Origin of the sequence: Rhodococcus sp. 06-156-4 (assembly GCF_002259345.1) — a bacterium.
GTDB lineage: Bacteria > Actinomycetota > Actinomycetes > Mycobacteriales > Mycobacteriaceae > Rhodococcoides > Rhodococcoides fascians_E.
In genome coordinates, this window is the sequence record NZ_NPGB01000020.1 from 113,541 (window position 1) to 228,883 (window position 115,343).

102 protein-coding genes, 4 tRNA genes and 1 pseudogene (2 of these 107 cut by a window edge) are annotated in these 115,343 nt (G+C 64.9%); 41 read left to right on the forward strand and 66 right to left on the reverse strand.

Translation table 11 applies throughout. From position 1 onward, the window contains the following. A protein-coding gene (locus CH290_RS14630) for a glutamate-5-semialdehyde dehydrogenase (protein WP_019664701.1) crosses the window boundary here: on the reverse strand, window positions 1-85 show its 5' end (the start). Its footprint begins 1,184 nt before the window's first position; 85 of the gene's 1,269 nt are visible here — the first part of the coding sequence; the start codon lies at window positions 83-85; its stop codon lies off the left edge, out of view. 154 nt (window positions 86-239) lie between these two features. On the opposite strand from CH290_RS14630, the gene CH290_RS14635 reads away from it, so the two are divergent. After that, entirely contained in the window at window positions 240-1,337 is a 1,098-nt protein-coding gene (locus CH290_RS14635) for an NADH:flavin oxidoreductase/NADH oxidase (protein ID WP_026347726.1), read from the forward strand. 54 nt (window positions 1,338-1,391) lie between these two features. On the opposite strand, the gene CH290_RS14640 is transcribed toward CH290_RS14635, so the two are convergent. The 9 genes from CH290_RS14640 to CH290_RS14680 all read right to left on the reverse strand — a co-directional run bounded on the left by CH290_RS14640 (window position 1,392) and on the right by CH290_RS14680 (window position 14,378). Beyond that, window positions 1,392-2,354 carry a D-2-hydroxyacid dehydrogenase gene (locus CH290_RS14640; protein ID WP_019664703.1) on the reverse strand — a complete coding sequence of 321 codons (963 nt, stop codon included), beginning with the start codon at window positions 2,352-2,354 and terminating at the stop codon, window positions 1,392-1,394. Then, entirely contained in the window at window positions 2,354-3,727 is a 1,374-nt protein-coding gene (locus CH290_RS14645; protein ID WP_019664704.1) for an MFS transporter, read from the reverse strand. The genes CH290_RS14640 and CH290_RS14645 overlap by 1 nt, the downstream gene beginning before the upstream one ends. Before the next feature lie 204 nt (window positions 3,728-3,931). Further along, window positions 3,932-5,188 carry a M20 family metallopeptidase gene (locus CH290_RS14650; RefSeq protein ID WP_033190448.1) on the reverse strand — a complete coding sequence of 419 codons (1,257 nt, stop codon included), beginning with the start codon at window positions 5,186-5,188 and terminating at the stop codon, window positions 3,932-3,934. Next, the gene (locus CH290_RS14655; RefSeq protein ID WP_033190447.1) at window positions 5,185-6,549 is read right to left on the reverse strand and encodes an aminotransferase-like domain-containing protein; all 1,365 of its coding nucleotides are present in this window, start codon (window positions 6,547-6,549) and stop codon (window positions 5,185-5,187) included. The genes CH290_RS14650 and CH290_RS14655 overlap by 4 nt, the downstream gene beginning before the upstream one ends. Further along, window positions 6,546-7,724, reverse strand: coding sequence for a M24 family metallopeptidase (locus tag CH290_RS14660; protein ID WP_026347727.1), 1,179 nt, complete (start codon window positions 7,722-7,724; stop codon window positions 6,546-6,548). Before CH290_RS14660 ends, CH290_RS14655 begins: the two co-directional genes overlap by 4 nt. Before the next feature lie 282 nt (window positions 7,725-8,006). Further along, entirely contained in the window at window positions 8,007-8,705 is a 699-nt protein-coding gene (locus CH290_RS14665) for a GntR family transcriptional regulator (protein WP_230621103.1), read from the reverse strand. Window positions 8,706-8,719: 14 nt separating this feature from the next. Continuing rightward, on the reverse strand, window positions 8,720-10,183 hold the full coding sequence (locus CH290_RS14670; protein ID WP_033190445.1) for an NAD-dependent succinate-semialdehyde dehydrogenase: 1,464 nt from the start codon (window positions 10,181-10,183) through the stop codon (window positions 8,720-8,722). Beyond that, window positions 10,180-13,116: an FAD-binding and (Fe-S)-binding domain-containing protein gene (locus CH290_RS14675; protein WP_033190444.1), complete on the reverse strand. Its 2,937-nt coding sequence runs from the start codon at window positions 13,114-13,116 to the stop codon at window positions 10,180-10,182. Before CH290_RS14675 ends, CH290_RS14670 begins: the two co-directional genes overlap by 4 nt. Continuing rightward, window positions 13,113-14,378: an aspartate aminotransferase family protein gene (locus CH290_RS14680; RefSeq protein ID WP_019664711.1), complete on the reverse strand. Its 1,266-nt coding sequence runs from the start codon at window positions 14,376-14,378 to the stop codon at window positions 13,113-13,115. Before CH290_RS14680 ends, CH290_RS14675 begins: the two co-directional genes overlap by 4 nt. Before the next feature lie 91 nt (window positions 14,379-14,469). Here CH290_RS14680 and CH290_RS14685 point away from each other — a divergent pair, with 91 nt between their 5' ends. Then, on the forward strand, window positions 14,470-15,330 hold the full coding sequence (locus CH290_RS14685) for a ribokinase (RefSeq protein ID WP_033190622.1): 861 nt from the start codon (window positions 14,470-14,472) through the stop codon (window positions 15,328-15,330). A gap of 16 nt (window positions 15,331-15,346) precedes the next feature. Here CH290_RS14685 and crcB read toward each other — a convergent pair whose 3' ends face one another. Both crcB and CH290_RS14695 read right to left on the reverse strand, forming a co-directional pair. Then, window positions 15,347-15,718, reverse strand: a complete 372-nt coding sequence (gene crcB, locus CH290_RS14690) for a fluoride efflux transporter CrcB (protein WP_033190443.1) — start codon at window positions 15,716-15,718, stop codon at window positions 15,347-15,349. Continuing rightward, window positions 15,715-16,197 (reverse strand): fluoride efflux transporter FluC, encoded by a 483-nt coding sequence (locus CH290_RS14695; RefSeq protein ID WP_033190442.1) that lies wholly within the window; start codon window positions 16,195-16,197, stop codon window positions 15,715-15,717. The genes crcB and CH290_RS14695 overlap by 4 nt, the downstream gene beginning before the upstream one ends. 85 nt (window positions 16,198-16,282) lie before the next feature. Between CH290_RS14695 and CH290_RS14700 the strand changes: the two genes are divergently transcribed. The 6 genes and pseudogenes from CH290_RS14700 (at window position 16,283) to CH290_RS14720 (ending at window position 22,694) form a co-directional block, all read left to right on the forward strand. Next, entirely contained in the window at window positions 16,283-18,388 is a 2,106-nt protein-coding gene (locus tag CH290_RS14700; protein WP_033190621.1) for a RecQ family ATP-dependent DNA helicase, read from the forward strand. Between the two features lie 198 nt (window positions 18,389-18,586). After that, a pseudogene (gene ectA, locus CH290_RS30720) lies at window positions 18,587-19,087 on the forward strand (diaminobutyrate acetyltransferase); the annotation flags it as partial. Between the two features lie 48 nt (window positions 19,088-19,135). Then, on the forward strand, window positions 19,136-20,410 hold the full coding sequence (gene ectB, locus CH290_RS14705; protein WP_230593924.1) for a diaminobutyrate--2-oxoglutarate transaminase: 1,275 nt from the start codon (window positions 19,136-19,138) through the stop codon (window positions 20,408-20,410). Window positions 20,411-20,473: 63 nt separating this feature from the next. Next, window positions 20,474-20,872: an ectoine synthase gene (locus CH290_RS14710; protein WP_019664717.1), complete on the forward strand. Its 399-nt coding sequence runs from the start codon at window positions 20,474-20,476 to the stop codon at window positions 20,870-20,872. 11 nt (window positions 20,873-20,883) lie between these two features. Continuing rightward, a complete protein-coding gene (locus CH290_RS14715; RefSeq protein ID WP_019664718.1) occupies window positions 20,884-21,816 on the forward strand; it encodes a D-isomer specific 2-hydroxyacid dehydrogenase family protein in 933 nt (310 codons plus the stop codon). 17 nt (window positions 21,817-21,833) lie between these two features. Further along, complete coding sequence (locus CH290_RS14720; RefSeq protein WP_033190440.1) at window positions 21,834-22,694, forward strand: NAD-dependent protein deacetylase; 861 nt, start codon at window positions 21,834-21,836, stop codon at window positions 22,692-22,694. Window positions 22,695-22,751: 57 nt separating this feature from the next. Here CH290_RS14720 and proB read toward each other — a convergent pair whose 3' ends face one another. From proB to CH290_RS14785, 12 genes are all read right to left on the reverse strand, one after another. Continuing rightward, entirely contained in the window at window positions 22,752-23,888 is a 1,137-nt protein-coding gene (gene proB / locus CH290_RS14725) for a glutamate 5-kinase (protein WP_019664720.1), read from the reverse strand. Between the two features lie 6 nt (window positions 23,889-23,894). Next, window positions 23,895-25,343, reverse strand: a complete 1,449-nt coding sequence (gene obgE / locus CH290_RS14730) for a GTPase ObgE (RefSeq protein WP_033190439.1) — start codon at window positions 25,341-25,343, stop codon at window positions 23,895-23,897. Between the two features lie 164 nt (window positions 25,344-25,507). Continuing rightward, on the reverse strand, window positions 25,508-25,771 hold the full coding sequence (gene rpmA, locus CH290_RS14735) for a 50S ribosomal protein L27 (protein ID WP_019664722.1): 264 nt from the start codon (window positions 25,769-25,771) through the stop codon (window positions 25,508-25,510). A 66-nt stretch (window positions 25,772-25,837) separates the two neighbouring features. Next, window positions 25,838-26,149, reverse strand: a complete 312-nt coding sequence (gene rplU / locus CH290_RS14740; protein WP_019664723.1) for a 50S ribosomal protein L21 — start codon at window positions 26,147-26,149, stop codon at window positions 25,838-25,840. A gap of 226 nt (window positions 26,150-26,375) precedes the next feature. After that, window positions 26,376-30,113: a translation initiation factor IF-2 N-terminal domain-containing protein gene (locus tag CH290_RS14745; RefSeq protein ID WP_033190438.1), complete on the reverse strand. Its 3,738-nt coding sequence runs from the start codon at window positions 30,111-30,113 to the stop codon at window positions 26,376-26,378. A 513-nt stretch (window positions 30,114-30,626) separates the two neighbouring features. Continuing rightward, window positions 30,627-31,040 (reverse strand): nucleoside-diphosphate kinase, encoded by a 414-nt coding sequence (gene ndk, locus CH290_RS14755; RefSeq protein ID WP_033190620.1) that lies wholly within the window; start codon window positions 31,038-31,040, stop codon window positions 30,627-30,629. Between the two features lie 80 nt (window positions 31,041-31,120). Next, window positions 31,121-31,516 (reverse strand): DUF4233 domain-containing protein, encoded by a 396-nt coding sequence (locus tag CH290_RS14760; protein ID WP_020111666.1) that lies wholly within the window; start codon window positions 31,514-31,516, stop codon window positions 31,121-31,123. Further along, window positions 31,513-32,943: a bifunctional tetrahydrofolate synthase/dihydrofolate synthase gene (folC, locus tag CH290_RS14765; protein WP_019664728.1), complete on the reverse strand. Its 1,431-nt coding sequence runs from the start codon at window positions 32,941-32,943 to the stop codon at window positions 31,513-31,515. The genes CH290_RS14760 and folC overlap by 4 nt, the downstream gene beginning before the upstream one ends. After that, window positions 32,943-35,645: a valine--tRNA ligase gene (locus tag CH290_RS14770; protein ID WP_371828028.1), complete on the reverse strand. Its 2,703-nt coding sequence runs from the start codon at window positions 35,643-35,645 to the stop codon at window positions 32,943-32,945. The genes folC and CH290_RS14770 overlap by 1 nt, the downstream gene beginning before the upstream one ends. Window positions 35,646-35,689: 44 nt before the next feature. Beyond that, a complete protein-coding gene (locus tag CH290_RS14775) occupies window positions 35,690-37,717 on the reverse strand; it encodes a S9 family peptidase (RefSeq protein ID WP_052083282.1) in 2,028 nt (675 codons plus the stop codon). Between the two features lie 35 nt (window positions 37,718-37,752). Next, window positions 37,753-38,460 (reverse strand): SigB/SigF/SigG family RNA polymerase sigma factor, encoded by a 708-nt coding sequence (locus CH290_RS14780; protein ID WP_230593920.1) that lies wholly within the window; start codon window positions 38,458-38,460, stop codon window positions 37,753-37,755. Window positions 38,461-38,534: 74 nt separating this feature from the next. Continuing rightward, window positions 38,535-38,957: an ATP-binding protein gene (locus CH290_RS14785; RefSeq protein WP_019664732.1), complete on the reverse strand. Its 423-nt coding sequence runs from the start codon at window positions 38,955-38,957 to the stop codon at window positions 38,535-38,537. Between the two features lie 160 nt (window positions 38,958-39,117). Here CH290_RS14785 and malQ point away from each other — a divergent pair, with 160 nt between their 5' ends. Together malQ and fdhD are read left to right on the forward strand one after the other, a co-directional pair. Beyond that, window positions 39,118-41,391, forward strand: a complete 2,274-nt coding sequence (malQ, locus tag CH290_RS14790) for a 4-alpha-glucanotransferase (protein ID WP_033190435.1) — start codon at window positions 39,118-39,120, stop codon at window positions 41,389-41,391. 16 nt (window positions 41,392-41,407) lie between these two features. Further along, window positions 41,408-42,232 (forward strand): formate dehydrogenase accessory sulfurtransferase FdhD, encoded by an 825-nt coding sequence (fdhD, locus tag CH290_RS14795; RefSeq protein WP_033190434.1) that lies wholly within the window; start codon window positions 41,408-41,410, stop codon window positions 42,230-42,232. Here the strand turns inward: fdhD and CH290_RS14800 are convergent. Both CH290_RS14800 and CH290_RS14805 read right to left on the reverse strand, forming a co-directional pair. Further along, window positions 42,222-42,860: a CoA transferase subunit B gene (locus CH290_RS14800; protein WP_033190433.1), complete on the reverse strand. Its 639-nt coding sequence runs from the start codon at window positions 42,858-42,860 to the stop codon at window positions 42,222-42,224. The genes fdhD and CH290_RS14800 overlap by 11 nt on opposite strands. After that, window positions 42,857-43,603: a CoA transferase subunit A gene (locus tag CH290_RS14805; RefSeq protein ID WP_026347735.1), complete on the reverse strand. Its 747-nt coding sequence runs from the start codon at window positions 43,601-43,603 to the stop codon at window positions 42,857-42,859. The genes CH290_RS14800 and CH290_RS14805 overlap by 4 nt, the downstream gene beginning before the upstream one ends. A gap of 189 nt (window positions 43,604-43,792) precedes the next feature. On the opposite strand from CH290_RS14805, the gene pcaH reads away from it, so the two are divergent. From pcaH to CH290_RS14835, 6 genes are read left to right on the forward strand one after another with little or no spacing between them, the layout of a single operon-like run. Then, window positions 43,793-44,539, forward strand: a complete 747-nt coding sequence (pcaH, locus tag CH290_RS14810) for a protocatechuate 3,4-dioxygenase subunit beta (protein ID WP_033190432.1) — start codon at window positions 43,793-43,795, stop codon at window positions 44,537-44,539. Then, window positions 44,532-45,185 carry a protocatechuate 3,4-dioxygenase subunit alpha gene (gene pcaG / locus CH290_RS14815; protein WP_033190431.1) on the forward strand — a complete coding sequence of 218 codons (654 nt, stop codon included), beginning with the start codon at window positions 44,532-44,534 and terminating at the stop codon, window positions 45,183-45,185. Before pcaH ends, pcaG begins: the two co-directional genes overlap by 8 nt. Before the next feature lie 16 nt (window positions 45,186-45,201). Beyond that, window positions 45,202-46,539: a lyase family protein gene (locus CH290_RS14820; protein WP_033190430.1), complete on the forward strand. Its 1,338-nt coding sequence runs from the start codon at window positions 45,202-45,204 to the stop codon at window positions 46,537-46,539. Beyond that, on the forward strand, window positions 46,536-47,708 hold the full coding sequence (pcaDC, locus tag CH290_RS14825) for a bifunctional 3-oxoadipate enol-lactonase/4-carboxymuconolactone decarboxylase PcaDC (RefSeq protein ID WP_033190429.1): 1,173 nt from the start codon (window positions 46,536-46,538) through the stop codon (window positions 47,706-47,708). The genes CH290_RS14820 and pcaDC overlap by 4 nt, the downstream gene beginning before the upstream one ends. After that, window positions 47,705-48,535, forward strand: coding sequence for an IclR family transcriptional regulator (locus CH290_RS14830; RefSeq protein WP_019664741.1), 831 nt, complete (start codon window positions 47,705-47,707; stop codon window positions 48,533-48,535). Before pcaDC ends, CH290_RS14830 begins: the two co-directional genes overlap by 4 nt. Then, window positions 48,528-49,739 (forward strand): acetyl-CoA C-acetyltransferase, encoded by a 1,212-nt coding sequence (locus CH290_RS14835; protein ID WP_033190428.1) that lies wholly within the window; start codon window positions 48,528-48,530, stop codon window positions 49,737-49,739. The genes CH290_RS14830 and CH290_RS14835 overlap by 8 nt, the downstream gene beginning before the upstream one ends. A 46-nt stretch (window positions 49,740-49,785) precedes the next feature. Here CH290_RS14835 and CH290_RS14840 read toward each other — a convergent pair whose 3' ends face one another. Beyond that, the gene (locus tag CH290_RS14840; protein ID WP_033190427.1) at window positions 49,786-51,675 is read right to left on the reverse strand and encodes a sugar phosphate isomerase/epimerase and 4-hydroxyphenylpyruvate domain-containing protein; all 1,890 of its coding nucleotides are present in this window, start codon (window positions 51,673-51,675) and stop codon (window positions 49,786-49,788) included. Continuing rightward, entirely contained in the window at window positions 51,672-52,562 is an 891-nt protein-coding gene (locus tag CH290_RS14845) for a shikimate dehydrogenase (RefSeq protein WP_033190426.1), read from the reverse strand. The genes CH290_RS14840 and CH290_RS14845 overlap by 4 nt, the downstream gene beginning before the upstream one ends. A gap of 127 nt (window positions 52,563-52,689) precedes the next feature. On the opposite strand from CH290_RS14845, the gene CH290_RS14850 reads away from it, so the two are divergent. The 3 genes from CH290_RS14850 to CH290_RS14860 all read left to right on the forward strand — a co-directional run bounded on the left by CH290_RS14850 (window position 52,690) and on the right by CH290_RS14860 (window position 55,768). Then, window positions 52,690-53,376 (forward strand): TetR/AcrR family transcriptional regulator, encoded by a 687-nt coding sequence (locus CH290_RS14850; RefSeq protein ID WP_019664745.1) that lies wholly within the window; start codon window positions 52,690-52,692, stop codon window positions 53,374-53,376. 193 nt (window positions 53,377-53,569) lie between these two features. Continuing rightward, entirely contained in the window at window positions 53,570-54,928 is a 1,359-nt protein-coding gene (locus CH290_RS14855; protein ID WP_019664746.1) for an MFS transporter, read from the forward strand. A 6-nt stretch (window positions 54,929-54,934) separates the two neighbouring features. Then, entirely contained in the window at window positions 54,935-55,768 is an 834-nt protein-coding gene (locus CH290_RS14860; RefSeq protein WP_033190425.1) for an N-acyl homoserine lactonase family protein, read from the forward strand. A 69-nt stretch (window positions 55,769-55,837) separates the two neighbouring features. On the opposite strand, the gene clpX is transcribed toward CH290_RS14860, so the two are convergent. The 5 genes from clpX to CH290_RS14885 form a co-directional block, all read right to left on the reverse strand. Continuing rightward, complete coding sequence (gene clpX, locus CH290_RS14865; protein WP_026347736.1) at window positions 55,838-57,118, reverse strand: ATP-dependent Clp protease ATP-binding subunit ClpX; 1,281 nt, start codon at window positions 57,116-57,118, stop codon at window positions 55,838-55,840. A 343-nt stretch (window positions 57,119-57,461) separates the two neighbouring features. Next, window positions 57,462-58,103 carry an ATP-dependent Clp protease proteolytic subunit gene (locus CH290_RS14870; protein ID WP_019664749.1) on the reverse strand — a complete coding sequence of 214 codons (642 nt, stop codon included), beginning with the start codon at window positions 58,101-58,103 and terminating at the stop codon, window positions 57,462-57,464. A 48-nt stretch (window positions 58,104-58,151) separates the two neighbouring features. Then, on the reverse strand, window positions 58,152-58,802 hold the full coding sequence (locus tag CH290_RS14875; RefSeq protein WP_019664750.1) for an ATP-dependent Clp protease proteolytic subunit: 651 nt from the start codon (window positions 58,800-58,802) through the stop codon (window positions 58,152-58,154). An 82-nt stretch (window positions 58,803-58,884) separates the two neighbouring features. Next, window positions 58,885-60,261, reverse strand: coding sequence for a trigger factor (gene tig, locus CH290_RS14880; protein ID WP_019664751.1), 1,377 nt, complete (start codon window positions 60,259-60,261; stop codon window positions 58,885-58,887). A 150-nt stretch (window positions 60,262-60,411) separates the two neighbouring features. Further along, a tRNA-Pro gene (locus CH290_RS14885) sits at window positions 60,412-60,485 on the reverse strand. A 201-nt stretch (window positions 60,486-60,686) separates the two neighbouring features. On the opposite strand from CH290_RS14885, the gene CH290_RS14890 reads away from it, so the two are divergent. Next, window positions 60,687-60,760: transfer RNA gene (locus tag CH290_RS14890), tRNA-Gly, on the forward strand. A 96-nt stretch (window positions 60,761-60,856) separates the two neighbouring features. Here CH290_RS14890 and CH290_RS14895 read toward each other — a convergent pair. Then, on the reverse strand, window positions 60,857-61,609 hold the full coding sequence (locus tag CH290_RS14895) for a maleylpyruvate isomerase family mycothiol-dependent enzyme (protein ID WP_094620580.1): 753 nt from the start codon (window positions 61,607-61,609) through the stop codon (window positions 60,857-60,859). Between the two features lie 128 nt (window positions 61,610-61,737). Between CH290_RS14895 and CH290_RS14900 the strand changes: the two genes are divergently transcribed. Then, window positions 61,738-62,553 (forward strand): hypothetical protein, encoded by an 816-nt coding sequence (locus CH290_RS14900; protein ID WP_019664753.1) that lies wholly within the window; start codon window positions 61,738-61,740, stop codon window positions 62,551-62,553. Between the two features lie 42 nt (window positions 62,554-62,595). On the opposite strand, the gene CH290_RS14905 is transcribed toward CH290_RS14900, so the two are convergent. Together CH290_RS14905 and CH290_RS14910 are read right to left on the reverse strand one after the other, a co-directional pair. Continuing rightward, window positions 62,596-63,393 carry an Fpg/Nei family DNA glycosylase gene (locus CH290_RS14905; protein WP_020111681.1) on the reverse strand — a complete coding sequence of 266 codons (798 nt, stop codon included), beginning with the start codon at window positions 63,391-63,393 and terminating at the stop codon, window positions 62,596-62,598. Window positions 63,394-63,396: 3 nt separating this feature from the next. Continuing rightward, on the reverse strand, window positions 63,397-63,888 hold the full coding sequence (locus CH290_RS14910; RefSeq protein WP_019664755.1) for a ribose-5-phosphate isomerase: 492 nt from the start codon (window positions 63,886-63,888) through the stop codon (window positions 63,397-63,399). Between the two features lie 16 nt (window positions 63,889-63,904). Between CH290_RS14910 and CH290_RS14915 the strand changes: the two genes are divergently transcribed. Then, window positions 63,905-64,582, forward strand: coding sequence for a DUF429 domain-containing protein (locus tag CH290_RS14915; protein WP_080748798.1), 678 nt, complete (start codon window positions 63,905-63,907; stop codon window positions 64,580-64,582). 52 nt (window positions 64,583-64,634) lie between these two features. On the opposite strand, the gene CH290_RS14920 is transcribed toward CH290_RS14915, so the two are convergent. Then, window positions 64,635-65,252: a mycothiol-dependent nitroreductase Rv2466c family protein gene (locus CH290_RS14920; RefSeq protein ID WP_026347738.1), complete on the reverse strand. Its 618-nt coding sequence runs from the start codon at window positions 65,250-65,252 to the stop codon at window positions 64,635-64,637. 162 nt (window positions 65,253-65,414) lie between these two features. On the opposite strand from CH290_RS14920, the gene pepN reads away from it, so the two are divergent. Continuing rightward, window positions 65,415-67,991, forward strand: a complete 2,577-nt coding sequence (pepN, locus tag CH290_RS14925; RefSeq protein ID WP_094620581.1) for an aminopeptidase N — start codon at window positions 65,415-65,417, stop codon at window positions 67,989-67,991. A 75-nt stretch (window positions 67,992-68,066) separates the two neighbouring features. On the opposite strand, the gene CH290_RS14930 is transcribed toward pepN, so the two are convergent. From CH290_RS14930 to CH290_RS14940, 3 genes are all read right to left on the reverse strand, one after another. Beyond that, on the reverse strand, window positions 68,067-68,543 hold the full coding sequence (locus CH290_RS14930; RefSeq protein WP_020111684.1) for a DUF5130 family protein: 477 nt from the start codon (window positions 68,541-68,543) through the stop codon (window positions 68,067-68,069). Then, the gene (ctaJ, locus tag CH290_RS14935; RefSeq protein WP_019664760.1) at window positions 68,530-68,784 is read right to left on the reverse strand and encodes an aa3-type cytochrome oxidase subunit CtaJ; all 255 of its coding nucleotides are present in this window, start codon (window positions 68,782-68,784) and stop codon (window positions 68,530-68,532) included. Before ctaJ ends, CH290_RS14930 begins: the two co-directional genes overlap by 14 nt. A 72-nt stretch (window positions 68,785-68,856) precedes the next feature. Beyond that, window positions 68,857-69,384, reverse strand: coding sequence for an HNH endonuclease (locus CH290_RS14940; protein WP_020111685.1), 528 nt, complete (start codon window positions 69,382-69,384; stop codon window positions 68,857-68,859). A 331-nt stretch (window positions 69,385-69,715) separates the two neighbouring features. Here CH290_RS14940 and CH290_RS14945 point away from each other — a divergent pair, with 331 nt between their 5' ends. Together CH290_RS14945 and CH290_RS14950 are read left to right on the forward strand one after the other, a co-directional pair. Beyond that, window positions 69,716-70,690 (forward strand): mechanosensitive ion channel family protein, encoded by a 975-nt coding sequence (locus tag CH290_RS14945; RefSeq protein WP_033190423.1) that lies wholly within the window; start codon window positions 69,716-69,718, stop codon window positions 70,688-70,690. Between the two features lie 52 nt (window positions 70,691-70,742). Continuing rightward, window positions 70,743-71,138 carry a globin gene (locus CH290_RS14950; RefSeq protein WP_033190422.1) on the forward strand — a complete coding sequence of 132 codons (396 nt, stop codon included), beginning with the start codon at window positions 70,743-70,745 and terminating at the stop codon, window positions 71,136-71,138. 10 nt (window positions 71,139-71,148) lie between these two features. Here CH290_RS14950 and CH290_RS14955 read toward each other — a convergent pair whose 3' ends face one another. After that, window positions 71,149-71,637 carry a cupin domain-containing protein gene (locus CH290_RS14955; RefSeq protein ID WP_019664764.1) on the reverse strand — a complete coding sequence of 163 codons (489 nt, stop codon included), beginning with the start codon at window positions 71,635-71,637 and terminating at the stop codon, window positions 71,149-71,151. A 240-nt stretch (window positions 71,638-71,877) separates the two neighbouring features. Between CH290_RS14955 and CH290_RS14960 the strand changes: the two genes are divergently transcribed. Next, a complete protein-coding gene (locus CH290_RS14960) occupies window positions 71,878-73,461 on the forward strand; it encodes a glycoside hydrolase family 13 protein (RefSeq protein WP_033190421.1) in 1,584 nt (527 codons plus the stop codon). A 7-nt stretch (window positions 73,462-73,468) separates the two neighbouring features. Here the strand turns inward: CH290_RS14960 and CH290_RS14965 are convergent, their stop codons facing one another. From CH290_RS14965 to CH290_RS14995, 7 genes are all read right to left on the reverse strand, one after another. Then, window positions 73,469-74,155 carry a DUF8010 domain-containing protein gene (locus CH290_RS14965; RefSeq protein ID WP_033190420.1) on the reverse strand — a complete coding sequence of 229 codons (687 nt, stop codon included), beginning with the start codon at window positions 74,153-74,155 and terminating at the stop codon, window positions 73,469-73,471. Then, entirely contained in the window at window positions 74,148-74,612 is a 465-nt protein-coding gene (locus CH290_RS14970) for an acyl-CoA thioesterase (protein ID WP_052059270.1), read from the reverse strand. Before CH290_RS14970 ends, CH290_RS14965 begins: the two co-directional genes overlap by 8 nt. Window positions 74,613-74,658: 46 nt before the next feature. Next, window positions 74,659-79,527: an NAD-glutamate dehydrogenase gene (locus CH290_RS14975; protein WP_033190419.1), complete on the reverse strand. Its 4,869-nt coding sequence runs from the start codon at window positions 79,525-79,527 to the stop codon at window positions 74,659-74,661. 136 nt (window positions 79,528-79,663) lie between these two features. Beyond that, complete coding sequence (ettA, locus tag CH290_RS14980) at window positions 79,664-81,343, reverse strand: energy-dependent translational throttle protein EttA (protein ID WP_019664769.1); 1,680 nt, start codon at window positions 81,341-81,343, stop codon at window positions 79,664-79,666. A 152-nt stretch (window positions 81,344-81,495) separates the two neighbouring features. Then, a complete protein-coding gene (gene ssb, locus CH290_RS14985) occupies window positions 81,496-82,032 on the reverse strand; it encodes a single-stranded DNA-binding protein (RefSeq protein WP_019664771.1) in 537 nt (178 codons plus the stop codon). Between the two features lie 171 nt (window positions 82,033-82,203). Then, the gene (locus CH290_RS14990) at window positions 82,204-82,827 is read right to left on the reverse strand and encodes an IMPACT family protein (protein WP_033190418.1); all 624 of its coding nucleotides are present in this window, start codon (window positions 82,825-82,827) and stop codon (window positions 82,204-82,206) included. Between the two features lie 52 nt (window positions 82,828-82,879). Beyond that, on the reverse strand, window positions 82,880-84,643 hold the full coding sequence (locus CH290_RS14995) for an ABC transporter ATP-binding protein (protein ID WP_019664773.1): 1,764 nt from the start codon (window positions 84,641-84,643) through the stop codon (window positions 82,880-82,882). A 117-nt stretch (window positions 84,644-84,760) separates the two neighbouring features. Here CH290_RS14995 and CH290_RS15000 point away from each other — a divergent pair, with 117 nt between their 5' ends. Further along, entirely contained in the window at window positions 84,761-85,189 is a 429-nt protein-coding gene (locus CH290_RS15000; RefSeq protein WP_020111695.1) for a MarR family winged helix-turn-helix transcriptional regulator, read from the forward strand. 18 nt (window positions 85,190-85,207) lie between these two features. On the opposite strand, the gene CH290_RS15005 is transcribed toward CH290_RS15000, so the two are convergent. The 3 genes from CH290_RS15005 to CH290_RS15015 all read right to left on the reverse strand — a co-directional run bounded on the left by CH290_RS15005 (window position 85,208) and on the right by CH290_RS15015 (window position 88,679). Beyond that, window positions 85,208-87,241: a bifunctional copper resistance protein CopD/cytochrome c oxidase assembly protein gene (locus tag CH290_RS15005; protein WP_033190417.1), complete on the reverse strand. Its 2,034-nt coding sequence runs from the start codon at window positions 87,239-87,241 to the stop codon at window positions 85,208-85,210. A 92-nt stretch (window positions 87,242-87,333) separates the two neighbouring features. Further along, a complete protein-coding gene (locus CH290_RS15010; protein ID WP_033190615.1) occupies window positions 87,334-88,485 on the reverse strand; it encodes an XdhC family protein in 1,152 nt (383 codons plus the stop codon). Window positions 88,486-88,606: 121 nt separating this feature from the next. Further along, a tRNA-Arg gene (locus CH290_RS15015) sits at window positions 88,607-88,679 on the reverse strand. A gap of 220 nt (window positions 88,680-88,899) precedes the next feature. Between CH290_RS15015 and CH290_RS15020 the strand changes: the two genes are divergently transcribed. Beyond that, a complete protein-coding gene (locus CH290_RS15020) occupies window positions 88,900-90,018 on the forward strand; it encodes a N(5)-(carboxyethyl)ornithine synthase (protein ID WP_051127759.1) in 1,119 nt (372 codons plus the stop codon). A gap of 90 nt (window positions 90,019-90,108) precedes the next feature. On the opposite strand, the gene CH290_RS15025 is transcribed toward CH290_RS15020, so the two are convergent. The 4 genes from CH290_RS15025 to CH290_RS15040 all read right to left on the reverse strand — a co-directional run bounded on the left by CH290_RS15025 (window position 90,109) and on the right by CH290_RS15040 (window position 94,116). Further along, the gene (locus CH290_RS15025; protein ID WP_020111699.1) at window positions 90,109-91,287 is read right to left on the reverse strand and encodes a PucR family transcriptional regulator; all 1,179 of its coding nucleotides are present in this window, start codon (window positions 91,285-91,287) and stop codon (window positions 90,109-90,111) included. A gap of 216 nt (window positions 91,288-91,503) precedes the next feature. Continuing rightward, window positions 91,504-91,731 (reverse strand): hypothetical protein, encoded by a 228-nt coding sequence (locus CH290_RS15030; RefSeq protein WP_033190614.1) that lies wholly within the window; start codon window positions 91,729-91,731, stop codon window positions 91,504-91,506. Window positions 91,732-91,777: 46 nt separating this feature from the next. Continuing rightward, window positions 91,778-92,956 carry a fatty acid desaturase family protein gene (locus tag CH290_RS15035; RefSeq protein ID WP_019664781.1) on the reverse strand — a complete coding sequence of 393 codons (1,179 nt, stop codon included), beginning with the start codon at window positions 92,954-92,956 and terminating at the stop codon, window positions 91,778-91,780. Window positions 92,957-93,003: 47 nt separating this feature from the next. After that, window positions 93,004-94,116: a ferredoxin reductase gene (locus CH290_RS15040; RefSeq protein ID WP_052059962.1), complete on the reverse strand. Its 1,113-nt coding sequence runs from the start codon at window positions 94,114-94,116 to the stop codon at window positions 93,004-93,006. 200 nt (window positions 94,117-94,316) lie between these two features. Here CH290_RS15040 and CH290_RS15045 point away from each other — a divergent pair, with 200 nt between their 5' ends. Continuing rightward, window positions 94,317-94,943, forward strand: coding sequence for a TetR family transcriptional regulator (locus CH290_RS15045; RefSeq protein WP_019664783.1), 627 nt, complete (start codon window positions 94,317-94,319; stop codon window positions 94,941-94,943). A 42-nt stretch (window positions 94,944-94,985) separates the two neighbouring features. Next, window positions 94,986-95,819: an alpha/beta hydrolase gene (locus tag CH290_RS15050; RefSeq protein WP_019664784.1), complete on the forward strand. Its 834-nt coding sequence runs from the start codon at window positions 94,986-94,988 to the stop codon at window positions 95,817-95,819. 2 nt (window positions 95,820-95,821) lie between these two features. Here the strand turns inward: CH290_RS15050 and CH290_RS15055 are convergent, their stop codons facing one another. Next, on the reverse strand, window positions 95,822-97,144 hold the full coding sequence (locus tag CH290_RS15055; protein ID WP_033190415.1) for an MFS transporter: 1,323 nt from the start codon (window positions 97,142-97,144) through the stop codon (window positions 95,822-95,824). A gap of 94 nt (window positions 97,145-97,238) precedes the next feature. Here CH290_RS15055 and CH290_RS15060 point away from each other — a divergent pair, with 94 nt between their 5' ends. Genes CH290_RS15060 through cmrA form a run of 3 tightly spaced genes read left to right on the forward strand, consistent with a single transcriptional unit; the run spans window position 97,239 to window position 100,655 of the window. Beyond that, complete coding sequence (locus tag CH290_RS15060) at window positions 97,239-97,766, forward strand: PadR family transcriptional regulator (RefSeq protein WP_019664786.1); 528 nt, start codon at window positions 97,239-97,241, stop codon at window positions 97,764-97,766. Beyond that, window positions 97,736-99,799, forward strand: a complete 2,064-nt coding sequence (locus CH290_RS15065) for an NADPH-dependent 2,4-dienoyl-CoA reductase (RefSeq protein WP_052083267.1) — start codon at window positions 97,736-97,738, stop codon at window positions 99,797-99,799. Before CH290_RS15060 ends, CH290_RS15065 begins: the two co-directional genes overlap by 31 nt. 52 nt (window positions 99,800-99,851) lie before the next feature. After that, window positions 99,852-100,655, forward strand: coding sequence for a mycolate reductase (gene cmrA, locus CH290_RS15070; protein ID WP_019664788.1), 804 nt, complete (start codon window positions 99,852-99,854; stop codon window positions 100,653-100,655). A 4-nt stretch (window positions 100,656-100,659) separates the two neighbouring features. Here the strand turns inward: cmrA and CH290_RS15075 are convergent, their stop codons facing one another. Further along, window positions 100,660-101,271: a hypothetical protein gene (locus CH290_RS15075; protein WP_019664789.1), complete on the reverse strand. Its 612-nt coding sequence runs from the start codon at window positions 101,269-101,271 to the stop codon at window positions 100,660-100,662. Between the two features lie 113 nt (window positions 101,272-101,384). On the opposite strand from CH290_RS15075, the gene CH290_RS15080 reads away from it, so the two are divergent. Continuing rightward, the gene (locus tag CH290_RS15080) at window positions 101,385-101,897 is read left to right on the forward strand and encodes a hypothetical protein (protein ID WP_020111704.1); all 513 of its coding nucleotides are present in this window, start codon (window positions 101,385-101,387) and stop codon (window positions 101,895-101,897) included. Window positions 101,898-101,928: 31 nt separating this feature from the next. Here the strand turns inward: CH290_RS15080 and CH290_RS15085 are convergent, their stop codons facing one another. Further along, window positions 101,929-103,695, reverse strand: a complete 1,767-nt coding sequence (locus CH290_RS15085) for a helicase HerA-like domain-containing protein (protein WP_033190413.1) — start codon at window positions 103,693-103,695, stop codon at window positions 101,929-101,931. A 104-nt stretch (window positions 103,696-103,799) separates the two neighbouring features. Here CH290_RS15085 and orn point away from each other — a divergent pair, with 104 nt between their 5' ends. From orn to CH290_RS15100, 3 genes are all read left to right on the forward strand, one after another. Next, window positions 103,800-104,402, forward strand: a complete 603-nt coding sequence (gene orn / locus CH290_RS15090) for an oligoribonuclease (RefSeq protein WP_027498801.1) — start codon at window positions 103,800-103,802, stop codon at window positions 104,400-104,402. Window positions 104,403-104,489: 87 nt separating this feature from the next. Beyond that, window positions 104,490-104,565, forward strand: a tRNA-His gene (locus CH290_RS15095). Window positions 104,566-104,869: 304 nt separating this feature from the next. Further along, window positions 104,870-105,610 (forward strand): M23 family metallopeptidase, encoded by a 741-nt coding sequence (locus CH290_RS15100; protein ID WP_019664793.1) that lies wholly within the window; start codon window positions 104,870-104,872, stop codon window positions 105,608-105,610. Here the strand turns inward: CH290_RS15100 and CH290_RS15105 are convergent. The 5 genes from CH290_RS15105 to CH290_RS15125 all read right to left on the reverse strand — a co-directional run bounded on the left by CH290_RS15105 (window position 105,607) and on the right by CH290_RS15125 (window position 111,552). Next, entirely contained in the window at window positions 105,607-106,800 is a 1,194-nt protein-coding gene (locus CH290_RS15105; protein WP_371828599.1) for a L,D-transpeptidase, read from the reverse strand. The genes CH290_RS15100 and CH290_RS15105 overlap by 4 nt on opposite strands. Window positions 106,801-106,989: 189 nt before the next feature. Beyond that, entirely contained in the window at window positions 106,990-108,471 is a 1,482-nt protein-coding gene (locus tag CH290_RS15110; protein ID WP_020111708.1) for a flavin-containing monooxygenase, read from the reverse strand. A gap of 28 nt (window positions 108,472-108,499) precedes the next feature. After that, window positions 108,500-109,360, reverse strand: coding sequence for an SDR family oxidoreductase (locus tag CH290_RS15115; RefSeq protein ID WP_033190411.1), 861 nt, complete (start codon window positions 109,358-109,360; stop codon window positions 108,500-108,502). A gap of 105 nt (window positions 109,361-109,465) precedes the next feature. Further along, a complete protein-coding gene (locus tag CH290_RS15120) occupies window positions 109,466-110,215 on the reverse strand; it encodes an IclR family transcriptional regulator (RefSeq protein WP_019664797.1) in 750 nt (249 codons plus the stop codon). A 65-nt stretch (window positions 110,216-110,280) separates the two neighbouring features. Next, on the reverse strand, window positions 110,281-111,552 hold the full coding sequence (locus tag CH290_RS15125) for a nucleobase:cation symporter-2 family protein (RefSeq protein ID WP_230621101.1): 1,272 nt from the start codon (window positions 111,550-111,552) through the stop codon (window positions 110,281-110,283). A 21-nt stretch (window positions 111,553-111,573) separates the two neighbouring features. On the opposite strand from CH290_RS15125, the gene CH290_RS30725 reads away from it, so the two are divergent. After that, window positions 111,574-111,801 carry a hypothetical protein gene (locus CH290_RS30725; RefSeq protein WP_033190410.1) on the forward strand — a complete coding sequence of 76 codons (228 nt, stop codon included), beginning with the start codon at window positions 111,574-111,576 and terminating at the stop codon, window positions 111,799-111,801. On the opposite strand, the gene pucL is transcribed toward CH290_RS30725, so the two are convergent. From pucL to uraD, 3 genes are read right to left on the reverse strand one after another with little or no spacing between them, the layout of a single operon-like run. Further along, on the reverse strand, window positions 111,798-112,688 hold the full coding sequence (pucL, locus tag CH290_RS15130) for a factor-independent urate hydroxylase (RefSeq protein ID WP_020111709.1): 891 nt from the start codon (window positions 112,686-112,688) through the stop codon (window positions 111,798-111,800). The genes CH290_RS30725 and pucL overlap by 4 nt on opposite strands. 2 nt (window positions 112,689-112,690) lie before the next feature. Continuing rightward, a complete protein-coding gene (uraH, locus tag CH290_RS15135; protein WP_019664801.1) occupies window positions 112,691-113,023 on the reverse strand; it encodes a hydroxyisourate hydrolase in 333 nt (110 codons plus the stop codon). Beyond that, window positions 113,024-113,554: a 2-oxo-4-hydroxy-4-carboxy-5-ureidoimidazoline decarboxylase gene (uraD, locus tag CH290_RS15140; protein WP_052083263.1), complete on the reverse strand. Its 531-nt coding sequence runs from the start codon at window positions 113,552-113,554 to the stop codon at window positions 113,024-113,026. It lies immediately after the preceding gene. Window positions 113,555-113,774: 220 nt separating this feature from the next. On the opposite strand from uraD, the gene CH290_RS15145 reads away from it, so the two are divergent. The 3 genes in view from CH290_RS15145 to CH290_RS15155 are tightly spaced (at most 14 nt apart) and all read left to right on the forward strand, a layout consistent with a single transcriptional unit that may run on beyond the window. Next, window positions 113,775-114,167 carry an allophanate hydrolase-related protein gene (locus CH290_RS15145; protein ID WP_019664803.1) on the forward strand — a complete coding sequence of 131 codons (393 nt, stop codon included), beginning with the start codon at window positions 113,775-113,777 and terminating at the stop codon, window positions 114,165-114,167. Between the two features lie 14 nt (window positions 114,168-114,181). Beyond that, window positions 114,182-115,009, forward strand: coding sequence for a hydroxypyruvate isomerase family protein (locus tag CH290_RS15150; protein ID WP_020111712.1), 828 nt, complete (start codon window positions 114,182-114,184; stop codon window positions 115,007-115,009). A gap of 9 nt (window positions 115,010-115,018) precedes the next feature. After that, window positions 115,019-115,343, forward strand: the 5' portion of a protein-coding gene (locus tag CH290_RS15155; RefSeq protein WP_033190409.1) for a 2-hydroxy-3-oxopropionate reductase. It continues 575 nt past the right edge of the window; 325 of the gene's 900 nt are visible here — the first part of the coding sequence; its start codon is at window positions 115,019-115,021; its stop codon lies off the right edge, out of view.

A 115,343-nucleotide genomic window follows, 5' to 3' on the forward strand; every position in this document is an offset into this window, starting at 1 on the left:
TGCGGGAGGCGATCCTCGCTCGCTTGGCCGCGGCATGAACGAGTTCACGCTCGTCCACCTGTTCGTGGGTGGGTGCTGCAGTCATGCACTACACACTAACCGTCCTGCACGGACGTTCCTGCAGTCGGTGAGTCGGCGCAACGGAGTCGGGAATGACGACGCCGTCGCGTCGGTTGCCACGCTTCGAGGGTCTGCACTTCGACCGGCAGCCCGTCTCGTGAACGACGAAGGAGAAACCTTTGAGCGCCTTGTTCGAGCCCCTGACCCTGCGGGGCGTCACGTTCCCGAACCGTGTGTGGATGGCGCCGATGTGTCAGTACTCCGCGGCAAAGGAGGGTGGCGACGTCGGAGTCCCTCACGATTGGCACCGCACGCACCTGGTCAGTCGTGCCATCGGCGGCGTCGGGCTCGTCCTCACCGAAGCCTCCGCCGTGAGCCCGGAAGGCCGTATCAGCCCGGCCGACCTCGGGATCTGGAACGACCGCCAGGCCGACGCATTCGCGGACATCGTGTCGCAGATCCACTCCTTCGGATCGGTAGCCGGCATCCAGCTCGCGCACGCCGGGCGCAAGGCGTCGACGACCGAGCCGTGGGCCGGTGGCGAGTCGATCCCAGCCGACGAACCGCTCGGCTGGACGACAGTCGGGCCGAGTGCACTCGCCTTCGGCGACTACTCGACGCCGGTGGAAGCAACCACCGAGGACATCGCCGGCATCGTCGCGGACTTCGCCGCCGCTGCCGAGCGGAGCCTTCGCGCCGGATTCGAGGTCGTCGAAATCCACGCAGCGCACGGATACCTCATCCACCAATTCCTGTCTGCCGCCAGCAACAAGCGCACCGACGAGTACGGCGGCGACTTCGCCGGACGTACGCGCCTGCTCCTCGAGGTCGTCGACGCGGTACGCGCGGTGTGGCCGGCGGATCTGCCCGTGTTCGTTCGTGTGTCCGCTACCGACTGGCTCGGCGACGACGAAGGGCTGGAGGCTCCGAGCTGGACTGCGGATCAGACCGTCGCGCTCGTTCAGCTGCTGCAGGATCACGGCGTCGATTTGATCGACGTATCGAGCGGCGGAAACGTACGCGCTCACATTCCCGTCGGTCCGGGGTATCAGGTGCCTTTCGCGAAGCGGGTCCAGAACGAGACGACCATCCCGGCTGCTGCGGTGGGGCTCATTACCGAGCCGAAGCAGGCCGAGGACATCGTGTCCACCGGTGAAGCAACAGCGGTTCTGTTGGGCCGTGAGCTTCTGCGTGATCCGTACTGGCCTCGCCGTGCCGCCCGCGAGTTGGGTGCGGAGATGAGCCCACCGGTCCCGAATCAGTACGCGCGAAGCTGACCGGCACCGCACAACTTCCAACAGTGACGGGTAGAGAAGACGAGAAGTGGTGATTCAGCCTACGAAGCCCAATTTCTTGTCGACCACGTTGACGAGGTCCGCGGACCGGGAGTAGTTGTCGAAGTTGGCGACGAACAACTCGGACAGTCTTTCTCGCCACCCGCGCGCGTCACCGCTCATGTGCGGTGTGACCACGAGGTTCTCGGTGGTCCAGATCGGGCTGTCGGCCGGCAGCGGTTCGATCTCGAACACGTCCAACGCAGCCCCTGCTATGTGCCCTGCCCGGAGTTGCACCAGCAGCGCTTCGGTGTCGAGCAGTTCTCCCCTACCTACGTTGATCACTCGCACACCGGGTTTCGTGGCAGCCAACACGTCGGCGCTGACCAGACCTCGCGTCGAGTCGGTCAGCGGAGCAACGAGCACGAGGTAGTCCACGTCGGACACGACCTGGCCCAGGTCCGAACTGGCGTGCACCACACCGAAGTCCGCGTCGCTCGATCTGGCCGTACGACCCACACCGGACACCTTCATTCCGACGGCTCTCAGCACACGGCCGATCTCGCGACCGATGGCACCGGTGCCGACGACCATGGCATGAGCGTCGTCGATGCGTTCGGTTTCCCTGTGCCTCCACTCCTTTCGCTGCTGGAGCGCAGCGGAACCAGCTGCATCCTTCGCGAAGGCGAGCACCTGCCCGAGAACGTACTCGGCGATCGGTCGGTCGAAGATTCCGCGTGAGTTCGTCACCACGACGTCGGAATCGGCCAGATCGTCGAACATGAGCGAGTCGACTCCGGCGGCTGCGATGTGAATCCATTTCAGCGAGTCGCACCTGCTCCACACCTGCTCGACCGCGGACGAGAAGAAGTCCCACAGCAGCAGCACGTCCGCCCCGGGGACGGCATCCGCGAGAGTGTCGGCGGTGGCGTATCGGACTTCCGCCGCCGCGGACACCGTCTCCATGCCGACAGGCAGATCGTCGGCATGGAGAACGACGACAACAGGCTTGTCCACCACTACTTCTTATACCCCACGAGTTCCACACCGGACGCCGCGACCTCGTCGTCGTTGTCACCCGGGCACTGACTGCCCCGCAGCGAACGTCCTGCTGTTTCCGGCATCAGCATGATCGGCACGAACGCAATGGCCGCGGCGAGCATCATGTACCAGCCGGGGATCAAGTTCGATCCGGTCCTGTCGATCAGGAACGTCAGGATCAGGGGTGCAGTACCACCGAACAGCGACGTCGAGACGTTGTAGCCGATGGCGAACGCGCCGTAACGCACCTGCGTCGGGAACAGTGCCGGCAGGGTCGAGGAGACGCACGAGCACATGATCACCAGCAGGATGCCGAGTCCGAGCAGTCCGATGGACTGACCGACGAGGCCGGTGTTGATGATGAGCAGGAACAGCGGAACGCTGAACACGAAATACCCGACGCATGCGGCCAGCAACAGCGGTTTCCGGCCGATTCGATCGGACAGAGATCCGATCGGGTTGATGATGGCCATCATGATCAACATGATGATCACGAGAGTGAAGTTGGACTGAGTTGTGCTGTGGCCCAGAGTGTCGCTGAGATAGGACGGCAGGAACGTCAGCACCGTGTAGTACGCGATGTTGAGCAGCAGCACGAATCCCATCAGAATGAGAATGCGCTGCCAGTACGTCATCGTCGTCTTCAGCGACGCGATGGCACCGCCGCCCGATGCACCCTCGGAGACCGTTTCGCCGTCTGCCTTCGCTTCGGAGAACACCGGAGAGTCCTCGAGCCGCGTCCGCAGCCACAGCGCGACGATGCCGAGCGGCAAGGTCAGCAGGAACGGAATGCGCCAGCCCCATGCCTCCATGGTGTCGTCGCCGAGACCGAGGTTGAGCAGGGTGCAGAGAGTAGCACCGGCGACAGTGCCTGCCAGAGTGCCGAATTCGAGGAACGAACCGAAGAATCCTCGGCGACGGTCCGGTGCGTACTCGGCCATGAACACGGCCGCGCCGCCGTACTCGCCACCGGTGGAGAAGCCCTGGACCAGTCGGCAGACGAGCAGCAGGATCGGGGCGAGGATTCCGATCGTGTCGAATGTGGGGAGAATGCCGATGGCCGCTGTGGCGATCGACATCATCGTCACCGTCAGGACCAGGACCTTCTGCCTGCCGATGCGGTCTCCCAGTGGGCCGAGCACGATGCCACCGATAGGCCGGATGATGAACGATGCCGCGAGCACTGCGAAAGTGGACAGCAGGCTCGCTCCCCCGTCCTCCGACGGGAAGAAGTTTGCCGCGATGTACACCGCGAGGTAGCCGTACACTGCGTAGTCGAACCATTCGACTGCGTTACCGAGTGCCGAACCGCCGATGGCACGGTGCAGGATTTTGGTCTCCTCCGGATTCAATTCGGAGGTGTCGGGCGGATAACCGGTAGGACTTCCGTGTCCCCCTGTTCTGGCTTTACTACTGTCGGACCCACTGCTGTCGGACCCACTGCTGGACGACTGTGTCACGGCCGGAATACCTCTCGCTTTGTGTACAAACGTGGAGCGTCGGGTTGGTACTTCGCAGCGTTTCACACTACGGAAGCTGATGTTCGCGTTTTCGCACTACCCCTTGGACCTGGACAAAACTGCAGGTAGCGCAACGATTCTGGACGCCATCAATGCGTACGCCCTTGCGCTGTCGCACAATTGCTGGACCGACACCGATTCGTCGGGTTGATGAGCCTGCGTTTCGATCTCACCCGGTCCCAACACGACGACCGGCGTACCCAGATCTCGGGCGACGAAACCTCCGTCGCACGATGCGGTCCACACGTCGGTCCCGCGAGAGCCGACGGCGTCGGTCACCGCAGCGACCGCCGCGACTGCTGTGTCACTGTTCTCGCTGGTCAGAAAGCCAGGCATCTCCATCGAAACGCCAACGGAGACTTCGATGCCGTCACCGGTGATACCGGCGTCGTCGATCGAGAGGCGCAGCTCGCGGGCGATCTCGTGTGCGTCTTCGCCGGGCAGAAGCCGCCGATCGACGGTGAGGACGCACCGATCGGCGACCATCGAGGTTCCGGTACCACCGTCGATCGTGCCGACGTTCCAGGTCGCGGGACCGAGGACAGGGTGCGGGCTCTGCCGCATCCGAACTGCGGACCTCTCGACGAGTCCGACGATCTTCGCCGCGGCCGCGATCGCGTTGCGACCGTTGCTCGGCCTCCCGGCGTGCGCGGATCTGCCCGTCACCACGATCTCCAGGTTCGCCGCACCCCGGCACCCGGTGATCGTCACGAGGTCTGTCGGCTCCGCGACAATGCAGTGCGAGTATCTCGGCGACGGTCGACTCGGTGCGTTGTCCCTCTGCACGAACGCTCTGATCCCGAGACCGGTGTCCTCCTCGTCGACGAGGCAAGCGAGCGAGATCGGTGCAGTGAGTTCGCTTGCACTGCGCTCGATCGCGGCCATCGCCACGACCACGGCGGCCAGACCACCCTTCATGTCGCACGCGCCGCGGCCGTACAGTCGACCGTCCCGTGTCGTTGCACGAAACGGGTCCGTCGACCAACCACCCCCGGCGGGAACGACGTCGGAGTGGCCGACGAACAGAACACCCGAATCCCCTGATTTCCCTGATTCTCCTGATTCCCCTATCGAGACAATCACATTCGGGCGACCTGGCGCTACCTCCACCATTTCCACTCGAAATCCCAGATCGCGGCACCGTGAGGCAAGAACATGCGCGACGCCGCCCTCGGTACCACCTGGGTTCTCACCACCGGCATCGATCAACGCCGAAGCCAGAGAGACGATCTCGTCGGTGTCGATGGATCGGAGCAGAGAGTTCTCGAAGTCGGTGACTTCCTTCGTGGTCATCGAGTGGGATCGCTGGACATGGTGTCCACCGCCCGGTCCACTGCTGCGGCCAGTCTTTTCACACCTTCGTCGATCCGCTCGGGAGTCGAGGACGCGAAACACAACCTCAGCGAGTCGTGGAACTTGCCGCCGACGGACAACGCGGGACCGGGAATGTAGGCGACACCTTCAGCCAGAGCTACCTCGAACAGGTCCTGCGTGGACACGGCGGAGGCTGTGCCGCGCAACGTGGCCCAGAGGAAGAAACCACCCTCGGGATCCGTCGTCTCGATCCTGTCGCCGAAGTACTTCTCCAGGCTTCGCTGCATCGCGATCTTCCGCGGCCGATAGACCGCGGCGAGCGATCGTAGGTGTTCGGTCAACTGTCCCCTGCGGATGAACTCGGCGATCATTCGTTGGTTGGGCAGATTGGTGCACGTGTCCATTGCCTGCTTCGCATTGATGAGCAACTGCCTGGCCTGCGGTGCGGCGTCGACCCATCCGACCCGCAGACCGGGTGCGATCATCTTGGAGAACGTACGTACCGAGAAAACCAGCGGGTCCCCGGGACTCAGCGCGGCGAAACTCGGGATGTTCTCGCCCTCGAACCGAAGCAGCCCGTACGGATCGTCGTCGAGAATCACCGATCCCCACTTGTGCGCGAGCTCGAGCAGCAGAGTGCGTCGTGCCAGCGACATGGTGGTGCCGGACGGGTTCTGGAAGTTCGGAATGACGTAGATCATCTTCGGCGGGCGTCCCGCTCGGGCCACGAGTTCGGGCAACGCTTCGACTATCAACCCGTCGGAATCCATCGGCGCTTCGAGCACTTCGCCGCCGTAGCTCAGTACCGTCGCGGTTCCGTTCGTGTACGTCGGACTCTCGACGATGACGAGGTCACCGGGATCCACGAACAGCTTGCAGGCAAGATCGAGCCCCTGCATCCCGCCCGAGGTGATCACGATTCGGTCGGCCGACGTCGGCTCCCCTACCGAGTCGAGGTACTCCAGCAGGGCGTCGATCAGCCCGGGATCGCCTTCGGTGGCGGCGTAATCCATGGCGTCCGTCGTCATCACCTGCGCCGCGATCTCGGAGAACGCCGCCGCTGGAACCGTCTCTGCAGCAGGCGAACCCATCGCGAATCGAACGATGTCGTGCTTCTGCGCAGCGAGGAGGGAGGTGGACGAGTCGATGACCGATCCGACGAGTTTGTCGGTCCGCAGTGCCCACGGGATGGCAGGAGTGGAGCCTGCGGAATGACCCGGGGTGGCAGGAGTGGAGCCTGCGGAATGACCCGGGGTGGCAGGAGTGGAGCCTGCGGAATGACCCGGAGTAACAGGAGTGGAGCCTGCGGAATGGTTGAGCGAGGTGGCGTGCATGTTCACTCCTTCGTCAGTAGACGGCGGGGGTACGAGGTGAAGGTTTCCACTCCGCGGTCGGTGACTCTGACGGCTTCGGAGACTTCGTATCCGTAGTCGTCCATCCACATTCCGCCGATGATGTGGAAGGTCATGTTCTCGGCGAGGACGGTGTCGTCGTCGGTTCGGATGCTGACGGTGCGTTCGCCCCAGTCCGGTGCGTAGGCGATGCCGATGGAGTATCCGATGCGGGACGGTTTGTGCAGGCCGTGTTTCGCGAGGCCGACGTTCCAGATCTGCGCGAGTTCGGTTGTCGTCGTTCCCGGTCGAACTTCGGCGAGGACTCCGTCGAGCGCTTCTCCAGTGGATCGCGCGAGGTAGTCGAGTCGCTTGCTGGGCTTTCCGAGCACGATGGTGCGTGCCATGGGTACGTGGTATCGACGGAAGACGCCTGCGAGTTCGACGACCGTGGTCTCCCCTGCGATGAACCTCTGGTCGGACCACGTGAGGTGCGGTGTGTCCGCGCCGGCGCCGGTGGGAAGCATCGGGACGATCGCGGGGTGGTCGCCGCCGAAGTCGTCCGTTCCGCGTACCTGTGCGTTCATGATGGCCGCGGCTGCGTCGCACTGTCGTCCGCCGACGACCACTGCGTCGTAGGCTGCCGACATCGCGGACTCGCAGACCTTGGCGGCACCGCGCATCAGGTCGATCTCGGCGGGTGACTTGATCACGCGCACCCAGTTGATCAATTCGTAGGAGTCGGTGAATCGGTACTCGGGAAGGGATTTGACCAACGCTTCGAACGCTTTGGGGCTGAAGTAGTACGAGTCCATCTCCAGACCGACTTGGCCGTGCGAGAAGTTGTTCACCACACCGAGTTCCCGGAGGCGCTGCGCGACCCACACGAACGGGTGGGTGTCCTTGCGCTGCACGAAGGTCTCGGGATAGCCGAACGTCTGCTCCTGTGGAAGCCACGACGTCCGGAACGCTCCGTTCGCGTCCATTTCTCGGGCGAAGAAGTACAGTTCGCCTTCCAGCGGCACGTAGAGCATCTGTGGGGTGTAGAACGACAGGGCGTTGTAGCCGAGCAGGTAGTACAGATTGGACGGATCGGTGACGATGAGCGCCGTGAGGTTCTGTGACGCCATCGATGCCCGTACCGCGGCGAGGCGGGCGGAGTACTCGTCGTCGGTGAACGTGATGGGCGTGCTGTTGGGCAGGTCCGCGTATTCGGCGAGGCCCTCGGAGTGGTTCGGTCCGACCGCACTGGTGAGTTCGGCTGCGAAGTAGTCGTTCACTGGTACCCCCTTTCGAGGCATTGTCAGATGTGTCCGTTCAATCGATCTGCAGTTTGCAGATTGTTGACAATCAGGCTAAATGCCAGGTCCACTCCGCCGCAAGGAAATCCGTGTTACTTCTTCGTTTCGGCTCGTGCACGCGGGCGATTCATCACCGATTCACCCGCGCGCACATGCCTCGACCAGCTATTGAGCGATACCAGTTGCCTCGTCGGCCATCGCACGCGTCAGATCGTGGATTGCGGTGTCCATGTGCTCGTGCACGCCGGCCTCCAACGCAGACCAGTCCCCGCCGACCAGCAGGTTCACCAGCAACTGGTGCTCCTCGACCAATGCCTCCGGCCGGTAGTACGCGGTTTCGAGGTTGGCCATGCAGATGCGCGCCTCCGCCGCCAGCGTCGCGTACATCCGCGACATGCGACTGTTCGCCGTCGCGGACACGAGGGCGGTGTGGAACGCGAGGTCACGCTCGGCCAGTCCGAACCAGTCCGCGCGATCGATGTAGGGCTGCATCTGGTCCACGATCGCCGACAACCGAGCAGCAGTTGTCGTCAATGTCGATTCGTCGCCGTGCACGAGAGTCCACGCGGCGCCCACCTCGATCGCCGCGCGAGCCTCGTAGATCTCCGCGACGTCGTCGCTGCTGAGTTCGACGACGAACACTCCGCGGTTGCGGTAGCTGACCAACAGCCCTTCCTGGTTGAGCCGTTGCAGCGCTTCTCGCACCGGTCCGCGGGAGATCTCCAACTCGGCAGCAACATTCGCCTCGTTGATCTGCTCACCGGGCGCGTAGGAGCCGTCGATGATGCGGTCGCGGATCTGATCGGCGATCACCATCGACGTGTTGCGCGCGTTGATCGGCGTCAGTCTTCTTGATCCTGGCACTGGTCTCTCCTCCGCTAGGACCTCGGGATAGCAAAATACTTGTACTCGAGGAACTCGTCGATACCGACCCTGCCGCCCTCGCGGCCCAACCCCGATTGCTTGACCCCGCCGAACGGCGCCGCCGGGTTGGACACGAGCCCCGTGTTCAACCCGACCATCCCTACTTCCAGCCGCTCCCCCATCCGGAGCGCTCGATCGATGTCCTGGGTGAACACGTATCCGACGAGTCCCCATTCGGTGTCGTTGGCCAACGCGATCACCTCGTCCTCGGTGTCGTACGGAACCACAGCGGCCACCGGCCCGAAGATCTCGGTCGACATCAGATCCGATGCGGGATCCACCGAATCGAGCACCGTCGGCGGGTAGAAGTACCCCGGGCCGTCGTCCGGCGCACCTCCGACGACTGCGCGGGCGCCTCGCTCCAGAGCGTCGTCGACGAGGCGCTGCACCTTGGCCCGGCCGTCCTCGTCGATGAGCGGCCCGACCTCCACTCCGTCACCGTCGCCGGGGCCGACGTTCAGTGCGTCCATTCGCGCGCCCAGCTTCTCGGCGAACTCGATTGCCACGGAACGATGTACGAAGAACCGGTTGGCCGCGGTGCATGCCTCGCCCATGTTGCGCATCTTCGCTACCATCGCGCCGTCCACGGCCCGATCGACGTCGGCTCCCTCGGCGACGACAAAGGGTGCATTGCCACCGAGTTCCATCGACGTACGCATCACCGTCGGTGCAGCCTGCGCCAGAAGAATCTTCCCTACTTCGGTCGAACCGGTGAAGCTGATCTTGCGCGCGTCTCCGCTCGCCATCCACGAACCGACGACGCTCGCAGCGTCGGTCGTCGGTACGACGTTGACGACTCCGTCCGGCACTCCCGCCTCGACCAGAATTGCGGCCAGGGCCAGAGCGGTCAGAGGTGTCTGTTCGGCCGGTTTGAACACCACTGTGCACCCGGCGGCCAATGCTGGGCCGATCTTTCGCGTACCCATGGCGAGCGGAAAGTTCCACGGGGTGACCAGGATGCACGGGCCGACGGGTTCGCGGGTGACGATGATGCGGTTCTTCCCGTCGCCGGTCAGGGTGTGATCACCTGAAATCCGCACCGCTTCTTCCGAGAACCAGCGAAAGAACTCGGCGCCGTAGGCGACCTCACCGCGCGCATCCGCCAGCGGCTTTCCCATCTCGGCGGTGATGATCGCGGCGAGTTTCTCGGTGCGCTCGACGATCAACTCGAAAGCCCGACGGAGGATGATGCTGCGTTCACGAGGAGCCGTCTGCGCCCACGACTTCTGGGCTTCCGATGCGGCTGCCATGGCCGCCTCCGCATCGGTGACGCCGCCGTCGGCGACGGTGGCGATGGTCTCACCTGTCGCAGGATCGACGACGTCGAACGTCTTTCCGCCGTGTGCGTCGCGCCAGTGGCCGCCGATGAACACCTGGGTCGGTGAATCGATCTCGGGTCGGGTCAGTGATGTGGTCATACGTCCCTCCTGGTGGTGCCTGGATCGAGAATGTGCGCGAGGTGCGTCGAGGCCCCGGCGCTGTGGTTGTCGGTGAGCTGGCGGACCTGCATGTGGCAGCTGAAACCGTCGGTGAGGATCGGTCGATCCCCCGCCCGACGCACGGCCGGAGCGAGGGCTTGTTCGGACACCTTCATGCTCATCTCGTAGTGATCGGGTTCGAAGCCGAAGTTTCCTGCCACGCCGCAGCATCCGGTTGCTTCGTCGATCGACTCGATTCCTGCAGCGGCCAACGCCTTCCGTTGGGTCGCTTCACCGAAGACGGCGTATTCGTGGCAGTGCGTCTGGACGGTCACGGCGTCCGGAACCGTCGCCGTCGGCGTCCACCCGCCTGCCGCCTGGTCGATCACTGCGCCCGCGAAGCTCTGCACGCGCGCTGCGACGCGTCGTGCGGCGTCGGTGTTCACCAGTTCCGGTAGGTCCTTCTTCAGTGCCGCCGCGCAACTCGGTTCGGTGACGACGATGGGACGGTCGGTGCCGTCGTCGAGCGCGTCCGCCGTCCGAGCAAGGTGCTTCCTAGCCGTCGCAAGCTGCCCGGTGGAGATCCAGGTGAGCCCGCAGCAGACGTCGCTGCGGCACTCGGCTGTTCGGCCAGCGTCGGCGAGGACTCGAACAGCAGCGCCGACGATCTCCGGCCGAAATCCCTTCGTGAACGAGTCGACGAACAGTACGACGTCACCGCCCTGGACCGAGTCGGTCGTCTGCGCCTTCAGTTCTGCGCGTGATGCGAATCGCGGAAGCGCGCGCTCGGTCGTCAGTCCTCCGAGTTTCGCTGCCAGCACACCGATTCTGGGCGTCAGAACGGCATTGAGTGCCGGAGCGATCCTCGCGGTCACCTTCAGCCATCGCGGAAGCCATCCCAGTGAATAGTGCGCCATCGGACGCACCCGGCCAGCGTAGTGATGGTCGAGGAATTCCGCCTTGTAGGTCGCCATGTCCACGCCGACCGGACAGTCGGACGAGCACGCCTTGCAGGAGAGGCACAGATCGAGGGACTCCTTGACATCGGTGGATGCCCATCCCTCGGCGACGGTTCTCGAGCTGCGTACCATCTCCTGCAGCACTCGTGCCCGCCCGCGGGTGGAATCCTTCTCGTCACCGGTCGCCCGGAAACTGGGGCACATCACTCCGCCACTGCTCGATCGACAGCGGCCGACTCCGACACAGGACTGTGTGGCGTGGACGAACGGGTCGAGGTGCGGGACCGGTCGAGGATCCGGGCCCGATCCGATCTGGTGCAGATCGAAGGTCGTCTTCCACTCCCGCTTCGGGATGTTCGCCAGCGCAAGGTCGTTCATCATCGGCGCCGGGTCGGTGATACTGCCCGGGTTGAGCAGTCCGGCAGGGTCCCAGATGCCTTTGAAGCGCTCGAACGCCCTCAGCATCGTGGTCGAGTACATCACCGGCAGCAGCTCCGAGCGAGCGCGCCCGTCACCGTGTTCGCCGGACAGCGACCCGCCGTGACGGACCACGAGGGCTGCCGCATCCCGCAGGAACGCGTTCATGATCGCGCGGCCTTCGTCCGTCCGCTGGTCGAACGTTATGCGCACGTGCATGCATCCGGCACCGAAATGCCCGTACATCACTCCGGTCAAGCCGTGGTGTGCCAGCAGGTCGCGAAAGTCGGCCAGATACGCCGCGAGTTTCTCCGGGGCCACCGCCGAATCCTCCCAGCCGGGCCAGGATTCGGTGATACCGCTCGCGCCGTCCGACAGTCGCGCCGACAGTCCAGCGCCGTCCTCACGCACTCGCCACAACGACTTCCGCTCGGACGGGTCGGCGACGACGCGACCGTCCTTCAACCGTCCCAGTTCTCGGAGTCGCTCGAGCAGACGCTCGGCCTTGTCCTCCACCTCGGTGGGGTCATCGCCGTCGAGGTCGACGTACAGCCAGGCGTTGCCGGACGGGAGGCCGCGCACCGAGTCCGCGCCGCGACGCATCCGCATGGTGTCGACGATCTTCTCGTCGATGCCTTCGATCGCGGCGGGAGAGAATTCGAGAATCGTCATGACGTCCTCGGCTGCTTCGACGACGTCCTCGTATCCCAGACTGAGCAACAGGGCAGCCGGAGGTACCTCCACGAGAGACACCGTCACGGCGACGACGATCGCGCAGGTGCCCTCGCTACCCACGAGCGCACGCGCCACGTCGAATCCGTTCTCGGGCAACAGGGTCGACAGGTGAAATCCCGACACCTGACGCGGAATGAGACCGAGCTCGAGACGGAGATCCGCCATGTGGTCCGAGACGAGCGACCGCAGGTCCGCAGTGATCCGAGTGGCGGCCTCGACCGACCGGGAATCGGAGGGATCCACGGCGGCGAGTCCGTCCCGTGTGGCCCGTAGAAGATGACCGTCCGAAGTGACGACATCGAGGGCGATCGTGTGATCGGCCGTCCGTCCGTAGCGCACCGAGTGGTTGCCGCAGGCATCGTTGCCCACCGCGCCGCCGACGGTGGCACGAGACTTGCTCGACGGATCGGGTGCGTACGTCAGCGCCCCTGCCGTTTCCGCCGACACGGCGGCGGCGATTTCGGAGATGACGATTCCCGGCTCGACGACAGCGGATTTCCCCTGCTGATCGATCGACACGACCCGGTTCATGTGACGGGAGAAATCCAGAACGATTCCAGCGCCGATCGCGTTGCCCGCCATGGAGGTGCCGCCTCCCCGGCTGACTATGGGTACGCGGGCATTCGTGCACGCTCGGACCACCGTCCGGACCTCGTCCGCGGTTGCCGGAAACACGACAGCGAGAGGTGGCACGCGGTAGTTCGAGGCGTCGTAGGAGTACTCGGCACGCCGTCGAGGTGAGTCGTCCACCTCGATGTCCGTCCTCCGCAGAACATCGAGCACGCGCGCGGCGGCTTCGGGTTCGGGATCGAGAACGGTCACAATGCTCGCTTCAGGGTCCGGGCGATCGCGTCGAGTCCTTCGGCGACTTCGTCGTCGGTGACCACGAGCGCGGGAATGATGCGGACGACGTTTCCGAATCCCCCGCAGGTGAGGAGCAGCAGACCTTCGGAAATTGCGGTCTGCTGCACACGGGTTGCCGCCGCGGCGTCGGGAGCTCCGTTGTCGTCGACGAATTCGAGTGCTTGCATCAGACCGAGGCCGCGAGCATCGCCGATGGCCGAGTACTGCCCCTTCAGCTCGTTCAGTCCATCGAGAAGAACAGCGCCCTGCTCGGCTGCGTTGTCGACGAGGCCCTCGTCCCGCACCACGTCGAGTGTGGCCACTGCGGCGGCTGCGGCAACGGCGTTGCCGCCGTATGTCCCTCCCTGCGAACCCGGCCACGCCTTGGACATGAGTTCCTCGGACGCAGCGATTGCCGAGATCGGGAAGCCCGAGGCGAGTCCCTTCGCGGTGACGACGATGTCGGGGCGCGCAGCCGAGTGCTCGTGCCCCCAGAACTTGCCGGTGCGTCCGACACCTGCCTGAACTTCATCGAAGACCAGGACGATGTCGTGTCGATCCGCGCGCTCGCGCAGTCCTTCGAGGAAGGCGGGCGGGGTCGGCAGGTAGCCACCGTCGCCGAGCACAGGTTCGATGATGAACGCGGCAGTGTCGGCGGGGCTGGACACCGTCGCCAGAAGGTAGTCGAGCTCCTTCAGAGCGAACGCGACGGCCGTCTCGGTGTCCCAGCCGTAGCGGAATGCGTACGGGAACGGCGCGATGTGCACGCCTCCCATGATGGGCGAGAAACCGGAACGGAACTTGGTGCCCGCCGTCGTCAGCGACGCCGCCGCGACCGTTCGGCCGTGGAACCCTCCGTGGAACGCGATGATGTTGGGACGCCCGGTGGCCATTCGTGCGAGGCGGATCGACGCCTCGACGGCTTCGGAGCCGGAGTTGGCGTAGAAGACGCTGTTCAGTCCGGCGGGCAGCACGTCACCCAGTTTCTCGGTCAATTCCAGGAGCGGCTTGTGCATCACGGTCGTGTACTGCGCGTGAATGATCTTGCCGACCTGTTCCCGCGCGGCCTCGACGACCTTCGGATGGCAGTGCCCGGTACTGGTGACGCCGATTCCGGTGGTGAAGTCCAGGTACTTGTTTCCGTCGGTTCCGTAGATCCAGCTGCCCGACGCGTAGTCGACGACAACCGGTGTGGCCTGCTTGAGTGCGGGGCTGAGGTGAGTGCGAGCTGGAGCTGTCATGCGAGCTATCGTGGTTCAGGATTTGCAGATTGTCAACAATCTGCAACCAATCGCCTCGCTGGGCTTCGGACGTCGCGGATATCGTCGGCTCATGCCAACGACCCGTGTTGCCGTCCTCGGCAGCATCAACATGGACCTCACGACGTTCACGCCGCGGCTGCCTCAGCCGGGTGAGACCCTGCTCGGCACCACCTTCGCAGCCTCGCAAGGAGGCAAGGGCGCAAACCAGGCGTTGGCGGCCGCACGCTCGGGTGCCGACACGACCTTCCTCGGGGCCGTCGGCTCCGACGCGTTCGGCCAGGATCTGATCGACACTCTGACCGAGGCCGGCATCGACACATCCCTGGTCCGCCACGTCGACGGACCGAGCGGCGTCGCCTCGATATCCGTGGACGGTGACGGCGAGAACACGATCGTCGTCGTCGCGGGCGCAAACTCGTCACTGATCGCCCTGTCCGACGCCGAGCGTGACGCCATCGCGGGGGCCGACATCCTCATGTGTCAACTCGAGATCCCGCTGGAGACCGTCGTCGAGGGTGCTACACACGCGCGCGACCACGGCACTCTCGTTCTACTCAATCCCTCCCCTGCGCAGGACCTGCCGGACGAGCTCGTCGAGGCCGTCGACGTTCTCGTCGTCAACGAAGCCGAGGCACGGGAGTTGGCCCACGTCGTCTCCCGAGTGCCGCACGTCGTCACCACGCTCGGCGCGCGAGGCGCCCACTACCGCGGCCCCGAGTCGGCATCGGACTTCCGCTCGCCCACGGTCGACGCGATCGACACCACGGGAGCAGGCGACGCGTTCACCGGGGCGCTCGCCGCCGAGTGGTCCTCAGGCCCCGACGACGCAATCCGGTGGGCCTGTGCCGCAGGCGCTTTCGCAGCCACGCGACGGGGCGCCGGTTCCTCGTCGGGAACACGCACGGACATTCGAGGCGTCGGACAGGAATGAGCCTGGCTACGGGCCGTCAGGCAAGCCCGGCGAGCCCGAATCCCGCGGCACACGCCGCAACCGACAGCACGAGCGTGCCGACGGCGTAGCCGATGGCCTTCGCATGCTTCCCGGAGCGGACGAGCCGGACGGTATCGACACTCGCGGTGCTGAACGTGGTGTATCCGCCGCAGAACCCGGTTCCGATCACAGCTTGAAGATCCGTCGAACCATCCTGCAACACAACGAGTCCCGCGAGAAGGCCGAGCACGAGAGAACCCGAGACGTTGATGGCCGCAATCGCCCACGGAATCCCCGATCGCGGAAATCGACTCCTGAACCACGAATCGACGGCGAACCGCGTCACCGCACCGAGTGCGCCCGCAAGAGCGACGAGGACGACGATCACCGAGCACTCCTTCGGCGGTGACCGGCTGCTCCGGCGACGATGCCCGCCCAGGCAGCGACGCCGCCGAGGACCACGGTCCCGGCCCCGTAAGCCGATGCGGTGGACCAGTGTCCGTCACGAGTCAGCAGCACCGCTTCCAGCGCGAACGTGCTGTAGGTGGTGAACGCCCCGCAGAACCCCGTCCCCGCGAGCAGACGTACTCGTTGCCGCACACCGATATCCGGTCCACGCCTCGCCAAGTTCTCCAGCACGAGGCCGAGGACGAACGCTCCGACGATGTTGATCACGAAGGTTGCCACCGGCCACCCGGAAGGCCGGTGCGGCAGCGCCTCCTCCACACCGACACGGGCGAGTGTTCCCACGACGCCGCCGACGAAGACCGACGCCAGCGCCGACATGCTCGAATGCAACGGACGCGTCGACGTCGTTTCGCGCTCTCCAGGATCCCCGCCGGAATCGCGGCCTCCGCCGTCGCCCATGTCGCCTCCTCGTACCACCTTCTGCAGAAGAGTATCGACCCTCGTCCGGTCGTTCCTTGTCACACCGGTGCGGCACGATGGTGCCATGACAACCGCATCGCACACGCCGACAGACCTGCGCGCCGACGCCGAGCGCCTGCTCCGCGAGCTCGCGGGGGACGGTGCGAGCCTGCGCGAGGATCAGTGGGTCGCCATCGAGGCACTCGTGGTCGGTCGACGCCGCGCACTGGTCGTCCAGCGAACCGGGTGGGGAAAGTCGGCGGTGTACTTCATCGCGGCGAAGTTGCTTCGGGAACAAGGCCTCGGCCCGACGGTCATCGTCTCGCCGTTGCTGGCACTGATGCGCAACCAGGTCGCCTCGGCGGAGCGTGCGGGAGTGAAGGCCGCGACCATCAACTCCGGAAACATGACCGAGTGGGAAGACATCCACGCCGACGTCGCAGCGGGCAGACTGGACGTTCTGCTGGTCAGCCCGGAGCGCCTGAACAACCCGGACTTCCGCGATCAGGTTCTACCGTCGCTGGCCGGCGACGCGGGCCTGGTCGTCGTCGACGAGGCCCACTGCGTGTCGGACTGGGGTCATGATTTCCGGCCGGACTACCGTCGCATCAGGACCTTGATCTCCGAACTGAGAGAGGGAATTCCGGTTCTGGCCACCACCGCGACCGCCAACGACAGAGTGGTGTCGGACGTCGCCGCACAGTTGGGAGTCGGCGGCGGTGACACCCTCGTGCTGCGCGGAGGCCTCGAACGGGAATCACTGCATCTGTCGGTCGTGCAGATCGAGAACTCGACCGAGCGAGCGGCGTGGCTCGCGTCGCATCTCGCGCAACTGCCCGGTTCCGGGATCATCTACACCCTGACGGTCTCCGCAGCCAAGGACCTCGCCGCGTTGCTGTCCGATCAGGGCCTCGCCGTTGCCGCGTACACCGGCCAGACCGACACGACGGAACGCGAGTCGCTCGAGACCGACCTGCTGAACAACGACGTCAAAGCTCTGATCGCGACCTCGGCCCTCGGGATGGGATTCGACAAACCGGACCTCGGTTTCGTCGTGCACATGGGTGCCCCTTCATCTCCTATCTCGTACTACCAGCAGGTCGGGCGTGCAGGCCGCGGCACCGATCGCGCCGAGGTGATCCTGCTTCCCGGTCACGAGGACAAGCAGATCTGGAGTTACTTCGCGTCGGTTGCGTTTCCGCGGGAACACGTCGTCAGGCAGGTGATCGAGACTCTCGATCCGGTGAAGCCTCAATCGACACCGGCCCTCGAACCGTTGGTCGACTTGAATCGCAGTCGATTGGAGATGGTCCTCAAGATCCTCGACGTCGACGGCGCGGTACAGCGTGTTCGTGGTGGATGGATCGCGACCGGCGAGCCGTGGACGTACGACGCCGAGCGCTACGAGCGGCTCGAACAGGCTCGCGACTCCGAACAGCAGGCCATGGTCGACTACCAACGCACCGACGGCTGTCGCATGGATTTCCTCCGGCGCCAACTCGACGACCCGGACCTGACGGACACTCCGTCCCGATGTGGCCGATGCGACAATTGCACAGGCCAGTCTTACTCTGCACAGGTCGAACAGGCTGCTGTCGATCAGGCTCGCAGCAGGTTGGACCGCCCGGGACTCGACCTTCCCCCGCGCAAGCAGTGGCCGAGCGGAATGAAGAAGCTCGGCGTCTCACTGTCGGGAAAGATCACCGACGGGCACGAACCCGGTCGCGTCCTGGGAAGGTTGACCGACCTCGTCTGGGGAAACCGCCTGCGTTCCGTCCTCGACGGTCCGGACGAGGCAGCGCCGTCGTCGTTGGTCGATGGATGCATCAAGGTCCTCGCATCGTGGGATTGGAAGGTCCGCCCGACGGCTGTCCTGGCCCTCGAATCCGCGTCGCACCCGGTACTCGTCAGGTCCGTGGCGAGCGAGCTCGCACGGATCGGCCGGCTCACCGACCTGGGAGTTCTCGGTCAACGGCCAGATCATCCGGTGGTGACGGCCTCCAACTCGGCCTTTCGGGTCGCGGGGCTCGTGGACTCCTGGGACATCCCGGACCTCGACAGCGTCGACGGGCCGATACTGCTGGTCGACCTCGTGACCGACACCGGATGGACGTTCACCTGCGCCGCCGACGCCCTGCGTAGGGCCGGAGCGGACGCCGTGCTCCCGTTCGCTCTTGCCACCCCCAAGTAGACGCCCCGAGGACACTAAGTCCAGACTGTGGATCGGCGGAAGGTTATCGGAGCCGAAACTGCTCGCCGTTACCCTGAATCACACATTTGTGACCAGCGTCACAATCACGCTCTAACCTGGGGAAGCAAGGTGGTTTAGAGCGTCAATTTCCCGGGGTACATGAAATGCCATGGCCACCTTGTTACGTTTGTATTTCCTATGAAGCCCGCACAGCTGAGAGCGACCTCAATCACTGCGCCGGACGCAGTGAAGTTTCGTAGTCCAAAGATTTCCGACGGAGTCCGGCTCTGGGAGATCGCAAGAGATTCGAGAGTGCTCGATCTCAACTCGAGCTACTCGTACATCCTGTGGTGCAGGGACTTTGCTGCAACATCCGTCGTGTCGGATGTCGGCGGCAGAGCAGTTGGTTTCGTCACCGGCTACATCCGGCAAGACTCCCCCACAACGTTTTTCGTGTGGCAGGTTGCGGTCGATGCCGATCAACGAGGCAAAGGTCTCGCCGGTCGTATGTTGAACGAACTGCTCGATCGCCTCACCCCCCAGGGCATCACACACCTGGAAACCACGATCAGCCCCGACAACGAGGCCTCGATCGCACTGTTCACGGCCCTCGCTCGAACACGAGGGACCGACATTGGAAAATCAGATCTGTTCGCGCCCAATGATTTCCCTGATAGCCACGAGGCCGAGGAGCTCTACACCGTAGGCCCCGCCGCCGTGCGCGCAAACGAAAGGAACAAGCAGAACATGACCGAAAAGATTGTTACCACAGAGAAGCCCGACGTCTTCGAGACAGTCGAGTCCGCCGTCCGCAGCTACAGCCGTCAGTGGCCCGCTGTGTTCAAGACCGCGAAGAACTCGACCCTCGTGGACGAGAACGGCCGCGAGTACCTCGACTTCTTCGGTGGCGCAGGCGCACTGAACTACGGCCACAACAACCAGATCCTCAAGGACGCTCTGGTGGATTACATCCAGAGTGACGGCATCACGCACGGGCTGGACATGTCCACCGTCGCCAAGCGCGAGTTCCTCGAGTCGTTCAAGAAGAACATCCTTGACCCGCGCGGACTCGACTACAAGGTTCAGTTCCCCGGCCCCACAGGCGCCAACACCGTCGAGGCAGCTCTGAAGCTCGCCCGCAAGGTGACCGGACGTGAGTCGATCATCAACTTCACCAACGCTTTCCACGGCATGACACTCGGCGCGTTGTCGGTCACCGGCAACTCGATGAAGCGAGCCGGCGCCGGAATTCCGCTGGTGCACACCACCCCGATGCCGTACGACAACTACTTCGGCGGTGTCACCGAGGACTTCCAGTGGTTCGAGCGTGTCCTCGACGACTCCGGCAGCGGATTCAACCGTCCGGCAGCAGTCATCGTCGAAACCATCCAGGGTGAAGGCGGCATCAACGTCGCTCGTCCGGAATGGCTTCGTGCACTGGCCGAGCTGTGCTCGCGCCGCGAGATCCTGCTGATCGTCGACGACGTCCAGATGGGGTGCGGCCGCACCGGCCAGTTCTTCTCCTTCGAAGAGGCGGGCATCGTCCCGGACATCGTCACGCTGTCGAAGTCCATCGGCGGCTACGGAATGCCCATGGCACTCACCCTCTTCAAGCCTGAGCTCGACGTGTGGGCGCCGGGTGAGCACAACGGCACCTTCCGGGGTTTCAACCCGTCGTTCGTCACCTCGAAGACGGCCATCGACACCTACTGGTCCGACGACAAGTTCGAGAAGGAAGTTCTCGCCAAGGGCGAGCACATCCAGGACAACTTCATCAAGCTGTGCGCCAAGTACGACGGGGTGTCCACCCGCGGTCGCGGCATGGTCCAAGCGCTCGTGTTCGACGAGCCGGAGAAGGCAGGCAAGGTCGCTGCACTCTGCTACGACGAAGGACTGCTCGTCGAGACCGCAGGTCCGTCCGACGAGGTCGTCAAGCTGCTTCCGCCGCTGACCACGACCGTCGAAGAACTCGATCGCGGACTGGACATCATCGCAGGTGCTACTGCCAAGGTGTGCTCCTGATCCAGCAGGATCCGATCCTGCTGCACACCATCGAGCTGCACATTCGTCGAAGGGAGACAACACATGATCGTGCGTACCACCGAGGAAATCACCGGGACCGATCGCGACATCTCGAGCGAGGACGGCAACTGGCGCAGCAAGCGCATCGTCCTGGGCGGCGACAAGGTCGGTTTCTCGTTCCACGAGACCACCATTCAGGCCGGCACGGTGAACAACTTCCACTACGCCAACCACATCGAGGCCGTCTGGCTCATCGAGGGTGAAGGCACGTTGACCGATCGCGAGACCGGCGAAACGTACGAACTCGGTCCGGGATCGATGTACCTGCTGAACGGCAACGAGCGCCACACCGTCGAGCCGCGCACCCAGATGCGCATGTTGTGTGTGTTCAACCCGCCGGTAGTCGGCAACGAGACCCACGACGAGAACGGTGTCTATCCGCTCGTGGAAGTTCCCGCATAAAGTTTGTTCTCATGACTCCACCCCGCTCGAATGCTGTTGCCGTCGGACCCGAAGAGGACCGCATCACGGTTTCTGCGATCGAGCGGGGTGGAGCCGTTGTTGCGCCTCTGGCCGACGCGTCGGGCCTAGTCTGGACCGAGGGGCCGTCGAGGTTTCCGACGGCTCTGCCGTCGACCGTCGAGTGGGTGCAGCTGCCGTCCGCGGGTGTCGAAGCGTGGTTCGAGGCCGGAGTGTTCGACGCCCATTCTTCGGTTCTGTTCACCTCCGCTGCGGGCGCCTACGCTGCCACCGTCGCCGAACACGCTCTTGCACTACTGCTCGCGGGCGTGCGTGCTCTGCCCGAGCACCTCGAAGCCCGCTCCTGGCAGCAGGAGCGATTTCTGAGCAAGGTCGGCACGCTGCGCGGGTCGACGGTCACGATCCTCGGAGCAGGCGGAATCGGCCGGGCGTTGATCCCGCCGCTCACCGCGCTCGGGGCGGAGGTCGTCGCGGTGAACCGCTCGGGCCGACCCGTGCCGGGTGCAGTGCGCACGTTGCCCGTCACCGCTCTGGCCGATGTGTGGCCCGGCACCGACCACGTCGTGATCGCTGCACCGGCGACACCGGCCACCCGCCACCTCGTCGGCGCGCAGGAACTGGCTCGGCTGCAGAAGCATTCCTGGCTGATCAACGTGGCACGTGGGTCACTCGTGGACACCGATGCTCTGGTCGACGCCCTCACTGCCCGGACCATCGGTGGCGCAGGCCTCGATGTCACCGACCCCGAGCCGCTGCCCGACGGCCATCCTCTGTGGACGTTGCCGAACGCGATCGTCACTCCGCACGACTCGAACCCGACCGCGCTACGTCACGCTGCCTACGCCGACCACGTCGCATCCAACGTCGCGCGCTTCGTCGCAGGTGAGACGCTTGCCGCGCGCATCGACTCGACGCAGGGATACTGAGCGCTAACCTGGAGAACGTGGCAACGACAGTCCGCGCAGCCCCCTCTGCCAGCCGGCTCGACGACATCGTCGAGCTGCTGACCGGCAAGCGGGTCGCCGTCGTGTCGGGCGCAGGTATGTCCACCGATTCCGGGATTCCCGATTACCGGGGCCCGGACTCTCCGCCGCGCAACCCGATGACCTTCCAGCAGTTCGTCGGCGACGACGAGTTTCGCCGTCACTACTGGGCACGCAACCACGTCGGCTGGCGACACATGGACGCTGCGCAACCCAACCGCGGCCACCGAGCTCTCGCGGCCCTGGAGCGTCGCGGAAACGTTTCCGGCGTCATCACCCAGAACGTGGACATGCTGCACACCAAGGCAGGCAGCCGACGGGTCATCGACCTACATGGTGTCTACGCCCGCGTGACGTGCCTCGACTGCGGACGGCTCGTGTCCAGGTACACACTGGCCCGTCGCCTCGAAACGCGAAACCCCGGCTTTCTCGCCAGCGTCGCGCCGGCCGACGGCGTGGAAATCGCCCCCGACGCCGATGCTGTCATCTCCAGCACCGCCCACTTCCGCATGGTGGACTGCGAGGCGTGCGGTGGTGTGCTGAAACCGGACATCGTGTACTTCGGGGAGAGTGTCCCCAAGCCTCGAGTCGCGGAAGCGTTCGACCTCGTCGACTCGGCGGACGCACTTCTCGTACTCGGGTCGTCTCTCACGGTGATGTCGGGCCTGCGGTTCGTCCGCCGCGCCGCGAAAGCAGGCATCCCCATCGTCGTGGTCAACCGTGGATCCACCCGCGGCGACGAATTCGCATCGATCGTCAGCGCTGCCGGGTGCTCGGAAACTCTCACCGGACTGCTCGACGCGCTGCCGCCAACGCACTGACCACAACCACAACCGGCCCCTGGCGCTCCTCACCGCTCGAATGAATCCCCGAGTCCGCTACAGCTCCACGGACACCAGGTCGTCGGCGTGAACCACTGGCCGCTGGAGTTCGGGAGCCAGGTCGGAGCTCGACTTCCCGAGCATGCCGGACAACTCGGACGCGTCGTACGCCACTACTCCCCTGGCGACGACGGCTCCAGCGGGATTGCGCAGTGCAACGACGTCGCCTCCGTGGAAGTTGCCGGTGATACCGACGATGCCGGCGGACAGCAGCGAGCGCCTGAGTTCGACGACGGCACGCACGGCGCCCGCGTCGAGGTGCAGGTCGCCGTCGACATCCGCGGCGTGCCGGACCCAGAACTTCCGTGACGACAGTCGGATCGGCCGGGCAGCGAAGGCCGTTCCGACTCCCGCATCGGTGAGTGCGTCGTTCGCGTCGGACGCAGCGGCAAGCAGGACCGGCACACCAGCATCGGCTGCGAGTCGCGCAGCGGACAATTTGGAGGCCATTCCGCCCGTGCCGAGTGCTCCTCCGGATCCTGCAACCACTCCGTCCAGGTCTTCCGGGCTGTCGACCTCGGGGATGAGCGTCGCGTCGCCCTTGCGCGGGTCGCCGTCGTACAGACCGTCGACGTCGGACAGCAGAACCAGTGCGTCTGCTCCCGACAGGTGCGCGACGAGGGCTGCCAGCCGATCGTTGTCACCGAATCGGATCTCGGCGGTGGCGACCGTGTCGTTCTCGTTCACCACGGCGACCGCTCCGAGCGAGCGCAACCGGTCCAACGTACGTTGCGCGTTTCGGTGATTGGTGCGTCTGGCGATGTCCTCGGCCGTCAGCAGTACCTGCCCGACGGTACGACCGAAACGTCCGAACGACGTGCCCCACGCATGCGCCAACGCGAGCTGGCCGACACTGGCCGCAGCCTGTTTGGTCGCGAGGTCTCGTGGCCGCTTGGTCAATCCGAGCGGCGCAATTCCGGCTCCGATGGCACCGGACGACACGACGATCACGTCGGTCCCGGCACGCATACGAGTCTCGACGGCTTCCGCCAACGCATCGAGACGCGTGACGTCGAGGCCGCCGACCAGGGACGTCAGCGCCGAGGATCCGATCTTGACGACGATGCGCTTGGCGCCCGCGATGGTGCTTCTCGTCGCCGATACCCTTGACGCAGAATCGGATTCAGCGCTCACGTTCCCTCACTCTTCGGGGTCGAGCCCACGCCGGACTCGACGAGCGTGCTTACGTTCGTCCGCGCTGATGCGCTCGACCTGATCGAGCCGTGCGTCGGTGCCACGTCCGGTGCGGACGATGTCGACGCCGGCGGAAGTCTGCGGTTCCCAGTCGAACGTGACGTCACCGATGGTGACCGATGCGCCCGGCTCCGCTCCGAGTTTGATCAACGCGTCCTCGACGCCGAGACGTGCCAACCTGTCGGCGAGGTAGCCCACGGCCTCGTCGTTGCTGAACTGTGTCTGCGCGACCCACCGTTCGGGTCGTGTACCGAGCACCAGGAAACCGCCGGGCACGTCGGGATCCTTGACGACCTCGAAGCCGTCCTCGTTGCGTGCCACTGGACGGATCACTGCACGACGAGGCTCTGCAGGCGGGTGCGCCACCCGGTACTCCTCGACCATCTTCGCCAGAGCGAAGATCAAGGGCTTCAATCCTTCTCGGCTCACAGCCGAGATCGTGAACACCGGCCAACCGCGCGCCTCGAACTCGGGGGTCACCATCTCGGCGAGCTCGGCAGCCTCCGGGATGTCGGCCTTGTTGAGCACGACGATGCGGGGACGGTCGGCCAGGTCACCCAGGCTCGCATCACCGAGCAGCGCGGGCTTGTAGGCAGCGAGTTCGGCTTCCAGCGCGTCGACGTCCGAGACCGGATCGCGACCGGGATCCAGTGTCGCGCAGTCGACCACGTGAGCGAGCACCGCTGTCCGCTCCAGGTGCCGGAGGAAGTCGAGACCGAGCCCCTTGCCCTGGCTGGCTCCGGGAATCAGACCAGGAACGTCGGCGACGGTGTAGGTCGTGTCACCGCTGGACACGACACCCAGGTTCGGCACGAGTGTCGTGAACGGGTAGTCCGCGATCTTCGGCTTGGCGGCCGACAGCACCGACACGAGAGATGATTTACCGGCGGACGGAAAGCCGACGAGTCCGATGTCCGCGACGGATTTGAGCTCGAGCACCAGGTCGCGCTCGACGCCTTCCTCACCGAGGAGGGCGAAGCCGGGAGCCTTACGGGCTTTGGACGACAGCGCTGCGTTGCCGAGTCCGCCCCGGCCGCCGGGCGCAGCGTCGAATCGAGTGCCCTCACCGATCATGTCCGCGAGAATGCGGCCGTCCTTGTCCAGGACGACGGTACCGTCGGGCACCTTCAGAATCAGATCCTCGCCGTTGGCGCCCTCTCGGTTGCCACCCATGCCCTGGGTTCCGTTGCTGGCCTTGGCGTGCGAGTGGAAGTGGAAGTCGAGCAGCGTGTGCACACTGCTGTCCACGACGAAGATAACTCCGCCGCCGCGTCCACCGTTGCCGCCGTCGGGTCCGCCGAGCGGTTTGAACTTCTCGCGATGAACCGAAGCGCAGCCGTTGCCGCCTTTACCGGCGCTGACGTGCAGCACCACGCGGTCTATGAATCGTGACATGGCTGCCTTCGATCCTTCCTCGGTCAGGTGACCGAATGTCTGTGCCCCACGAACGCGATAAGGGCGGACCGGGTGTCTTAGACCCTGGTCCGCCCTCGTCGTAGATCGTGGGGTGCGCCGTGCGGATCGCGTGCGATCCCCGGGCGCGGATGGTGCAGCGGAGACTAGGCCTCGACTGCGACCGGAACGATGTTCACGGTCTTGCGTCCACGCTTGGCGCCGAACTCGACGGCACCTGCGGACAGTGCGAACAGTGTGTCGTCGCCACCACGGCCGACTCCGACACCGGGGTGGAAGTGCGTGCCGCGCTGACGAACCAGGATCTCGCCTGCGCTGACCGTCTGGCCACCGAAACGCTTGACGCCGAGGCGCTGTGCATTCGAGTCGCGACCGTTACGGGAGCTGGATGCACCCTTCTTATGTGCCATGTTGCGTACCCTCCTCGGGTAAGAAGATCGCCGGCGCCCTGTGAGAAACCGGCTGAGAAGAACTGGTTACTTGATACCGGTGACCTTGAGGACGGTCAGCTTCTGCCTGTGTCCCTGACGCTTGTGGTATCCGGTCTTGTTCTTGAACTTGTGGATGCGGATCTTCGGGCCCTTGGTGTGCTCGACGATCTCGCCGGCGACGGAGATCTTCGCCAGCTTCTCTGCATCTGTGGTCAGGTCGGAACCGTCAACGACGAGGACCGGAGCAAGCGAGACAGCAGTGCCGGGCGCTCCCTCGATCTTCTCGACCTTGACGAGGTCACCAACAGCGACCTTGTACTGCTTTCCGCCGGTCTTGACGATCGCGTACGTTGCCATCGGAGGGCTACCCCTTGCTTCTTCGAACTTGCTCGCGCTGCCCACGGCAACACGACTGGTCTGATCTTACTTTGTTCTTGCTTTCAAACATCCCGGCATCTATCCCGATCAACGCTCCTGCCTTCCGCGAACGGAGCCAGGGCACAGCAGAACGGTGTCGCCGGGAGCGACTTATCAAGGTTACGGCAGACGGGCGGCCATGGTCAAACCGCCCGTCCCCTGTTCCCTATGCGTCTACGGGAGGACCCGCCGGTCGTGCTGCACTGCGGCGGCGCCGCGGCCGAGCCACCGGCAGTTCTTCCGGCACGTCCCCTGCATCCACCTGGGCGAATGCAGGCGTCGTCACCGGTTCCGGCGCAGGCTCGTCCGCAGCGTCCGTACCGTCCGACGTTGCCGAGATCACGAAGACTGCTCCCGCGTCCGGTCCGGTCTCGGTCGGTGCTGCAGCCTTGCGAGCCACTCGCCGTCCGCGCTTGGCCTTGACCGGAGCCTCGGACGCTGCGGGTTCGTCCGCTGCAACCGACTCGGCGACAGCAGGTTCGGGCGCAGCCTCTTCGGCAGCGGGACGATCCGTTGCCGCTTCCGATGACGGAGTCTCGGCATCCACGTGCGTGGTCGACTCTGCTGCTTCGGCTGCGCCTGTGTCTTCGACTACTGCCGATGCAGTGGGTCGCGACGCCTTTCGGCGTGCACCGCGTCCACCTCGACGGGACGAGCCGGTGGGTGCCGCTTCCGTGCCGTTCGACTGGGACTCCTGCAGAGCCCCTGCGTCCGACACCGATGCGTCCGATACCGCTACGTCCGATACCGCTGCGTCCGACACCGCTACGTCCGATACCGATGCGTCGTCGTTGCCCTGTACGGCGGCGACGTCCGAGGCGTCGATGACCTTGTTCTCCGTCGACGCCGATGCGTCGTGTTCCACCACGTCGGCGGGTGTGACGTCGGCGACGACTTCGTCGTGGTGCGCTGCCATTGCCAGGGCGACCGGATGGGCTCGCTTGACGGCAGGCTCAGCCGTGGGTTCGGAGTGATCGGAGCCGTGGGAGTGGCCATTCCCCGTGCCGTTGCCGGTGGAACCGGCGTTGCCGTTGGAACCGGCGTTGCCGTTGGAACCGGCGTTGTCGGACTTGTCGCGTCCACGACGCTTGCGCTGCGAACCGGAGTCCCCTCGTGAGGAGCCCGAGCGTGCACCGTCGTCGGGCTTGGCCTCCACCGGGAACGGATGCACGATGATTCCGCGGCCCTGGCAGTGCTCACAGGTCGTCGAGAAAGCCTCGACCAGACCGGTTCCGAGCTTCTTGCGTGTCATCTGGACGAGACCCAGCGACGTCACCTCGGACACCTGATGGCGTGTTCGGTCGCGACCGAGAGCTTCGGTCAGTCGACGCAGAACGAGGTCACGGTTCTGTTCGAGCACCATGTCGATGAAGTCGACGACGATCATGCCGCCGATGTCACGGAGGCGCATCTGCCGGACGACTTCCTCGGCTGCTTCGAGGTTGTTGCGGGTGACCGTCTCTTCGAGGTTTCCGCCCGCGCCGGTGAACTTGCCGGTGTTGACGTCCACCACGGTCATCGCTTCGGTGCGGTCGATCACCAGGGTGCCGCCGGACGGGAGCCACACCTTGCGATCGAGTGCCTTCGCGAGCTGCTCGTCGATTCGGTGGGCCTCGAACACGTCGGGCTGACCTGGTTCGGCGACGTGGCGCTCGAGCTTGGGTAGCATGTCGGCGGCGACGGTTTCGATGTAGGTCGACGTTGTCGACCATGCCTTGTCACCTTCGATGACGAGCTTGACGAAGTCCTCGTTAAACAGGTCGCGGATGACCTTCACCAGCAGATCGGGCTCTTCGTAGAGCGTCTGCGGCTGGCTGCCCTTGCCGGACTCGGCCTTCGCCGATGCTTCCTCGATGGATGCCCACTGCGCCTGCAGCCGCGACACGTCGCGAGCCAACTCTTCCTCGCTGACACCCTCCGCAGCCGTGCGGATGATGACGCCTGCCTCGGACGGGACGATGTCGCGGAGAATTTCCTTCAGACGCTTGCGTTCGGTGTCCGGAAGCTTGCGGCTGATGCCGGTCGAGCTGCCGCCGGGCACGTACACGAGGTAGCGACCGGCCAGCGACAGCTGCGTCGTGAGCCGGGCACCCTTGTGCCCCACCGGGTCCTTGCTGACCTGCACCAGGACTTGATCGCCCGGCTTGAGTGCCTGCTCGATCTTGCGGGAGTTGCCTCCCAGACCGGCGGCGTCCCAGTTGACCTCGCCTGCGTAGAGCACACCGTTGCGGCCACGGCCGATGTCGATGAACGCGGCTTCCATGCTCGGCAGCACGTTCTGGACGCGTCCGAGGTACACGTTGCCGACCATCGACGCCGACGCACTGCTGGTGACGAAGTGCTCCACCAGCACGCCGTCCTCGAGAACGGCCACCTGTGTGGTGTCGCCGTGATCCGGGAAGGACTTCTCGCGAACCACCATCACGCGGTCCACGGATTCGCGACGAGCCAGGAACTCGGATTCGGTCAGGATCGGCGGACGGCGACGGCCGGCGTCGCGTCCGTCGCGTCGACGCTGGCGCTTCGCTTCGAGCCGCGTCGATCCGGTGATGCCCTGAACTTCGTCCTTGTTGCGGGACTTGGTGCGCGGCTCACGCTCGTGAACCACGGTGTTGGGCGGGTCGTCCTCGGACGATGCCGTGTCCGACGACGCGTCACCGGAACTGCGGCGACGACGGCGACGACGCCTGCGGCGGCTCGAACCGTCGGCTGCATCCTGCTCGTCGTCCGAATCGTCGGAGTCGGACTCGGCCGACGCGTCGCCGTTGTCCTGCACATCGTCGTCACCCGACTCGGCCGATGCGTCGTCGGCGGACTTGGCGCCGCCACGTGACCTGCTACGCCGACGCGAGCGCCGTTCACCGGTCGGCTTCGAGTCCTCGGCGGTGTCATCCTCGGTGGATTCGTCCTCCGAGTCACTGCTGTCGGTGTCACTGTCCGACCCCGAGGGCTCGGACGGAGCCGCGACGTCATCGGCATCCGAGTCGGCGCCCTGATCGCCGGCACCCTGGTCATCGGCGTCGTTCGAGCTGGAGTCGTCCGGGCTGCTGTCGCCGGCCTGGTCACCACGTCCACGGCCGCGACCTCGGCGTCCACGACGGCGGCGACGCGGCTGAGAGTTGTCGTCGTCGGCATCCCCGTCGTCGGAACCGTCCTCCGACGAGGTGTCCACGGAGGAGGTCGCGTCGGACGGCGTTTCGTCGATGCCTGCGTCTGCGGAAGCGGGCTTGCTGTCCGGCGAGTCGGTTGCCTGGGGGCGGGTGCCCTCGGACTCCTCGGTCGAGGCGTCTGCAGTCGCGGTCACTGCCTGCGTGTCCGCTGCGTTCGGGTTCGCGTCTGCTGCCGACGAGTCCGCCGCGGGGCCAGCTGCCTTCTTGCTCCGACGCCGCGCACGAGGAGGTTCGGCTACGGCCTCGGGCTGGAGGAAGAGAGGTCCGGAGAAAGTCGGACGTGCCACCGGAGCCGCAGTGTCGGTTGCAGCAGCGTCGGCCGCAGCGCTCTCGGCGGGCACGTCGGTCGAGAACAAGGTCTGCGCGGACCGAGGCTCAGCGACGTCCGGCTCTGCGACGTCCGGCTCTGCGACGTCCGGCTCGGCGACCTGCGCCTCTACCGCCTCGGGTGCTACAGCAGCGGGTTCCACAGCAGCGGGCGTCACCGCTGCCGGCTCTGCGAACGAGGCGTGGACCGTCTGGGCGACGTCGCGGCCGAGGCTGGACTGTGCGCTGCGGGCCTCGATACCGAGTTCGCCGAGCTTGGCCAGCACTTGCTTGCTGGTCACCCCGATGATCTTCGCCAGCGCGTGCACGCGCAGGCGGTCCGGGAACGTCGGGGCTACCTCGGCGCCACCTTTTGCACTTCCCGTGTTCGAATTCTGTACATCTTCCGGCGGGGCTTGATCGGCCACGTATGTCTCCTCGGGCCCCCGGGCGCGTCCACCTTCGACTGCTGGGTGTGACGCGGCCACGCGAGGGCAATCCTTGTGTCCTGACGAAAGGTTTGACGTCAGTGTTGTCTTGTCACGCTCTTGGTCTCGCTCCGTGTCCGAGGCACCGCCACGGTCTGTGGTCGGTGCACCGAGCACGGTGCCTGGCTGGATGGCTGTGGTGTCCTCCGGTACGAGCGCCTGATCATCAAGCTTGCCTGTGACGGCGGAGGCTTCCGCTCGCCGTCGGCAGCGATGACGGGCATCGCACGCGAAGGTGTCATCCGGTTGCTGACACGAGAACACCGATGTGTCGGCGTTCGATCGTCCTGCTGGTACTGAAAATTTCTCGAATGCTGGTGGTCGGTGAAACTGAAACTGTGTAAGCAACCTTCGCCAGTATCCCACACCGAGGGTCGCCTGCCCGCCACACCGCCGAGAATGCGTCCTCAGCGGCGTGGCGAAGGGCCGGTTCGTGCTGCGGTATCGAGCGGGTCAGGACAGTCCGGGGAACCACAGTGCGATCTCGCGCTCGGCGGATTCCACCGAGTCGGAGCCGTGCACGAGGTTCTGCTGCCCGTCGAGGGCGAGGTCCGCGCGGATGGTACCGGGGACGGCCTTGGCGACCGGGTCGGTTCCTCCGGCGATCTGACGGAACGCCGCGATCGCGCGTGGCCCTTCGAGGACAGCGGCGACGACGGGTCCCGAGGTGATGAACTCGAGCAGGTCGGGGAAGAACGGCCTGCCTTCGTGCTCGGCATAGTGGGCACTGGCCAGCGCGGTCGGAACGGTCTTGAGCTCGAGGGCTGCGATGCTCAATCCCTTCTTCTCGATGCGGCCGAGTATCTCTCCCACGTATCGGCGGGCTACTCCGTCGGGCTTGATCAGTACAAGGGTGCGCTCAGTCACGATCACAGACAGTAGTGGACAGTGCTCGCGCACTCATCCCTGGCGTCGACCTTCGGCGTCGACTTCCCCCGCGTGAGACGTCAGTCCCGCTGGCCGTACAGCATTCCGCGTTCGATTCGGCGCGTGATGTCTCGGCGGAGATACAGCAGGTAGGCCCACACTGCCGCGAAGATCAGCCCGACGATTCCGATCGACAGGTGGATGAACACTCCGAGGATCACGAGAACCTGGAGAACGAGGTTGATCTGCATCCCCTGCGGGCGGCGCTGCATTCCGCTCGCGAGGATCATCAGGACGGCGAGTCCGACGATGTAGAGCGTCGAGAACCACGTGAGCCCGCCTCCGACCGTCGCGACCACCGGCAGTGCCAGCAGGATCACGATCATTTCGAGGATCAGGGTTCCCGCGCAGACTCCCCGGAAGCCCTTCCACGGATCGTTGGTGGGCGGTTTGAACCCACCGGTCGCCTCGGTCATACCGGTTCCTTTCCGAACAGGGTTCTGGCGGCACCTGCGGTCACGACCGAACCGGTGACGACGACGCCCGCTCCGGACACTGCTTCACCAGGGTCGGCGACCTCTTCGGCCAGGCCGATGGCGGTTTCCAACGCGTCGGCCAGGGTCGGCGACACCACCACACGTTCGTCACCGAATTTGGCGACGGCGATGTTGGCGAGTTCTTCCACGTCCATTGCGCGCGGAGAACCGTTGTGGGTGACGACGATCTCGTCGAACACGGGCTCGAGCGCGGTCAACATCGCGTCGACATCCTTGTCGCCCATGACGCTGACGACACCCACCAATTTGCGGAAGTCGAACTCGTCGGCCAGCGTGGCCGCGAGTGCGCGCACACCGTGCGGATTGTGCGCGGCGTCGAGGAAGACCGTCGGTGCATTGCGCACCCGCTCGAGTCGTCCTGGGTTCACGATGGAGCCGAAGGCCGCGCGGACGATCTCGACGTCGAGTTGCCTGTCCGCTCCCGCACCGAAGAAGGCTTCCACCGCGGCCAGGGCGAGAGATGCGTTGTGCGCTTGATGTTCGCCGTGCAGGGGAAGAAAGATGTCGGTGTAGACGCCGCCGAGGCCTTGCAGTTCGAGTTGCTGACCGCCGACGGCGATCCGGCGGGCAAGTACACGGAACTCAGACCCTTGACGGGCGACGGCTGCGTCCGCCTCGACCGCGGCGCGGAGGACGACGTCGAGAGCCTCCGGCTTCTGCTCCGCGATGACGGCGACCGTGTCTCTCGGCACGAGCCGTTCCGGCGCCTTCTTGATGATGCCCGCCTTCTCCCCCGCAATTCCTGCGAGGTCGGAGCCGAGAAACTCCGTGTGGTCGAGGTCGATCGGCGTGATGACCGCGACTTCACCGTCGACGACGTTGGTCGCATCCCACCGGCCGCCCAATCCGACTTCCACGACGGCGACTTCGACGGGTGCCTCCGCGAACGCGGCGAATGCCATCGCGGTGGTCACCTCGAACTTGCTCATTCTCGGACCACCGGCAGCCTGCGACTGCGCGTCGATCATCTCCACGAAAGGTGCGATCTCGTTGTAGGTGTCGACGTAGAGTCGCGGCGAGATCGGTGCGCCGTCGATACTGATACGTTCCGTGGCCACCTGTAGGTGAGGGCTCGTCGTCCGACCGGTGCGCCGATGGAAATGCGTCAGCAACGCGTCGATCATCCGGGTGACCGATGTCTTCCCGTTCGTCCCCGCGACGTGGATGGACGGATACGCCTTCTGCGGCGAGCCCAGAAGGTCCATCAGCGCCGCGATCCTTGCGGTGCTCGGCTCGATCTTCGTCTCGGGCCAGCGCTTGTCGAGCTCGGCCTCGACGAGAGCCAACTCGGCGAGATCGACTGGCCCTGGGTCGCCCTGGCTCGCGGGCTGATCGAATTCGGTCACTACTCACCCGTCGTTTCGAGTCGCGCCGAGATGCGCGCGATCTCCTCGGTGGCGATCTGCTGTCGGGTGCGGATCTTGTCGACGACGGCATCCGGCGCCTTGGCGAGGAACGCCTCGTTGCCGAGTTTCGCGGTGGTCTGGGCGAGTTCCTTCTCCGCGGCCGCGAGATCCTTGACCAATCGCGCTCGTTCGGCGACCAGATCGACCGTTCCCGACGTGTCGAGCTCCACGGTGACCGTCGCCTGCGACAGCCGGACCTCGACGGAGGCGGTGGCGCTGAAGCTCTCGTCCGGTTCGGTCAGTTTGGCCAACGAACGGGTCGCGGCCACTTGGTCGGTGATGTCGGCGTCCTCGACGCCGACAATCCTCGCCGCGACCTTCTGCGACGGCTTCAGTCCCTGATCGCTCCGGAACCGGCGAACCTCGGTGATCAGCTTCTGCATGTCCGAGACACGCCGTGCGGCAACCGGATCGGCGTCCACTCCGCTGTCGGTCGGCCAGGACGCGATCACGACGGACTCGCCGCCGGTGAGCACCTTCCACAGCGTCTCCGTCACGAAGGGCACGACCGGATGGAGCAGGCGAAGAACGGCGTCGAGCACGTTGCCGAGCACGCCTCGCGTCGACTCCGCATGCGCGGTGTCCGCGAACTGAACCTTCGCGATCTCGAGGTACCAGTCGCAGACCTCGTCCCACGCGAAGTGGTACAGCGCCTCACATGCCTTGCTGAACTCGTACCGCTCGAACGCGGCGTCGACCTCGCCGCGGACCTGCTCGAGCCGATCGAGAATCCACCGGTCGGCGTCGGTGAGGTCGGTGCGAGCCGGCAGCTCGTCGGGCGCAGCGCCGTTCATCAGTGCGAATTTCGTCGCGTTGAAGAGCTTGTTGGCGAAGTTGCGCGAGGACTGCGCGTGGTCCTCGCCCACCGACAGGTCGGCCCCGGGATTGGCGCCTCGTGCAAGCGTGAAGCGCAGTGCATCCGCACCGAAGCGGTCGACCCAGTCCAGCGGGTCGATTCCGTTGCCGCGGGATTTGGACATCTTCTTGCCGAACTGGTCCCGGACGAGACCGTGCAGGAAGACGTCCTTGAACGGAACGTTGCCCGGCTCTGCGCCTGCATTCACCGACGCATCGCCGGAGACGTAGGTGCCGAACATCATCATGCGAGCGACCCAGAAGAACAGAATGTCGTAGCCGGTGACCAGCACGCTCGTCGGATAGAACTTGGCCAGGTCGGCGGTCTCGTCCGGCCATCCCATCGTCGAGAACGGCCAGAGGCCGGACGAGAACCAGGTGTCGAGAACATCCGGGTCCTGCACCCAGCCTTCGGGGGCGGTCTCGCCCGGGCCCAGGCACACGGTCTCGCCGTCGGGGCCGTACCAGATCGGGATGCGATGACCCCACCAGAGCTGACGGGAGATGCACCAGTCGTGCATGTTGTCGACCCAGGCGAACCAACGCGGTTCCTGGCTTGCGGGGTGAATGACGGTGTCGCCGTTGCGGACTGCGTCGCCTGCCGCTTTCGCCAGGCCGTCGACCTTGACCCACCACTGCAGGGAGAGGCGTGGTTCGATGGATTCACCACTGCGCTCGGAGTGTCCGACGCTGTGGAGGTAGGGCCGCTTCTCGGCGACGACACGTCCCTGCTCGGCCAATGCCTCGCGCACCTTCACCCGGGCTTCGAACCGGTCGAGACCGTCGAATTGCGTGCCGGTGTCGGCGATTCGGCCGGTCTTGTCCATGATGGTCGGCATCGGCAGGTTGTGCCTCAGCCCCATCTCGAAGTCGTTGGGATCGTGCGCGGGCGTGATCTTGACCGCGCCGGTACCGAATTCGGGATCGACGTAGTCGTCGGCGATGATCGGGATGTCGCGGCCGGTGAACGGGTGCGGCAGCGTCGTGCCGACGAGGTGCTTGTACCGCTCGTCCTCGGGGTGGACGGCCACCGCGGTGTCACCGAGCATCGTTTCGACACGCGTGGTCGCGACGATCACGTGTGGTTCGTCGTCGTTCAGCGACCCGTATCGCAGCGACACGAGTTCGCCCTCGACGTCCTCGAACTTGACCTCGATGTCGGAGATCGCCGTCTGCAGCACCGGTGACCAGTTGACGAGACGTTCGGCGCGGTAGATCAGACCGTCGTCGTACATGCGCTTGAAGATGGTCTGCACGGCCTCGGACAGGCCGTCGTCCATCGTGAATCGTTCGCGGTTCCAGTCGACACCGTCGCCGATGCGCCGCATCTGGCCGAGGATGGTGCCGCCCGATTCGCGCTTCCAGTCCCAGACCTTGTCGACGAACAGTTCGCGACCGAACTCTTCCTTGGTCTTGCCGTCGGCCGCAAGTTGCTTCTCGACGATGGTCTGCGTGGCGATACCGGCGTGGTCCATGCCCGGCAGCCACAGCACCTCGTAGCCGAGCATCCGCTTGCGACGACTGAGTGCGTCCATCAACGTGTGATCGAGCGCGTGGCCCATGTGCAGGCTGCCCGTCACGTTCGGTGGCGGCAGAACGATCGAGTAGGCAGGCTTGTCGGTGCTCGGGTCGGCCTCGAAGTATCCGGCGTCGACCCACCCCTGATACAGCTCGGCCTCGACCTCACCCGGGTTCCAACTCTTGGGCAACGCCTCGCTCGGGTTGCTCCGCGGGCTGTCGTCTTGCCCCGCTGCGTTGTCCGGGGTCTCAGGCACTGAACTGGTCACCCGACGATTCTAGTGGTCGCGCCGGGGCGCTCCCACGCGCCCTTTCACCCCAACGTCTCGGGAAGCTCGATTCGCTCACCCAGCACGTGGTCCGCCAGGAACGCCGTGACCACCTCGTACCAGATCTTGGCGTGCTGGGGCGTGAGAACCCAGTGGTTCTCGGACGGGAAATACAGTAGGCGGTGATCGGTCCTGCCTTCGTCGTCGGCGGGCAGTCCGGACTCACTGAGCAGTTCGTACCACAGGCGTAGCCCTTCACCGACCGGCACTCGATAGTCCTTGTCCCCGTGGATCACGAGCATCGGTGTGGAGATGTCCGCGACGAACAGGTGCGGCGAGTTCTCGACGGCCATCTCCGGGGACATCTCGCGCTGCCAGTAGTACGCGACGTCGGTGGTGGGACCGAACTGGTCGAGCGCCCACAGACTCGCGTGGGTGACGATGGCGTCGAACCTGTCGGTGTGGCCGGCGATCCAGTTGGCCATGTATCCGCCGAAGGAACCGCCCATCGCCGCGGTTCTGGACTCGTCGATGTCGGGGCGCGAGGTGGCCGCGTCCGTGATGGCCATGAGGTCCGTGAACGGCTCCTTGCCCCATCGTCCCCAGCCTCGCTGCACGAACTCCTGCCCGTAGCCCGTCGACAGAGCCGGATCCGGAAGCAGGACCGCGTATCCCCGAGCGACGAGGAGCCACGGATTCCACCGCCATGACCATGTGTTCCACGATCCGAGGGGCCCGCCGTGCACCCAGAGCAGGAGTGGTGCTTTCTCGGCGTCGGACGCGCCGTGCGGCAGAGCCACGTAGCCACGGAGCCGGTGGCCGTCGTCCGCGGTGGTCTCGATCTCGGCCAGAGTTCCGGGCAGGTCCGGAGCGTCCAGTCCCGAGCGCAGCCGGGTGATCTCGCCGGTCGCGACGTCGATGCGCACGGGATGCGCTGGTTCGAGATACGACGCCTCCAACGCGAACACGACACCGTCCGCGGCGGCATGGACATGCGTGTAGGCGGAATCGGTGTCGGTCACCCGGCGCGCCGCGCCACCCGACACCAGGAAGATCGGCGCTCGTCCGTTCTCGTCGGCGACCACGAGAACGCCGCTACCGTCGGCGAGCCACACCGGTTCGGACGGCCACAGATCCCACCCGGGTGCGGATTGGGTCACGGTTCCGTCGGCGAAGGCGTACTCGTGCAACGACACTCGCGGTGCATCCTCGGGGGTCGACAGAGATTCGCGCACGAACGCGACCCTCGTACCGTCCGGGGAGATCGCAGGCGACGAGAGGTCGGCATCGCTGTCGTCGACGATGATTCGCTGCTCCCCCGTGTCGAGGTCGATGCGAATCAGGACGGTGCGCGACGTCGCGAGGGCGCCGGCGATCGTCCACGTCGACACCAGAAACCTTCCGTCGTCACTGATGTCGTACGACGCTTCCTGCAACGCGCCGGCCGCCGCGTCGGTGAGTCGACGCACGGGCGAGCCGTCCTCGGAGGCGAACAGGTGCGGCGTTGCCGGGCCGAGGTCGTGGTCCCAGTACCGCACCGGATAACCGGTGTGCAGGACAGCGTCGATCTTGCCGTCCTTGCGCAACAACCGGATTCGATCGTCGTCCGCGTCGGTTCGAGCCGACGGGTGCACGGCGGAGACCGCCACGAACGTCGGTGCGGCCGTTGCCGTGACGACGCCGGAGAAGCCGGCGCCGCGTGAGGCGACGACGTACGCTTCACCTCCGCCGGAAGGCAGCGACCATATCGCCGACGATTCGTCGTCCTTCGACGCCCGACGAGTGAACAGGAGATCACCCGAGGCGGTGAATGTCGGGCCGCTCGAGCCGTCGTCGTTCCAGGTGAGGCGCCGCGCGTCGGACTCACCGGTCGCGTCGACCTCCCAGAGGGCACCGACGTACTTCGATCCGGCGGAATCGGGCCGCGAGATCGTGACCACGACGCGACGACCGTCGCGTGCGACGGCGAGATCGGTGACCCGCGGTTCGGCGACGTACCGATCCAGGTCGTCGAAAATTCCGGTCGGTCGCTGTGGCACGGGCGCGCTCCTCGGTGATCGAAGTCCAGGCATGCCCGGCCGATGTTACGGACCGGACACGCGTGGGATCACCTCGGTCCGAGCTCTTCCCTCAACTGCGTGAGAGTCCGGGCCAGGATGCGAGAGACGTGCATTTGCGAGATACCCATCCGCTCGGCGATCTGTGTCTGCGTCATGGACCCGAAGAACCGGAGGATCACGATCTGCCGCTCACGCTCCGGCAGTTTCTCGAGCGCGGGCCGGACGGTCAGGTAACTTTCCATCTTCTCGAGCTCGGGATCGTTGGAGCCCAACGTGTCCATCAGCGGCAGGCGGTCGTCGCTGACGACGGAGTCGACGGAAACGGTCTGGTAGGCACTGCGCGCAAGCAGGGCCTGCGTTGCTTCCTTGACGTCGATGTCCAGTTCCGCGGCGATTTCACTCGCGGTCGGGGCTCGTCCCAACTTCTGCGACAGCGTGCCGACAGCGCCGGAGATCATCGAGTTGAGTTCTTTCATGCGCCGTGGTACACGAACCGACCATCCCGCGTCGCGGAAATAGCGTCGAGCCTCACCCATGATCGTGGGGACGGCGAAGGAGACGAAGTCGGATCCGCGCTCGATGTCGAATCTGTCGACGGCGTTGACCAGACCCAGCCGGGCGACCTGGAGCAGATCCTCGTGCGCTTCGCCTCGACCACCGAAGCGCCTCGCAATGTGCTCGGCGAGCGGTAGGCAGCGAGTGATGATGCGGTCGCGGAGCACTTGCTTCTGAGGAGAATCCTCCATCGCCTGCATCTGCTGGATGAGAGGAACGACTTCGCTGTAGTCGTCCGACTGACGCCGCGTAGATTTTTCGTACGGCACGGGCACTAGGAGCTGCTCCTCCGCTTGACCACGTCGACTACCACCGACGAGCCGCCCTCGACCGAGGACGCGGCAAGCGAGATCGAGTCGGTGAGGGTCTGAAGCACGTGCCAGCCGAAGCTGTCTCCTCGCGGAATGCGGTCGGAGTCCACCACCGACGTCGTGGAGATTCGAATGCCACCGTCGCTGACGAGAAACGAACACGACAATTCCGCACCCGGCAGCGCGCCGGAGATCAACTCCGAACACACCTCGTCGACGACGAGCTTGATGTCGGCGATGTCGTCGAGGGTGAAGTCCCCCAGTACCGCAAGTGTTTCGGCCACCGCGCGCACCACCGGAAGCTGATCGGCGTCCGCGACCACCCTCAGCTCGACCGGTGCGCCGGAATTTCGTTCCAGCTCTTCGATCTTGCCGACGCCAGTCATTCGCGCTCCCTATCCATCGTTTCGCAACAATCGCTGTCGTTTCCCTCGGGCTGAACATAGAGGCCACACAGCTCGAGTGCGCGCCGCGATCAGAGTACCCGGGGCCGTCACGTTCAATCCTGCGAGATCCTCCCCGCGAATGTGCGCCGTCCGTTCGGACATGACGACGGCGGTGGATGCTGGCACGATCGGGAGCGTGACCTACACAGCGCTGCTGCGCGATCTTGCCCGTGAGTGTGGAGTGTCGACGGCCTACCGAGGCTGGGATCGCCGAGAGCACGAGGTATCCGAGGACACACTGCGCAGAATTCTCGCTGCGCGCGGAATCTCGGCGTCCGACGAGGCGGAGGTTCGGCAGGCGATGGCCGACCTCGAGCAGTTGCCGTGGCGTCGCATGCTTCCTCCGGTCGTCGTCACCGTGGAGGGTGACGGTGACGCGACGATCGCCGTACACGTTCCACACGGTGATCCGGTGGACGTGCACCTCGAGACGGAGTTCGGGGAGCGCAGATCGCTCGTCCAGCGCCAGGTCTGGGTGGAGCCTCGCGAGATCGACGGATCACTCGTCGGGCGAGCGACCTTCGAGATTCCCGCCGACCTCCCACTCGGCTGGCACACCGTGGTGGCGGTCAGCTCGCCGGACGGCCGAGAACAGCGGACCGCGAGCGGCGTGGTCGTGACGACGCCGCAGCGGCTGTCGCCCAACGACGCCCTTCTGGGCCGAGGCGGGAGTGGAGCCGGCAGGTACGACCCAGAAGGCGGGAGTGGAGCCGGCAGGAACGACCCAGAAGGCGGGAGTGGAGCCGGCAGGAATGATGCTGGGTTCAGGCAGCGGCTCGGATCGATGACGCAGTTGTACTCGCTCCGATCCGATCGATCCTGGGGTGTCGGGGACTACGGCGATCTCGCCGACCTCGCGTCCGTCACCGGCCGTCACCATGATTTCGATTACGTCCTGGTCAATCCGCTGCACGCGCAGAGGCCGGTTCCGCCTGTCGAGGCGTCGCCGTACCTCCCCACTACTCGACGCTTCTTCGATCCGATGTACATCCGAATCGAGGACATTCCGGAAACTGCGTACCTCCCTCGGGATCAGTACGCGAAGGTCAGGGAAGCCGCTCGGTCGTTCGCGCGGGCCAACAAGCGGACCGGCCGCATCGATCGTGACCCGTCGTTCCGGGCGAAACTGAAATCGGCCAAAAGAATCTTCGCGGTTCCGCGATCCGCGGCCCGGCAGGCGGAGTTCGACGCGTTCTGCGAACGTGAGGGAGGCGGCCTCGACGACTTCGCCCTGTGGTGCGCGCTCGCGGAGAAGTACGGACCCGAGCACGCTGTATGGGCGGACAAGGCGTCGCACCCGGGAACCTCGTTCGCGTCGAAGTTCCGCACGACTGCCGCCGAGAAGATCCTGTTCCACAAGTGGCTTCAGTGGATCTGCGACGAGCAACTGGCACGCGCGCAGCGCACCGCGACGGCCGCGGGGATGGACATCGGGATCATGCACGATCTGGCCGTCGGTGTGCACCGTCAGGGGGCGGACGCCTGGACCTTGGGGGCGGCCTTGACCACGGGGGTGACCGTCGGCGCACCGCCGGACAATTTCAATCAGCAGGGACAGAACTGGAACCAACCGCCGTGGAATCCGGACGAGCTCGAAGAGCGGGCGTACGGGCCGTATCGGGACATGTTGCGGACGGTGCTTCGGCATGCGGGCGGTATTCGAGTGGACCACATCCTCGGCCTGTTTCGACTGTGGTGGATCCCGGAGGAGTCGTCGAGCGCTGCGGACGGGGCGTACGTCGAGTACGACCACGAAGCGTTGATCGGAATCCTCGTGCTCGAAGCGGAGCGGGCCGGGGCGGTCGTCGTCGGGGAGGATCTCGGGGTGTTCGAGCCGCGGGTGCAGGAGTATCTGGGCAGGCGTGGACTGTTCGGCACCTCGATCCTGTGGTTCGAGAACGACGGCGATGCCCCCATTCCGCCCGAGGACTACCGGGAACTCTGCCTGACGACGGTGACCACACACGACCTGCCGCCGACGGTGGGATACCTACGCGGGGAACATATTGCGCTCCGCTCGCGTCTCGGGTTGCTCGAGCGCGATCTGGAGGCCGAGATCGAGCAGGATGCCGCCGGGCGAGAGGCGGTGCTCGACCTTGCTCGGACCCGAGGACTTCTCGCCGCGGACGCGTCGGAGAAGGAGACGGTGGAGGCGCTGTACCGGCTGCTTCAGCGCAGTCCATCGACCCTGCTCGGGATAGCGCTCGTGGATCTCGTGGGCGAGAACCGGATTCAGAACCAACCCGGCACCGACGAGACGCAGTACAAGAATTGGCGGATTCCACTCGCCGATCACAAGGGCAAGGCGGTATGGGTGGACGATCTGGTCGACCACCCCAGGCTGGTGTCACTGGTTCGGGCGCTTCGCGAGTGAGGCGCATAATCGACTCATGGGACGTATAACCGCTCGCCGTCCGGTCGTCCGGATTCGCGGCTCTCACGAGTCATCCCGTCCCGACACCCTCGTCGTGGAGGAACCGCTGGAGATCAGGGTGAACGGGTCTGCGCTCGCGGTCACGATGCGCACCCCCGGCCACGACGTGGAACTCGCGCACGGGTTCCTGTTGACCGAAGGCGTGATCTCGGGCCGAGACGACATCGCTGTCGCGCGGTACTGCGACGGTGTCGACGACGAGGGGCAGAACACCTACAACGTCCTCGACGTCACACTGGCCGAGGGCGTCGCACCGCCCGAACCCGGTGTGGAACGCAACTTCTACACCACGTCGTCGTGCGGGGTGTGCGGCAAGGGGTCGCTCGACGCGGTCCGACTGAAGAGCCGTTTCTCCCCCGCCGGCGACGACGTCCGCGTGAAGGCGTCCGTCCTGGCCACGATGCCGGGGACCCTGCGTGAATCTCAGAAGGTGTTCGACTCCACCGGCGGACTGCACGCGGCCGGTCTCTTCGACGCGGACGGCACCATGCTCGCGCTGCGCGAGGACGTCGGCCGTCACAACGCGGTCGACAAGGTCGTCGGTTGGGCTGCGTCGCAGGATCGGATCCCGGCCGCAGGCACGGTGTTGATGGTGAGTGGCCGCGCATCGTTCGAACTCGCCCAGAAGGCAGTGATGGCGGGCATACCCGTCCTGGCCGCGGTGTCGGCGCCGTCGTCGCTGGCGGTGGATCTCGCCGACGAGTCGGGCCTGACGGTGGTCGGGTTCCTACGTGGCGAGAACATGAACCTGTACTCGCACACGCACCGCATCACACGCTGAATGTTGCTCCCGTCGCCGCGCGCACCTCGTCCTCGGTGATCCCGGGGGCCGTCTCGACGAGCCTCAAGCCGTCGGCCGTCACGTCGAGCACGGCCATGTCGGTGATGATTCGCTGAACGCACCCGACGCCGGTGAGCGGAAGAGTGCAGGAGTCGAGGATCTTGGGCTCGCCCTTCTTCGACACGTGCTCCATCATGACGATGACTCGGCGAGCTCCGTGCACCAGATCCATCGCCCCGCCCATGCCTTTGACCATGTGGCCGGGGATCATCCAGTTCGCGAGGTCTCCCGTGGCGCTGACCTGCATCGCGCCCAGTACGGCGACGTCCACCTGACCGCCGCGGATCATCCCGAACGATTGCGAGGAATCGAAGAACGACGCACCGGGGAGAACGGTGATGGTCTCCTTGCCCGCATTGATGATCTCGGGGTCGAGTTCGTCCTCGGTCGGGTACGGCCCGACTCCGAGAACCCCGTTCTCGGAGTGCAGGATCACGGTGATGTCGGTCGGTAGGTAGTTCGGCACGAGGGTGGGCATACCGATGCCGAGGTTGACGTATTCACCGTCGTTCAGTTCCTGGGCCACACGAGCAGCCATCTGCTCACGCGTCAGTTTCGGGGAAGTCATGATCGCACCGTCCGCTGCTCGATTCCTACGTGTACCGGCCCGACGTGCACCACTCGTTGGACGTGGATCCCGGGCGTGTGGACGTCGTCGGGGGCGATCTCGCCCGGCTCGACGAGGTGCTCGACCTGCGCGATGGTGACGCGACCCGAGGCCGCGGCCGGAGGATTGAAGTTTCTGGCGCTGGCGTGGAAGACCAGGTTGCCGTGCCGGTCGCCCTTCCACGCGTGGACCAGCGCGTAGTCGGCGACGATGCCGCGTTCCATGACGTAGGTGACCCCGTCGAACTCGCGCGTCTCCTTGGGCGGACTCGCCACCGCGATTCCGCCGCTGCCGTCGTACCGGAGTGGCAGACCACCGTCGGCGACCTGCGTTCCGACGCCGGCGGGCGTGAAGAACGCCGGGATGCCCGCTCCCCCGGCCCGCAACCTTTCCGCGAGCGTTCCCTGCGGCGTCAGTTCGACCTCGAGTTCACCGGCCAGATACTGGCGGGCGAACTCCTTGTTGGAGCCGACGTAGGAGCTGATCGTTCGACGGATGCGTCGTTTCTCCAGCAGGATTCCCAGACCGAATCCGTCTGTGCCGCAGTTGTTGCTGACGACCTCGAGGTCGGTTGCTCCCTGCTGCAGCACCGCGTCGATCAAGATCTCCGGGACCCCGACCAGTCCGAATCCTCCGACGGCGACGGACGCCCCGTCGGGCATGTCGGCAACGGCTTCGGAGGCACTCGCCACCACTTTGTCCATCATGCCGCCGACCATACCCAAAAATGTGCGCTGTGTGAACACCACGCCACCATGCGAACATTTATGGGTATTTTTGTTGCCTGGCCCACTACCGGCGGTCTACGATCGTTCGCATAGCGGCGAGAAGTCCACATCACGAACATGCGGTCGCCGCGCACCGTCACGTAACTTTCCCGTGAGGAACCACCGATGCTCCCTCTACCGCCGAACCACTCGATCACCGTCGACCCGGCCGGCCCGTACCGCGACCAGACCGGCGTCAACGCGCCGCGTGATTTCGCCGAGTACCGCACCACCGCACTGCGTCACCCCAAGCAACCATTGATCCTTCTGTCCCAACGCCTCACCGAGATCACCGGACCGGTGCTCGGCGAAGGACGGGTCACGGCCGCGGACGCCGACCTGACCCTCGTGAACGGCGGTGAGGCGCAAGGACAACGCATCATCGTGCACGGCCGAGTGCTCGACAGTGACGGGAAAGCCGTGCCTGACACACTCGTCGAGGTATGGCAGGCCAACGCAGGCGGACGATATCGTCACGCCGGTGACACCTGGCCCGCTCCACTCGACCCCCATTTCGACGGCGTCGGCCGAGTGCTGACCGACTCGGCAGGCAACTACCGCTTCACGACGATCAAGCCGGGCGCCTACCCGTGGGGCAACCACCACAACGCGTGGCGACCGGCGCACATTCACTTCTCGCTGTTCGGCCAGGCGTTCACGCAGCGCCTCGTCACGCAGATGTACTTCCCGGACGATCCGATGTTCTTCCAGGACCCGATCTTCAACTCGGCGCCCGAGGATGCCAGGGCCCGCATGATCAGCGCGTTCGATTACGAAGCGACGCAGGACAACTGGGCATTGGGTTTCCGATTCGACATCGTTCTTCGCGGACGCAATGCCACTCCGTTCGAAGGGGACGACCACGATGACTGAGCCTGTGTCCGACAGCGGCGCCCTTGCCCCTCGATACCCGGTTGCGCCGGGCAGCAACTTCACGACGGTCCCGTTCGGCCAGACACCCTCGCAGACCGTCGGACCCTACCTGCACATCGGGTTGCCGTGGCCGGACGGGCCAGACGTGGTTCCGGCGGGCACCGCAGGCTCCGTGGACATCTCGGTGACCGTCCTCGACGGCAATCGCACGCCGCTGGCCGACGCGATGATCGAGACGTGGCAGGCGGATGCGTCGGGCCGGTTCGATCACGCCGACGACCCACGTGGCCGCCGGACACCGACTCCGGCGGGTTTCCGCGGGTTCGGCCGAGCTGTCGCGGACGCGACCGGCACCGCAACTGTCCACACCGTCAAACCTGGCGCCCTCCCCGCCGAGAACGACATGATCGAGGCCCCGCACATCGACGTCGGCATCTTTGCTCGCGGCGTGCTCGAGCGACTCGTCACCCGCCTCTACTTCCCCGACGAGACCGAGGCCAACGCGTCGGATCCGGTGTTGTCGGGGTTGGACGCGCGCCAGGCCGCGAAGCTCGTCGCGACGGCGACTCCCACCGGATATCACCTGAATGTGGTACTTCAGGACGAGAACCCGAACGGCGACGAAACTCCGTTCTTCGAGCTGTGACGAACGAAAGCGAGTCATGACCACCACGCGAGGACCGTTGTTCGATCCCACGTTCGGTGCTGCCGCCGCTGCTGCGTTGGTATCGGACCAGGCCTGGGTGACGGCGATGCTGGACACCGAGGCGGCGCTGTCACGTGCGGCCGCCGAGCACGGCGTCGTCGAGTCGGCGCATGCCGCACAGGTGACCGAGGTCGCGTCCGAGCTTAGGCGACCAGGAGCAGTGGACATCGTGCACCTCGGTGCGCTGTCCGCCGCCGGGGGCAATCCGGTCATCCCGCTGGTGAAACTGCTGCGCGCGGCGGCGGCCGAGCACGGCGTCCCCGGCAGCGCGGTTCATCCCGGAGCAACCAGCCAGGACATCGTCGACACCGCTCTCATGCTTCTCACCTCACGCGTTCTCGCTGCAGTGCGTGAATCCCTCGCCGACGCCGTCGCCGCGGGGGCCGCTCTCGCGCGTCGACATCGCGACACGCCGGTTGCAGCGAGAACTCTCGGCCAACAGGCACTTCCGACGACGTTCGGTGCCGTTGCCGCGAGTTGGACGGCAGGCCTCCTGCGAGCCGACGACGATCTGGCCCGGGTCGAGGCGTCCGCGTCGGTCCAGTTCGGCGGTGCTGCAGGCACGTCGGCGGCCGTGTTCCCTCACGGCTTCGAGGTGGCCGACTCTCTCGCCGACCAGTTGGGCCTCGCTCGGCAGACCATTCCCTGGCACACCGACCGGACCCGGATCGGCGAGATCGCGTCCGCCCTCGGGATCGCGGCGGGGGCCATCGGCAAGCCTGCTCTCGACATCACGCTCCTCGCGTCCACCGAGGTCGCCGAGGTCTCCGAAGCCGCCCCTGGCGCCTCTTCGGCCATGCCGCACAAGCAGAACCCCGTCGCCGCCGTCGCCGCACGGGCAGCATCCGTTCGGGTGCCGGGCCTCGTGTCGACGATTCTGTCCGCGATGGCGCACGATCACCAACGTGCATCGGGGGCGTGGCATGCGGAATGGGAGACACTGACGGACTTGCTTCGACTGACTGCGGGTGCCGCCGACCGATTGGCGGCGAGCATGTCCGGTCTACGCGCGAATCCCGACGCGATGGCCCGTAACCTCGCCGCCACGCACGGACTTCTGCTTGCCGAACGAGTCACCACGGCACTCGCGGCCCACACCGACGACGCACGATCCATCGTCACCGCCGCATGCGCGTCCGGCCTTCCCCTCGAATCCGATTCCTCCATCACCGCATTCCTCGAACCCGCCGAAGTACGTGAACTGCTGGACCCGGCAGGCTATCTCGGCCATGCCGGCGACATCGTCGATCGTGTACTCGACCTGGTCCGAGCTCGACACGAAGGAACAGCATGACCGTCGACCTGTCCTACGACCTCGTACCCGGACCCGAGAACCGCGGCACCACAGTGGTGCTCGTCGGATCGCTCGGGTCGGACCGCTCGATGTGGGACCCGCAGGTGGCGGGTCTGGTCGAGTTCGCCGACGTCATCGCCGTCGACCTTCGCGGTCACGGTTCGTCACCTGTACCCGACGGCCCCTACTCGGTCGGCGACATGGCAGAGGACGTTCTGGCCGTGATGGATTCGCTCGGGCGGGACCGAGTGCATCTGGTCGGCCTCTCGCTCGGCGGCGCGATCGCACAGTGGATCGCCGTGCACCGCCCGGCGCGGGTCCTCGGCCTCACCCTGCTGTGCACGTCTGCTCGCTTCGGAGACCCGCAGTCCTGGATCGACCGCGCGGCAACTGCGCGCGCGACGGGGACCGATTCGCTGGCGGACACCGTACTGGCCCGGTGGTTCACCGCTGAACTGATCGCTCGCGACGGTGAACTCGCCGCGCATCACCGATCGATGATCTCGTCCACGTCCGACGAAGGCTATGCCGCAGCGTGTGAAGCGTTGTCGCAGTGGGACAACCGCGCAGACCTCGGCCGAATCAGTGCGCCCACCCTGGTGGTGGCAGGTGAGCAGGACCCGGCAACGACGCCGTCGGACATGCAGGTGCTCGCCGACGGTATCGCCCGCTCGGACTTCCATGTCCTCCCCGGCGCCGCGCATCTGGCGAACGTCGAACAAGCGGGACACATCACGCGATTGATCGTGCGACACATCGTCGGCGACACGTACGACGCAGGCCGTGCAGCAGCGCATCGAGCGGGAATGCACGTGCGGCGAGCGGTACTCGGCGACGCACACGTGGATGCCAGCATCGAGCGCACCACGGCGTTCACTGCGCCGTTCCAGGATTTCATCACCCGCACCGCGTGGGGCGACGTCTGGACCCGCGACGGTCTCGACCACCGCACCCGACGTCTGCTGACACTCGCCATTCTGACCGCCGTGGGCAATCAGCACGAGTTGGACATGCACATCAAGGCGGCCCTGCGGGCAGGATTGGATCCCGACGAGATGGCCGAGGTCTTCCTCCACACTGCGGTGTACGCGGGGGTACCGAACAGCAATGCGGCGTTCGCGCTGGCCAACACGGCACTGGCCGAACACACGGGATCGGAGACGACATGACCCAACCCGGTTCGAGCGAGCAGCAGGGTCCGTCGCCGGACTACGTGCAATCTCTCGCCCGTGGACTCGCCGTGATCCGTGCCTTCGATGCCGAGCATCCGCGCCGTACGTTGTCGGACGTCGCGAAGACGACCGATCTGACCAGGGCGACGGCGCGAAGGTTTCTGCTCACGCTCGTGGAACTGGGGTACGTGCGCAGCGACGGCTCGATGTTCTGGCTCACTCCTCGCGTCCTCGAGTTGGGGTACAGCTACCTGTCCTCGCTGTCGTTGCCGGACGTCGCGGGCCCACACCTCGAAGCTCTCGCCGAGCAGGTCCGCGAGTCCTCGTCGGTGTCGATCCTCGACGGCGACGACGTCGTGTACGTCGCCCGTGTTCCGGTCAGCCGAATCATGACCGTTGCCATCACCATCGGCACTCGCTTCCCGGCGTTCGCGACGTCGATGGGGCGCGTCCTGCTCGCCGGGTTGCCCGAGGACAAACTCGACGCCTACTTGCGCCGGGTGGAGCTGAGCCCTCTCACCGGCCGCACCATCACCGATGTTTCGTCGTTGCGCGCAGAGCTCGATTCCGTACGCGCGCAGGGGTACTGCCTCGTCGACCAGGAACTGGAGGAAGGTCTGCGGTCGATCGCGGCCCCGGTACGGGATCACGCCGGCGACGTCGTCGCGGCTGCGAACGTCTCTACTCAAGCTGCCCGCCACAGCGCGGACGCCGTACGCGAACATCTGTTGCCCGCTCTGCTGCGCGCGACGGCGGCGATCGAAACAGATCTCTACCGCGTGCAATCACAGTCCACCGATCACAAAGGAAGTCGTCATGCCTGACGCCGTCGTCTGCGAACCTCTCCGCACCCCCATCGGCCGATTCGGCGGTGTCTTTCGCGATGTCACGCCCGAATCGCTGGCGGCAACGGTGATCACCGAACTCGTCACGCGCACCGGCATATCGGGATCGGACGTCGACGACGTCATCCTCGGCCAGGCATCGCCCAACGGTGACGCCCCCGCAATCGGACGGGTTGCCGCGCTGGACGCCGGACTGGGAATCGAGGTCCCCGGTCAGCAGATCGACCGTCGATGCGGGTCCGGGTTGCAGGCCGTTCTCCAGGCGTGCATGCAGGTACAGTCCGGCGGCAGTGACCTCGTCCTCGCGGGCGGGGTGGAAAGCATGAGCCAAGCGGAGTTCTACGCAACGGGGATGCGGTGGGGCGTCAAGGCAGAAGCCGTGGCCCTGTCCGATCGACTCGCCCGCGCACGTGTCACCGCAGGCGGAAAGAACTTTCCGGTTCCGGGCGGCATGATCGAAACGGCCGAGAATCTTCGTGCCGAGTTCTCGATCAGTCGACGCGACCAGGACGAACTGGCCGTGCTGTCGCATCACAAGGCCGTTGCCGCGCAGAAGAACGGCGTCTTCGCCGAGGAGATCGTCGGGGTCTCGGTACCGAAGCGCACAGGTGACGCGCTGGTCGTCGACTCCGACGAACACCCCCGCGCGGACACCAGCGTCGAGACGCTGTCCACACTGCGCCCCATCCGAGGAAAAATCGACCCGGACTCGACGGTGACCGCGGGCAACGCCAGCGGGCAGAACGACGGGGCAGCGCTCGCCATCGTCACGACACCGGAGAAGGCCGCGGCACTGGGTCTGCGGCCCATGGCCAAGCTCGTCAGTTGGGCCGTGGCCGGCGTGCCACCGCGCACCATGGGCATCGGGCCGGTGCCCGCCGCCGAGAAGGCACTCGGCCGTGTCGGACTCACCCTCGCCGACATGGACGTCGTCGAACTCAACGAAGCGTTCGCCGCACAAACCCTCGCAGTACTGCGCACGTGGGGAATCGAGCCCGACGACCCCCGGCTCAACCCCAACGGTTCGGGGATCTCGCTGGGCCACCCCGTCGGCGCTACCGGCGGACGGATCCTCGCCACCCTGCTGCGCGAGATGAACCGTCGACAAGCGCGGTACGGTCTCGAAACAATGTGCATCGGTGGCGGTCAAGGCCTCGCCGCAGTATTCGAACGCATCGGTTGACTGACCTCGGACGTGGGATGGGAGCGTCCATCCCACGTCCGTCACCTCACCTCTGCAGCTGGGCCGCGAGCCGCACTGCCGAGTTGACCTCGCCGTAACCGTCGTACCCACCTCGGCGTTCGCACACCTCGAAGAAGAGATCCTCCCCCACCACGGGGGTGAAGAAGTGGAAGAACTCGCCGCCCGAACCGTCTGCGTCGTAGAGGATTCCGTGCTTCTCGAGCTGCGCCAGCAGTTCGTGATCCAGATCGAACCGTGCAGCGAGGTCGAGGTAGTAGTTCGGCGATATTCGCAGCGATCCGAACCCGCGCGCCGTCATCTGCTCGGCGGCGCTCAGCACATCGGCACACGCGAATCCAACGTGGCTCACTCCGCCTCGCCGTGCCGCCGGGAGCGTGTCCGTCGACGACGACCGACCGGGAACCATGTTCAGCGAGAGCCGAACGACACCGTTCTGCGTCGGCAGCGTCAGAGCTTGGCTACGGACGGTGCCGACGGCGTCGACCACATCCTGGCCCTCGTGCGGGGTCATGCCGAACACCGACCTCAGCAACAGCATGATGCCGTCCCAACTGTCTGCCGGTACGGCAAGGGCGATGTGGTCGACCGACTCGACGATAGGAGCGGCGGGGGAATCCGGCTGTCGTGGAACGAGATCGAATGCGGACTGCCACGCCCCCGCGCTCGCGCGACTGCGAAGATCGAGTGATGTCGCGTCGGTGACGCTCATTCTGACAACATCGTGATCGGTTCCGGCGACGCCGGGCATCGAGACCGAGTCGGCGGAGACACCGAATGCTCGGGCCCGGGTCTGCCACTGAGCCGGGTCGTCGCTGCGCACCCCGATCTGGGCCACGGCGGGCAGATGCGCGGGCACCCCGGGCGACGTCCAGAGGCTGTCGACGGTGGTGTCCACGGCGACGGCGAGCGGACCCTGCGTGAACAACTGCAGACCGTGACGACTGTGCGCGGCGGTCATGTCGAACCCGAGATGACGCAGGGTCCGGCCGAGTCCACCCGCCTCGACGGGACCTGCGGCAACGCGCAAGGACACGATGTTCTCGATCGGTCCCGCTGCCGGCGCCTCGAACAGCGCCGACGAGGTCGGCGATCGGCGCTCGGCCACTTTCTCCTGCAGATACAACAGCGATCGGTGAGCGTCGGCGGCAGTGCGGCCGGTGGCGGATTCCCGGAACACGTCGTTGAAGATCTCCAGGGACCACGGGCCGGCATACCCGGAATCGACCACCCGGGAGCCGAATTCGGGGAGGTCGAAGTTGCCCTGCCCCGGGAAGCACCGGTGGTGCCTCGACCACTGCAGCACATCCATCTTCAACCGCGGCGCGTCGGCCAGCTGCAGGAAGAAGATCTTCTCCCCCGGAATGTCGGAGATGCCGGCCGGGTCGTCACCGCGGGACAGGACGTGGAAGCTGTCCAGGCACGTGCCGAGCGCGTCGTGATCGGCGCGCCGCACGACGTCCCAGGCATGGCGGTAGGTGTTGACGTGGGTTCCCCACGCCAATGCCTCGTACGCCAGCCGCATTCCGCGTTCCTGCGCGATGTCCGCGGCCCCCAGCAGTTGTTCGACGAGGCGCTCGTCCTCGGTCACCGCGCCGGGCAGCGGCGACGAGCAGACCAGAAGCAGATTGCACCCGAGTTGCTCCATCACGTCGAACTTGCGCTGCAGCCGACCGAGATTGCGCTGATATCGACGGTCGTCGGCGCTGTCCAGGTCGCGGAACGGTTGGTACAGATCGACGCTCAACCCGAGATCTGCTGCCTGCTTCGCAATGTCGGACGGTGAGAACGGCGACGCGATCAAGTCGGCCTCGAAGACCTCGAATCCGTCGAATCCCGCGTCGGCGATGGCCGTCATCTTCTCTCGCAACGACCCGCTGAGCGACACCGTGGCCACGGACGTGCGCGGGGCGGTCACGACGACACTCCGGTCAGTGCCGACTCTTCCTCCAGCAAGATCAGCTCACGCATGTGCGCGGACATGCGGTCGGCGTCGGCCGCTCTGCCGGTGAAGATCTCGAACGCGTCGGCTGCCTGGTGCACTGCCATACCCGTCCCCGCCAGCGTCCGGCATCCACGTGCCGCGGCGGCGGCCAACAGTTCGGTCTCCGCAGGGCGGTAGACGACCTCGGCCACCCAGTGGTCCGGTCGCAACAGCGTCGGATCGAACGCGATACCGGGATGTGCGGCCATCCCGACCGGTGTCGCGTGCACGATTCCGTCGGCAGCGGACAGCAGTCGCGAAAGGTCGGCCGGCGCAGCCGCGGCGAACGTTGTTCCGGGGAACACTGCCTGCATCGACGACAACAGGGCGCGCGCCCTCTCTCCGTCGGCGTCGACCACGGTGACCTGCCCAGCGCCTGCTTCGGCCATCGCGTACGCCACCGCCGCTCCCGCACCGCCTGCTCCGAGCAGGACCACGTCCCGGGTCGACGCCCCGGCCAGACCGAGTTCGAAGCTTCGACCGAACCCCGACCAGTCGGTGTTGTGACCGATCTGCTTGCCACCGTCGAACAGAACCGTGTTCACTGCCCCGAGCCTGGCCGCATCGTCGGACAGTTCGTCGAGGTGATCGATGACGATCTGCTTGCACGGATGGGTGATGTTGAGGCCACGGAAACCGAGGTCGGCAGCTGTGCCGACCAGACGTGCCAGGTCGTCGGGGGTCGCGCCGACGGCGTCGAGGTCGACGATGCGGTAGACGTAGCGCAGGCCGTGCGCGGCACCCTCTCGTTCGTGCATCGCCGGGGTCAGCGACCTGCCGATGCCCGTGCCGATCAGACCGCAGACCAGTGAATCGTCCACTTCCGGACTCCCTCGATTGTGCGTGTGTTCGTAATGTACGAACTAGTGAGTTATTCGAGCGTACTACGAGAATGTCCGCTACCCCACACTTCGTGAACGATTTTTTGCAGGGATAGAGTTTCGGATCATGACGTCCACGCGCCCGGGAAGCGACTCCGCTCCAGCAAGAACGAGCGCGGAGGGCCCCAAACGCAGGCGAAACAGCGATCTGACGCGCAGCAACATCCTCGACGTCGCCACCAGCGAATTCGCGGACAAGGGATACGCGGGAGCACGTGTCGACGAGATCGCCGAGCGGACGCACACGACGAAGCGGATGATCTACTACTACTTCACCGACAAAGAGCGCCTCTACCAGGCGGTACTCGAACGTTCCTACAGCGCGATCCGCGCCCGCGAACGTGAGCTCGACACCGAGGGACTCTCCCCCACCGACGCGATTCGGGCGATCGCGTCGCTCACGTTCGATCACCACGAACACAATCCGGATTTCATCCGATTGGTGTCCACCGAGAACATTCTTCGCGGTGAGCACATCAGCAAATCCGAGGCACTCAGCAACCTGGGCAACCCTGCGGCCGAGCTGCTCGAGAGCATCCTGACGCGAGGCCAGGCCGATGGATTGTTCCGAACCGACGTCGATGCTCTCGACGTGCACATGGCCATCAGCAGCTTCTGCGTGTTCAGACTCTCCAACCGGTACACCTTCGAAGCACTGTTCGGGCGCGACCTCACCGCCCCCGCGCACCGTGAGCATCTGCGGAGAATGTTGGGCGACATGATCATTGCTTTTCTGACCTCGACCGAGGTCTAGTTTCGACCTCTCTGCCGGTGTTCGTATCACGAACATGTAGGCCATACCGCATCAGGGCTTGACACGTGGCCCGGGTCACGTTCAGTATCTAGTGACGCCCAGTTTTAACCGTTTAGTACATTACGGTCCGATCGGGATGAACCCGGCTCCGTCGACCTTGTGTACTCCCCCTTCACGCGAAGAGAGACCGAAGATGAGCGATCCCGTGACGCAGCATCCCGACCCCGCCGGTGGGCGGGCCACGGCCAACCCGAAGCGCGCGGCCACCGCAGCCTGGGTGGGCAGCGCACTCGAGTACTACGACTTCTTCATCTACGGCACCGCCGCCGCATTGGTGTTCGGTCGAGTGTTCTTCCCCAGCTCGAGCGCTGCCACCGGTACGCTGCTCGCCCTGGCGACGTTCGGCGTCGGCTACCTCGCCCGCCCACTCGGCGCACTCGTCCTCGGGCACATCGGAGATCAGTACGGCCGAAAACGAGTGCTCGTTGCCACCGTCCTGCTGATGGGCGTCGCTACCCTCGGCGTCGGCCTGCTCCCCTCCTACGAGACCATCGGCATCGCGGCCCCGATCATCCTCGTCGTTCTCCGTCTGTGCCAGGGCTTCTCGGCCGGCGGTGAGCAAGCAGGCGCGAACTCCATGACTCTCGAGCACAGCCCGGACAACCGCCGCGCGTTCTTCACCAGCTTCACCCTGAGCGGCACCCAGGGTGGACAGATCCTCGCAACGGCCGTCTTCCTCCCCGTCGCCATGCTTCCCGAGGACCAGCTCCTGTCCTGGGGTTGGCGAATCCCGTTCTTCCTCAGCGCATTCGTTGTTCTCGCCGCATTCCTCATCCGCCGCTCGCTCGACGAGACCCCGGTGTTCGAAGAGGAGGTCGCCACCGGCGAACAGCCGAAGATGCCGCTCTCGGTTCTGCTCACCGATCACTGGCGTGCAGTGCTGCGCGTCGTGTTCGCTGCCGTGATCGCCTCTGTCAGTACCATTTTCAGCGTCTACGCGCTGTCCTACGCGGTGAACACGGTAGGGCTGGAACGCACGCCGATGCTCTGGGTCGGAGTGCTCGCCAATGTTGCTGCGCTGTTCGCCCTTCCGTTCTTCGGTGCCCTTTCCGACCGTATCGGACGCAAGCCCGTCTTCATCTTCGGTTCCACCGGCTGCGCGGTTCTGATGTTCGGGTACCTCTGGTCCATCTCGACCGGAAACTACCTCCTGATCTTCGCATTCGGCATCGTGATGTTCGGCATCGTCCACAGTGCCACCGGCGGCGTCTGGCCCGCGTTCTACGGCGAGATGTTCCCCGCCAAGGTCCGACTGTCCGGAACGGCGATCGGCACCCAGATCGGCTTCGCCATTGCAGGTTTCGCACCCACCATCGCCAGCGCGATCGCCGGCGACGGAATCGGAGCGTGGTTCCCGGTGGCTGTGGTGACGGCGGTCTTCTGTGCCATCAACATCACCATCGTCGCAACCTCGCGCGAAACGTTCCGAGTCCCCACCGAAAAGCTCGGACTCACCAAGAGAGAGGCAGCGGCCGTCCCGACGACGGTGTGACCTCTCATGACGAGCTTCCACCACACCTCCCCGACGGCGGCCGCGATCCGGCCGTCGTCGGACGAGCACTTCCGTCTCTACGCGGTGCAGTACGCATCGCGAACCGGTACACGCGAGCAACATTTCCACTACTGCGACGGGCGAGGGCAGGAACCACACCCGACGGCGTACTACGTGTGGCTGGCCGTCTCCGCATCGCACACGATCCTCATCGATGCCGGAATCTCGCCCGAGACCGCCGCAGGGATGGACGGCCTGAACTACCACGGTTCGCCGCTGGAACTCGTTGCAGCACTGGGCATTGCCGCCGATCGGATCGACCTGTCGATCCTCACGCACCTGCACTACGACCACACCGGAATCGTCGCGGACCTCCCCGAGGCACGATACGTCCTTCAAGCCGACGAGCTCGAGTACTGGACCGGCCCATGGGCACGTCGGATCGTTCGCGAACAGTGGCTGAACTCGGAAAAGGATGTTGCACACCTGCGTTCGGTCGGCGACCGGCTGCAACTCGTCGACGGTGACGCGGAGCTCCTACCGGGCATATCCGTACACCGCGTCGGTGGTCACACGGCCGGAATGCAGGTGGTGCGCGTCAAGACAGCCGACGGATACGCTGTCGTCGCCTCGGACGCGAGCCACTTCTACGAGAACATCGAGAACGACTCACCGTTCGCGATCCTTCACGACGTTCCAGGCATGTACTACGCGTTCGACCGAATCAACGAACTCGCGGATTCTCCGAGCCTGGTGGTTCCAGGACACGATCCCGAGGTGGCCGAGCGCCACGCCCTGCTCGACGCATATCCCGACGCGCACGCGTTCATGATCGGCTGAGCGACAGAATCCACGAAGAAGGCCCGGTCGGATTCGACCGGGCCTTTCTCGTCTGTCGCTTGTTCCGCGCTACGCGGACTTGTCGCGGCGCTCGGGACGTTCCGGCTTGCGCGGAACGATAGTCGGGAGCACGTTGTCGTTCACTGTCTCGGACGTGACGACGACCTTCGCCACGTCGTCACGGCTCGGGATGTCGAACATCACGGGGTTGAGCACCTCTTCGAGGATGGCGCGCAGGCCACGAGCACCGGTGCCGCGCAGGATCGCCTGGTCCGCTATGGCTTCGAGTGCGTCCTTCGTGAACTCCAACTCCACGTTGTCCATGTCGAACAAGCGGCTGTACTGCTTGACCAGAGCGTTCTTCGGCTCGGACAGGATGGTGACGAGCGAGTCCTTGTCCAGGTTGGTCACCGACGCCACGACGGGGAGGCGTCCGATGAACTCCGGGATCAACCCGAACTTGATCAGATCCTCCGGCATCACCTCGGCGAAGTGATCCTGCGTGTCGATCTCTGCCTTCGAGCGGACCTCGGCGCCGAAGCCGAGTCCACGCTTGCCGACACGATCCGACACGATCTTCTCCAACCCAGCGAAAGCGCCGGCCACGATGAAGAGCACATTGGTGGTGTCGATCTGAATGAATTCCTGATGGGGGTGCTTGCGGCCACCCTGGGGCGGGACGCTTGCCTGCGTACCCTCGAGAATCTTCAGCAGCGCCTGCTGAACACCCTCGCCGGACACGTCGCGGGTGATGGACGGGTTCTCGCTCTTGCGGGCGATCTTGTCGACCTCGTCGATGTAGATGATGCCCGTCTCGGCGCGCTTGACGTCGTAGTCGGCGGCCTGGATGAGCTTCAGCAGGATGTTCTCGACGTCTTCACCGACGTACCCTGCCTCCGTCAACGCGGTGGCGTCGGCGATCGCAAACGGGACGTTGAGCATCTTCGCCAGCGTCTGGGCGAGATAGGTCTTGCCGCACCCGGTGGGGCCGAGCATCAGAATGTTCGACTTCGCCAGTTCGACGCTCTCGCCGCGGCCGTCGCGCGCTTTGTCTCCGGCCTGGATGCGCTTGTAGTGGTTGTAGACGGCCACAGCAAGCGTGCGCTTGGCCGTGTCCTGTCCGATCACGTAGTTCTCGAGGAAGTCACGGATCTCGGAGGGCTTGGGCAGGTCGTCGAGCTTGACCTCGCTCGACTCCGCGAGCTCCTCCTCGATGATCTCGTTGCACAGGTCGATGCACTCGTCGCAGATGTACACCCCAGGACCTGCGATGAGCTTCTTGACCTGCTTTTGGCTCTTTCCGCAGAACGAGCATTTCAGCAGATCGCCACCGTCACCGATGCGTGCCATGTTCGAGGTTCCTACTTCCTTGTCCGCGTCTGGCCGTGCGACACCCAACGGATGCCGACCCGACCGTGAGCAACTTCTCGATCGACAGCGCCTGAGCCCTGATGCGACCGTACCCGTGATCCGGAGATCAGGGCGAGTTGTTTCCGGTGATTCGTCGTCCGAATTCTCGCGGAACTCGGGAACCGACTCTCACCACAGCGCTACCGACCCACCGCAGCACTGTCCATTTGTCGCCTCGATGGCCTCGAAGCGTTACCTCGGCCCCCGCTCGACGAGTACCGGAGGCCGAGATCGACTCGACCCCCGGCCTCCGTGCCGCGTCCTGCGAAGATACCCGCTGCCGCTACTTCTGTGCGGACAACTTGCGGTACTCGAACACCGTGTCGATGATTCCGTATTCCTTCGCCTGCTCGGCGGTCAGAATCTTGTCGCGGTCGGTGTCCTTGCGAATGACATCGGGGTCCTTGCCGGTGTGGCGTCCGAGCGTGGTCTCCATCAAGCGACGCATGCGCTCGATCTCGGCCGCCTGGATCTCGAGGTCGGACACCTGGCCCTGAATTCCGCCGCTGGCCGGCTGGTGGATCAGAACGCGAGCGTTCGGGAGAGCTGCGCGCTTGCCCGGCGTTCCCGCTGCGAGCAGCACTGCTGCCGCGGAGGCGGCCTGACCGAGGCACACCGTCGCGACGTCGGCACGCACGTACTGCATCGTGTCGTAGATCGCCATCAGCGAGGTGAACGATCCACCGGGCGAGTTGATGTACATCGTGATGTCGCGGTCGGGGTCGAGGCCCTCGAGCACGAGCAGCTGAGCCATGATGTCGTTCGCGGACGCGTCGTCGACCTGAACGCCGAGGAAGATGATGCGTTCCTCGAACAGCTTGTTGTACGGGTTGGACTCCTTGACGCCGTAGCTGGAGTGCTCGACGAAGGACGGCAGGATGTACCGCGAGGACGGCATCTGAGTGGGATCGAACAAGTTGGTCATCGTTTCTCCAAGAAGTGAGGTTTCGAGGGACGGAGTTCGAAGGGCGATCTACTCGCCGACTCCGCCTGCCTGCCGTGCGCGCGAGACGACGTGGTCCACGAAGCCGTATTCCTTCGCTGCTGCGGCCGTGAACCAGCGGTCACGATCGGAGTCCTCGGTGATCTGCTCGACGGTCTGTCCGGTGTGCAGCGCGATCAGCTCCGCCATTTCGCGCTTGGTGTGAGCGAACTGCTCGGCCATGATCGCGATGTCGCTGGCACTACCACCGATACCGGCGGACGGCTGGTGCATCATGATCCGCGCGTGCGGGAGTGCGTAGCGCTTGCCCTTGGCGCCTGCCGACAACAGGAACTGACCCATCGACGCGGCGAGACCCATTCCGTAGGTGGCCACGTCGCACTCGGCGAATTCCATCGTGTCGAAGATCGCCATACCTGCGGTCACCGAACCACCGGGCGAGTTGATGTAGAGCGAGATGTCGCGTGTGGGGTCCTCCGCCGACAGCAGGAGGATCTGTGCGCAGAGCTTATTCGCAATGTCATCGTCGACCTGAGTACCGAGGAAGATGATGCGATTCTGAAGCAGACGCTCGTACACCGAGTCGCTGAGATTCAGGCCGGAAGCGGCCGAAGTCATGACGGGACTCTGCTGGTGCGAAGCCGCCGGATTCTGAACAGTCACGGTACCTGCCTTTTCCATACTGATCGTTGGTTCCTGATACAGACACTAACGAAAGACGGCGGCCCCGGAGTCCCGGAACCGCCGTCGTTCGCTGTCAGCGTTACTTCTCTTGTTCACCCTCGGCAGAATCGCCTGCTGCAGGCTCTTCTGCGTCTGCGGGGCTACCGAAAAGCTCGGAGGTGTCGACCGAAGCACCGGTGGTGTCGGTGACGTTCACGCGGTCGACGACGGATGCGAGCGCCTTGCCGCGACGCACGTCGGCGAAGACTGCACCGAGCTGGTTGGCCTGCTGGACCTGCTGGATGAACTCTTCCGGCGAGATGCCGTAGCGCTGCGCCTGGAAGATGATCCGCTCGGTCAGCTCGTCCTGGCCGACCTGCGTGCCTTCCGCTTCGGCGATGGCATCGAGCAGCAGCTGGGTGCGAACCGACTTCTCGGCCGCTTCCTTGACGTCCTTGTCGAACTCCTCGCGACTCGAACCCTGCGACTCGAGCAGCTCGGCAAGCTTGGCCTCGTCGTGGTCGAGACCGTGAATGGCCTCGTGCACCTGGTTGTCGACCTCGGCCTTGACGACGGCCTCGGGAGCCGGGACCTCGACGGTCTCGAGAAGCGTCTCGAGAACCTTGTCGCGGATCTGACCGGCCTGCTCGACCTTCTTGACCCGCTCGACGCGCGTCTTCAGGTCGGCGAGGAGCTCGTCGAGAGTGTCGAATTCGCTGGCAAGCTGCGCGAACTCGTCGTCGGCCTCGGGAAGCTCGCGCTCCTTGACCGAGACCACCTTGACGGTGACGACTGCTTCCTTGCCCGCGTAGTCGCCCGCGACCAGCGTGGAGGTGAAGTCCTTGGACTCGTCGACCGACACACCGACGATGGCGTCGTCGAGGCCTTCGATGAGCTGACCCGAACCGACCTCGTGCGACAGGCCGTTGGCCGACGCCTCCTCCACGGTCTCGCCGTCGACGGTCGCGGACAGATCGATGGACACGAAGTCACCGGACTGGACCGGGCGATCGACACCGGTGAGGGTGCCGAAGCGCTGACGCAGGGACTGGAGCTGCTCGTCGACTGCCTCGTCGGTGATCTCGAGCGGATCGACCTCGACCGAGATGGTCGAGTAGTCGGGCAGCGCAATCTCCGGACGAATGTCGACCTCGGCGGTGAACGTCAGCTCGTCGCCGTCCTCGATCTTGGTGATCTCGATGTCCGGCTGGCCGATGACCTTGATCTGCTCGGCGCTGACGGCCTCGGAGTACCGGGCGGGGAGAGCGTCGTTGACGACCTGCTCGAGCACTGCGCCACGACCGACCCGTGCTTCGAGAAGCTTGGCCGGAGCCTTGCCCGGACGGAATCCGGGGAGGCGGATCTGCTGGGCAAGTGCCTTGTAGGCGCGGTCGAAATCAGGCTTGAGCTCCTCGAAGGGCACCTCAACGTTGATACGGACTCGCGTCGGGCTGAGCTGCTCGACGGTGCTCTTCACGGGACATGCTCCTTCTGGTGGTCGTGCTGTGCTGTCGGTCCGATTCACCGTCACTCGCTGACATACCGCGACCAAGTGCGACGGCGAACCAGCGGCGAAGTGAACCACTCGGCGAAACCGGGCCCCTTCGAGGACCCGGTCTCATCTTTGTCGGGGTGACAGGAATTGAACCTGCGACCCTCCGCTCCCAAAGCGGATGCGCTACCAAGCTGCGCCACACCCCGTCTTACCGACGCTGTTCAAGCCGCCCGCCGATCAACTTACAGGCTCCATTGAACAGCAGACACCAGCGGTACCCGTGGGCGGGCCACCGCATCCGTCTCGACAGACTCTACATGCAGGCAATTTGTATTCTCGATCCGAGGTTATGTAGAGTTTCGAATCGCAAGCGGCGCCGATGGCGATCCCATCAACGTCGCATGCACGCCGATGTAGCTCAATGGTAGAGCCCCTGTCTTCCAAACAGGCTACGCGAGTTCGATTCTCGTCATCGGCTCCAGAAATAGCCCGCCGATCGCACTGCGATCGGCGGGCTTTTTCGTGTTCGCTCCCCTTCGCTGGAATGTCACCGACGGGCGCGCCGGCACCGAAATCTCTACAGCCGAACACCGTCGTACAGCGCCTCTGCCACCGACCGGTCGCCGACGACGTCGAGCACATTCAGCGGGCGCCTGCGCCACACTGCGAGCATCAGATTCTCTGCCGAACCGCGCAGGGCGACGTCGCCTTTGCGGTGCTCGTGCGTGACCGTCACCCGGTCACCGCCGAAGTCGAGGAACAGTTCCATGGCAGTGTCGTCGACGGTATGCAGATGGACGGTGCGGCCCGCGAGTTGTGGAAGTTGTTCCAGCGGAACCCTTGTCAGGAAGTCCTCGGCCCATTCGACTACTCCGTCGGCCGCGCTCTCGGGATCGAGTGGATCGGGCTCTGCTCCCCCACGGATGTGAATTCCGTTCTGCGCATCGAATCGATGCACGACGATTTCGTGCAACTGGCGCCGAATCCAGTAGTCGGCGGTGCCTGGGCCCGCCCACGTCGGGACGGCGCGATCGAGCGGCGCGTCGCGGTAGGCGTCGAGCGCGAGGGAGGCGGACTCGCGGTACTCGTCCACTACCCGAGGTCCGCGTTCGGGCTTCTCCACCGCAGCAAGCACATTCGCCATTCCGCCGTCGGCAGGCGCATCCAACGCGGACCTCGCCATTCGATGGACGAACGTGACGTGTCGAATCAACTTCTCGACGGTCCAGTCCGGCATGGTCGGGACGTCGGCGCAGACGTCGTCCAGCGACACCGCCCCCATCCTCGAGCATTCGAGTTCCAGCACTTCCAACTGACGTTCGGGGGTCATAGTCTCGATCGAAGCACGTCGGACGGTACGCCCGCGCATCGATCGGCACGCGTATCGTGAAAAGTGTCCGATTTGTCCTGAGGCGATCGGGCACGTGCCTGAAAAATTCCCACAAGGAAGCGGTAACAGTGGAAGCTCTCTTACTCGTCGTCGTCATCGTCGCAGCAGTCGTGTTCCTGGTCGTCCGCAGTCAGAAGAACGCGGCGGCGAAGTCGGCCAGCACACTGGAGGACGCCAAGGCAGATGCTCGCCAGTCCATCGAGCGGCTCGGCGGGCAGGTCTACAACCTGATCGGTAGCGACACCGCGTCCAAGCAGGCACTCGCCGACGCGTCGGAGCGCAACATCGCGGCCGGATCGCAGATCGACCAGGCCAAGACGGTCGAGCAGGCACGGCTGGCCAAGCAGACTGCGCTGGAAGGTCTGTACTACATCCGCGCGGCGCGGATCGCGATGGGCATGGACCCCGGTCCGGAAATTCAGGGCATCGACGGCCAGAAGTCCGCGGGTCAGGTCACCGAGGACCGCAAGGTCGAGTTCGAGGGCCGCAACGTCGAGGCCTCGCCCAATCCGTCGGACCGCACGCCCAACTACTACCCCGGCGGCAAGGTCGCCGGCCGTCCCGTGCCGGCCGGCTGGTACTCCGAGCCGTGGTGGCGCCCCGCCCTCGTCGCGGGCGCCTGGGGCGTCGGATCGATGTTCCTGTTCTCGGCGATGTTCTCGGGAATGGCAGGAGTCGGCTACGGCGAACAGGAGTTCGCGAGCGGAGCCGGTGACGGTTCGGAAGGCGGCGGCGCCGACAACGGCGAGTTCGGCGACTCGGGTGACGCCGGTGGCGGCGGTGGCGAGGAGTACGGCGCCATGGACGGCGGCGGCGACTCTTTCGGTGGAGATTCGTTCGGCGGGGACGGCGGCGGAATGTTCGACGGCGGGTTCGACTTCTGACGTCCCGGCTCGCTCGCCCTACCGTCTAGCTCGCCTGACCGTCTAGCTCGCCTGACAGACAGGGCACCAGAACAGATTTCGCGCCTGCATCACCGAATGCAGAATCTCGGCTCCACAGATTCGACACGGACGCCCCGCCCTGCGATACACGTAGGTGCGGGGTCGTTTCGGAGCGTAACCGGAATCTCCGTGGTCGTCCTCTGGTCGGATCGTGATGATCCTGCCGCGTCGTACACCGATCTTCATCAGGTCGACCAGGTCCAACCAGATCGCGTCCCATTCACTTCGATCCACGTCCTTACCCGGACGCATCGGGTTGATCTCGTGCCGGTACAGGATCTCCGCTCGGTACACGTTGCCGACTCCGGCGAGGACCTTCTGATCCATCAGAAGTGTGCCGATCGGCGTCCTCGATCTGGAGATGCGATCCCACGCTCGATCGGGATCGGCGTCCTTCCGGATCGGATCCGGACCGAGTCGACTCAGCAGAGCGTCGACCTGCTGCTCCGTATAGATTTCACAGGCTGTCGGCCCGCGCAGATCGGTACCGAAAGCCTCGCCCACCATCCTCAATCGAACGGCACCGACCGGTTCCTTCATCGGCAGCGTCTGATCGGTGAACTTTCCGTACAGACCGAGGTGAATGTGCACGATCAGGTCCGACTCGTAGCGATGCAGCAAGTGCTTGCCCCAGGCCTCGGCCCTCACGAGCACCAGGCCGTCGACCAACGCGGCCCCCGAGGTGAACCGCCCTTGCGGGCTGCTCACCTCGACGGGCGCGCCGGCGAATTTACGCTGATGCAGCCGCGCGAGGCGGTGCAGCGTATGCCCTTCGGGCATCGATCAGGAGCCGTCGAACTTCTGTCCGCCCGGGACGTCGGGTGCGTCGCCGCTCCGCTCGTACTCCGACAGAATGTCGATACGACGCTGGTGCCGCTCCTCGCCGGAGAACGGGGTTCCGAGGAAGGCATCGACTATCGCGAGGGCCTCTGGAAGGGTGTGCATGCGTCCGCCTATACCGATCAGCTGAGCATCGTTGTGCTCGCGCGCGAGCTGCGCGGTCTCGACGCTCCACGCGAGTGCGCACCGGGCACCGGGGACCTTGTTGGCCGCGATCTGCTCGCCGTTGCCGGAGCCTCCGAGGACGAGGCCGCGGCTACCTGGATCGGCGACGACCCGTCGTGCCGCGTCGATGCAGAAGGCCGGGTAGTCGTCGACGGCGTCGTATTCGAAAGCGCCGCAGTCGACGGGCTCGTGCCCGGTCGCGGTGAGGTGTTCGATGATCTGGTTCTTGAATTCGAGGCCGGCATGGTCCGCACCCAGGTATACGCGCATGCATAGAGTCTGACAGGTGGGATTTCAGGGACGAAAAACGGTCGCCGGAGTCGACGGCGCCAAAGGCAAGTGGGTTGTGGCACTGTTCGACGGCCAGGATCTGCGGATGTCCGTCGAGCCCGACGTGCAGGCGGTGCTGGTCGCGACACGTCGGTGCGACGTCGTCGGGGTCGACATGCCGTTGTCGTTGCCCGAGAGCGGGTACCGGGCCAGTGAGCTGGAAGCGAAAAGTTTTCTCGGGCGGGCGCGATCGTCGATCTTCCATACACCGGTACGCGCTGTTCTCGACACGACGACCTACGAGGATGCGTGCGCAGTGTCCAGACGAATCACCGGCAAGGCGATCAGCAAACAGACGTGGTATCTGATGTCCTCGGTCCGGCAGTGGCAGGACGTGTCCTTCGACCCCGAACGGGTGGTGGAAGTGCACCCGGAATGCTCGTTTCGGCACATGGCACCGGATACGTCGTTCGTGTCGAAGAAGTCCGCGCGTGGCGTCGGCCAGCGTCTGAGCGCACTGTCCACGTGGCTCGATCCGGTGTCCGTACACGACGCCATGGCATCACTGCCGGTCGAGCCCGCAGCCGACGACGCGCTCGACGCCGCCGCGGCTGCCTGGTCCGCGTGGCGTTTCAGCCGTGGGAAGCACCGATACTTCGGTACGTCCGACGGCGTCGATCGCATCGTCGCCTGACCCGCTGTGAGCGGAAATATAGGTCCTGACCTACATTTCCGCTCACCTGGGGTCAGTCGAACTCGGGGTCTTCGTGACGGGTGCGCTTGAGCTCGAAGAAGTGCGGATACGACGCGAAGATGACCGAGGCGTCCCACAGCTTTCCGGCTTCCTCGCCGCGCGGGATGCGGGAGAGGACGGGCCCGAAGAACGCGACACCGTTGACGTGAATCGTGGGCGTTCCGACGTCGGGACCGACCTTGTCCATGCCCGCGTGGTGGCTGGTGCGCAGCGCTTCGTCGTACTCGGTGCTGTCGGCTGCCTTCGCCAACTCAGCAGGCAGACCCAGTTCCGCGAGGGACTGCTCGATCACCTCGGGGAAATTCTTGTTGCCTCCGTTGTGGATACGGGTACCGAGTGCCGTGTAGAGCGGCGACAGAATTTCGTCGCCCTTCTCCTGGGCCGCGGCGATGGCGACTCGCACGGGTCCCCATGCCGTCTTCATCATCTCGGCGTACTGCTCGGGGAGGTCGCGGCCCTCGTTGAGGACTGCGAGCGACATGACGTGGAAGTTGACGTCGATGTCGCGGACCTTCTCGACCTCCAGAATCCACCGCGACGTGATCCAACACCATGGGCACAGGGGGTCGAACCAGAAATCGGCGGTGTCCTTCTGTCCGCTGCCGCTCACGTGAAGCTCCTTCGTGTCGAGATACGAGTGGGTGTCGACCGAGAACAACCCAGGATGCGGCAGAACAATTCCGCGCCGCGTCCCTACGCAAGCATGCCCGACCCGCGCCGTGATGGGATGGTGTCATCACACGATCCCTACTCGAGAAGGTGCATGACTGACGTGGTTGCTCCCAACCTGACACGCGATCAAGCTGCCGCACGGTCGACCGTGCTCGGCAATTCCACCTATTCGATCGTCCTGGACCTCACCGACGGGTCCGGCAATCCCAGCGAGAAGACGTTCCTGTCGACGACGACCATTGCGTTCGCGGCACAGGCGGGCGCATCGACGTTCGTCGACATCGTCGCCGACGGCATCAGATCCGCCACTCTGAACGGGGTGGACCTCGACGTTTCGGGCTACGACGAGGAGACGGGGATAGCGCTCGACGACCTCGCCGAGGACAACGAACTCGTCGTCGTCGCAGACTGTGTCTATTCCCACACCGGTGAGGGTCTGCACCGGTTCGTCGACCCGTCCGACGGCTCGGTGTATCTCTACTCTCAGTTCGAGACGGCGGATGCCAAGCGGATGTTCGCCTGCTTCGACCAGCCGGATCTGAAGGCGACATTCGATCTGAAGGTCACCGCTCCGGACAGCTGGAAGGTCATCTCCAACGCTGCGCATGCCGCGGAACCCGCTGCGGGAGAACACGTTTTCGACACCACCCCACTGATGAGCACGTATCTGGTGGCGCTGATCGCCGGCCCGTACGCGGAGTGGACGGATTCCTACACCGACGAGCACGGCACCATCCCGCTCGGGATCTACTGCCGCGCATCGCTTGCCGAGCACATGGATCACGAGAGGTTGTTCACCGAGACCAAGCAGGGATTCGGTTTCTACCACGCCAACTTCGGCACCCCCTACGCGTTCGGCAAGTACGACCAGTTGTTCGTGCCCGAATTCAACGCGGGCGCAATGGAGAACGCGGGCGCCGTCACCTTCCTGGAGGACTACGTCTTCCGCTCCAAGGTCACCCGATACTCCTACGAGCGCCGCGCCGAAACGGTTCTGCACGAGATGGCGCACATGTGGTTCGGCGACCTCGTGACGATGACGTGGTGGGACGACCTGTGGCTCAACGAGTCGTTCGCGACGTTCGCATCGGTCCTGTGCCAGTCCGAGGCCACCGAGTACACCAACGCATGGACCACGTTCGCCAACGTCGAGAAGTCGTGGGCCTACCGGCAGGATCAGCTGCCGTCGACGCACCCCATCGCAGCCGACATTCCCGATCTGGCCGCGGTCGAGGTCAACTTCGACGGCATCACGTACGCCAAGGGTGCGAGCGTTCTGAAGCAACTCGTCGCCTATGTCGGCAAGGAGGATTTCCTCGCCGGCCTGCGTGCGTACTTCGTCGACCACGCGTTCGGCAACGCCACGTTCTCCGACCTCCTCACCGCACTGGAGCGGTCGTCCGGTCGGGACCTGTCGGATTGGGGCAGCCAATGGCTCCGCACGACCGGACTCAACACCCTGAGCCCTGACTTCGACGTCGACGCAGACGGCAAGTTCACCCGCTTCGCGGTGAAGCAGAGCGGCGCAGCACCCGGCGCAGGCGAGCATCGAGTGCACCGGATCGCAATCGGCATCTACGACGACGGAGAAGACGACAAGCTGGTGCGTACCGAGCGTGTCGAGATCGACCTGGAGGCGTCGGACAGCACCGACGTTCCGTCACTGGTGGGTGTGTCGCGGGGCAAGCTGGTTCTCGTCAACGACGACGACCTCACCTACTGCGCCGTGCGTCTCGATCCGGAGTCTCTCGACGTTCTGCTCGCCCGTATCGGCGACATCGCGGAATCACTCCCCCGCACCCTTGCGTGGTCGGCCGCGTGGGAGATGACTCGCCAGGCCGAGATGCGTGCACGCGATTTCGTCGCGCTCGTTCAGCGCGGTATCGGTGCGGAGACGGAGGTCGGCGTCGTGCAGCGTCTGCTCCTCCAGGCGCAGACGGCCATCACGAGCTACGCCGAGCCGCAGTGGGCGCAGGAGCACGGTCAGCCCGAGTTCGCGGACACGCTCCTCGAGCTCGCGCGCGCCGCCGACGCAGGCTCGGACCACCAGCTGGCGTTCGTCAACTCGCTGACCGGTTCGGCCTTGTCCGACAGGCATGTCGCGGTGTTGCGCGGCCTCCTGGACGGCGACGTCGACGGCCAGGAGCTCGGCGGTCTCGAGGTGGATACCGACCTGCGTTGGCGTCTGGTGTCGGCGCTCGCTGCAGCAGGTGCGATCGACAGCCACGGCATCGAGTCGCCCGAGATCGACGCCGAGGCCGCCCGCGACAACACTGCGGCCGGAGCTCGTTCGGCAGCCGCTGCGCGTGCCGTTCGGCCGAGCAGCGAGGTCAAGGAACATGCATGGACGACGGTCGTCGACGACGATTCCGTCCCCAACATCACCGCGCGATCGATCATCGGTGGGTTCGCCGGACCGGGACAGGGCGAGCTCCTCGAGCCGTACGTGTCGCGGTACTTCGACTCGATCGAGGGCGTGTGGTCGAGGCGGTCCAGCGAGGTCGCGCAGACCGTGGTGGTCGGGCTGTACCCCTCCTGGTCGATCAGTGCGGACTCGGTCGCGGCTGCGGATGCGTTCCTGGAGAAGGATCTGCCTCCCGCGCTGCGGCGTCTGGTGATCGAGGGACGCGCGGGCATCGTGCGCTCGCTCGCGGCCCGCGAGTTCGACGTGACGTAAGCACTGCGCTGGAAACGAGAAGAAGGCGCCGCCCGGGTTTCCGGGCGGCGCCTTCTTCGTGTCGATTCGATCCGGCTACGGGCTCACGATGGCGGCGGCCATGACACGAACCGCGCTGACCAGTCCGTCGATGAGGTTGCCGTCGCGGAACGGCCCCGTTGCGGCAGTGATGCCGAGCTGCGCCACCCGGTCGGTCGCGCGATCCGAGACACGGCGTCCGGTGCGGATCTCGATGCCCTTGTGGTTCGGGTCCACGGCGATCAGCACGGAACGAATTGCGTCCGGCGTTCCGGGGAAGAGCGCGTCTGCACCTGCGGCGACGTCCTCACCCAGGTCTCCGAGGTAGACGTTGAAGCGAATCTGCGTCGCCCGGGTCGCCTCGGTCAGTGCGACGTCGAGGGACACGAGGTCCTGCGTGGCGAACGGAAGGTGCGCCGGGCTGGCCGTTCCGAACTCGTGAGCACCCGACACGCGTCCGCTGGACGTCAGAGCCGAGCCGTAGGGCAGGTCCTCCGCGTCGATGTCACTCTTGACCAGTTCACCACTTGCCACTTGCCGACCCTCCGATCGAATCTGCAGCGGATGCATGCGAATCGCCGTGGCCGCCACCGTGCGGTGTCACCTCGTCGGTCGCGCTCCACAGAATTGGTTCACGTGTCCATTCGTCGGTCAACCGGTACGGGGTGATGTCCAGACCCGGCTGCCTTTCCCCCACGTAGGACAACGCTCCGATGATTCCGATGATCGCAGCCGGAATCACCCCGAAGATCAGGATCGTCTCGAGAATGCTCACAGGGTGTGAGATTAGTCGACTTTTCACCCCGAAGCGACAGCGGGGCCGGTCGGATCGATTCGAGACCGGCCGCTACGCCGCGCCCTCACCCAGGTACGCCAACCAGGACGGATCGAGTTCCTTGTTGCTGGCGAGCAAACGCCAGTGCGGCCCCTTCGGTGGAACGAGTTGCGCGCGCAGAGTCCATCCCAGCTCACTGAGCATTTTGTCTGCTTTGCGATGGTTGCACGAGGCGCAGCACGCAACGCAGTTCTCCCACGAGTGCTCGCCCCCACGACTCCGCGGGATGACGTGGTCCACGGTTTCCGCTTTGGCGCCGCAGTACGCGCACCGGAAACGATCTCTGTGCATGAGCGCAGCCCTCGTCATCGGCACGCGAGCCCGGTACGGCACTCGAACGAACGTCCTCAGACGAATAACCGAGGGCACTTGAACGGAGAAGTCGGCGGATCGAATGTATGGACCGGAGGGGTCGTCGTGGACGACGTCGGCCTTGTTGCACACAAGCAGTACCACTGCGCGACGCATCGGCAGCGCGGTCAAGGGCTCGAAAGTGGCGTTCAGAAGCAGCACTCGGCGCTTGACCCAGGCAGGAACCATGTTGTCGCTGGGAGACACCGTCTCGCCAGGAGAAACGACATGTAGTGGAGACGCCCCCGATATCCGTTCCCGCTGGTCTGCGGTGTCATGGACATCGATGGGCGGGAGTTGTCGGTGTCGGTGTTGCTTGTTCTTCACTTCGGTTCTCCCAAAAGCGTCGGCGTCCGCGCATGGCTTGCGCGGAACACGTGTCACAGTGGAACACGAAAACGCCGGGTCTGCACACCCCTTTTCCGGATCGCGGTGATGACCGATCGGTGAACTCACAGCCAACGAGCAGGTCCGCTACCAGCACGGTGGCGAGAATCCGCGCCTTCCGTAGACTCTGCAAGTGTCTGTATTCGAATCGAACTCATCGACCTACCTGACGGGCTCGTCTCTCGACACACGTGCCTTCGAACTGACCGAAACCGGTCGAGACTGGCTGGTGGACAGACCTTTACAGGTTCTCGGCTACCTTGCGCTCGCGGTGGTCCTCCGACTCGTACTGCACAAACTGATCGACCGTTTCACCAGTCGCAGCGGATCGGCGTCGGACAAGGCGCCTGCGCTTCTTCGACCACTGCGCGAGCGTGCACCGTCGACGCTGCAGAGCTCGATCCTCTCCGAACGCCGTCGCCAACGCGCCAAGACCATCGGCTCGGTCCTCAAGTCCGGCGTGTCCGTCGTCATTCTGACGTGGTTCGTACTGTCCGTGCTCGACGTGGTCGGAGTGAACGTCACCCCGTTCATCGCCTCCGCGGGCATCGTCGGAGTGGCGCTCGGCTTCGGTGCGCAGAATCTCGTCCGCGACTTCCTCTCCGGAATCTTCATGCTGCTCGAAGACCAGTACGGCGTCGGTGATGTCGTCGATCTCGGCGAAGCAGTGGGCACGGTCGAAAGCGTCGGACTGCGCGTGACGACGATCCGCGACGTCAACGGCACCGTCTGGTACTGCCGCAACGGCGAGGTCCTTCGCGTGGGCAACATGAGTCAAGGTTTCGCGGTGGCGGTTCTCGACCTGCCCGTCGCGCACACTGCCAATCTCGACGAGGCCTGCGAGGTGGCCGAGAAGGCGACGATAGACGTCGTCGAATCGGGGGCGTTCGCGGAGGATTTGCTCGGGGATCCCGAGATGCTCGGCGTCAACGCCGTGAGCGCCGACACGGTCACCATCCGCATCACCGTCAAGACCAGGCCCGGGATGCAGTGGGCGGTGCAGCGACGGCTCCACCGCCAGATTCTCCAGGCCTTCGACGACGCCGGAATTCAGGCCCCGTACCCGCAAGGCCGACCGGCCGGCGCGATCGTCGACCTGGCAAAGTAGGCACCACCCGGCCGCACCCCGCCCTACCTCGAACGACTGGAGAGAAGCACCGATGACCGAACCGCAACAGACCTTCTACGACGCGGTCGGTGGTGCGGACACGTTCTACAAGCTGACGGCCAAGTTCTACGAGGAAGTGGCGAAGGACGACGTCGTGCGACCGCTCTACCCCGAGGAAGACCTGGGGCCTGCGGAGCGACGCATGCGAATGTTTCTCGAACAGTACTGGGGAGGACCGCGCACCTACTCGGACGAACGCGGGCACCCTCGCCTCCGCATGCGGCACTCGCCGTTCCACATCGGCCCGATCGAACGGGACGCATGGCTGCGGTGCATGCACAGTGCCATCGCGTCGATAGACGATTCCGTCCTCGACGCCACGCACCGGGCACAGTTGGTCGACTACATGGAGATGGCAGCCAACTCCATGGTCAACTCGCCGTTCTAGGAACCGGTCCTCACAGACGAGGCGCAGATCCCTCGCGCTGCGCGGTCGTCGGCTGGGCGGCGCTGCGCCCGAGTCCCTTCGCCCGTCGGAGTGCGCCACGCACGTTGCCGGCGAACTTCAGGGCGAGCAGGAGCGAGCCGGGAAGATGCTGGCGAAGAATTGCGTGCTTGCGGACGTAGTCCTGGACGTGCCACTCGGACCAGGTGCCGGCGCGGAACAGCGCCGCATCGCCGGCCACCAGCGTGCGTTCAGGATGGTCGTCGGACGAGACCGTCACCGAGCCGTCCATGATGTGCACGATCTCGTCGACCGAGAAGTACCAGCGGAAGCGACCGGCCGTGCAGTCCCACACGTTGGTGGTGGTCGTCCCGTCGATGCTGCGTGACCACTCGGCCACGCGGGCGCGGGGTTCGCCCTCGAGGATCCAGTCCGGATCGATGGGACTGTCCTGCAGAAGCACTTCACTCAAACGGACTGCTTCGATCGACTGCTCGGCCATGTGATTCCTCGTGCTCCTCGTTCCGGTTCGACGGGTACGGTACCTCATCAATCGGACAAAGCGGCTGTTTTCGGGAGAGAAACCGGGGAAACGGTATGCCTTCCTGAGCGTCGCTCGCATGTCCGCCCGGGCGTGAGCCCGCATCTTGGCCGGTCGTGAGCCCCCAGCCTTACGAGGTGACGAAGATCAACCCGGTCCCTGATCGAGGTCGAGCGTCCGCGTTTGGCAGACTTGACCGTTGTGACCGATCGACTCGAACCTCAGCCCGAACCGTGGTGGAAGGACGCGATCTTCTATCAGATCTACCCGCGTTCGTTCGCCGATTCCAACGGCGACGGCGTCGGTGATCTCGGCGGCGTTCGGGACAAGCTCGGCTACCTCGAACTACTCGGAATCGACGCGATCTGGCTGAGCCCGATCATGAAGTCCCCGATGGCGGACCACGGGTACGACGTGTCCGACCCGAGAGCGATCGACCCCCTGTTCGGTGACCTCGCGGTGATGGATTCGCTGATCGAAGAGGCACACGCGCGCGACATCAAGGTCACCATGGACCTGGTGCCCAACCACACGAGCGACCGACATCCGTGGTTCGTCGCAGCGCTCGACTCGGCTCCCGGAAGTCCGGAACGAGCCCGCTACATCTTCCGCGACGGCAAGGGACCCGACGGCTCCGAGCCGCCGAACAACTGGCCGAGTATCTTCGGCGGCCCCGCATGGACCCGCATTCGCGAAGCCGACGGAACGCCGGGACAGTGGTATCTCCACATCTTCGCGGCCGAACAACCCGATCTCGACTGGACCAACCCCGAGGTTTTCGAGGACTTGGCCACGACGCTGCGCTTCTGGTTGGACCGGGGAGTCGACGGCTTCCGGATCGACGTCGCACACGGAATGGCCAAGCCCGAAGGCCTTCCGAACATGAGCCTGGAAACGAACGAGCTCATGAAGAACGACGACACCGATCCACGGTTCAACAATCCGGCCGTGCACGAGATACACCGTGGTATCCGAAAGATCATGGACGAATACCCGGGCTCGACGACGGTCGGTGAAATCTGGGTGCAGGACAACGTCAGGTTCAGTGAGTACATTCGCCCCGACGAGCTGCACCTCGGCTTCAACTTCCGCCTGGCCGAAGCCGAGTTCGACGCAGCAGCCATTCGAAACGCAGTGTCCAACTCGTTGGACGCGGTGGCCCTCGTCGACGGCACCCCGACGTGGACGCTGTCCAACCACGACGTCGTCCGCGAAGTCACTCGCTACGGCGGAGGCGCCCGCGGCACAGCCCGCGCCAGGGCGATGATTCTGCTCGAATTGGCGCTGCCAGGAACGGTGTTCGTCTACAACGGCGCCGAACTGGGCCTGCCCAACGTCGACCTGCCCGACGAATCCTTGCAGGACCCGGTGTGGGAGCGCTCCGGCCACACCGAGCGTGGCCGAGACGGATGCCGTGTTCCCCTCCCGTGGGAAGGAACCGAGCCGCCGTTCGCGTTCAGTTCGTCCCCGGCGACCTGGCTGCCGATGCCCACGGAATGGTCGTCGCTCACGGTGGAAGAACAGCTCGAAGACGTCGACTCCATGCTGAGCCTGTACCGGTCGGCCTTCGAACTCCGCGCACTGCGGCCGGAATTCGCCGGAACCGGAGTGGATTGGTACGGCAGCCCACCCGGATGCCTTGCGTTCCGACGACCGGGCGGGCTGATCTGTGCCCTCAACGCGACCGACGTTCCGATCCCCCTCCCGCCGGGCGAGGTCTTGATGTCCAGCGCGCCTCTCGTCGACGGGCAACTTCCCGCCGACGCCGCAGCGTGGTTGGTCTAGAGCCGTTTCAGCGCTCCACCGTGAGGGAGAGCGCGTTCTCTCGGCGGCAGAAGACCGAGCCGTAGCGCGCGTCGAGGCGTAGCCACACCTTGGTGGCGCGCACGCGCACGATCTCGTTCGAGTCGATGCGCGCGAGGTCGACGTCGGCCTTGAGCGGGTCCTCCCCCGTGTGCGGCACGAAACCCATTGCCGTGAGGGCGAACACCGTTCTCATCGTGACCGACACTCCGCCCGCGGCACCGTCGACGTGCAGGACCTGCTGATCGAGCAGCGACACCGGCGGACCGTGGCTGCTCCCGTGCTCCTTCGCGAGCGCAGCACCGCGCTGAGCGAGGTCGATCAAGACCCGAGCAGGTACGTCGTCGACATGCTCGAATCCCTGGTCGGGAGGCAACGCGCCCTTCCACGCCGAATCCATCGAGAAGCCCGGGTCGACTCTGCCGTCGACGGCCGACCCGAGAGCCGCGAGCAGCTGATCGGCTGCCGCCGAGGTGTCGTCCGGAACGATCGATCCGGCGACGACCCGCACGGCGAGCGCGTCGAAACCCGTCGATGCCCAGGCCGACAGCCGCCCGTCGGTACGCGTCCTCAAGCGCACCACCGCAGCTTCGTCGAGGCGCAGCGCCTTGCCGAGGAACGCAGTCAGATTCTCCCGTTCGACCGGGTCCGGAATGGTGAGTACACGCTCAAACACGCTGCCAGCTCTCGAGATACTCGCGCTCTTCAGCGGTGAGGCGTCGCAGCTTCTGAGTGTCGATGTCGAATGCTGCAATCTGAGTCGACGCGATGATGGCCGCCGGAGTGTCCAGCGACGCACCGTTGGCGCGCACCTCGTAACCGGCCACGAAATCCACGGCCCGCACCTTGTCGATCCACATGAAGACGTCCAGGGGGCCGTCCTCGTGTCGAAGCTGACCGCGGTACTTCACGTGCAGATCCGCGATGACCGCGCCGTGCCGCAGGTTCGCCGTCGGTCGTCCGTCGACGAGAAGCCACGGTATCCGCGCCTCCTCCAGCAACGTCACCATGCGGGCATGGTTGATGTGCTGGTACACGTCCATGTCCGACCAGCGAACATCCACGCTGGTATGAAAACCGATGCGTTCCTGCGGCTCTCGATGGTCGGACAGATGGTCGGCGGGCACACTCACAGCAGTCGTCCTTCTTTCGTCGATGGCACGCTACGGACAGAAAATGCTACGGAACCATACTGCGCACCTGCCGCGCAGCGACGGACAGTGTAGCGAGGTCGAGGGTTCCCGAGTCCGAGATCTCGCGGAGCGCAGCGCGAGCACGTGCGAGGCGGGACGAGTTGGTCGATTCCCACTCCGCGATTTTCTCCGAGGCACTTTCGTGCGGTTCGCCGCCCAGGAGAACTTCTTTGGTGATCGCCCGCAGGGAGGAGTACAGGTCGTCGCGAAGCGCCAACCGCGCCAACGAATGCCAGCGATCCCCTCGGGCAAGTCCGGACACCGATGTCAGCAACCAGTCGATGCCGATGTGCGCGTCCAGTGCGAAGTACAGCTCGGCGACTTCGGCGGGGTCGTGTTCGGTAATGTCCGCGACGTCGATGATGTCGAGCAGACTGTAGTTGTCCAGCAGTCGATACACCGCGGACGCGAGCTCCCTCGGAGCACCACGTTCGACGGCTGCCTGCACGCGGGCCTCGACGTTGCGTGCCTGATAGGTGTCGATGTACTCGCCGACGACGGCACTCAGGGATGCGACTTTGCCTGCGTACCGGCTGATCTCGGCGCCGACGGCAAGGGGTTGCGGTCGATTGGTCAACAACCACCGGGCGACGCGGTCGAGCACCCGTCGGGATTCGAGCAACAACTCGTCGGACGACGCCGTCGGCATACCCGCCGTCCGGATGTCGTTCCACAGCTCGTCCAAACCGAAGATCGCCGTCGCAGCCGCGAACGCACGCACGGCGTCGGTGCCCGTTGCGCCTGCGTCCTCGGCGAGTCGGTAGACGAAGGTGATGCCGCCCCGATCGACGGTCTCGTTGGTCAGCGTGGTCGCCACCAACTGCCTACGCAGTGGGTGCGAGGTGATCTCGTTCGCGTAGGGCTCGCGAAGAACGTCCGGGAAGTACTTCGGCAGCCGCGAGGCGAACACGTCGCTGTCCGGCAGTTCGCTGGCCAACAGATCACTTTCCAGGCTCAGCTTCACGTGAGCCATCAACGTCGCGAGCTCAGGGGAGGTAAGTCCGCGGCCCTCCGACTTCCGCGTGCGGATCTCCTGTTCGCTGGGCAACGCTTCGAGTTCGCGGTCGAGCCCTCGTCGTTCCTCCAGGTCCTCGATCACCCGTCGGTGCACGGTGAGCAACGACGGCGCGTCGAACCGAGAGGTCCCCAGCAGTTCGTTCTGCATGAAGTTGTCCCACAGCACCAGTCGGCCGACCTCGTCCGTCATCGACGCGAGGAGTTCGTCGCGATCGTCTCGGTCCAGCACACCGTCGGAGATAGCCGACTCGAGGAGGATCTTGATGTTGACCTCGTGATCGGAGCAGTCGACGCCCGCCGAGTTGTCCACGGCGTCGGTGTTGATCCGTCCGCCTGCGAGGTCGTACTCGATGCGTCCGAGCGCCGTCGCACCGAGGTTTCCGCCCTCGCCGACGACCGTGGCCCGAACCTCGTTGCCGTTCACCCTGACAGCGTCGTTCGATTTGTCGCCGACGTCGGAGTTCGATTCGGTGGACGCCTTGATGTAGGTACCGATTCCGCCGTTCCACAGCAGGTCGGCTGGAGCAGTGAGGATGGCACGAACCAGCTCCGGGGGCGACAACGACGTCACGGTGTCCCCCAGCCCCAACGCCGCGCGCGCCTCGGGGCTGATCGGAACGGATTTCACGGTCTTGTCCCACACTCCGCCGCCCCGCGAGATCAATGCCGAATCGTAGTCCGCCCAGGAGGAACGAGGGAGTCCGAACAGACGCTCACGTTCGGCGAACGACGCCGCCCTGTCCGGGTTCGGATCGAGGAAGATGTGCCGGTGGTCGAACGCCGCCAACAGCCCGATGTGGCGGCTGAGCAGCATTCCGTTTCCGAACACGTCGCCGCTCATGTCGCCGACGCCGACGACGGTGAAGTCCTCGGTTTGAGTGTCGACGCCGATTTCACGGAAGTGCCGCTTGACGCTCTCCCACGCACCCTTCGCCGTGATTCCCATCGCCTTGTGGTCGTACCCTGCCGAGCCGCCGGACGCGAAAGCGTCGCCGAGCCAGAAGTCGTACTCGGCGGCAACGGAATTGGCGAGGTCGGAGAACGTCGCAGTTCCCTTGTCCGCGGCGACGACGAGGTAGGTGTCGTCGCGGTCTCGGCGTACGACGCGGTCGGGTGGGATCACCGATCCGCTTGCACGGTCGAGGTTGTCGGTGACGTCCAGTAGCCCGGCGATGAACAACCGGTAGCAGGATTTGCCTTCGTCCAGCGCCGCAGTCCGATCAGCGGCAGCATCCCCGGTGGTCGCGGGCGGACGCTTGACGACGAATCCGCCCTTCGCGCCCACCGGAACGATGACCGCATTCTTGACCATCTGAGCTTTTGCGAGTCCGAGGATTTCGGTGCGGAAATCCTCGCGACGGTCCGACCAGCGCAACCCGCCTCGGGCGACGGCTCCGAACCGAAGGTGAACACCTTCGACGCGAGGGGAATAGACGAAGATCTCGAATGTGGGCTTGGGCTTGGGCAGTTCCGCGATCTTCTGCGGATCGAACTTGATCGAGAGGAACTCGCGCCGAGTGCCGTGTTCATCCACCACGTAGAAGTTGGTGCGCAACGTCGCGCGGACAAGCTCGAAGATCGATCGCAGAATCCGGTCCGCGTCGAGGCTGATGACCTCGTCGATCAAGGACTGGAGCTCGTCGCTCAGTTCCTCGGAACGGGATTCCGACGCCCGCTCGGGGTCGAACTGCGCCTCGAAGAGCCCGACCAGGAGTCGTGCGGTCCGCGGGTGTGACAGCAGGACACCCTCGATGTTGAACTGACTGTACGGAAAATTGGCCTGGCGCAGATATTTCGCGTACGCCCGAAGGATCATCGCTTGGCGCCAGTCGAGGGCCGCCCGCATGACCAGTTCGTTGAACCTGTCGGCCTCCGCCCGACCCTCCCACACGGCCGTGAAGGCATCGGTGAAGCGCAGCTGGACCCTCGATTCGCGATCGGTCGCACCGGCACCCTGCAACTCCGAATCGAGATCGCCGTCGATCGCCGCGTTCAACATCTCGCGCGATGCCGACACCCCGAAATCATATATCCAACACTGCAATCCGTCGGGACGGACCACCGGATAAGGACGCTCGTCGTCGACCTCGACACCGAGGCTCTGCAGCACGGGCAGCACCTGGCTGAGCGATACTCCCCTGCCTCCGATGTAGAGACTGAACCGCCAGCTACCGACCTCGGAGTCGGCGTTTCGGTAGAGCTGCATGTCGATGGCGCCGTCGGACAGGGCTTCGAAACGAACGATGTCGAAGACTGCACGCTCGGGCCGGAAGTCCTGCTTGTAGGCCTCGGGCAACGCGTCCGCGTAGCGCGAGGCAACGACGGTATCCGCCGAGTCGATACGCGAGACCGCCTCCGACAGCGCGTCTTCCCAGGTTCGGATGGTCTCGGTGAGCAGAGCTTCGATCCGGTCGACGTTGTCCCGCGAGAGATCGAGCGCGGACGCCTGCTCGTCGTCCCGGCGGACCGTGACGTGCAGCAGTGCCAGGTCGGATTCCGTGACGCGGGCGGTGTAGTCGATACCGGACCCGGCCAACTCGTCGAGCAGGCACTTCTGCACCGCCAGTCGCACCCGTGTGGTGTAGCGATCACGCGGCAGGTACACCAGCGCGGACACGAACGATCCGCCCGCGTCTTCGCGCAGGAACACCTTCACCTTGCGCCGACGTCCCAGGGCAAGTACGGCCGTCGCCGTTTCGTACAGGGAGCGCGCATCGGTGGCGAAGAGCTCCGACCTCGGCATGGACTGGAGAACTTCCAGCATCGCCTGGCCCGAGAACGATTGCAGGTCGTACCCGGCTCGATCGACAGCGGATCGGACGCGCCGCTCGATCACCGGGATGTCGAGAACGTTCTCGTGCAACGCGGTCACGGTGAACACACCGACGAAGCGATGTTCCCCCAGCTCCGGATTCGACGGGTCGAACAGTGTCACGAAGTAGGGATAGACGGCACGGTGCACCGTCGCTGGGCTGGAACCCTGAACGAGGGTGACGATGTCGCTACGATCATCCAAAGAGCTTGTATCGGAGGCGATTCGGTGATCGTCCCGCAACACACCCAAACCACTGTCCGCGACCGGTACCGCGGTCAGGGATCCGTCGGAGGATTTCTCGGCCGAGTAGCGACGGTAACCGAGCAACGTGTAGTGACCGTCGGCGAGCCAACGCAGCAGGCCGGCGGCATCTCGCTGCTGAACAGCGGAAGAGTCCGTGGAATCGGCGGCGGCGGCCTCGAATGCGTCCGCGATCTCGCTCTGGACGCGGCGCATCCCGTCGGTGTCCGCGATGACCTCGCGGACATCGGTCAAGACCGCGGCCACAGCGCCTTCCACCGTGTCCGCGACGTCGTCGGGCACCGCGGGATTGAGTTGCAGATGCATCCAGGATTCGCGGATCGTCCCGTCCGAACCGGGCCCGTTGCTCGATCCGGCGGACAGCAACCTGTCGTCGCCGTCGCGTGTGACGTCGAGGATGGGATGGACGACGTCGCTGACCTCGACTCCGATCCGAGACAGCTGCGACACCACGGACTCGACGAGCAGCGGCATGTCGTCGGTGACGATCTGCAGTGCGAGCCCTACCGCACCCGACGTCCCGTCGGAGTTGTCGGCACCGGGGCGATACAGGCGGATGTTCGCGGTCCCCGCGGTACGCCGCGCAGCGAGTAGCACGTGACGCCGGAACATCGTTCGTTCGGCCTGCTCGATCGATCCGTCCTGATCGGCCGAGTCGACGTGCGCGAAGTACGCCGCCTTCACCTGCGACAGGGATGTGACCAACTCCCCCGGCAGTTCGCTCGTCCAGTCGATGTCCGTCGTACCCGCCGAGTTCGGCATGTGTTGAACCACTCCCTTGTGAGGACCTTCTTCGTCGTAACGACGAGCCTATAGGGGAAGGCGTCACTCGATGGGCGTGTGGTCCGGCCTGTTTCGCGTACTCGTCGGTAGGCGAAACAGGCCGGACAGCTCGCGGCTAGTCGCGGGTCAGCTTGCGGTGCGTCACCCGGTGCGGGCGAGCGGCATCGGGTCCGAGGCGCTCGACCTTGTTGGCCTCGTATCCCTCGAAGTTGCCCTCGTACCAGTACCACGCGGCTTCGTTGTCACCGAACCCGCCTTCCCACGCGAGGATGTGGGTACACGTCCGGTCGAGGAACCACCGGTCGTGCGAGATGACCACCGCGCAGCCCGGGAACTCTTCGAGCGCGTTCTCGAGCGAACCGAGAGTCTCGACGTCCAGGTCGTTGGTCGGCTCGTCGAGCAGAATCAGGTTTCCGCCCTGCTTGAGCGTCATCGCCAAGTTGAGACGGTTGCGCTCACCACCGGACAGCACGCCCGACGGCTTCTGCTGATCGTGGCCCTTGAACCCGAACGAGCTGATGTAGGCGCGCGACGGAAACTCGGAGTTGCCGACGGTGATGAAGTCGAGGCCGTCGGAGACCGTCTCCCAGACCGTCTTCTTGGGGTCGATACCGGATCGGTTCTGGTCGACGTAGCTGAGCTTGACCGTCTGCCCGATCTTGACCTCGCCGCCGTCCGGCTCCTCGAGTCCGACGATCGTCTTGAACAGCGTCGTCTTACCGACACCGTTGGGGCCGATGACGCCGACGATGCCGTTACGCGGGAGCGTGAAGGACAGGTCCTTGATCAGCACGCGACCGTCGAAGCCCTTGTCGAGGTTCTTGACCTCGACGACGACGTCGCCCAGACGCGGCGGGTTGGGGATCTGAATTTCGTCGAAGTCGAGCTTGCGAGTCTTCTCGGCCTCCGCGACCATCTCGTCGTAGCGCGCGAGACGCGACTTGCTCTTGGCCTGACGCGCCTTGGCGCCGGAGCGCACCCAGGCGAGCTCGTCCTTGAGTCGCTTCTGGAGCTTCTGGTCCTTCTTGCCCGCGACTTCGAGGCGCTCTGCCTTCTTCTCCAGGTACGTCGAGTAGTTGCCCTCGTACGGGTAGAGGTGGCCGCGGTCGACCTCGGCGATCCACTGGGCGACGTGGTCGAGGAAGTACCGGTCGTGTGTGACGGCGAGGATGGCGCCGGCGTAGGCAGCGAGATGCTGCTCGAGCCACAGCACCGATTCTGCGTCGAGGTGGTTGGTCGGCTCGTCGAGGAGCAGCAGGTCCGGCTTGCTCAGGAGCAGACGGCACAGCGCGACACGACGCTTCTCACCTCCGGAGAGGTTGGTGACGGGCGATTCCGGCGGCGGGCAACGCAGTGCGTCCATCGCCTGCTCGAGCTGCGAGTCGATCTCCCATGCGTCCGCGTGGTCGAGCTTCTCCTGGAGCTCACCCATCTCCTCCATGAGCTCGTCGGAGTAGTCGGTTGCCATGAGCTCGGCGATCTCGTTGTACCGCTTGAGCTGGACCATCACGTCGCCGAGTCCGTCTTCGACGTTCTCTCGAACGGTCTTGGCGTCGTCGAGCTCCGGCTCCTGCATGAGGATGCCGACCGACGCGCCTGGCGCGAGGAATGCCTCACCGTTTCCTGGCTGGTCGATCCCGGCCATGATCTTCAGGATGCTGGACTTGCCGGCGCCGTTGGGGCCGACGACGCCGATCTTCGCTCCCGGATAGAAGCTCATCGTGACGTCATCGAGGATGACCTTGTCGCCGTGCGCCTTGCGCACCTTCTTCATGGTGTAGATGAATTCCGCCATGTGGGCCAGCTTATCGGTCCGAGGGCTCACCGACACCATCGCCGTCGCGGACCGACTCGCGCGACCGACGACGGCCGTATCCAGCCGCGATGCAGGTCCGGACCCGATCGACCCTCGAATCGAGTCCGGACACGCGCATCGCAGGAAGGCCCCTACGAGACAGCGGCGGCGGTCCGCTCGCCTCCGGATGCGTCCGACGAGTCGAAGTCGGGCTCGTCGTCCATCTCACGTCCGTCCGCTTCCTCGGTGTCGCTGCTGTCTCGGAGGTCGCCGGGATCTCCGGATTCCGTGGCCCCGCTCTGTTCGTCCGACTCGCCACCGATCACGGTCCTGGCTCGTTCGACCTTGACGATGCACCGGGCGAGGTCGGGTCCGATTGCGCTCGCCGTCATTTCGACCGCGGACCGTTCGATTCCTTCCCTCGTCGTGTATTCGTTCGTTCTGAGTTGGCCGTACGCGATGACCGGATCGCCCTTCATGAGCGATCCTCCGACGCCTTTGACCAGCCTGCGCCAGCAGGTCACCGTCAGGAACAGCGTCCCGCCGTCGGTCCATTCGCCCGTCGCGCGATCCTGACGGCGCGCGTTGCTCGCCATCCGGAAGCTCAGTACTTCGTCGCCGGATGCGGTCGATCGTTTGACCGGGTTGGTGATCACGGTCCCCACCACCGCACATTGTGCCTCGTACATGTTCGTCCCCCTTGCTTCGGTGTTCGGCCGAGCACCACTCGACCCACGTCGAACTGTGCCGCGAAAATCGACCCTGCGGTGCCCCGAAACGAGATCTGTGGATGGGGCCTGTACCTGTGGACAACCGACTCTCGAACGCCGGTTCACGGTGAGGGGTGTCGGGGTGCCGTGTTATACGGCTGCGTCGACGTAGTCGGTGCCGAGTCGTACCGGTTCGGCACTGCCCGCGGTGGAACCCGCGAGGGCACTTTCGATCATGGCGTACTCCGCTGCCGCGAGCGTCAACACCGCCGTGGAGAGATAGTCGACGGACACGATGTCGATCCCTCGCGCACGCAGGTCGGCTTCGATCCTGCCGACGTCGGCGTGATCGAGTTCCACTCTCACACGGCGTCTTTGGACCCTGCGACGCACAGTGGCCGTCGCCAGAGCTTCGACGACCGCCCCGGCGTACGCGCGCGCCAGCCCTCCGGTGCCCAGTTTCGTTCCGCCGTAAATTCTGCTGACGACGGCGACCACATTGGTGAGTTCGCGCCCGGTCAACACCTCGAGGATCGGTGTTCCGGCGGTACCACTGGGCTCACCGTCGTCGCTGGCCCGCGCGATTCGGCTACCGGGGAGGTCGCCGACGACGAATGCCGAACAGTGATGCCGCGCAGCGCTGTTCGATTGTCGACCGGCCGCGATCACGGCTCGTGCGCGGTCCTCCGTGTCCGCCCGCGCCACGACTGCGAGAAATCGCGACTTCTTCACCTCGATCTCGGCGGTAGTTCGATCGACGACGGTCAAGAACATCGTCGGTCTCCTCTCACCGGTGTCGCGAGGGTAGCTTCTCGGCACGAGAAGTTCACGCCGCGACCGATTCCGAGACGTTGTTGTGCGCGGAGTCGCCGGATGCGTGTACCAGGTCGGCGTATCGACCACCCTTGTCGACGAGCTCGGTGTGATTACCGATCTCGACGACGCGTCCGCCGTCGAGGACGGCGATGCGGTCGGCGGCCCGGACCGTCGAGAGCCGGTGGGCGACGATGATGGTCGTGCGCCCCACCATCAGCTCGTCGAGGGCGGTTTGCACGGCGCGTTCGGTCGAGTTGTCCAGCGCACTGGTCGCCTCGTCGAGTATCAGGATCGGCGGGTTCCGCAGTACCGTGCGCGCGATCGCGAGACGCTGCTTCTCGCCGCCTGAGAATCGGTAGCCGCGTTCCCCGACTACGGTGTCGTATCCGTCGTCGAGGCCCACGACGAAATCGTGAATCTGCGCGATCCGTGCGGCGCGCTCGATCTCGGCGTCGGTTGCGTCGGGTTTCGCGAACCGCAGGTTGTCTCGAATGCTGGCGTGGAACAGGTACGTCTCCTGCGACACGACGCCGACCAGGTCTGCGACGACAGCCGTCGGCAGGTCTCGGATGTCGATGCCGTCGATGGTGATTCGGCCGTGGGTGGGGTCGTGCAGCCGCGCGGCGAGATATCCGAGCGTGGTCTTGCCGGACCCCGTCGATCCGACGAGCGCCAGGGTGCTGCCCGCGGGGACGTCGATGTCGATGTCGGACAACGCGGGCCGCGAGGCGTCGGCGTAGGAGAACTCGACGTGTTCGAACCGTACGTGCCCCGACACGTCCTCTCGGGCGAGCAGGGTCGGAGCGATCGGTTCGTCTATGTCGACCGGCAGGTCCAGGTACTCGAAGACGCGCCCGAACAGTGCCAGGGAACTCTGTACTTCCACGCCGGTGCTCAGCAGCTGCATCGTCGGCCTGAACAGCTGAGTTTGCAGGGTCGTGAAGGCGACGAGTGTGCCGACGGTGAGCGCACTGCCGTTCCCGATGGTGATTCCAGCGAACCAGTAGACGAGCGCGGGCATGATGGCGAAGCTGATCTGCATGCTTGCCATGCGCCACTTACCGGCCATCATGGCTTTGAGTTCGACGTCGGCGACTTCGTCGGAGCGCGCTGCGAATTGCTGCGTGAGAACGCCCGACGACCCCGTCGTCTTGCCGAGCAGGATGCCGCTGACGGACAGCGATTCCTCGATCTGAACCGACAGCTCGCTCAGCAGCTTCTGCCGAGTCGTCGAGATCTTTCGTCTCTCGTTGCCGATCTTTCGAGCGATGCGGACGAACACCGGCAGGATGATCAGCGAGAACAGCGCCAGCCGCCAGTCGAGCAGGAACAGCGCCACGACGGTCGCTGCAACCGTCGTGGCGTTCTGGGCGATCGACGTGGCGGTATTGGTGACCACGGATTGCATTCCGCCGATGTCGTTGGCGATTCTGGACTGCACCTCGCCGGTGCGGGTGCGCGCGAAGAAGCCGAGAGATTGACGTTGCAGGTGACCGTAGACGGCGACACGAAGGTCGTGCATCAGCGTCTGACCGACGCTGTTGGACATCCAGGTCTGGAGTACGCCGAGGGTGTTGGTGACGACGGCGACTGCGATCATGCCCAGCGCGATCAGCGTGACGAGCGTGACGTCGCGATCAGGGATGGCGTGGTCGAGCAGTTCACGAAGGAGCAGTGGTGAAGCGAGCGCGACGACGGCACTGACGACGATGATCGAGGTGACGAGTGCGATGCGTGCGCGGTAGGGACGGAACAGCGCCAGAACCCTACCCACGGGGGCCGGGTCGGCGACTTTCGATTGATTGCGTACCAAGAAGACCTCCTGGGTCGACGAACATAAACGAGAGGTTACCTCACTATGAGGTTGCGATCAAGCGGCTATGCTGTCGACATGCACACGGGAGACACCCCGAACCTGGCCGATTCCTTCATGGCCGTCGCGCGGCGGATCCGCCATACCCACATGAGCGCGCTCGAACCGTTCGGACTCAATCCGTCACAGAGCCGTGCGCTGCACGTGCTGGCTCGAGAAGGGCGCCCGATGCGACTGCGCGCCTTGGCGGATCACCTGCGCATCGTGGCCCGGTCGGCCACCGACATCGTCGACTCACTCGAAACCGCCGAGCTGGTGGCGAGGGAGAACGACCCGGCCGACCGACGGGCTGTCCTCGTCTCGCTCACCGACACCGGCCGGGTCCGACTACGTGACATCGACGCGGCCCGCGCGAAGGTGGCCGTCGAGTTGTTCGACACCCTCGACCCGTCGGAGCGCCACGATCTTCAGCGCATTCTCGCCAAGATCACGGCCGATCCGCTCTGACCTGTCGGAGAAATGCAGTTACCGCCCGTTGTCCCGATCGCGTCGTGCCAGCTCGGCGAACATTGCGTTGTGTGCAGCCAGGTCTGCGTCGTGGTCGCGGTCCGCGGCGCGGTCCGAGCGCTTGGCGTTGCGATCGTCACTGCGCGACCACTGAATGAGCAGGGCCAACATCACCAGGACGAGTGGAATCTCGCCCGTGGCCCAGGCGATACCACCGCCCAACTTCTGGTCGCCCATGAGATCGCCGTTCCAGTCCAAGCCGAGCGTGCGGTAGTACCAGCCACCCATGACGGTGTTCATGCTCATCAACGCGACGCCGAAGAAGGCGTGGAAGGGAAGCGATCCGAAGACCATGGCCAGTTTGGTGATGGGTTCGATGTGCCGCGGCGACGGGTCGACACCGATCACGACCCAGTAGAAGAGGTAACCGCTGAGAATGAAGTGCGCGTTCATCAGCAGGTGCGCCGAATGGTTGTCCAGCACGGCACCGAAGATGCCACCGAGATACAGCACGTAGAAGCCGCCGACGAACAGGACCGCCGCGACGACGGGGTGCGTCAGGAATCGCGAGACCGGGCTGTGCAGCGCCTGCAGAAGCCACTCACGCGGACCGGGAATCCCGTCCTTGCCCGCTACCGGCAATGCACGCAGGGCGAGCGTGAGGGCGCCGCCGAGTGCGAGCAGAACGGGCACCAGCATCGACAACGCCATGTGTGCGCCCATGTGCACGCTGAAGGTCGCCGGCGAGTACTTGCCGACGCCGGAGGACGTGGCCACGAGCATCGTCGCGCACCCGAGGAGGAACGCGATCGTCCGCCCGACAGGCCATGCGTCGCCGCGTCGACGGAGACGCCGAACACCGAGCAGGTACACGACGGCCAGCACGATCGAGGCCGTTCCGAAGATGAGGTCGAACCGCCAGTCGAACATCAGCCGGGCGAAGGTGGGCGGATCCGGGAGGTCGTACCCGAGGGCTGCTTCGGACAGCGAGAGATCGGGGTCGACGTCCGACGGCGGCGGAGTCCGACCCAGACCGACTGCGAGGCCGATCGTGGCCGCGAGAACGAGAACTTCTCCCCCGGCGAACCTGATCAGCGCACCTCGGGACGACGGGTCGGATGCGAGAGCAGGTAGTGACCTGCGCCGCTGGATCCACCCGAAGAATCCCAGCGCGACCAAGGCGAGAACCTTGGCCAGAATCAACCGACCGTAGAGCGTCGTGAACAGGTCCGCGACGGATACACGAACCAGAGCGTTGATCACACCGGAGGCTGCCATCACGACGAAGCAGACGGTTGCCACGGCCGAGAATCGCCTGGCCGCGACGTCGGTGTGTGCGCCCCGGCGTCGGGCGTGAGCAAGAACGGCGAAGAGGCCGCCCGCCCACAGCGTCGCACCGACGAGATGCAGGATCAGACTGTTGGTGGCGACGTCGTGCGAACCTCCCGACGAGGAGTGCCCGGTCAGCGCAATGGGCATCAACGTACCGAGCGCGAAGAGCAGAAGCAGCGGCGTCCACGACCACCGCAGTACCGCCCGCGAGACGATCGCGAGCACCACGGCCAGAATCGCCGTCCAACGCCAGGCTCCGGCGATTTCCACCTGATCGAGGGCAACCCACAGGTTGCTGGGTTGGATTGCGACGGTGAACGGCTGACCCGACGTGTCCGACAAGGTCAGCGGGACGAGTACCAGTGCGCACGCTGCCCACACGATCGCCGCAGCCGATCCGGTGCGCACGGCGCGGTATCCGCCGACATCGAGCACTCCGGACTTCTGCGGCGGCACCAGGAATGCCGCGAGCAGGAAGGAACCGATGGCGATGGACGCCGCTATCTCGCCGATGGCACGGATGGCGGGAAGCCCGTACGTGGTGGCCGGACCGGGATCCGGAATACCGAGGAGAACGAGCGCGTCCGACGCGGACAGACTGATGACGAGCGCTGCAACGACAGCACCGATCAATCCTGCCGTCACGAACACGGAGGTCGATGCGGTCCCCGGAGACTCGGCCGGTGGTGTCTCGACGGTCTCGACGTCTGGTGCTGCCATGACAACCAGAGTAAGAGGTGTCGAGTGGTCCCGTAGCCGGCGCCCTGCCGGATTCGAGCCTGGTGAAGGCGCGAGCGCCGGAAAGTCCTACGCTACGTCGTAGATCGTGTGACCTCGCCCACCGGAAGATCGTGATGAATCCGTCCGCTTCCACCGGCGAGAGGGGCGCCACTGCCGCCCCACCGCTTGGCAACGATTTCGGCCGCGATGGAGACCGCCGTCTCCTGGGGAGTACGCGCCCCCAGGTCGAGCCCGATCGGACTGGACAACCGGGCCAGTTCGGCCTCGGTCAGTCCCGCGTCACGCAACCTGGCGAGGCGGTCGTCGTGGGTACGACGGGACCCCATCGCTCCGACGAACGCGAACTGTGGCCGACGTAACGCGACCTCGAGCAACGGCACGTCGAATTTGGCATCGTGGGTCAACACACACACGATGGTGCGTTCGTCGACTCTTCCAGCGGCAATCTGGTCGGCGAGATACCGATGCGGCCACTCGACGACGACCTCAGCCGCCGCCGGAAATCGCTGGGCCGTGGCGAACCGTGCCCGTGCGTCGCACACCGTCACTCGATATCCCAGAAACGCGCCCTGCTGGGCGACGGCAGCCGCGAAGTCGATGGCACCGAACACGAGCATTCTCGGCCGGGGGGCGTAGCTCGACACGAAGACCTCCATGCCGACGCCGAGACGTTCCCCCTCCGGTCCGTACGTCAGCGTCTCCGTGCGCCCGGACGCCAGAAGTCCACGCACGTCGTCGATCACGGCTGCGTCGAGGCGGTCGGTTCCGAACGTGCCCGACGATGCGTTCTCCTCGATCACCAGGTGCCGTCCGAGGCGAGCCGGATCCGGATGACGGACAATGGTTGCGACTGCGATCGGCCGCTCGGCAGCGATCGCGTCGGCGACGGCTCCCAGTTCGGGGAACGTCGTCCGCGAGATGGGCTCGATGAACACATCCAGGGTGCCGCCACAGGTCAACCCCACCGCGAACGCGTCGTCGTCGCTGACACCGTATCGCTCGAGGACCGGTGCGTCCGATGCGATCACAGCCGTCGCGGCCTCGTACACCGCGCCCTCGACGCATCCACCCGACACCGAGCCGCTGACTGTTCCGTCCGGTCCGACGACCATCGACGCCCCCGCTGGTCGCGGAGCGGAATCGAACGTGCGAACCACGGTCCCGACGCCTGCGGTGACCCCGGCACGCCAGAGCGCGATCACCTCGTCGAGGACATCTCTCATCGACAGAATCCTCTCGTCCGAGCACGGACCCGGGCGCTCGCGATGTAGAAGCGCCACGGTGTTCGTGTTCCACCGACTATGCCCGTTGCAGCGGGCGACGAATCGTCGATCGTGTTCTCGGTGCCCCCGGCAGGATTCGAACCTGCGACCAAGGGATTAGAAGGCCCTTGCTCTATCCCCTGAGCTACGGAGGCGTGGCCCGGACGGGTCCGAGCACGGTGGATCAGTCTACCTGCTCGGTCGGCGGGTCGACGAAGGGCAACGGGTACGACCGGAAATTCGGTCCGAAATCCGATGCGAGCCCGGTCGATCCTGTGCCTACGGGCAGCATCACGTGCGAATGCGCACTGCCGAACGTGTGGTTGACTGAGCACAACCGAAGGGGCCACCGTGCACCAGCTCACCCTCGGCGTCATGTCTCGGTCGTCGAAGCCGAACGAACGTCGCCTCCCGATTCATCCGCATCATCTCGAACGCATTCCCGACGAGCTACGACGCCGCATGTTCTTCGAGGCGGGGTATGGACTTCCGTTCGGGATCTCCGACGACCACATCGCCGCGTCGACCGGAGGCATCCGTTCGCGCACGGAGCTGATCGCCGAGTGCGATGTCGTTCTGTTGCCGAAACCGCAAGCGTCGGACCTGGAGTCGCTTCGCCCAGGTCAGATCCTGTGGGGTTGGCCGCATTGCGTCCAGGATGTCGAGCTCACTCAGGTGGCCATCGACCGCAAGCTGACGCTCGTGGCCTTCGAAGCGATGAATCATTGGTCCGCGGAGGGCTCGTTCAATCTCCACGTGTTCCACAAGAACAACGAGTTGGCCGGTTACTGTTCGGTGCTGCACGCGTTGCAGTTGATCGGGTCGACCGGAGACTACGGGCGCCGGTTACGCGCGGCGGTGATCGGCTTCGGTGCGACGGCGCGGGGTGCGGTGACGGCTCTGAACGCCCATGGCGTGCACGAGGTCGACGTACTCACTCAGCGCGGTGTCACTGCTGTCGGTTCGCCCATTCACTCGGCACGCATCGTCAATTTCGATCTCGACGGCGAACACCCACGGCGCAGCCGTGCATTGACCGACGAAGGCCGAATTCCGTTGTCGCAGTTCCTCGGCGACCACGACATCATCGTCAACTGCGTACTGCAGAACACGAATGCCCCGCTGACGTTCCTGCGCACGGAGGATCTCGACTCGATCGATCCGGGCACGTTGATAGTCGATGTCTCGTGCGACCAAGGAATGGGGTTCGAGTGGGCCCGCCCCACGTCCTTCGACGCTCCCATGTTCACTGTCGGCGACAACGTTCGGTACTACGCGGTCGACCACAGCCCGTCTTACCTGTGGGACTCGGCGACCTGGGAGATCAGTGAGTCGCTGCTGCCGTACATCGGCACCGTCCTGGGCGGACCGACCAGCTGGGACGCCGACGCGACCATTCGTCGATCCATCGAGATCCGCGACGGCGCGCTGGTCAACCCGGACATTCTCGCCTTCCAACACCGAAGCGCCGAGTACCCCTACCTGGTGGCCTGAGCCAGGCGCACGTTGGCGGTGCCGGACCGAGAAATCGGCACCGCCCTGGCGATCGACCCCGCGCACGACGCTCGTCGGTGCGGGTGCGGATCAGGATGCCTCGGCAACCATGTCCGACATGGCCCCGCCCGGTTCGTTTGCCCGCGACAGACAATCGACGACGAGTGCAGCATGCAACGACATGAGGCCCGCGGAACTGAGCGGGTCCACGCCGGTCAGCTGCTCGATCCGCTTGAGGCGGTAGTCGACCGTATTGGGGTGTACGTACAGCAGTTTCGCACTTGCGCGCCTGTTGGCCTCGCTGCCGACGAAGGTCTTCAGGGTATGCATCAACTCCGGAAAGCCGTCGAGAGGCGCGATCACCGAACGCAACCGCGAACGGCCGGGGCCCGGCCGCGAGAGCTGGTACTCCAGAGCAAGATCGCTCGTCCGGTACAGACGGGGTTCCATGCGCAGCGACCTGGCCAGATCCACCAACTCGCGGCAATGTCCGAGTACGCCGTTCAACGAACCGAGAGTGCCCCGTGCCGTGGCCGCGACGGTATCGACGTGCAGAGTCGCGGCGAGCCTGGTCAGGCAATCCTCGACGACGCTTGCGGGCGACGACGGAACGAGGACGACTCCCCCGCCCGTGGTCAGCGACAGCAGTGGTCCGCGAACGCCCGAGGCCGCAGCCATCGTGCTTTCCGCCGCCGCCAAGGCCGCGTTGTCGACGGAGCGTACGTCGGTCCTGGCGGCGCCCGGCCTATCGGCGTCCGACGCCGCGGTGACGAACCGTACGAATATCACGTCGTATTCCGTGGCCACCTCGATTCCGTTACGTTCCGCAATCCCACGGGCTTCGGGGTCGTCCGCGACGAGCAGGTCGACCAATTGGGCAACGCGCTCGCCGTTGGACCCTGGGTCCTGACGGCAGAACTCCATGTACGCGGCCGAGACTGCGTTGCCGAGAGATTCGAGGACTCGCATCATGAACACTGCGTTGTCGACCACGCCGGATCGATCGACCTCGGCGACACTGCCTTTGAGTCCAGCGGTGGCCGCGGCGTGGACGAATCGCTGCGCGTCCCGTAGCGGCACCCCCTCGCGCGCAAGGTCTTCCGCGGCGCGACGGACAGGTTCGAGCTCGGCAGGGGCCGGGAGCCGGCCGGCGCGAAGGCAACGGTCGACGACAGCACCGCTGCGCCCTTCCAACGCGGATGACCGTCCGCGAGGGACCTCGGTGACAACAGTGCCGGGGGAATGCGTGAACGAAGTGTCCAACCGCATGTCGAGCCGCCTTTCCTACCGCTTGTGTGGTTCGTGAAGTAACGGTAACTCATCGAGCGGTCCGAAGGTATGAAAATGGAGGTGCAAACATTCTTGAAGTTTGTTTTTTCCGAAACGTTCTACCCGAGACAGCGAACAGCCGGGCCGCTCGCCCCGGTGAAGGGCGAACGACCCGGCGTCCGAGACTCGGTCGATTGTGCCGCCGCGGCCGAGTTGCTACCTGTTCTCGAACTCGCCGTTGATGACCTTGCCTGCAGGAGTGTCCTCGCGGGCCTTCTTCGCAGCCTCCCGCATCTCGATGCCGTCCGAGATGAGATCCCCGATCTCCCGGGTCACGTCCCGCACCGCCCCGGCGATGATGACGGCGATCCGGCCGACGTGCGTAGCCGCGGACTCCGTCAGTTCCTGCACGGTGTCCTTGTTGCGTTCGAACTTGCCGACCACGACGTTCACCCCTGATTCGGTATTCGGTCCGCTGGCGCCGGCCACGTCAGGCCGCGACCTTCTTGCGCTCGACGATAACACCGACCGTCGGCTTCGATCCGGTCAGAGAATCCGGCAATGCGAGCTTGAAGATCTTGCCCCACACGGTACCGATCTGCTTGAAGAAACCGCCGGTGTTGTACGGAAGGCCGTATTTGCCGCACAGTGCCTTCACCTCAGGGGCGAGCTCCGGGTAGCGGTGCGCAGGCAGATCCGGGAACAGGTGATGCTCGATCTGGTGCGACAGGTTGCCGGACATGATGTGGAACAGCGGCGATCCCTCGATGTTCGCCGATCCGAGCATCTGACGGACGTACCACTCGCCACGCGACTCGTCTGCGGTCTCGTCCTCGGTGAAGGTCTGCACCCCCGTCGGGAAGTGTCCGCAGAAGATGATCGAGTAGGTCCACAGGTTGCGGATCAGGTTGGCGCCGACGTTCCCCACCAGTGTGGTGACGAAGAAGGGGCCGGACAGCGCCGGAAAGATCACGTAGTCCTTGAGTACCTGACGACCGGCCTTGCGCCACATTCCCTGCAGCAAAGGCTTGACGTCGTGCCACTTGCGCTTGCCCTGGACGATGTTCTCCGCTTCGAGGTCGTGCAGCATGACGCCCCACTCGAAGAACGTCATCAGCAGGAACGCATAGACGGGGTTGCCCAGGTAGTACGGATTCCACTTCTGGCCCTCGTCCATCCGCAGGATTCCGTAACCGATGTCGCGGTCCTTGCCGACGATGTTGGTGAACGTGTGGTGCATGTAGTTGTGCGAATGCTTCCACTGGTCGGCCGGGCAGACGGTATCCCATTCGAACACTTCGGAGTTGAAGCCGGGCTCACGCATCCAGTCGTACTGGCCGTGCATGACGTTGTGGCCGATCTCCATGTTGTCGAGGATCTTGGAGACGCCGAGGGCGCCGACTCCGGCGAGCCACACCGGAGGCAAGAACGGCAGGTACATCATGGCCCGACCGGCGATTTCGAGGCCGCGTTGAGTCTTGACGATGTTGTAGATGTATTCGCGATCCTCCTCGCCCAGCTTGGCGACGGTGCGAGCACGGAGCTCGTCGAGCTCGCGGCCGAGGTCTTGGACCTGCTCGTAGGACAGGACCGTCGGTGGCAGCGCCTCGGGCTTCTCCGCGGATCCGAAGAAGGGCAAAGACAGTGAGGGCAGTGGGATTCCGAACATTTGAAACACTCTCCGTTTCGGTTGTCGAAGATTGTCGGTCGGGTCGGTCAGATTTCGATTTCCACGTCACCGACAGGTACCGACACACAAATCTGGATCTTCTTGTGCGGTTCGGTGTCGGTCTCCCCGGTCTTGACGTTCCGGGTGCATCCCGAGGTCTTCACCGACGTGCAGGTGAAGCAGATGCCCATCCGGCAGCCGTAGGACGGCGTCAGGCCCGCGTCCTCCGCCTGTTCGAGGAGGGTCTTTCCCGAGTTGGTTGCGACGACGTCACTGCCGGAGAAGTTGACGTCTCCGTCTGCATCGGCGTCGGCGGTCGGTGCCGGCGCGGCGAACTCCTCGAAATGGAGTCGGTCGGCAAGTCCGAGATCGTCGTAGACGCCCCGGACCGACCGCATCAGTCCCGGCGGACCGCAGAGGAACGTCCGAGCCTCCGCGAACCACGGTGCCACGGCGTTCAAGTGCTCGGTTCCGAAGAACCCGTGAAGGTCTCCCCCACTCGTCTGGTCCGTGTACGCCAGGACGATTCGGACTCGATCGTGCTCGGCTGCGATCTGCTCCAACTCGGCGCGGTACGAGACGTCCTTTTCCGAGTAGGCGTAGTGCAGGAAGGTGAGGTCGCCGCTGTACCCCTCGTCCAGCAGCGACCTCAACATGGACAACACGGGCGTGATCCCGCTTCCGCCACTGATCAGCAGAACCGATTCCGGACGAGGCGTCGGCAGGTGAAACACGCCGTCGGCCTGCGACAGGCTGACGACGAGGCCAACCTGCGCGTTCGCGTGAAGATACTGCGAGACAAGGCCTTCCGGATGCGCCTTGACGGTCAGTTCGATGAGACCGTCGGCGCGGTACTGCGAACATGCAGGCGAGTAGCACCGTGTGTGGCGCACCCCGTCGATGACGACGCCGACCTGCACGAACTGGCCGGCCTCGAAGCCCCTCCACTGGTGCGTCGGGCGCAACGTGAGGGTGACCGTGTCGGCAGTGGACCGGTGTACATCCGTCACTTCTGCCCGAAGATCCCTTACCGTGGTCATCGGGTCGACGAGCTCGAGGTAACGGTCGAGCGCGTGAGGCGTTGCCATGGCCTCGAACAGGGAAAGCAGCGAAAACTTGCGGCGAATGCCTGACTGTCGAGACTTCTGCTGAATTGCCATCTCGCCTCCCGGTTCGAGGAACTTCTTCAGTGTACGTCTGTGCACTAGAATCCCTAGTGTGGCAGATCCGTACCGGAATCTGTCAACGTGAAAGTGATGGCACCGACATAGCACGGCGCACGTGTCCTGGATCACACTCACCCTGAGACGACGTCGAGACCGGAGGAGGTCACAGAGTGGACAGCAATAAACTCGAACATGTGACAGAACCGGGTACGCGTGCGGAACGCAAGGAACGCACACGACAAGCGCTCATCGACGGCACCCTGGATCTGTTGCGCGACCGGTCGTTCGCGAGCGTCAGTCTGCGCGAGGTCTCACGATCGGCCGGCATAGTGCCGACTGCGTTCTATCGACACTTCGCGTCCATGGAAGATCTCGGCGTAGCTCTGGTCGAGGACTCGATGCGGACGCTTCGTCAGATGCTGAGGGACGCGCGCAAGGATCCCACGGTCAAGAACGCAACCGAATCACTCCGGATCCTCGTGCGCGCCGTTCGCTCACACGAGGATCAGTTCCGATTCATCGCCCGCGAACGCTACGGCGGAGTCACCGAGGTACGACGCGCATTCGCGACCGAGCTCCGCATGTTCGTCAGCGAACTGACCATCGACCTCGCCCGCATGCCAGGGCTCGAATCCTGGGACATCAGCGATCTGGAGATGGCCGCGGATCTGATCGTCTCGACCATGCTCACCGCCACCGTCGGCCTGTTGGAGATCGACCGCCCCGGCAGCTCGAGCGAACGCGAACTCCTGGCACGCACCGAGCAGCAGGTCCGCCTCGTGGTGTTGGGCATGGGAGCCTGGAGATCGAACCACGGTTGATTCGACCCGAGGTGCACTCGACCTCAGCTGAGAGGACCGAACATGACGATGACCGAAGTAACCGTCGACGATCTGGTGTTCGACGTGTCGATCGCCGGCGAGGCGAACGCGGAACCGGTGGTGCTGCTGCACGGGTTCCCTCAGACTCACGCGTGCTGGGATCGGGTCGCGCCGACGCTCGTGGAACACGGCTTGTTCACCATCGCACCCGACCAGCGCGGATACTCACCGGGCGCACGTCCGCTCGGCACCGATGCCTACCGCGTGGAGAATCTCGTCGGCGACATCGTCGGGATACTGGACGCACTCGGCCTGGAGTCGGCGCACGTCGTCGGACACGACTGGGGTGCCGCGGTGGCGTGGCAACTCGCAGCGCGGCACCCGGAACGCGTTCGTTCGCTCGTCGCGGTGTCCGTGCCGCACACGGCTGCGTTCAATCAGGCTCTCCGCGAGGACGCGGACCAGCGTGAGCGCTCGACCTACATGGGGCTGTTGCGACAGGCAGGCAAAGCCGAGGAGGTGCTGCTCGAAGACGATGCACGTCGGCTGAGGGCCATGTTCTCCGAACGCAGCCCGGACGACCGTTACGTCCGGCACCTGCAGGAGCCGGGGGCGCTGACCGCGGCGTTGGAGTGGTATCGGGCGATGACGAACGAGTTCGGACGCCTCGCACCGGTGACCGTTCCCACGACCTACGTGTGGAGCAATCAGGACTCGGCCATCGGCCGTGCGGGCGCCGAACGGTGCGGCGAACACGTGGACGCCGACTACACATTCGTCGAACTCGACGGAATCTCGCATTGGATTCCGGAGGAGGCCCCGGACCGACTGGCCGACGAGATCCTGCGGCGGGTCGCCCAGTCGAGGGTGTCGTGAGATCAGACCTTGTCGGGCGCTTTCACTGCGAGCAACGCGAGTAACCCGACGAACAACACGACGAGCAGACCACCGATGCCCGCACGGTCCGCGTCGAACAGCCACACGAACAGCCCGAACAATGTGGGTGCGAGGAACGAGACTGCACGGCCGGTCGTGGCGTACAGACCGAAGAACTGACCCTCGCGCCCCGGTGGTGCCAGACGCGCCAGGTAGGTCCGCGACGACGACTGCGCCGGCCCGACGAACAGACACAGCACCAGGCCGAACACCCAGAACAGCACCGGGCCGGACACGAACAGCAGCACGATTCCCGCGACGATCATCGACACGAGTGAGAACACGATGACGGATTTGGGTCCGGATCGATCGTCGAATCGGCCGGCGGTCACCGCGCCCAGACCGGCGACGACGTTGGCGGCGACGCCGAAGAGCAGCACGTCTGCCGAGCTGATGCCGTAGACACTCACCGCAAGAACAGCACCGAACGTGAACACCCCGGCCAGACCGTCGCGGAACAGCGCGCTCGCGATCAGGAAGTAGACGCTGCGCCTGTCGGCAGTCCACAGCTCACGCAGGTCGCGGAACAGCACCTTGTAGGATTCCAGCATTCCGGCCTTGGCGGCGCCTGGATCCTGGTCGGTGGACGGCAGTTCGGGAACGGTGAGCAGGACGGGAATCGCGGAGACTGCGAACCACACCGCGGCCAGCAGGGCGACGAGCCGGATGTTCATGCCGCCGTCGGTGGTGATGCCGAACAGTCCTCTGGTGTCACCGTCACCGGTGATGAAACCGAAGTAGCAGATCAACAGCAGAACGATGCCGCCGAAATACCCCATCGACCAACCGAATCCGGACACGCGGCCGATGTTGGCCGGCGTGGAGACCTGACGAAGCATGGCGTTGTACGGAACACTGGCCAGTTCGAACAGGATCGAGCCTGCGGCGAGCAGCACCAGGCCCAGCCACAGGTAGTGATAGTCGTCGGCGACGAAGTACAAGCCGGCCATCGACGCGACAGTGAGTCCGGTCAACAACGCCAACGAGCGCTTTCGGCGGCCACGGGCGTCGAAGCGTTGGCCGGAGACAGGCGCAAGTATCGCGATGACGACGCCTGCTGCTCCGATCGCCCAACTGAACCACGACGTCGCCGAGATCGACCCGGGCAGATCGTCGCCCACCGCATCGGTGAGGTACACCGAGAACACGAACGTCAGAATCACCGCGTTGAACGCGGCCGATCCCCAATCCCAGATACCCCAGGCGAATACCTGCTTTCGGGTCGTTGCGACGCCTACGACGGCAGTGTCGGCCGGAGTGTTCATGGGCAAAGCCTAAGCCAGCACGTGCAGCACAGCATTGTACTGCGGTATATGCACCTGGTTGCATAGTCACCCTGTTGCATACATACTGGCTGTCGTGGCACTCGAGCACGCGATACTCGTTTCCCTGACCGAATCGAACGGCTCCGGGTACGAACTGGCGCGCCGATTCGACAAGTCGATCGGCTTCTTCTGGAGTGCAAGCCATCAGCAGATCTACCGGGTGCTGACGCGTATGGACGCGGCCGGATGGATCGTGGGCAACTCCGTCGTGCAGGACGGCAGGCCGGACAAGAAGGTCTATTCGGTCAGCCGGAGCGGGCTCGACGAGCTGGATCGCTGGATCGCCCGACCCACCGATCCGAGTGCGCTCCGGGAGGAACTGGCCGTCAAGATCCGGGGCGCAGCACACGGTGACGTCGAGGCATTACGCACCGAGGTCCGCCGACACCGGGATGTCCATGCGGACAGGCTCGAGCTCTTTCGACTCATCGAGAAACGCGATTTCCCATCACCGTCCTCCCTCTCGGGTACCGCACTGCATCAGTACTTGGTGCTGCGCGGCGGAATCCGTGTCGAGGAGGGCTTCGCCGAATGGTGCGACGAGATATTGGAGCGATTGTGACCGGTACCGAGAACTACCCGATTCTCCTGTCGCCGTTGAAGGTCGGCAACACGACGTTGAAGAATCGCGTCATCATGGGATCCATTCACACCGGTTTGGAGGACCGAGCGCGTGACACCACTCGACTGGCGGCCTATTTCGCCGAACGCGCGCGCGGTGGCGTCGCGCTGATCGTCACCGGTGGCTATGCACCCAACCGCACCGGATGGCTCCTCCCGTTCGGCGCCAAGCTCACCAACCGAGTCGAGGCGCGGCGGCATCGCACGATGACGGACGCGGTGCATGCGGAAGGCGGCAAGATCGCTCTGCAGATCCTGCACGCAGGTCGGTACTCGTATCAGCCGTTCAGCGTGTCGGCGTCGTCGATCAAGGCCCCCATCAATCCATTTCGCCCGCGGCGCCTCACTGCACGAGGTGTCCGGTGGCAGATCCGCAATTTCGTGAGGTGTGCGCGGCTGGCTCGGTCCGCCGGGTACGACGGCGTCGAGATCATGGGCGGCGAGGGATACTTCATCAACCAGTTCCTCTCCGAGCGCACCAACAAGCGGCGCGACGAGTGGGGCGGTAGCGCAGAGAACAGGCGTCGTATCGCGGTCGAGATCGCCCGTCGTATCCGTGCGGAGGTCGGCACCGACTTCCTGGTGATGTTCCGATTGTCCATGGCCGATCTCGTCGAAGGCGGACAGAGCTGGGACGACATCGTCGCCCTGGCACAGGATTTGGAGAGCGTCGGTGTCGACGTCATCAACACCGACATCGGCTGGCACGAATCCCGCGTGCCCACCATCGTCACGTCGGTTCCGCGCGCAGCATTCGCCGACATCACCGGAAAGCTCGACAAGCATGTCGACATCCCGGTGGCGGCGTCGAATCGAATCAACATGCCCGACATCGCGGAAGGGATTCTCGCACGCGGGGACGCGCAGCTGATCTCGATGGCGCGGCCGATGCTCGCCGACCCGTTCTGGGTGCGCAAGGCCGAAGCGAACGCAGCGGACTCCATCAACACGTGCATCGCGTGCAACCAGGCGTGTCTGGACCACGCGTTCGTCCACAAAACAGTCTCCTGCCTGGTCAACCCCCGCGCGGGACGTGAAGTCGAACTGCAGTTGCTGCCTGCCCGCAGAACCAAGAAGGTCGCGGTCGTGGGCGGCGGTCCGGCAGGGCTGTCCGCCGCGCTCGAAGCTGCCCGACGCGGCCACGCCGTCAGCCTGTTCGAGTCCAGGCCGGCATTGGGTGGCCAATTCGGTATCGCACAACGCATTCCGGGCAAGGAGGAGTTCTCCGAGACCATCCGATACTTCACGACAGCGCTGCGCGACGCCGACGTGGCCGTCCACCTCGGCAGGCGCGTCACCGCCGCCGAGCTCGTCGCAGGCGACTTCGACGAGGTGATCGTCGCGACCGGCGTGATACCGAGAATCCCGTCGATACCCGGAATCGATCATCCGTCGGTGCTGTCCTACGCCGACGTCGTCGAACACGGAAGACCGGTGGGTGACCGCGTGGCCGTCATCGGTGCGGGCGGCATCGGCATCGACATCTCGGAATTTCTGACGACCGACGCCTCCCCCACGCTGGACCTGAAGGAATGGAAGCAGGAGTGGGGTGTCACCGAACCGGAAGCGGCGCCGGGAGCGCTCACCACACCCGTCCCCGCGCCGTCGCCGCGTGAGGTCTACCTGTTGCAGCGCAAGAAGGGACGAATCGGCGCGGGGCTGGCGAAGACGACGGGATGGGTGCACCGCGCAGCGCTGAAAGCCAAAGGCGTGCAAGAGCTCTCCGGTGTGAACTACGAACGCATAGACGACGAGGGTCTGCACATCACCTTCGGCGAGCGCCACGAGCGTCCACGCACACTTGCCGTCGACACCGTCGTCGTGTGCGCGGGCCAGGAACCCGTCCGCGATCTCGTCGACGACCTACGAGCCGCGGGAACGACGGCCCACGTCATCGGGGGCGCGGATGTCGCTGCCGAACTCGACGCCAAGCGCGCCATCGAGCAAGGAACACGCCTCGCCGCGTCCATCTGATTCCCACCGGGTGATTCCAGCCGGGTCGATCCATCCACTACCCTGTCTCAGCGTGAGCCTGCCCAGTCCTGCGCCCGAAGCCCGTGCTGTCGTCACCGGAGCGTCCTCCGGAATCGGCGAGGCACTGGCCACAGAACTCGCCGCCCGCGGTCATTCGCTGATCGTCGTGGCGCGGCGCGGTGAGTTGCTCGAGGCACTTGCCACCGAGCTCCGCGCCGCGCACGGGGTGACCGTCGAGGTCCGAGTTCTCGATCTCTCCGACCGGGATGCCCGCGTGTCGTTCGCCGACGAGTTGGCGCAGCGGGAGATCAGCATTCTGTGCAACAACGCGGGTATCGCCACGTTCGGGCCGGTCGCGAACCTCGACCCCGCGTACGAACGGGACCAGGTGGAATTGAATGCAGTCGCCGTGCACGACCTCACGCTCGCAGTCATTCCAGGGATGGTGGCGCGCGGCAGCGGCGGAATTCTGATCACGGGTTCGGCGGCCGGGAACATGGCCATCCCGAACAATGCGACCTACGCGGCGACGAAGGCGTTCGTCAACACGTTCTCCGAGTCGCTGCGGCTCGAACTCAAGGACAGCGGAGTGAACGTCACCCTGCTGGCCCCCGGCCCCGTTCGCACCGAGACTCCCGATCCCGCCGACGCGTCCATAGTGGACAAGCTGGTCCCGGATTTCCTGTGGATCGACAGCGCCTACACGGCCAGGCTGTCACTGGATTCGTTGGCGAAGAACAAGATGCGGGTGGTGCCGGGTCTGTTGTCCAAGGGCATGTCGATCGCGGGCCAGTACAGTCCGCGGGCCATCTCGGCCCCCATTGTCGGAAGCTTCTACAAGAAGCTCGGCGGCTGAACACTCACCGCGGGCGGAAGTGATCCAGCGAATCGGACACGATCGACAACGCGGTGTCGGTATCCACCGACGGGGCCAGTTCCGGGATCAGCACCGTCACCCCGTCGCGGACGCCTTGGCACCGCAGCACCGTGGAGTCCGGTCGCGTCGGGCCTGTACTCCTGCCTGATTCGGTCGATTCCCCAGGCTCCACTCCGGCCGACACGGGCGAGTTCACCGTCACCAGGCACTCGGCGTCACCCGAGGTCTCGATACGTTCTGGCGGCGACGGCAACCGAAGCCGTTCGGCACTGGCATCGCCCGCCCGTGTGCTCCACAAGCGAGGACTCGGCGCCTCGACGGCATAGACCGTCACCAGAACCCGGAGCGACTCGTCCGCGTAGCCCTGCGCGGCGGCGTCGGCCCCGTCGTACGCGGCGCTGAGCCCCGCGACGGCATCCTCGCGCTGCGGGCCGGAGTCGTCGTCTCGTTCGAATCGCTCCATCTGCTGCTGCATCGTCCGGAGCCCGGCGACGGAATCCGGGAACTCCAGAGCCTGCTGCGCATTCGCCGAACCCGAACTGCAGCCGACGACGGCCGCGATCGCAACGGGTGGTACCAACCAGGATTTCTTCATGCAGTCGATCCTCTCGCTGACGCGGGGCGGCCGATATGAGTAGTTCTACCGGTTTCGCGGGGTGAAACCACCTCCTAGGCTAAACGGACAAACCGCCCGGGAGGACTTGTTCGATGATCGACCGCACACCCATCGTGTCCATCGCTGTCGTGGCCGCCGCCGTGCTGATCGGAGGATGCAGTCGGTCCGAGGTCACCCACACGGTGAACGGCGAGACGGTGCAACCCGATCCACCGGCCGGCGCAGCCGCCGAGGTGGACCCCTGCTCGGTCCTGTCCGAGAACACGCGCATCCGTCTCGGATTGGCGGACATCGAGCCGGTCGAACTGCCGAAGACACCGGACGGGGGCTGCACCTGGGACGGCAACAGCCGCTACCTCCTGCCGAATCTGACGCTGTGGGTGAGCGGGCAGACCGACGCCGATCCGAACGACGACGTCGTCGACATCGCGGGCGTTCCGGTCAACGTGTACAACATCGCGGGCACGTCGGGGCGACTCATCGCGTACTTCGACGACCTGACGCTCAGCCTGAACTACATCAAGGCAAAGGTGGAGATCGACACCTTCGATGCACTGGAGGCCGCGATGACCGACGTGTTGGACGGGTACTCCCGCACCGCGTGAACCAATCGCTCACGCGGCTGCGGCCGTACCCTCACCGTCGACGCCGACGACCTGTGCCGAAAATGCTTCGTGAAATCTCCCGTCCGGCAGCCGAAGCCGCAGAGCGGAGGAAACTCTTGACTGCGGGGTTGCCCATGATTCGTTCCGCCGCTGAGGGCCCTTCGGGTTCCGATGGCGGTAGATCGGGCAGGTCCGCAGGCAACGGCGGCAGATCGAACGTTTCGGTCGGCGCGGGTACGTCGGTGACACGGGCCTCCAATTTCTCGTAGGCCGACTCACGATCGATGGTCTCGCGATACTTGGGTCCGAGAGTGCTCGCCGAGGCCGCAGCACCGATGGCGTCGTTGCCTATGGTGTCCATCAGCGAGCGCGGCGGGCGGATCTTGGTCCATGCCACCGGCGTCGGCGCGCCCTTCTCCGACAGTACGGTGACGATGGCCTCGCCGGTGCCGAGCGAGGTGAGCGCCTTCTCGAGGTCGTACGCTTCGGTTTTCGGATAGGTGCGGACGGTCTTGTTCAGCGCCTTCTGGTCGTCGGGCGTGAATGCCCTCAGCGCGTGCTGAATTCGCGCGCCCAGCTGTGACAGCACTTCGTTCGGCACGTCCGTCGGGAGCTGTGTACAGAAGAACACACCGACGCCCTTCGAACGAATGAGCTTGACGGTCTGTTCGACCTGCTGCAGAAAGGCTTTGGAGGCGTCGGCGAACAACAGGTGAGCTTCGTCGAAGATGAACACCAGCTTGGGTTTGTCGATGTCACCGACCTCGGGCAGGGTCTGGAACATGTCGGCCAGGACCCACATCAGGAACGTCGAGAACATCACCGGCCGGGCGGCGTGTGCCCCCAGCTCGAACAGCGTGATGATGCCCTTGCCGTCGGCGCCGACCCGGAGCAGATCCTCGGTGTCGAGCTCGGGTTCGCCGAAGAAAGTGTCCCCTCCGTCGGCTTCCAGGTTGACCAGGGAACGCAGGATGACGCCCGCGGTCGCAGCCGATACTCCTCCGATGCCCTTCAGATCCGCCTTGCCCTCGTCACTGGTGAGATGGGTGATGACGGCACGCAGATCCTTGAGGTCCAGCAACGCCAAGCCTTGCTTGTCCGCCCAATGGAAGATCAAGCCGAGTGTCGATTCCTGAGTGTTGTTGAGACCCAGCACTTTGCTCAAAAGTATCGGACCGAACGCGGTGATGGTCGCGCGCACGGGGATACCGATGCCGTCGGTGCCGAGCGAGAGGAATTCGACGGGGTGACCGGTCGGACTCCACTCGGAATCTCCGGTCTCCACTGCACGCGCCCTGATCTTCTCGTTGTCCGCCCCTGCTGCCGACAACCCGGACAGGTCGCCCTTGATGTCGGCCATGACCACGGGAACGCCTGCACTCGACAACTGTTCGGCGATCCCCTGCAGTGTCTTCGTCTTTCCGGTACCGGTCGCTCCCGCGACCAATCCGTGCCTGTTCAGCGTCGCGAGGGGAATACGAATCCCCGCGGCTGGATCCGTCACGCCGTCCAGGACGACGGTCCCGAGCTCCAAGGCGGCTCCCGACGACTGATAACCCGCCGCTATCTCGGCTGCGACACCAGCCGGTACCTCAGCGCCCTGGGTTTCGGCGCCGTCGGCTTCGATGACCTTGGTTTCGGCGGCTTCGGCGTCCAGCGCTTCCTTCTCGGCCGCCTCTGCTGCAGCCAGGGCCTCGGCGGCAACTCGGGCCGCTTCGACGGCAGCGGCCTTGGCAGCCTTCGCCTTCTCCGCGGGGGTGAGAGTGGTGGAACCTTCCGACGCCGGATCGACCGTCATGTCTATCGATGCTCCTTGGTTCTCTTGCTTGCTGTCGTTCGGCTCGCACTGCGATCGCCACCGCAAACCTTAGCGGTGAGCATGGTCGCACTAGTCTGTGTCGTGTGCAGGACAAACTTGTGTGGATCGATTGTGAAATGACCGGCCTGGATTTGTCGAAGGACAAACTCATCGAGATCGCGGCGCTCGTCACCGACAGCGAACTGGAGATTCTCGGCGAGGGCGTCGACATCGTGATCCACGCCGACGACGACGCGTTGGCGTCGATGCCGGACGTGGTGAAGAAGATGCATGCCAAGTCCGGGCTGACCAACGAGGTGCGTGCGTCGACGGTGACGCTCGAGGAGGCGCAGCAGCAGGTGCTGGCGTACATCCGCGAGCATGTCCCGGTGGCCGGCACCGTGCCTCTGGCAGGAAACTCCATTGCGACCGACCGCGGTTTCATCTCGCGTGACATGGTCGAGCTGGACACCTACCTGCACTACCGCATGATCGACGTCAGTTCCATCAAGGAGCTGTCGCGTCGGTGGTACCCGCGGATTTACTTCGGGCAGCCACAGAAGGGGCTCGCGCACCGCGCCTTGGCCGACATCAAGGAGTCGATCAAGGAGTTGAAGTACTACCGCCGGACGGTGTTCGTACCCGAGCCCGGCCCGTCGACCAGCGAAATTGCCGCGGTCGTCGAGGGGCTCGACACACCGTCGTAGGGGCGATTCGCAACTGACGAATCGAACCGCTAGTATTGTCGTCGCTGCTGAAACAGAGCCTGAACGGGCGAAGAAGATGTGGCTATGGTGGGTGTAGTTCAGCTGGTAGAGCACCAGGTTGTGATCCTGGGTGTCGCGGGTTCGAGTCCCGTCACTCACCCCATAGAAGCAAGAGAGCCGGTCTCCGCACGGAGGCCGGCTTTCTTGTCGTTCGAGGCGTCCTCCTCCTCCACGTCGACCGGCAGTCCGTAGTCCTGGCCGCCGAATTACGTTGTTGTAATTCAACTTTCGAGTTTCCTATGAGGTTCATGTGACGTACGGTTACAAATGGCACTTTTGGGGAAGAAAAGTACCAACGTGATAGCTGTGAACACGCAGCGTTGATTCAACGCGCCCCGAAACGCGCCACCAGCAGTTCTGAGCCCAGTTTTCGTTCGAGTCGGGCACTAGATCAGGAGGCAGTTCACGTGGGTCGAAGAGTTCACAAGGCGATTGCGGGTTCGATGTTGTCGGCGGCGCTGTGCCTCGGTACCACGGGTCTGATCAACCCGGCCGTAGCCACGGCGCAGCCGACCATCGAGCTGCCCGTCATCCCGATTCCACAGCCCGACGCGCAGCAGAGAGCGGCCATTCTCGCCGCGGTGCTGGACGCTACCGGGGTGCTGATCAACGAGGTCGCCTCCGTCATTCTCGACTCGGACTTCGGGCCGGCACCGGACACGGCTCCCGACGAGCCGGAGACTGCGGCCGCTCCCCCGTCGGTGGGTCTGGGTGGCTCGATCCTCCCGCTCCCCGCCAGAAGCTACGAAATCTCGTCCGGCTACGGCAGTCGCAACAATCCCACCGGAAACGGCGGCCAGTTCCATCAGGGCGTCGATTTCGCTGCGCCGTCGGGAACGCCGATCTACGCGGTGACAGGGGGAACCGTCGAACAAGCCGGAGATGCGGGTGACGGATACGGCACTCTCGTGCGCATCAAGAGTGGCAACACCGTCACGTACTACGGGCACCAATCGAGCGTGGACGTAGAGGTCGGCGACACCGTCGAAGCAGGCGACCGGATCGGGTCCGTCGGCAGTACCGGCAACTCGACAGGGCCGCACCTGCACTTCGAGGTCAGGAACAACGGATCGAGCATCGAGCCGGTGGCCTACCTGAAGACACTGGGCATCGATCCCGCTCGGTACGAGAAGCAGGGCTCCGACTAGACGCTCGACGCGTTGCCGGCTTTCCATTCCTCCCACGGAATGTTCCAGTCGCCGAGCCCGTCGACGCCGGACAGCGTGCCGCCCACGGTGTTCTTGACGACGACGATGTCGCCGCGCTTGGTGTTGTCGAAGACCCACTTGGCGTTGGACGGGCTCAGGTTGAGGCATCCGTGGCTGGCGTTGGAGTAGCCCTGCTGTCCCACGGACCACGGGGCGGAGTGGAAGAAGATGCCGCTGTAGGACATTCGGACGGCCCAGTCGACGGGGGTGCGGTAGCCGGCCGAGGAGTTGACAGGCACTCCGTAGGTGGACGAGTCCATGACCAGGTGATCGAAGCGGTCGCCGATGATGTAGACGCCGTTGTCGGTCGGTGTGCTGTCCTTGCCCATCGAGGTGGGCATGGTGATGACGTCCTGGCCGTTGACGTTGAAGGTCACCTGCTTGGTGTTGTCGTCGGCCGTCGCGACGACGGCGTCGCCGATGGTGAAGGACGTCGACGCGTTCTCCTGGCCGTAGATACCGTCGCCGAGGTCACGGCCGTACACGTTGACCGCAACGTCGACGCGGGTTCCCGACGCCCAGTAGTTCTGCGGCCTCCAGCGGACCTCGCGGTCGTTGACCCAGTAGAACGCGCCCTCGACGGCGGGCGTCGTGGTCACCTGGATGGCCTTCTGAGCGGCGATCTTGTCGGTGATCGTTTCGTCGAACTGGACAGCGACCGGCTGACCGATGCCGACGACGGCGCCTTCGCTCGGCAGAACGTACGGCTTGGTGAAGTTACCGGGCTGACTGGTGGTGAACGAGCTGACGGTCGTGCTCGATCCGCCGAGCCCGTACGCGTCGGCCTGCACGCGGTACTTTCGGTTGTATCCGAGCGGCTCGGTGTTGGTCCAGCTCAGACCGTCCGGGGAGATGGCACCCGATACGGGCACGCCCTCCGGGTTGAGCATCGTGACGCCTGCGAGCTTGCCGTCGACGACGCTCACGGTGACCGGATCCGCCGGGGAGAATCCGACCGCTCCGTCGTCGACGGTGGAGGTCAGCTTGGGCTTGAGGAGTTCGGCGATCGGGTTGGAGTCGATCGGGGCAGCGTCGATCTTGCTGTCGTTCGTCGGTGCACATCCGGACAGAACGACGGTTGCCGCCACCGATGCGACAGCCGCCAACACGACTCCGCGCGAGATCCTCATGCGCCACTCCACTTCACGACCGACCGATTGCCGAGCACCCATCGAAAACGGACACTTCGACCACATAATGCCAGGCCATCACCTGCGCATCCAATTGAAATGCCGCTCCGAGAGTAACGTTCGAATACCAATCGGCCCGTTACCGACCTGTGTTACCTCACAGGCCGTGTCGGTGTCGCCGGTGACGCATCACCGGAAGCTCATGTTGTCGTCGACCAGCTTGCCGTACCGCAGAGCAGGCAGGTCGCGGAAGTAGTTCATGCGCAGTTTCCACGGAGCGGACGATCCCTGCTTGGGGAACGAATCGACCGAGCGGAGAACGTAACCGGCCGCGAAGTCGAGGAACGGTTCCTCCCCTATCGAGGCGTCCCGCTTCAGCCGCACTTCCCGCGCGCCGTTCCTGTCCATGTGTGCGAGCAGCCTGGCGACGTAGTCGGACACCAGGTCGGCCTTGAGGGTCCACGATGCGTTGGTGTAGCCGACGACGAACGCGAAATTCGGCACGTCGGTCAGCATCATGCCCTTGTACGCCATCGTGTCCGTGAGGTCGACGACGCGGCCGTCGACGGAGAGCGTCACGTTGCCGAACGCCACGAGGTTCAGTCCTGTCGCGGTGACGACGATGTCCGCGTCCAGATGTTCGCCGGACTTCAGATCGATGCCGGTGTCGGTGAACTTGTCGATGTGATCGGTGACGATGTCCACTTCGTTCTTGCGGATCGATCGGAACAGATCGTTGTCGGGAACCAGGCAGAGCCGTTGATCCCACGGGTTGTACCGGGGGGTGAAATGGGTGTCCAGGTCGTACCCCTTCGGGAGCCACCCTTCCTGGAGCTTCCTGATCTGCTTCTTCATGAACTTCGGGTAACGCTGGCACAGAACGTACAGTCCTATCGCGGTCACAGCGTTCTTCGTCCTGGTGATTCCGTACGCGGCACGCGCAGGTAGGTACTTGCGCAGACCGAGCGCAACCGGGTCCTCGGACGGCAAGGACATGATGTAGCTGGGTGAACGCTGCAGCAGCGTGACGTGCGATGCTTCACGAGCCAGGTTGGGCGCCAACGTGATCGCTGTCGCGCCACTGCCGATGACGACGACCTTCTTGCCGGAGTAGTCGAGATCCTCCGGCCATTTCTGCGGGTGGATCACGGTCCCACCGAAATTCTCGATGCCCTCGAACTCCGGAGTGAATCCCTTGTCGTAGTCGTAGTACCCACTGCAGCACATCAGGAACGACGCCTCGAAGGTCACGATCTCTCCGCCGGAACGCTGAGCAGTCACCGTCCACTTGGACGTCGCGGAGGACCATTCGGCGGACACGACCTTGTGGTGGAACCGAATGTGACGGTCGATCCCCTCGTCCTTCGCGGTGTCCTCGATGTACTCACGGATGTCCTTGCCGTCGGCGATCGACTTGTCGCCCGTCCACGGTCGGAAGTTGTACCCGAGGGTGTACATGTCGGAGTCGGACCGAATTCCTGGATATCGGAACAGGTCCCACGTACCGCCGATCGCGCCGCGGCTCTCGAGAATCGCGTACGTCTTGCCCGGCAGTTTCGCCTGGAGATGATGCGCCGCACCGATGCCGGACAGGCCTGCGCCGACGATGAGGAAGTCGACCGATTCCGTTTCGGTTCGCGATGAAGTGTCCGAGGGGGATGTCGTTGTCATCGGGTCTCTTTCGTCCGTGCCGTCTGGTCTACTTGTTGCGTGCGCTGGTCGAGCGCCCGAGAGCGGCGACTTCGGCGTCCATCTTGGGCAGCAATCTCGGTACGTGCTTCAACAGCGCCCTGTCCCCCACTGCCGAGTTCAGGACGGCACGGAACTTGCCCGCCACTCCGACCCAGCCGGGCACGTACACCTTCCGCTTGCGACCTTCGAGCCCCGCGACGAAGGCGTCGACGCATGTGTCGACGGTCATCGTTCGCCCGAACGGCCCCGGCATGACCTCGAGCATTTCACGGAACGCACCGAGATCGGATTTGGCGTCCTGAACGAGTGGAGTGTCGATCCAGGCCATGTGCGCAGATCCGACGCCAACGCCCTGGTGTGCGACCTCGAGCCGCAGCGCGTTCGCGAACTGCTCGACTCCGGCTTTGCTCGCGTTGTACGCCGCCAGGCCGGGGCACGCAGCGAATGCGGCGAGCGACGACACGACGAGGACATAGCCGTTGCGCTCGATCAACGACGGCAGCGCCGCCCGAACGGTGTGGAACACCCCGAGGACGTTGATGTCGATCACTCGCGCGAACGTGGCGGGGTCGACCTGGAGTACCGAGCCGTAGCTGGAGATGCCGGCGTTGGCCAGCACGAGGTCGATACCGCCGAAGCGCGCAATGCCTGCGTCGACCGCGGCCTGCGTCGCGTCGAGGTCGCGGACGTCGGCCACGACGGTGACCGCGGCGGCGCCCAGCTCGACGCCCAGCGCCAGCAGTGGCTCCTCGTCGACGTCGGTCAACACCAGCTTGCTCCCCCGGGCCGCCAGTGCACGGGCTGTTTCCGCACCGATACCGCGCGCCGCGCCCGTGATGAAGACAACCTTGTTCGAGAGTGTGGGCATCGCCCGTCACCTCCAGTCTCCGTTCCCCCCGTATTGGGAACTGCTAGGTGTCACTTTCCATCTGATACGGACGGGTGTCAAGATTGGAACGAGCACACGGCGCCGTCAACGAGGCTGGAGGTCCTTCGACAACCGTTCGGCTGCGGACACCAGAAGTGGAACGAACTGCTCAGCGGACTCCAGGGTCACCCGCGCGGTCGGCCCGGCGATGGACATGGCGGTGAGCGTCGGAGCTCCGATCACGGGAACTGCGAAACACCGAACACCAACCTCCTGCTCACCGTCGTCGATCGCATACCCGCGCGATCGGACGACGGCGAGATCCGCGAGCAGTGCATCGAGGGAGTTCAGCGTGTTGACCGTCCGCGGGGCCATGCCGGTCCGCGAGACGAGGGCACGGACCTCGTCGTCGGGCAGCTGAGACAAGAGGGCCTTGCCCACTCCGGTGGAATGCGGAAGCACACGCTGACCCACTTCGTTGAACATCCGCATGGCGTGCTCCGACGGCACCTGAGCGACGTAGACGGCCATGTCGTCTTCCAGAAACGCCATGTTCGACGTCTCGTGCGTCTGCCGAACGAGCTCGGACAGATACGGTTTCGCCCACCCCCCGATCAATTTGGTTGCGCTGTCGCCCAACCCGATCAACTTGGTGCCCAACGCGTACCGGCGGGTGGCGAGCCGGCGAACGTAACCGAGCGTCACCAGGGTTCCGATCAGTCGGTGCACCGTGGGCATCGGAAGATCTGCGGCCTCGGCGAGTTCACTGATACCGATCGATCCTCCCGAGGCCGCCATGATGTCGAGAAGCTCGAATGCCCGCTCGACCGACTGCACTCCGCCACCCACCGCCATGGATCACCTCTCGACTCGTTCGGTTACCGCTACCCTATTTCACCTGCCGACCTCCACCGCTCGACTCAGGTGGAATGGTGTCGCGTGGCCACGGGCGGTGCCGCGGTGACCACGGACGGTGATGCCTTGTTTCCCTTGGTCAACACGTTGAAGGCGATGTTCAGAACCACGGCCACGATGCTGGCAGCGCTGATTCCCGAATCGAAGACCACGTGTACCCACTCGGGGAAGGCCGAGTAGAAGCCCGGCACCGCGATCGGAATGACGCCGAATCCCAGGGCGACCGCGACAATGACGAGATTCAGGTTGCCGTCGAAGTTCACTTTGGACAGTGTTCTGATTCCGCTGGCGGCGACCGAGCCGAACAACACGATCCCCGCGCCACCGAGCACGGGCAGCGGCACCGACGCCACCACCCGGCCCAACACCGGAAAGAGACCGAGGAACAGCAACACCGAACCGCCGGCAGCCACCACGTAGCGACTCTTGATCCCGGTGACGGCCACGAGTCCGACGTTCTGCGCGAAGGCACTCGCCGGGAAAGTCCCGAACACCGGTGCAACCGTCGTCGCGATCATGTCCGCCCGGAGCCCGTCCCCGACCCGCCGAGCATCGACGTCCGTGCCGACGATCTCGCCGACGGCAAGGATGTCCGCCGTCGTCTCGGTCATGATGACCAGAATGACGACGACCATCGAGATGATCGCGCCGATCTGAAAGACGGGCGCCCCGAATGCGAACGGCTCCGGCAACGCGAAGAAGCTGCCGGTCCCCACATCGGAGAAGTCGGCCTTGCCGACGGCGAACGCGAACCCGGTACCGACGACGATTCCGATGAGTATCGACAGGCGAGAGAGCGTTCCCTGCACGAACCGGCTGACCAGGAGCACCACGGCGAGGCTGAAGCCCGCGAGACCGATGTTGGACATCGACCCCCAATCGGCAGCGCCCTGATCGCCACCCATCGCCCACCGCACCGTCACCGGAAGAAGCGAAATCCCGATCACCGTGATGATCGTGCCCGTCACGACCGGTGGGAAGAACCGGACGATCTTGCTGAAGAACGGCGTGATCAGAATTCCGATCGCACCGGCCGCGATGATGGCACCGAACACCGAGTTCAAACCGTCGGGACCACTGGCGATCGCAACCATCGTCGACACGGAAGCGAAGGAAATACCCTGGACCAACGGCAGTTTCGCGCCGACGTACGGAAGCCCGAGGGTCTGGAGCATCGTCGCAGCACCACTGACGAACAGTGCAGCCGACACCAGAACCGCAATCTGGGTGCCGTTCAACCCGGCCGCACCACCGACGATCAGAGGCGGCGCGATCACCCCGCCGTACATCGTAAGGATATGTTGCAATCCATAGAGATACGACCTACCGATCGACAGGCGCTCGTCCTCCGGACGCCCCTGATCACCCTTGTCATCTCCACTACCGGCCTTGCCCTGGTCACTCCTGCGGGCTCCGCTCCCGGCCTCATCCTGGTCACTCCTGCGGGCTCCGCTCCCGGCCTCATCCTGGTCACTCCTGCGGGCTCCGCTCCCGGCCTTCCTCAGCTTCATGGCCTTCGCTCCTAACAGAATCCGGGTACGGTGGCCCACACGTGCCCGGCGTCGGGAACGTCGTCGCGTTTCACCGTCGCCTCGATCAGTCCGTACGGCCGGTCGGCGACGTAGAACACTTCACCTGGGTTGTCGAGTCCGAACGGCTCGAGATCGACGAGGAAGTGGTGGATGTTGGGCATGGAGAACTTGATCTCGCCGATCTCCGGGTGCGCTTCGAGGACTTGGGTCCCCATCTGGAACAGACTCTGCTGCAACGCCAACGAGTGGGTGGATGCGAAGGCGTCGAGCATGATCGACCGGACGTCGTCGAAGACCTTGTCGAAATCGAGGTCGGTGGACAGGTACCGCCACCGCGCGCTGACCGATGTCGCGAGAATGCGGTCGGTCGTCTCCTTCAGCGTCGTGTACCGATCCTTGGGGTATCCCCAGAACTCCGATGCCGTGGAGTTCAGGACGACGAGATCGCTGACGCCGGAGATCACCGTCGGGCCGGTTTCGTCGATGGTCACGACGGTGTTGCGCTTCTCGTCACTGCTCTTGACGAACGAGTGGTCGTAACCGTCGGTGCCCGACGGTATTCGCGCCCAGCTGTACTGCTCGATCTCCCACCTCCCGCCGTCGATCCAGTCGAAACTGTCGGTGAAGTGTCGGCCGAGACGCAGAGCGAAGTCCTCGATTGCGCCGAGTCCCTCCCGGGCGAAGGCGTACACGGTGTTCTTCTGGGTGTCCGTCGCGACGACGTGACTGTTGTCGCCGACGGTGTGGGCGGCTTCCAGATCACCCCGCAGCTGGGAGGTGACGCTGACGTCGGTGATGCGGTGACGCGGAGTGTCCCGATCGATTCTGACCAGGCGGCATTCGGCCTTTCCGTACTGATTTGCTCCGAGAACGATGCTCATGTCTAGCTCCCTCGATAGGTCGTGAATGCGAACGGGCTGAGAAGAAGTGGTACGTGGTAGTGCGAGGCGTCCGGGGCTGTCTCGAAGACGATCTCGACTGCGGGGTAGAAGGTGTGGACATCACGGTCGGCGTAGTAGCGGCCGGTGTCGAAGGTGAGGCGGTATCGGCCTGGGTCGAGAGCGTCGGGGCCCAGGCTTTCGATGCGCCCTTCGGAATCGGTGACGCCCTGGGCGATCTCCTGCCGAGCATTCGAGAGTACGACCGAAACGCCCTGTGCAGGAGCGCCACTGGACGAGTCGAGCACGTGGGTGGTGACGAAGCTACGTCCGGGCATCTACGACACCTTCGCCAATCGCACGGCGGCGATCTCACGGAGTTCACGCTCGACGACGCGCTCCTCGACGTCCGGTTCGTTGCCGAGGCGATGCTCCAGCATGTCGACGATGTCGTCGATGCTCCGGCCGGCAGCGCGAACGAGAAACACCCGGTCGAAGCGCCTCTCGTAGGCGATGTTTCCGTCGCGTAGCCGCCGCCGGACGTCGGTGGCCGACATGTCGAGGCCCGCCTGCTCCGCCCGGGCACTGCGTGCGTGGTCGTCGTCGCCCTCCGGGCGTTCCCCGATGCGAGGGTGCACGTCGAGCGCTCGGTCGATCTCGTCGGTGGTCAGCGGGGCTGCCGCAGCGAACACGGCCCGGCGTAACTCATCGTCGTCCTCGTACGGCAGGTGCCCGACCATGTGCTCGATCCAACGAGGAACGTCGAGTGCCGCTGCAAGCATCCTCCGCACGTCGGGTTCGGCGGCTGCGTTCAGACGCTCCGCCGCGCCCGCCTCACCCAATTCCGTAATGCGAAATGTCGATTCCATATATTGAGCGTGACAGCCATCACATATTGCTGTCAAGAGTTTGTGCCGACGAGTTTGCCGAGAAGTCATGCCTATTGGAACGCAACGGATTTCGCATCATGGAATTGCCATCGACAGGGGTCCGCACGGTTGACAGATCGCCGTGCGGTGGATCACACTTTCCTCATCGCTGGAATTAATATTCCACAATGCGAAATTCAATCGAACCGAGGAGGCATAGATGACCGAGCTGTTCTGCAACGGCGGAGCCATGCGCGGCGGCAACCTTCACCACAACGTCGCCGGCCACCCATTCGTCGGAACCGCCAGAACGACCGCCAAGTACCGCTTCTACTCGGTTCGCGACGAGTTCCCGGCACTATTGCTGGACGACGCTTCAGGAGCGGCGATCGACGGCGAGCTCTACGACATCCCACTGGACGACATCCGGACTGCGTTTCTGCCCGACGAGCCACCGGAGCTCGAGCTGACAGTCGTCGAACTCGAGGACGGGCGTTCCGTGCTGGGCGTGGGACTGCGCCCCTGGGTTCTCGAGGAGCATCCGGACGATCTGACCGACATCACTCACACTGGAGGTTGGCGACAATATCGCGGGCTCCCGGTCCCGAGATGACGAAAGGTACAGCAATGCAGAACAACTCGTACACGGTCAACTGCTCCATCCTGTTCACCGACATTCCGCTGCTGGAGCGACCGGCTGCCGCGAAGGCGGCGGGGTTCGACGCCGTGGAATTCTGGTGGCCGTTTCCGACTCCGGTTCCCGGCGACAGCGACGTGGACGCGTTCGTCTCCGCCGTCCGGGATGCAGGCGTTCAGCTGACCGGGCTCAACTTCGCCGCGGGCGACATGCCTGCGGGCGACCGCGGAATTCTGAGCGACCCCTCGCAGGTTCGTGCCTTCCGTGACAACATCGACGTCACTGTCGGCATCGGGAAGACGCTCGGCACCGGCGCATTCAACGCGTTGTACGGAAACCGAATCGAGGGCATCGACCCCGCCGAGCAGGATCGTGTCGCGGCCGAGAACCTGGCTGCCGCCGGAGCCGCTGCAGCCGACATCGGCGCCGTCGTGCTGATCGAGCCGGTCAGCGGTGCACCGGCATACCCGCTCCTGACCGCCGACGACGCCGTGGCCGTCATTCGACGCGTCGAGCGCGACCACGACGTACACAGCCTTCGTCTGCTGGCCGATCTGTATCACCTCGACGTCAACGGCGACGACGTCGCCGCCGCACTCGACTCCTACTCCGACCTCATCGGTCACGTTCAGATCGCCGACTCCCCCGGCCGCGGCGAGCCCGGAACCGGAACGCTCGACCTGCCCACCTACCTGTCGCAATTGAGCGGCAACGGCTACGACGGCTACATCGGCGTCGAGTACAAGGCCACTCGCCCCGACACCTTCTCCTGGCTGCGCGATACCTCGTCCTGGGTCGCCGCCCCCACCTCCACGTAAGGAATCTCCATGAGCACAATCGCTTTCATCGGTCTCGGAATCATGGGAAGCCCCATGTCCGTTCATCTCGCCGAGGCCGGACACCATGTCGTCGGCTACAACCTGACGCCCGACCGCACCGGCCCACTCGTCGCCGCCGGTGGCACCGCCGCGGACTCCATCGCGAAGGCCGTCGCCGACGCCGACATCGTGGCGGTCATGGTCCCCGATTCCCCCGACGTGCAGGAGGTGCTGCTCGGTAAGGACGGCGTGTTCGACCATGCCCGCCGCGGCACCCTCGTCATCGACTTCTCGAGCATCAGGCCGGACGTGACCGCCTCGCTCGCCGAGGAGG

Excerpts from the sequence above, each read along its gene's own strand:
- CH290_RS14650 (WP_033190448.1), bottom strand. The coding sequence starts at position 5,188 with ATGACCACGAAGGAAGTCACCGACTTCGAGAACTCTCTGCTCCGATCC.
- CH290_RS14670 (WP_033190445.1), bottom strand. The coding sequence starts at position 10,183 with ATGACCACATCACTGACCCGACCCGAGATCGATTCACCGACCCAGGTG.
- CH290_RS14680 (WP_019664711.1), bottom strand. The coding sequence starts at position 14,378 with ATGACAGCTCCAGCTCGCACTCACCTCAGCCCCGCACTCAAGCAGGCC.
- CH290_RS14685 (WP_033190622.1), top strand. The coding sequence starts at position 14,470 with ATGCCAACGACCCGTGTTGCCGTCCTCGGCAGCATCAACATGGACCTC.
- CH290_RS14695 (WP_033190442.1), bottom strand. The coding sequence starts at position 16,197 with ATGGGCGACGGCGGAGGCCGCGATTCCGGCGGGGATCCTGGAGAGCGC.
- CH290_RS14700 (WP_033190621.1), top strand. The coding sequence starts at position 16,283 with ATGACAACCGCATCGCACACGCCGACAGACCTGCGCGCCGACGCCGAG.
- ectB (WP_230593924.1), top strand. The coding sequence starts at position 19,136 with ATGACCGAAAAGATTGTTACCACAGAGAAGCCCGACGTCTTCGAGACA.
- CH290_RS14710 (WP_019664717.1), top strand. The coding sequence starts at position 20,474 with ATGATCGTGCGTACCACCGAGGAAATCACCGGGACCGATCGCGACATC.
- CH290_RS14715 (WP_019664718.1), top strand. The coding sequence starts at position 20,884 with ATGACTCCACCCCGCTCGAATGCTGTTGCCGTCGGACCCGAAGAGGAC.
- obgE (WP_033190439.1), bottom strand. The coding sequence starts at position 25,343 with ATGTCACGATTCATAGACCGCGTGGTGCTGCACGTCAGCGCCGGTAAA.
- rpmA (WP_019664722.1), bottom strand. The coding sequence starts at position 25,771 with ATGGCACATAAGAAGGGTGCATCCAGCTCCCGTAACGGTCGCGACTCG.
- rplU (WP_019664723.1), bottom strand. The coding sequence starts at position 26,149 with ATGGCAACGTACGCGATCGTCAAGACCGGCGGAAAGCAGTACAAGGTC.
- CH290_RS14760 (WP_020111666.1), bottom strand. The coding sequence starts at position 31,516 with ATGACCGAGGCGACCGGTGGGTTCAAACCGCCCACCAACGATCCGTGG.
- CH290_RS14775 (WP_052083282.1), bottom strand. The coding sequence starts at position 37,717 with ATGCCTGGACTTCGATCACCGAGGAGCGCGCCCGTGCCACAGCGACCG.
- CH290_RS14780 (WP_230593920.1), bottom strand. The coding sequence starts at position 38,460 with ATGCAGGCGATGGAGGATTCTCCTCAGAAGCAAGTGCTCCGCGACCGC.
- CH290_RS14785 (WP_019664732.1), bottom strand. The coding sequence starts at position 38,957 with ATGACTGGCGTCGGCAAGATCGAAGAGCTGGAACGAAATTCCGGCGCA.
- malQ (WP_033190435.1), top strand. The coding sequence starts at position 39,118 with ATGACGACGGCGGTGGATGCTGGCACGATCGGGAGCGTGACCTACACA.
- fdhD (WP_033190434.1), top strand. The coding sequence starts at position 41,408 with ATGGGACGTATAACCGCTCGCCGTCCGGTCGTCCGGATTCGCGGCTCT.
- CH290_RS14800 (WP_033190433.1), bottom strand. The coding sequence starts at position 42,860 with ATGACTTCCCCGAAACTGACGCGTGAGCAGATGGCTGCTCGTGTGGCC.
- CH290_RS14805 (WP_026347735.1), bottom strand. The coding sequence starts at position 43,603 with ATGGACAAAGTGGTGGCGAGTGCCTCCGAAGCCGTTGCCGACATGCCC.
- pcaH (WP_033190432.1), top strand. The coding sequence starts at position 43,793 with ATGCTCCCTCTACCGCCGAACCACTCGATCACCGTCGACCCGGCCGGC.
- pcaG (WP_033190431.1), top strand. The coding sequence starts at position 44,532 with ATGACTGAGCCTGTGTCCGACAGCGGCGCCCTTGCCCCTCGATACCCG.
- CH290_RS14820 (WP_033190430.1), top strand. The coding sequence starts at position 45,202 with ATGACCACCACGCGAGGACCGTTGTTCGATCCCACGTTCGGTGCTGCC.
- pcaDC (WP_033190429.1), top strand. The coding sequence starts at position 46,536 with ATGACCGTCGACCTGTCCTACGACCTCGTACCCGGACCCGAGAACCGC.
- CH290_RS14830 (WP_019664741.1), top strand. The coding sequence starts at position 47,705 with ATGACCCAACCCGGTTCGAGCGAGCAGCAGGGTCCGTCGCCGGACTAC.
- CH290_RS14835 (WP_033190428.1), top strand. The coding sequence starts at position 48,528 with ATGCCTGACGCCGTCGTCTGCGAACCTCTCCGCACCCCCATCGGCCGA.
- CH290_RS14850 (WP_019664745.1), top strand. The coding sequence starts at position 52,690 with ATGACGTCCACGCGCCCGGGAAGCGACTCCGCTCCAGCAAGAACGAGC.
- CH290_RS14855 (WP_019664746.1), top strand. The coding sequence starts at position 53,570 with ATGAGCGATCCCGTGACGCAGCATCCCGACCCCGCCGGTGGGCGGGCC.
- CH290_RS14860 (WP_033190425.1), top strand. The coding sequence starts at position 54,935 with ATGACGAGCTTCCACCACACCTCCCCGACGGCGGCCGCGATCCGGCCG.
- clpX (WP_026347736.1), bottom strand. The coding sequence starts at position 57,118 with ATGGCACGCATCGGTGACGGTGGCGATCTGCTGAAATGCTCGTTCTGC.
- CH290_RS14870 (WP_019664749.1), bottom strand. The coding sequence starts at position 58,103 with ATGACCAACTTGTTCGATCCCACTCAGATGCCGTCCTCGCGGTACATC.
- CH290_RS14875 (WP_019664750.1), bottom strand. The coding sequence starts at position 58,802 with ATGGAAAAGGCAGGTACCGTGACTGTTCAGAATCCGGCGGCTTCGCAC.
- CH290_RS14895 (WP_094620580.1), bottom strand. The coding sequence starts at position 61,609 with ATGACCCCCGAACGTCAGTTGGAAGTGCTGGAACTCGAATGCTCGAGG.
- CH290_RS14905 (WP_020111681.1), bottom strand. The coding sequence starts at position 63,393 with ATGCCCGAAGGGCATACGCTGCACCGCCTCGCGCGGCTGCATCAGCGT.
- CH290_RS14910 (WP_019664755.1), bottom strand. The coding sequence starts at position 63,888 with ATGCGCGTATACCTGGGTGCGGACCATGCCGGCCTCGAATTCAAGAAC.
- CH290_RS14940 (WP_020111685.1), bottom strand. The coding sequence starts at position 69,384 with ATGGTTCCTGCCTGGGTCAAGCGCCGAGTGCTGCTTCTGAACGCCACT.
- CH290_RS14950 (WP_033190422.1), top strand. The coding sequence starts at position 70,743 with ATGACCGAACCGCAACAGACCTTCTACGACGCGGTCGGTGGTGCGGAC.
- CH290_RS14955 (WP_019664764.1), bottom strand. The coding sequence starts at position 71,637 with ATGGCCGAGCAGTCGATCGAAGCAGTCCGTTTGAGTGAAGTGCTTCTG.
- CH290_RS14975 (WP_033190419.1), bottom strand. The coding sequence starts at position 79,527 with ATGCCGAACTCGGCGGGTACGACGGACATCGACTGGACGAGCGAACTG.
- ettA (WP_019664769.1), bottom strand. The coding sequence starts at position 81,343 with ATGGCGGAATTCATCTACACCATGAAGAAGGTGCGCAAGGCGCACGGC.
- ssb (WP_019664771.1), bottom strand. The coding sequence starts at position 82,032 with ATGTACGAGGCACAATGTGCGGTGGTGGGGACCGTGATCACCAACCCG.
- CH290_RS14990 (WP_033190418.1), bottom strand. The coding sequence starts at position 82,827 with ATGTTCTTGACCGTCGTCGATCGAACTACCGCCGAGATCGAGGTGAAG.
- CH290_RS15000 (WP_020111695.1), top strand. The coding sequence starts at position 84,761 with ATGCACACGGGAGACACCCCGAACCTGGCCGATTCCTTCATGGCCGTC.
- CH290_RS15005 (WP_033190417.1), bottom strand. The coding sequence starts at position 87,241 with ATGGCAGCACCAGACGTCGAGACCGTCGAGACACCACCGGCCGAGTCT.
- CH290_RS15010 (WP_033190615.1), bottom strand. The coding sequence starts at position 88,485 with ATGAGAGATGTCCTCGACGAGGTGATCGCGCTCTGGCGTGCCGGGGTC.
- CH290_RS15020 (WP_051127759.1), top strand. The coding sequence starts at position 88,900 with ATGTCTCGGTCGTCGAAGCCGAACGAACGTCGCCTCCCGATTCATCCG.
- CH290_RS15025 (WP_020111699.1), bottom strand. The coding sequence starts at position 91,287 with ATGCGGTTGGACACTTCGTTCACGCATTCCCCCGGCACTGTTGTCACC.
- CH290_RS15035 (WP_019664781.1), bottom strand. The coding sequence starts at position 92,956 with ATGTTCGGAATCCCACTGCCCTCACTGTCTTTGCCCTTCTTCGGATCC.
- CH290_RS15040 (WP_052059962.1), bottom strand. The coding sequence starts at position 94,116 with ATGGCAATTCAGCAGAAGTCTCGACAGTCAGGCATTCGCCGCAAGTTT.
- CH290_RS15050 (WP_019664784.1), top strand. The coding sequence starts at position 94,986 with ATGACGATGACCGAAGTAACCGTCGACGATCTGGTGTTCGACGTGTCG.
- CH290_RS15055 (WP_033190415.1), bottom strand. The coding sequence starts at position 97,144 with ATGAACACTCCGGCCGACACTGCCGTCGTAGGCGTCGCAACGACCCGA.
- CH290_RS15065 (WP_052083267.1), top strand. The coding sequence starts at position 97,736 with ATGGTGCGACGAGATATTGGAGCGATTGTGACCGGTACCGAGAACTAC.
- CH290_RS15075 (WP_019664789.1), bottom strand. The coding sequence starts at position 101,271 with ATGAAGAAATCCTGGTTGGTACCACCCGTTGCGATCGCGGCCGTCGTC.
- CH290_RS15080 (WP_020111704.1), top strand. The coding sequence starts at position 101,385 with ATGATCGACCGCACACCCATCGTGTCCATCGCTGTCGTGGCCGCCGCC.
- CH290_RS15085 (WP_033190413.1), bottom strand. The coding sequence starts at position 103,695 with ATGACGGTCGATCCGGCGTCGGAAGGTTCCACCACTCTCACCCCCGCG.
- CH290_RS15105 (WP_371828599.1), bottom strand. The coding sequence starts at position 106,800 with ATGAGGATCTCGCGCGGAGTCGTGTTGGCGGCTGTCGCATCGGTGGCG.
- CH290_RS15110 (WP_020111708.1), bottom strand. The coding sequence starts at position 108,471 with ATGACAACGACATCCCCCTCGGACACTTCATCGCGAACCGAAACGGAA.
- CH290_RS15115 (WP_033190411.1), bottom strand. The coding sequence starts at position 109,360 with ATGCCCACACTCTCGAACAAGGTTGTCTTCATCACGGGCGCGGCGCGC.
- CH290_RS15120 (WP_019664797.1), bottom strand. The coding sequence starts at position 110,215 with ATGGCGGTGGGTGGCGGAGTGCAGTCGGTCGAGCGGGCATTCGAGCTT.
- CH290_RS30725 (WP_033190410.1), top strand. The coding sequence starts at position 111,574 with ATGTTGCAATCCATAGAGATACGACCTACCGATCGACAGGCGCTCGTC.
- pucL (WP_020111709.1), bottom strand. The coding sequence starts at position 112,688 with ATGAGCATCGTTCTCGGAGCAAATCAGTACGGAAAGGCCGAATGCCGC.
- uraH (WP_019664801.1), bottom strand. The coding sequence starts at position 113,023 with ATGCCCGGACGTAGCTTCGTCACCACCCACGTGCTCGACTCGTCCAGT.
- uraD (WP_052083263.1), bottom strand. The coding sequence starts at position 113,554 with ATGGAATCGACATTTCGCATTACGGAATTGGGTGAGGCGGGCGCGGCG.
- CH290_RS15145 (WP_019664803.1), top strand. The coding sequence starts at position 113,775 with ATGACCGAGCTGTTCTGCAACGGCGGAGCCATGCGCGGCGGCAACCTT.
- CH290_RS15150 (WP_020111712.1), top strand. The coding sequence starts at position 114,182 with ATGCAGAACAACTCGTACACGGTCAACTGCTCCATCCTGTTCACCGAC.